General features: G+C 74.8%; 107 protein-coding genes, 2 tRNA genes and 2 riboswitches (1 of these 111 cut by a window edge). Of the genes, 47 read left to right on the top strand and 62 right to left on the bottom strand.

Going from position 1 to position 115343, the window contains the following annotated elements; genetic code table 11:
• The first annotated feature begins 42 nt into the window (after positions 1-42).
• Both O2W14_RS15120 and O2W14_RS15115 read left to right on the top strand, forming a co-directional pair.
• On the top strand, positions 43-402 hold the full coding sequence (locus O2W14_RS15120; RefSeq protein ID WP_269176929.1) for a VOC family protein: 360 nt from the start codon (positions 43-45) through the stop codon (positions 400-402).
• Positions 399-1262, top strand: coding sequence for a phosphotransferase (locus tag O2W14_RS15115; RefSeq protein WP_269176928.1), 864 nt, complete (start codon positions 399-401; stop codon positions 1260-1262). The genes O2W14_RS15120 and O2W14_RS15115 overlap by 4 nt, the downstream gene beginning before the upstream one ends.
• A gap of 144 nt (positions 1263-1406) precedes the next feature.
• Here the strand turns inward: O2W14_RS15115 and O2W14_RS15110 are convergent, their stop codons facing one another.
• The 12 genes from O2W14_RS15110 to O2W14_RS15055 form a co-directional block, all read right to left on the bottom strand.
• Positions 1407-2321, bottom strand: coding sequence for an MSMEG_6728 family protein (locus O2W14_RS15110; RefSeq protein WP_269176927.1), 915 nt, complete (start codon positions 2319-2321; stop codon positions 1407-1409).
• A 76-nt stretch (positions 2322-2397) separates the two neighbouring features.
• Positions 2398-2706: a biopolymer transporter Tol gene (locus tag O2W14_RS15105; protein ID WP_269176926.1), complete on the bottom strand. Its 309-nt coding sequence runs from the start codon at positions 2704-2706 to the stop codon at positions 2398-2400.
• Complete coding sequence (locus tag O2W14_RS15100; protein ID WP_269176925.1) at positions 2703-3545, bottom strand: NAD-dependent protein deacetylase; 843 nt, start codon at positions 3543-3545, stop codon at positions 2703-2705. Before O2W14_RS15100 ends, O2W14_RS15105 begins: the two co-directional genes overlap by 4 nt.
• 34 nt (positions 3546-3579) lie before the next feature.
• A complete protein-coding gene (locus O2W14_RS15095) occupies positions 3580-4026 on the bottom strand; it encodes an SRPBCC family protein (RefSeq protein WP_269176924.1) in 447 nt (148 codons plus the stop codon).
• Positions 4027-4151: 125 nt separating this feature from the next.
• Positions 4152-5204 carry a glycoside hydrolase family 6 protein gene (locus O2W14_RS15090; protein ID WP_269176923.1) on the bottom strand — a complete coding sequence of 351 codons (1053 nt, stop codon included), beginning with the start codon at positions 5202-5204 and terminating at the stop codon, positions 4152-4154.
• Entirely contained in the window at positions 5201-7123 is a 1923-nt protein-coding gene (locus O2W14_RS15085; RefSeq protein WP_269176922.1) for a galactose oxidase-like domain-containing protein, read from the bottom strand. Before O2W14_RS15085 ends, O2W14_RS15090 begins: the two co-directional genes overlap by 4 nt.
• The gene (locus tag O2W14_RS15080; protein WP_269176921.1) at positions 7120-8922 is read right to left on the bottom strand and encodes a glycosyltransferase family 2 protein; all 1803 of its coding nucleotides are present in this window, start codon (positions 8920-8922) and stop codon (positions 7120-7122) included. The genes O2W14_RS15085 and O2W14_RS15080 overlap by 4 nt, the downstream gene beginning before the upstream one ends.
• 665 nt (positions 8923-9587) lie before the next feature.
• Complete coding sequence (locus O2W14_RS15075) at positions 9588-10400, bottom strand: sulfotransferase family protein (RefSeq protein WP_269176920.1); 813 nt, start codon at positions 10398-10400, stop codon at positions 9588-9590.
• An 86-nt stretch (positions 10401-10486) separates the two neighbouring features.
• A complete protein-coding gene (locus O2W14_RS15070) occupies positions 10487-11230 on the bottom strand; it encodes a LuxR C-terminal-related transcriptional regulator (protein WP_269176919.1) in 744 nt (247 codons plus the stop codon).
• 99 nt (positions 11231-11329) lie between these two features.
• Positions 11330-11626, bottom strand: a complete 297-nt coding sequence (locus tag O2W14_RS15065; RefSeq protein WP_269176918.1) for a hypothetical protein — start codon at positions 11624-11626, stop codon at positions 11330-11332.
• A 38-nt stretch (positions 11627-11664) separates the two neighbouring features.
• Entirely contained in the window at positions 11665-12084 is a 420-nt protein-coding gene (locus O2W14_RS15060) for a hypothetical protein (protein WP_269176917.1), read from the bottom strand.
• 55 nt (positions 12085-12139) lie between these two features.
• Entirely contained in the window at positions 12140-13021 is an 882-nt protein-coding gene (locus tag O2W14_RS15055; protein ID WP_269176916.1) for an SDR family oxidoreductase, read from the bottom strand.
• An 84-nt stretch (positions 13022-13105) separates the two neighbouring features.
• On the opposite strand from O2W14_RS15055, the gene O2W14_RS15050 reads away from it, so the two are divergent.
• Positions 13106-13684: a TetR/AcrR family transcriptional regulator gene (locus O2W14_RS15050; protein WP_269176915.1), complete on the top strand. Its 579-nt coding sequence runs from the start codon at positions 13106-13108 to the stop codon at positions 13682-13684.
• 25 nt (positions 13685-13709) lie between these two features.
• Here O2W14_RS15050 and O2W14_RS15045 read toward each other — a convergent pair whose 3' ends face one another.
• Complete coding sequence (locus O2W14_RS15045) at positions 13710-14294, bottom strand: GtrA family protein (protein ID WP_269176914.1); 585 nt, start codon at positions 14292-14294, stop codon at positions 13710-13712.
• A gap of 107 nt (positions 14295-14401) precedes the next feature.
• A tRNA-Arg gene (locus O2W14_RS15040) sits at positions 14402-14474 on the bottom strand.
• A gap of 195 nt (positions 14475-14669) precedes the next feature.
• Between O2W14_RS15040 and O2W14_RS15035 the strand changes: the two genes are divergently transcribed.
• From O2W14_RS15035 to O2W14_RS15025, 3 genes are all read left to right on the top strand, one after another.
• A complete protein-coding gene (locus O2W14_RS15035) occupies positions 14670-14990 on the top strand; it encodes a GNAT family N-acetyltransferase (protein WP_269176913.1) in 321 nt (106 codons plus the stop codon).
• Between the two features lie 36 nt (positions 14991-15026).
• Positions 15027-16397, top strand: a complete 1371-nt coding sequence (locus O2W14_RS15030) for a cryptochrome/photolyase family protein (protein ID WP_269176912.1) — start codon at positions 15027-15029, stop codon at positions 16395-16397.
• A 113-nt stretch (positions 16398-16510) separates the two neighbouring features.
• Positions 16511-17320: an Fpg/Nei family DNA glycosylase gene (locus O2W14_RS15025; protein ID WP_269176911.1), complete on the top strand. Its 810-nt coding sequence runs from the start codon at positions 16511-16513 to the stop codon at positions 17318-17320.
• Between the two features lie 99 nt (positions 17321-17419).
• Here the strand turns inward: O2W14_RS15025 and O2W14_RS15020 are convergent, their stop codons facing one another.
• Positions 17420-17728, bottom strand: coding sequence for a putative quinol monooxygenase (locus O2W14_RS15020; protein ID WP_269176910.1), 309 nt, complete (start codon positions 17726-17728; stop codon positions 17420-17422).
• A 78-nt stretch (positions 17729-17806) separates the two neighbouring features.
• Here O2W14_RS15020 and O2W14_RS15015 point away from each other — a divergent pair, with 78 nt between their 5' ends.
• The 3 genes from O2W14_RS15015 to O2W14_RS15005 are packed head-to-tail and all read left to right on the top strand — an operon-like array spanning position 17807 to position 20834.
• Positions 17807-19180, top strand: coding sequence for an FAD-dependent oxidoreductase (locus O2W14_RS15015; protein ID WP_269176909.1), 1374 nt, complete (start codon positions 17807-17809; stop codon positions 19178-19180).
• Entirely contained in the window at positions 19181-19669 is a 489-nt protein-coding gene (locus O2W14_RS15010) for a DUF1648 domain-containing protein (protein ID WP_269176908.1), read from the top strand. It abuts the gene before it with no gap.
• Between the two features lie 34 nt (positions 19670-19703).
• On the top strand, positions 19704-20834 hold the full coding sequence (locus tag O2W14_RS15005) for an aminotransferase-like domain-containing protein (RefSeq protein ID WP_269176907.1): 1131 nt from the start codon (positions 19704-19706) through the stop codon (positions 20832-20834).
• 58 nt (positions 20835-20892) lie between these two features.
• Here the strand turns inward: O2W14_RS15005 and ppc are convergent, their stop codons facing one another.
• Positions 20893-23694, bottom strand: coding sequence for a phosphoenolpyruvate carboxylase (ppc, locus tag O2W14_RS15000; protein ID WP_269176906.1), 2802 nt, complete (start codon positions 23692-23694; stop codon positions 20893-20895).
• 55 nt (positions 23695-23749) lie between these two features.
• On the opposite strand from ppc, the gene O2W14_RS14995 reads away from it, so the two are divergent.
• Positions 23750-24667 (top strand): SMP-30/gluconolactonase/LRE family protein, encoded by a 918-nt coding sequence (locus O2W14_RS14995; RefSeq protein ID WP_269176905.1) that lies wholly within the window; start codon positions 23750-23752, stop codon positions 24665-24667.
• A gap of 57 nt (positions 24668-24724) precedes the next feature.
• Here the strand turns inward: O2W14_RS14995 and O2W14_RS14990 are convergent, their stop codons facing one another.
• Positions 24725-25930 carry an ABC transporter permease gene (locus O2W14_RS14990; RefSeq protein ID WP_269176904.1) on the bottom strand — a complete coding sequence of 402 codons (1206 nt, stop codon included), beginning with the start codon at positions 25928-25930 and terminating at the stop codon, positions 24725-24727.
• Positions 25927-26835, bottom strand: a complete 909-nt coding sequence (locus tag O2W14_RS14985) for an ABC transporter ATP-binding protein (protein WP_269176903.1) — start codon at positions 26833-26835, stop codon at positions 25927-25929. Before O2W14_RS14985 ends, O2W14_RS14990 begins: the two co-directional genes overlap by 4 nt.
• 143 nt (positions 26836-26978) lie before the next feature.
• On the opposite strand from O2W14_RS14985, the gene O2W14_RS14980 reads away from it, so the two are divergent.
• Positions 26979-27671 carry a UdgX family uracil-DNA binding protein gene (locus O2W14_RS14980; RefSeq protein WP_269176902.1) on the top strand — a complete coding sequence of 231 codons (693 nt, stop codon included), beginning with the start codon at positions 26979-26981 and terminating at the stop codon, positions 27669-27671.
• 224 nt (positions 27672-27895) lie between these two features.
• Here O2W14_RS14980 and O2W14_RS14975 read toward each other — a convergent pair whose 3' ends face one another.
• The 4 genes from O2W14_RS14975 to pdxH all read right to left on the bottom strand — a co-directional run bounded on the left by O2W14_RS14975 (position 27896) and on the right by pdxH (position 32009).
• Positions 27896-29074, bottom strand: coding sequence for a glucose-1-phosphate adenylyltransferase family protein (locus tag O2W14_RS14975; protein ID WP_269176901.1), 1179 nt, complete (start codon positions 29072-29074; stop codon positions 27896-27898).
• Between the two features lie 50 nt (positions 29075-29124).
• A complete protein-coding gene (locus O2W14_RS14970; protein ID WP_269176900.1) occupies positions 29125-29904 on the bottom strand; it encodes a glycoside hydrolase family 16 protein in 780 nt (259 codons plus the stop codon).
• A gap of 39 nt (positions 29905-29943) precedes the next feature.
• Entirely contained in the window at positions 29944-31284 is a 1341-nt protein-coding gene (locus tag O2W14_RS14965; protein WP_269176899.1) for an MFS transporter, read from the bottom strand.
• A 77-nt stretch (positions 31285-31361) separates the two neighbouring features.
• On the bottom strand, positions 31362-32009 hold the full coding sequence (gene pdxH / locus O2W14_RS14960; RefSeq protein ID WP_269176898.1) for a pyridoxamine 5'-phosphate oxidase: 648 nt from the start codon (positions 32007-32009) through the stop codon (positions 31362-31364).
• A 119-nt stretch (positions 32010-32128) separates the two neighbouring features.
• Here pdxH and serC point away from each other — a divergent pair, with 119 nt between their 5' ends.
• Positions 32129-33244, top strand: a complete 1116-nt coding sequence (gene serC / locus O2W14_RS14955) for a phosphoserine transaminase (RefSeq protein ID WP_269176897.1) — start codon at positions 32129-32131, stop codon at positions 33242-33244.
• 13 nt (positions 33245-33257) lie between these two features.
• A complete protein-coding gene (locus tag O2W14_RS14950; RefSeq protein WP_269176896.1) occupies positions 33258-34202 on the top strand; it encodes an NAD-dependent epimerase/dehydratase family protein in 945 nt (314 codons plus the stop codon).
• A gap of 16 nt (positions 34203-34218) precedes the next feature.
• On the opposite strand, the gene O2W14_RS14945 is transcribed toward O2W14_RS14950, so the two are convergent.
• Genes O2W14_RS14945 through O2W14_RS14935 form a run of 3 tightly spaced genes read right to left on the bottom strand, consistent with a single transcriptional unit; the run spans position 34219 to position 39402 of the window.
• Positions 34219-35700, bottom strand: a complete 1482-nt coding sequence (locus tag O2W14_RS14945; RefSeq protein WP_269176895.1) for a circularly permuted type 2 ATP-grasp protein — start codon at positions 35698-35700, stop codon at positions 34219-34221.
• 4 nt (positions 35701-35704) lie between these two features.
• Entirely contained in the window at positions 35705-37576 is a 1872-nt protein-coding gene (locus O2W14_RS14940; protein WP_269176894.1) for a prolyl oligopeptidase family serine peptidase, read from the bottom strand.
• Between the two features lie 41 nt (positions 37577-37617).
• Entirely contained in the window at positions 37618-39402 is a 1785-nt protein-coding gene (locus O2W14_RS14935) for an N-acetylglutaminylglutamine amidotransferase (protein WP_269176893.1), read from the bottom strand.
• 272 nt (positions 39403-39674) lie between these two features.
• On the opposite strand from O2W14_RS14935, the gene sepH reads away from it, so the two are divergent.
• The 4 genes from sepH (at position 39675) to O2W14_RS14915 (ending at position 45131) form a co-directional block, all read left to right on the top strand.
• Positions 39675-40628, top strand: coding sequence for a septation protein SepH (sepH, locus tag O2W14_RS14930; protein WP_269176892.1), 954 nt, complete (start codon positions 39675-39677; stop codon positions 40626-40628).
• A gap of 114 nt (positions 40629-40742) precedes the next feature.
• Positions 40743-42536: an ABC transporter ATP-binding protein gene (locus tag O2W14_RS14925; protein ID WP_269176891.1), complete on the top strand. Its 1794-nt coding sequence runs from the start codon at positions 40743-40745 to the stop codon at positions 42534-42536.
• Positions 42533-44404 (top strand): ABC transporter ATP-binding protein, encoded by a 1872-nt coding sequence (locus O2W14_RS14920; RefSeq protein ID WP_269176890.1) that lies wholly within the window; start codon positions 42533-42535, stop codon positions 44402-44404. The genes O2W14_RS14925 and O2W14_RS14920 overlap by 4 nt, the downstream gene beginning before the upstream one ends.
• A 253-nt stretch (positions 44405-44657) precedes the next feature.
• Positions 44658-45131: a general stress protein gene (locus O2W14_RS14915; protein ID WP_269176889.1), complete on the top strand. Its 474-nt coding sequence runs from the start codon at positions 44658-44660 to the stop codon at positions 45129-45131.
• Positions 45132-45214: 83 nt separating this feature from the next.
• Here the strand turns inward: O2W14_RS14915 and O2W14_RS14910 are convergent, their stop codons facing one another.
• Positions 45215-46024 (bottom strand): TrmH family RNA methyltransferase, encoded by an 810-nt coding sequence (locus O2W14_RS14910; protein WP_269176888.1) that lies wholly within the window; start codon positions 46022-46024, stop codon positions 45215-45217.
• Positions 46025-46108: 84 nt separating this feature from the next.
• On the opposite strand from O2W14_RS14910, the gene O2W14_RS14905 reads away from it, so the two are divergent.
• The 6 genes from O2W14_RS14905 to O2W14_RS14880 all read left to right on the top strand — a co-directional run bounded on the left by O2W14_RS14905 (position 46109) and on the right by O2W14_RS14880 (position 53690).
• Positions 46109-47062, top strand: coding sequence for an NAD(P)/FAD-dependent oxidoreductase (locus O2W14_RS14905; protein WP_269176887.1), 954 nt, complete (start codon positions 46109-46111; stop codon positions 47060-47062).
• A gap of 18 nt (positions 47063-47080) precedes the next feature.
• Positions 47081-48112 carry a hypothetical protein gene (locus O2W14_RS14900; protein WP_269176886.1) on the top strand — a complete coding sequence of 344 codons (1032 nt, stop codon included), beginning with the start codon at positions 47081-47083 and terminating at the stop codon, positions 48110-48112.
• A gap of 124 nt (positions 48113-48236) precedes the next feature.
• Positions 48237-49526 carry a diguanylate cyclase domain-containing protein gene (locus tag O2W14_RS14895; protein WP_269176885.1) on the top strand — a complete coding sequence of 430 codons (1290 nt, stop codon included), beginning with the start codon at positions 48237-48239 and terminating at the stop codon, positions 49524-49526.
• A 53-nt stretch (positions 49527-49579) separates the two neighbouring features.
• Positions 49580-50320, top strand: coding sequence for an ABC transporter ATP-binding protein (locus O2W14_RS14890; protein WP_269176884.1), 741 nt, complete (start codon positions 49580-49582; stop codon positions 50318-50320).
• On the top strand, positions 50317-50988 hold the full coding sequence (locus O2W14_RS14885) for an ABC transporter ATP-binding protein (protein WP_269176883.1): 672 nt from the start codon (positions 50317-50319) through the stop codon (positions 50986-50988). Before O2W14_RS14890 ends, O2W14_RS14885 begins: the two co-directional genes overlap by 4 nt.
• Positions 50985-53690, top strand: coding sequence for an FtsX-like permease family protein (locus tag O2W14_RS14880; RefSeq protein WP_269176882.1), 2706 nt, complete (start codon positions 50985-50987; stop codon positions 53688-53690). The genes O2W14_RS14885 and O2W14_RS14880 overlap by 4 nt, the downstream gene beginning before the upstream one ends.
• On the opposite strand, the gene thpR is transcribed toward O2W14_RS14880, so the two are convergent.
• The 5 genes from thpR to O2W14_RS14855 form a co-directional block, all read right to left on the bottom strand.
• The gene (gene thpR, locus O2W14_RS14875; RefSeq protein WP_269176984.1) at positions 53687-54298 is read right to left on the bottom strand and encodes an RNA 2',3'-cyclic phosphodiesterase; all 612 of its coding nucleotides are present in this window, start codon (positions 54296-54298) and stop codon (positions 53687-53689) included. The genes O2W14_RS14880 and thpR overlap by 4 nt on opposite strands.
• On the bottom strand, positions 54295-54840 hold the full coding sequence (locus O2W14_RS14870) for a hypothetical protein (RefSeq protein WP_269176881.1): 546 nt from the start codon (positions 54838-54840) through the stop codon (positions 54295-54297). Before O2W14_RS14870 ends, thpR begins: the two co-directional genes overlap by 4 nt.
• A gap of 44 nt (positions 54841-54884) precedes the next feature.
• Entirely contained in the window at positions 54885-56291 is a 1407-nt protein-coding gene (locus O2W14_RS14865; RefSeq protein ID WP_269176880.1) for an MFS transporter, read from the bottom strand.
• Positions 56288-56722 carry a MarR family winged helix-turn-helix transcriptional regulator gene (locus tag O2W14_RS14860; protein ID WP_269176879.1) on the bottom strand — a complete coding sequence of 145 codons (435 nt, stop codon included), beginning with the start codon at positions 56720-56722 and terminating at the stop codon, positions 56288-56290. The genes O2W14_RS14865 and O2W14_RS14860 overlap by 4 nt, the downstream gene beginning before the upstream one ends.
• Before the next feature lie 107 nt (positions 56723-56829).
• Positions 56830-58248: an NCS2 family permease gene (locus tag O2W14_RS14855; RefSeq protein ID WP_269176878.1), complete on the bottom strand. Its 1419-nt coding sequence runs from the start codon at positions 58246-58248 to the stop codon at positions 56830-56832.
• A gap of 276 nt (positions 58249-58524) precedes the next feature.
• Between O2W14_RS14855 and O2W14_RS14850 the strand changes: the two genes are divergently transcribed.
• Complete coding sequence (locus O2W14_RS14850) at positions 58525-58734, top strand: DUF2530 domain-containing protein (protein WP_163611327.1); 210 nt, start codon at positions 58525-58527, stop codon at positions 58732-58734.
• A gap of 15 nt (positions 58735-58749) precedes the next feature.
• On the opposite strand, the gene O2W14_RS14845 is transcribed toward O2W14_RS14850, so the two are convergent.
• Positions 58750-59562: a DUF3027 domain-containing protein gene (locus tag O2W14_RS14845; protein WP_269176877.1), complete on the bottom strand. Its 813-nt coding sequence runs from the start codon at positions 59560-59562 to the stop codon at positions 58750-58752.
• A gap of 115 nt (positions 59563-59677) precedes the next feature.
• Between O2W14_RS14845 and O2W14_RS14840 the strand changes: the two genes are divergently transcribed.
• From O2W14_RS14840 to O2W14_RS14825, 4 genes are all read left to right on the top strand, one after another.
• Positions 59678-61309 (top strand): MFS transporter, encoded by a 1632-nt coding sequence (locus O2W14_RS14840; protein ID WP_269176876.1) that lies wholly within the window; start codon positions 59678-59680, stop codon positions 61307-61309.
• Entirely contained in the window at positions 61306-61818 is a 513-nt protein-coding gene (locus O2W14_RS14835) for a DUF2771 family protein (protein WP_269176875.1), read from the top strand. Before O2W14_RS14840 ends, O2W14_RS14835 begins: the two co-directional genes overlap by 4 nt.
• A gap of 68 nt (positions 61819-61886) precedes the next feature.
• On the top strand, positions 61887-62255 hold the full coding sequence (locus O2W14_RS14830; RefSeq protein WP_269176874.1) for a YidH family protein: 369 nt from the start codon (positions 61887-61889) through the stop codon (positions 62253-62255).
• Positions 62252-62575, top strand: a complete 324-nt coding sequence (locus O2W14_RS14825) for a DUF202 domain-containing protein (protein WP_269176873.1) — start codon at positions 62252-62254, stop codon at positions 62573-62575. Before O2W14_RS14830 ends, O2W14_RS14825 begins: the two co-directional genes overlap by 4 nt.
• 56 nt (positions 62576-62631) lie before the next feature.
• Here O2W14_RS14825 and O2W14_RS14820 read toward each other — a convergent pair whose 3' ends face one another.
• Both O2W14_RS14820 and O2W14_RS14815 read right to left on the bottom strand, forming a co-directional pair.
• Positions 62632-62847, bottom strand: coding sequence for a hypothetical protein (locus tag O2W14_RS14820; RefSeq protein ID WP_269176872.1), 216 nt, complete (start codon positions 62845-62847; stop codon positions 62632-62634).
• A gap of 115 nt (positions 62848-62962) precedes the next feature.
• Positions 62963-63469 (bottom strand): hypothetical protein, encoded by a 507-nt coding sequence (locus O2W14_RS14815; RefSeq protein WP_269176871.1) that lies wholly within the window; start codon positions 63467-63469, stop codon positions 62963-62965.
• A gap of 148 nt (positions 63470-63617) precedes the next feature.
• On the opposite strand from O2W14_RS14815, the gene O2W14_RS14810 reads away from it, so the two are divergent.
• From O2W14_RS14810 to O2W14_RS14800, 3 genes are all read left to right on the top strand, one after another.
• The gene (locus O2W14_RS14810; protein ID WP_269176870.1) at positions 63618-65876 is read left to right on the top strand and encodes a helicase C-terminal domain-containing protein; all 2259 of its coding nucleotides are present in this window, start codon (positions 63618-63620) and stop codon (positions 65874-65876) included.
• 139 nt (positions 65877-66015) lie between these two features.
• On the top strand, positions 66016-67302 hold the full coding sequence (locus O2W14_RS14805) for an SAM-dependent methyltransferase (RefSeq protein WP_269176869.1): 1287 nt from the start codon (positions 66016-66018) through the stop codon (positions 67300-67302).
• Positions 67303-67589: 287 nt separating this feature from the next.
• Positions 67590-69272 (top strand): DNA repair helicase XPB, encoded by a 1683-nt coding sequence (locus O2W14_RS14800; protein WP_269176868.1) that lies wholly within the window; start codon positions 67590-67592, stop codon positions 69270-69272.
• 48 nt (positions 69273-69320) lie between these two features.
• On the opposite strand, the gene O2W14_RS14795 is transcribed toward O2W14_RS14800, so the two are convergent.
• On the bottom strand, positions 69321-69848 hold the full coding sequence (locus O2W14_RS14795; RefSeq protein ID WP_269176867.1) for a GNAT family N-acetyltransferase: 528 nt from the start codon (positions 69846-69848) through the stop codon (positions 69321-69323).
• Positions 69849-70075: 227 nt separating this feature from the next.
• On the opposite strand from O2W14_RS14795, the gene O2W14_RS14790 reads away from it, so the two are divergent.
• From O2W14_RS14790 to O2W14_RS14780, 3 genes are all read left to right on the top strand, one after another.
• Complete coding sequence (locus O2W14_RS14790) at positions 70076-71851, top strand: DEAD/DEAH box helicase (RefSeq protein ID WP_269176866.1); 1776 nt, start codon at positions 70076-70078, stop codon at positions 71849-71851.
• A 264-nt stretch (positions 71852-72115) separates the two neighbouring features.
• The gene (locus O2W14_RS14785) at positions 72116-73528 is read left to right on the top strand and encodes a glucose-6-phosphate dehydrogenase (RefSeq protein ID WP_269176865.1); all 1413 of its coding nucleotides are present in this window, start codon (positions 72116-72118) and stop codon (positions 73526-73528) included.
• 247 nt (positions 73529-73775) lie between these two features.
• Positions 73776-74396 (top strand): HD domain-containing protein, encoded by a 621-nt coding sequence (locus tag O2W14_RS14780; RefSeq protein WP_269176864.1) that lies wholly within the window; start codon positions 73776-73778, stop codon positions 74394-74396.
• A 15-nt stretch (positions 74397-74411) separates the two neighbouring features.
• Here the strand turns inward: O2W14_RS14780 and O2W14_RS14775 are convergent, their stop codons facing one another.
• The gene (locus O2W14_RS14775) at positions 74412-74678 is read right to left on the bottom strand and encodes a DUF4031 domain-containing protein (protein ID WP_269176863.1); all 267 of its coding nucleotides are present in this window, start codon (positions 74676-74678) and stop codon (positions 74412-74414) included.
• 33 nt (positions 74679-74711) lie between these two features.
• Here O2W14_RS14775 and O2W14_RS14770 point away from each other — a divergent pair, with 33 nt between their 5' ends.
• Positions 74712-75704: a Gfo/Idh/MocA family protein gene (locus O2W14_RS14770; RefSeq protein WP_269176862.1), complete on the top strand. Its 993-nt coding sequence runs from the start codon at positions 74712-74714 to the stop codon at positions 75702-75704.
• On the opposite strand, the gene O2W14_RS14765 is transcribed toward O2W14_RS14770, so the two are convergent.
• The 4 genes from O2W14_RS14765 to thrC form a co-directional block, all read right to left on the bottom strand.
• Positions 75662-76486 (bottom strand): DUF72 domain-containing protein, encoded by an 825-nt coding sequence (locus O2W14_RS14765; RefSeq protein WP_269176861.1) that lies wholly within the window; start codon positions 76484-76486, stop codon positions 75662-75664. The genes O2W14_RS14770 and O2W14_RS14765 overlap by 43 nt on opposite strands.
• 185 nt (positions 76487-76671) lie before the next feature.
• Positions 76672-78303, bottom strand: a complete 1632-nt coding sequence (groL, locus tag O2W14_RS14760; RefSeq protein WP_269176860.1) for a chaperonin GroEL — start codon at positions 78301-78303, stop codon at positions 76672-76674.
• 252 nt (positions 78304-78555) lie between these two features.
• Positions 78556-78756, bottom strand: a complete 201-nt coding sequence (locus O2W14_RS14755; protein ID WP_163611306.1) for a cold-shock protein — start codon at positions 78754-78756, stop codon at positions 78556-78558.
• 195 nt (positions 78757-78951) lie between these two features.
• Complete coding sequence (thrC, locus tag O2W14_RS14750) at positions 78952-80253, bottom strand: threonine synthase (protein WP_269176859.1); 1302 nt, start codon at positions 80251-80253, stop codon at positions 78952-78954.
• Between the two features lie 12 nt (positions 80254-80265).
• Positions 80266-80391: riboswitch (SAM riboswitch) on the bottom strand.
• Between the two features lie 59 nt (positions 80392-80450).
• Here thrC and O2W14_RS14745 point away from each other — a divergent pair.
• Complete coding sequence (locus tag O2W14_RS14745) at positions 80451-81272, top strand: HAD family hydrolase (RefSeq protein ID WP_269176858.1); 822 nt, start codon at positions 80451-80453, stop codon at positions 81270-81272.
• Positions 81273-81375: 103 nt separating this feature from the next.
• Here O2W14_RS14745 and O2W14_RS14740 read toward each other — a convergent pair whose 3' ends face one another.
• The 6 genes from O2W14_RS14740 to O2W14_RS14715 all read right to left on the bottom strand — a co-directional run bounded on the left by O2W14_RS14740 (position 81376) and on the right by O2W14_RS14715 (position 89375).
• On the bottom strand, positions 81376-82248 hold the full coding sequence (locus tag O2W14_RS14740) for an ABC transporter permease (protein ID WP_269176857.1): 873 nt from the start codon (positions 82246-82248) through the stop codon (positions 81376-81378).
• Positions 82249-82301: 53 nt separating this feature from the next.
• Entirely contained in the window at positions 82302-85157 is a 2856-nt protein-coding gene (locus O2W14_RS14735; RefSeq protein ID WP_269176856.1) for an alpha/beta fold hydrolase, read from the bottom strand.
• A 53-nt stretch (positions 85158-85210) separates the two neighbouring features.
• Entirely contained in the window at positions 85211-86773 is a 1563-nt protein-coding gene (locus tag O2W14_RS14730; RefSeq protein ID WP_269176855.1) for a LytR C-terminal domain-containing protein, read from the bottom strand.
• A gap of 161 nt (positions 86774-86934) precedes the next feature.
• Positions 86935-87306 carry a DUF3263 domain-containing protein gene (locus O2W14_RS14725; RefSeq protein ID WP_331253597.1) on the bottom strand — a complete coding sequence of 124 codons (372 nt, stop codon included), beginning with the start codon at positions 87304-87306 and terminating at the stop codon, positions 86935-86937.
• A gap of 115 nt (positions 87307-87421) precedes the next feature.
• Positions 87422-88336 carry an EamA family transporter RarD gene (gene rarD, locus O2W14_RS14720; RefSeq protein ID WP_269176854.1) on the bottom strand — a complete coding sequence of 305 codons (915 nt, stop codon included), beginning with the start codon at positions 88334-88336 and terminating at the stop codon, positions 87422-87424.
• Between the two features lie 37 nt (positions 88337-88373).
• Positions 88374-89375: an SDR family oxidoreductase gene (locus O2W14_RS14715; protein ID WP_269176853.1), complete on the bottom strand. Its 1002-nt coding sequence runs from the start codon at positions 89373-89375 to the stop codon at positions 88374-88376.
• 140 nt (positions 89376-89515) lie between these two features.
• Between O2W14_RS14715 and O2W14_RS14710 the strand changes: the two genes are divergently transcribed.
• The 3 genes from O2W14_RS14710 (at position 89516) to O2W14_RS14700 (ending at position 92119) form a co-directional block, all read left to right on the top strand.
• Positions 89516-91171: a Na+/H+ antiporter gene (locus O2W14_RS14710; RefSeq protein WP_269176852.1), complete on the top strand. Its 1656-nt coding sequence runs from the start codon at positions 89516-89518 to the stop codon at positions 91169-91171.
• A 44-nt stretch (positions 91172-91215) separates the two neighbouring features.
• Positions 91216-91614, top strand: a complete 399-nt coding sequence (locus tag O2W14_RS14705; protein WP_269176851.1) for a DUF5313 family protein — start codon at positions 91216-91218, stop codon at positions 91612-91614.
• A 94-nt stretch (positions 91615-91708) separates the two neighbouring features.
• Positions 91709-92119, top strand: coding sequence for a Rieske (2Fe-2S) protein (locus tag O2W14_RS14700; protein ID WP_269176850.1), 411 nt, complete (start codon positions 91709-91711; stop codon positions 92117-92119).
• A 75-nt stretch (positions 92120-92194) separates the two neighbouring features.
• Here O2W14_RS14700 and O2W14_RS14695 read toward each other — a convergent pair whose 3' ends face one another.
• From O2W14_RS14695 to O2W14_RS14680, 4 genes are all read right to left on the bottom strand, one after another.
• Positions 92195-92410 (bottom strand): dodecin, encoded by a 216-nt coding sequence (locus tag O2W14_RS14695; RefSeq protein ID WP_269176849.1) that lies wholly within the window; start codon positions 92408-92410, stop codon positions 92195-92197.
• Between the two features lie 85 nt (positions 92411-92495).
• Positions 92496-93302: an LLM class flavin-dependent oxidoreductase gene (locus O2W14_RS14690; protein ID WP_269176848.1), complete on the bottom strand. Its 807-nt coding sequence runs from the start codon at positions 93300-93302 to the stop codon at positions 92496-92498.
• On the bottom strand, positions 93299-94267 hold the full coding sequence (locus O2W14_RS14685; protein WP_269176847.1) for a Gfo/Idh/MocA family protein: 969 nt from the start codon (positions 94265-94267) through the stop codon (positions 93299-93301). Before O2W14_RS14685 ends, O2W14_RS14690 begins: the two co-directional genes overlap by 4 nt.
• A 54-nt stretch (positions 94268-94321) precedes the next feature.
• Positions 94322-94396 (bottom strand) — tRNA-Thr (locus tag O2W14_RS14680).
• A 79-nt stretch (positions 94397-94475) separates the two neighbouring features.
• On the opposite strand from O2W14_RS14680, the gene O2W14_RS14675 reads away from it, so the two are divergent.
• Complete coding sequence (locus O2W14_RS14675; protein WP_269176846.1) at positions 94476-95342, top strand: NAD(P)-dependent oxidoreductase; 867 nt, start codon at positions 94476-94478, stop codon at positions 95340-95342.
• A 42-nt stretch (positions 95343-95384) separates the two neighbouring features.
• Here the strand turns inward: O2W14_RS14675 and O2W14_RS14670 are convergent, their stop codons facing one another.
• On the bottom strand, positions 95385-96032 hold the full coding sequence (locus tag O2W14_RS14670) for a hypothetical protein (RefSeq protein WP_269176845.1): 648 nt from the start codon (positions 96030-96032) through the stop codon (positions 95385-95387).
• A 232-nt stretch (positions 96033-96264) separates the two neighbouring features.
• Between O2W14_RS14670 and O2W14_RS14665 the strand changes: the two genes are divergently transcribed.
• The gene (locus O2W14_RS14665; RefSeq protein ID WP_269176844.1) at positions 96265-97752 is read left to right on the top strand and encodes a S1C family serine protease; all 1488 of its coding nucleotides are present in this window, start codon (positions 96265-96267) and stop codon (positions 97750-97752) included.
• Positions 97753-97915: 163 nt separating this feature from the next.
• A complete protein-coding gene (locus tag O2W14_RS14660) occupies positions 97916-99193 on the top strand; it encodes a DUF445 domain-containing protein (protein WP_269176843.1) in 1278 nt (425 codons plus the stop codon).
• Between the two features lie 4 nt (positions 99194-99197).
• On the opposite strand, the gene O2W14_RS14655 is transcribed toward O2W14_RS14660, so the two are convergent.
• From O2W14_RS14655 to O2W14_RS14630, 6 genes are all read right to left on the bottom strand, one after another.
• A complete protein-coding gene (locus tag O2W14_RS14655; protein WP_269176842.1) occupies positions 99198-99524 on the bottom strand; it encodes a DMT family transporter in 327 nt (108 codons plus the stop codon).
• Positions 99523-99591, bottom strand: a riboswitch (guanidine-III (ykkC-III) riboswitch). (Overlaps the previous gene by 2 nt.)
• A gap of 221 nt (positions 99592-99812) precedes the next feature.
• Entirely contained in the window at positions 99813-100796 is a 984-nt protein-coding gene (rlmB, locus tag O2W14_RS14650; protein ID WP_269176841.1) for a 23S rRNA (guanosine(2251)-2'-O)-methyltransferase RlmB, read from the bottom strand.
• Entirely contained in the window at positions 100781-102181 is a 1401-nt protein-coding gene (cysS, locus tag O2W14_RS14645) for a cysteine--tRNA ligase (RefSeq protein ID WP_269176840.1), read from the bottom strand. The genes rlmB and cysS overlap by 16 nt, the downstream gene beginning before the upstream one ends.
• The gene (gene ispF / locus O2W14_RS14640; protein ID WP_269176839.1) at positions 102178-102687 is read right to left on the bottom strand and encodes a 2-C-methyl-D-erythritol 2,4-cyclodiphosphate synthase; all 510 of its coding nucleotides are present in this window, start codon (positions 102685-102687) and stop codon (positions 102178-102180) included. Before ispF ends, cysS begins: the two co-directional genes overlap by 4 nt.
• Positions 102684-103358, bottom strand: coding sequence for a 2-C-methyl-D-erythritol 4-phosphate cytidylyltransferase (gene ispD / locus O2W14_RS14635; protein WP_269176838.1), 675 nt, complete (start codon positions 103356-103358; stop codon positions 102684-102686). The genes ispF and ispD overlap by 4 nt, the downstream gene beginning before the upstream one ends.
• A 53-nt stretch (positions 103359-103411) precedes the next feature.
• Positions 103412-103894, bottom strand: coding sequence for a CarD family transcriptional regulator (locus O2W14_RS14630; protein ID WP_166753741.1), 483 nt, complete (start codon positions 103892-103894; stop codon positions 103412-103414).
• A 164-nt stretch (positions 103895-104058) separates the two neighbouring features.
• On the opposite strand from O2W14_RS14630, the gene O2W14_RS14625 reads away from it, so the two are divergent.
• Positions 104059-104886: a UbiA family prenyltransferase gene (locus O2W14_RS14625; RefSeq protein WP_269176837.1), complete on the top strand. Its 828-nt coding sequence runs from the start codon at positions 104059-104061 to the stop codon at positions 104884-104886.
• On the opposite strand, the gene O2W14_RS14620 is transcribed toward O2W14_RS14625, so the two are convergent.
• Positions 104883-106448 carry a cryptochrome/photolyase family protein gene (locus O2W14_RS14620; RefSeq protein ID WP_269176836.1) on the bottom strand — a complete coding sequence of 522 codons (1566 nt, stop codon included), beginning with the start codon at positions 106446-106448 and terminating at the stop codon, positions 104883-104885. The genes O2W14_RS14625 and O2W14_RS14620 overlap by 4 nt on opposite strands.
• 102 nt (positions 106449-106550) lie before the next feature.
• On the opposite strand from O2W14_RS14620, the gene O2W14_RS14615 reads away from it, so the two are divergent.
• The 3 genes from O2W14_RS14615 (at position 106551) to disA (ending at position 109785) form a co-directional block, all read left to right on the top strand.
• A complete protein-coding gene (locus O2W14_RS14615; protein WP_269176835.1) occupies positions 106551-107144 on the top strand; it encodes a copper chaperone PCu(A)C in 594 nt (197 codons plus the stop codon).
• A 76-nt stretch (positions 107145-107220) separates the two neighbouring features.
• A complete protein-coding gene (radA, locus tag O2W14_RS14610) occupies positions 107221-108588 on the top strand; it encodes a DNA repair protein RadA (RefSeq protein WP_269176834.1) in 1368 nt (455 codons plus the stop codon).
• Positions 108589-108702: 114 nt separating this feature from the next.
• Positions 108703-109785: a DNA integrity scanning diadenylate cyclase DisA gene (gene disA, locus O2W14_RS14605; RefSeq protein WP_269176833.1), complete on the top strand. Its 1083-nt coding sequence runs from the start codon at positions 108703-108705 to the stop codon at positions 109783-109785.
• A gap of 109 nt (positions 109786-109894) precedes the next feature.
• Here the strand turns inward: disA and O2W14_RS14600 are convergent, their stop codons facing one another.
• Positions 109895-110593, bottom strand: a complete 699-nt coding sequence (locus O2W14_RS14600; RefSeq protein WP_269176832.1) for a MucR family transcriptional regulator — start codon at positions 110591-110593, stop codon at positions 109895-109897.
• A gap of 182 nt (positions 110594-110775) precedes the next feature.
• Between O2W14_RS14600 and O2W14_RS14595 the strand changes: the two genes are divergently transcribed.
• Complete coding sequence (locus O2W14_RS14595) at positions 110776-111681, top strand: A/G-specific adenine glycosylase (protein ID WP_269176831.1); 906 nt, start codon at positions 110776-110778, stop codon at positions 111679-111681.
• Between the two features lie 147 nt (positions 111682-111828).
• Here the strand turns inward: O2W14_RS14595 and O2W14_RS14590 are convergent, their stop codons facing one another.
• From O2W14_RS14590 to lysS, 3 genes are all read right to left on the bottom strand, one after another.
• Positions 111829-114372, bottom strand: a complete 2544-nt coding sequence (locus O2W14_RS14590) for an ATP-dependent Clp protease ATP-binding subunit (RefSeq protein ID WP_269176830.1) — start codon at positions 114370-114372, stop codon at positions 111829-111831.
• A gap of 334 nt (positions 114373-114706) precedes the next feature.
• A complete protein-coding gene (locus O2W14_RS14585) occupies positions 114707-115078 on the bottom strand; it encodes a histone-like nucleoid-structuring protein Lsr2 (protein ID WP_269176829.1) in 372 nt (123 codons plus the stop codon).
• Positions 115079-115219: 141 nt separating this feature from the next.
• Positions 115220-115343 carry the end of a lysine--tRNA ligase gene (gene lysS / locus O2W14_RS14580; protein ID WP_269176828.1) on the bottom strand. 1457 nt of this gene lie beyond the right edge of the window, so 124 of the gene's 1581 nt are visible here — the last part of the coding sequence; its start codon lies off the right edge, out of view — the gene reads right to left on this strand; its stop codon occupies positions 115220-115222.

Here is a 115343-nt window from a genome sequence, read left to right as displayed (position 1 = left end):
CTCCGCTGTCGCGGCCACCCGGTCGCCGGAGAAGATGGCCCCATGATCGGTCAGCTGCACTCCATCGTCATCGACGCCCCCGACGCCCACGCCCTGGCGTGCTTCTACGCCGAGGTGCTCGGGATGGAGGTGAAGGGCTCCCCCGGCGACGACTGGGTGGTCGTCACCGGCGCCGGCTACCGGATCGCCTTCCAGCAGGCACCGGACCTGCAGGTGCCCGAGTGGCCCGACCCCGACCACCCGCAGCAGTTCCACCTCGACATCCGGGTGGCCGACGTCGAGGAGGCGGAGCCGAAGGCGCTCGCCCTGGGCGCGCGCCGCCTGCCCGGCGGTGGCGGCGACTTCCGGGTCTACGCCGACCCCGTCGGGCACCCCTTCTGCTTTGTCTGGGACGCCGTGTGACCGAGCGGGCGGTCGCTGCGGCCGTCGCGGTCGCCCGGGCCCACGGGCTCACCGTCACCGACCCGGTGGTGCTCGCCGACGGCATCAACCTGGTGGTCCACCTGCGGCCGGCTCCCGTGGTGGCCCGGGTCGCCACGTACCTGCCACTGGTGCGCCCCGACCCGGCCCGCGCCCAGCGCCGCGACCTGCTGCTGGCCGCGGCGCTGTCCTCGGCCGGTGCCCCGGTGCTGCGGCCCACCGACCTGCTGCCGCCGGGCCCGCACACCGAGGGCGGGTCCAGCATCGCGTTCTGGCAGTGGGTCGAGGTGCTCCCCGAGCGCCCCACCGCCGAGGTCGCCGGGCGCACCCTGGCCGACCTGCTGACGGTGCTCGCCTCGGTCGACCCCGGCTGGTCCGGCGAGCCGCTGGACACCCCGCTCGAGGACCTGGCCGGCTTCGCGCGACACGGCGTCGGGCTGGGCGCCCCGGCCGACCTGGTGGCGCGGACCGCGGAGCTGACGGAGCGGCTGCGCCCGCTGCTGGGCGGCGATGTCCAGCCCCTGCACGGCGACGCCCACCCGGGCAACCTCCTCGCGACCCCGGCGGGCTGGGTCTGGGCCGACCTGGAGGACACCGCGCTGGGCCCGCGCGGCTGGGACGTCGCCTGCCTGCGCCACACGCAGCGGCTGGACGGCCAGGCCGCGGTCGACGCCATGCCCGACCCGATGACCGACGAGGAGCTCCGCCCCTTCCTCCTGCTGAGGCGACTGCACGCCACCGCCTGGTGGTTCCCGCACGCGGCGCGGGTGCCGGCGGACCTGCCCCTGGCCCGCGCCCGGCTCGCCGAGGCGGTCCGGGAGGTCGGCGCCGCGCTGGGTTGATGCGCACCACCGGACGTGAGTCCGTGCCGCGGCGCGGCCCCACGTCCGGTGACCGGGCTCGACCCGGATGGACGGACACCGGACGGCGGCCCGCCCTGGCGCCGGCCGGGGACGGCGCCAGGCCGGGGCGGCGCCGAGGAGGCGTCAGCGCAGACCGGGCGGGACGGCGTCCGGGTCGAGGGTCACCCGGAACAGCGCGCGCGGGTCCTGCAGCGTCGCCGGTGGCCGCGCCGCGGAGCGGGGCACGACCGCCTCGAACCGGGCCGGACGGCGGTGCGGCAGCAGCTCGCGGCCGTGGAAGGAGTAGTCGCCGACCACCCGGCCGAGCAGCAGCCCGGCGCCCACCTCGATCGGCAGGCCGACCAGGTCACCGGGCGCGACCTCGTCGAGGAAGGCGGTGAGCTGGCGCAGGTCCTTGGCCGGGCGCTTGCCGGACAGCTCCTTCGACAACGCCCGCAGCTCGGCCGGCGACTGCCCGGTGGCGTCGACGTCGATGCCGGACTGGGTGCCCAGCCCGACGATCCCGCCGAAGACCGCCGCGCCCAGCTCGTTGTGCGCCCGCGGCCGAACCACCCACACCGGAGTCCCCTCCGGTGCGGGGGCGGGCGGGACGTCGTCCGCACCGGGCCACTTGTAGGGCAGGTCGTCGGGGTCCTCGGGGAACCTCGACCGGTAGAACTCCGGGTCCTTGGCGACGAGGTTGGACCGGTGTGACAGGTGCAGCTCGGCGTCGCCCACCCAGCTGGGCAGCAGCCCCGCCTCCGCCGCCTCGGCCTGGGTCATGGCCGCGGCCTCGGGGGCGAACTCGGAGATCAGCGCCTCGGTCGAGTCGGCGAAACCGCGCTCCTTCCAGACCCGCACCATGGCCAGGGAGTAGACGACCAGGCCGGCGGTGTACCCGCGCCACATGATCACGACCGGGTGGTTGGCCCAGCCGTAGTCGGGGAGCTCCAGGGCACGCAGCACCTGGAGGCACTCCACGCGCTGCTTGCCGAGGCGGGGGTTGTCGAGGAGCCGGGCGGACTCGGTGAAGTCGGCGACCGGCAGGAAGGTCTGCATCGCCGGACCTCCTGCCCGGAGCGCGCCGCGATCAACCGCCCAGGCTCCCTCAGGGCCGTGTTCGCCGACACGGCCCTCAGGCGTCCAGCGCGTCCAGCTGCTCCAGCGCCGCTCCCCAGCGGGCCTGCCGCTCGGCGTCGTCCTGCTCCCACCAGGCGGTGCCGCGCTCGCCCAGCCCGGTCTTGGCCAGCTGCACCCGCGCCCGGGCCGCGGTCACGGCGGCATCGTCGCCCTTGGCGGCGCGCACGCCGGAGCGGCCCACGCCCAGGTGGTGCAGCAGGCGCGCCCGCACGTCCTCGGGCAGCGACGGGTCCGCCGTCCGCCAGCGCCGTCCGTCGACGACGATCCAGCGGCCGTCGGCGGTGTGCTCGACCTCCCGGGTCACGCGAGCCGGCCGGCCAGCTCGGGCAGCACGAGCCCCAGCGGGGCGTCGACCCGGACCGTGGCCTTCGCGTCCCCGCGGGTGGGTCCGGAGTTGACGATGGCGACCGGGATGCCGCGCTTGGCCGCGGCGATGACGAACCGGTAGCCGCTCATCACGGTCAACGACGACCCCAGCACCACCAGCGAGTCCGCCTCCGCCACCAGGTCGAAGCAGCGGTCGACCCGGTCCCGCGGCACCGTCTCGCCGAAGAAGACGACGTCGGGCTTGAGCGGGCCGCCACCGCAGGCCAGGCAGTCGACCATCACGAAGCCGTCGAGGGCCTCCTCGGGCAGCTCGACGTCGCCGTCGGGGTTGACCTCGTCGCCCACGTCGGGCCGGAAGCCGGGGTTCACCGCCCGCAGCCGGACGTCGAGGTCGGCGCGGGAGGCGACGTCGCCGCAGCCCAGGCAGACGGTGCGGTCCAGCCCGCCGTGCAGCTCCAGCACGTCACGGGCACCGCCGGCCTGGTGCAGCCCGTCGACGTTCTGGGTGATCACCTCGCCCACGCACCCGGCCTGCTGGAGCGCGGCCACGGCGCGGTGCCCGTCGTTGGGGCGGGCGTCGCCGATCTGCCGCCAGCCGACGAAGCTGCGCGCCCAGTAGCGGTGCCGGCCGCGCGGGTCGCGGGTGAAGGTCTGGTAGGTCATCGGGGTGTGCCGGCGCAGCGACCCGGTGGCGCCCCGGTAGTCGGGGATGCCGGAGTCGGTCGAGAGCCCCGCGCCGGAGAGCACCAGGGCCCCGCCGTCGGCGAGGAGGTCGGTGAGCTCGGCGACGCCGGCGAGCGTGGCGGGTGCGGTCACCCCTCCATGGTCCCTGCCCGGAGGCCGTCGTGCCTCAGCCTGCGGAGACCGCGTGCTCCAGCTTCTCCAGCAGTGCCTGGTGGATGCGGGACAGGCCCTTGGGCGCGAACGTGCGCTCGAAGAAGCCGCCGATGCCGGTCGCCCCGGTCCAGGTGGTGCGCGCCCGCACGGTGCTCACGCCGGCGTCGGCGGGGTGCACGGTCCAGGTGGTCACCATCGAGGAGTTGCTGTCGCTCTCCACGAGCGCGCCGTCGGGGCCGGCGGTGACGACGACGTCCTGCACGCGCACGCGCTTGGACGTCGCCTGCAGCTTCCAGTGCACGCGGGTGCCGGCGCCGGTGCCGCCCTCGGTCACCCGGTAATCGCTGTACTGCTCGGGCAGCACCGCGGGGCGGGTGGTGGTGTAGTCGGCGAGCGCGGCGCGGACGACGTCCGCCGGTGCCCGCACGACCCGTTCGGCTGTGGCGACGACCTGACCCATGCCCCCATCCTGCCCCCGCGGGCTCAGCCGGGCAGCAGGACCCCGGCCAGCAGCAGCGCCGTCGCCTCGTCGGCCGGGAGAACAGGTGGCCCTGTGACTCGCCCGTTCCGGTGCTCCCCGGACCGTCAGCTGCCGGCCAGCTCCAGCGCGGCCGGCAGCCAGAACTGCCCGGCCGGCGGGCCGCCGGCGCAGGTGCCGTCGGAGTCACCGGGCTGCTTGACCCACAGCAGGGCGTCCACCCGCTCCCGGTCGACGTCGGTCGTCGGCGCCTCGCCGAGCCGGCGGCCGGCGGGGTTGCACCAGGCGGTGTCGGCGCCGCCGTCCGACGGCGGCGGACCGGCGCCGTTGCGGCTGGTGTCCACGACGAAGTGAGCCGGGGGCGTGCCCGCCGGGGCGTCCTGCTCCAGCTGCCGGGACAGCTGCGTGCCGAACCGGACGCTGTCCTCGGTGGTCTGGAAGTTCGACACGTTGAGCGCGAAGCCGGCGGCGGCGTCGACCCCGCTGCTGCGCAGGGCCGCGGCCAGCACGGGCAGGTCGGTCACCCACCCGGGGTTGCCGGCGTCGAGGTAGGTGCGCACCTCCGGCTGGCGGCCGAGGATCTCCACCGCGCGGGCCAGCAGCTCGTAGCGCTGCTCGGGCTGCACGCCCTCACAGCCGACGACGGCGTGGGCGACGGCGTCGGGCTCGAGGACGACGACGGCCGGCCGGTCGCCGAGCGCGGCGGCGAGGCTGCCCACCCAGGTCAGGTAGGCGTCGGCGTCCGGGGCGCCGCCGGCGGAGTAGGAGCGGCAGTCGCGCACCGGCACGAAGTAGGCGACCACGACCGGGACCTGCCCGGCTGCGGCAGCCGCCTCCGAGAGCGCGGCCACCTCCGCGTACGGGTTGCCGGGATTGGCGAACCAGGTGGCGGTGGGCTGGTCGGCCAGGGGGGCGAGGGCGTCGGCCTCCGCGGGCCGACCCTGCTCACGGGCCTGCCGGGCGGCCACCGCGGCGTGCCCGTCCGGGTTGAGCCAGAGCTCGCCGGAGAGCCGGTCCTCGGTGCTGGTGGCAGCCGCCGCCGACGTCCCCGCTGCCGGGTCCGGTGCGCCGTCGGCGCCGCAGGCGGCCAGGGCGGCGACGGCCGCCGCGGCCAGGACGGCGGCCAGCGCGGGCCGCCGTCCGGTCCGGTGCGACGTCACTGGACGTGCACCCAGCGCGCCGGCGACGGGACCCCCTCGCCGTCCAGCACGACGAGCATGTACCAGCCGGAGGGGGTGAGCCCCTCCTCCACCGGCACGCTGAGGTCGTAGCCGGTGCCCCCGGCCTGCGCGGTGACGTCGAGGGCGACCGAGCGCTGCTCGGTGTCGGTCTGGTGGGTGACGGCGCTGGGCCGGAGCAGCCGGGCCTCGGCGACCTCGCCGGTGGCGGACACCGGGAAGGTGGTGCCCCGGGTGACCTCCTCCGGCGCGGCCGTGACCTCCGGCCGTGCCCCGGCGTACAGGTACGGCGGGGACCAGACCTCAATCCGGGTCTCGAACTGCCCCGGGATCGTGTCGTCGGCGTCGGCGAACAGCGGGTCCGACCCCATGGTCATGACCCGGCCGTCGGGGAGCAGCAGCGCCGTGGAGTGGTAGTTGCGGCCGACCTCGTTGGGCGCCATCTCGGTCAGCGCACCGGTCTCCGGGTCGAACGTGTTCGTCAGGTGCAGGTCGGTCTGGTGGTTGCCGCGGTAGCCCACGGAACCGCCGGTGAGCATCGTGGTGTCGTCGGGCAGGGTGACCGCGCTGATGTAGCGGGCCGCGCTCGGGTAGTCGGCGACCGGCCCGTACACCGGCTTCTCGGCGCTGAGGTCGACGACGTCGAACCGGGCGGTGGACTCCTCGCTGTCCCCGACCGCGCCGCCACCGACGATGCCGACCTTCTGCTCCTGCGCCGGGGCGAGCAGGAACGAGGTGCTGGTCTCGTTCATCTCCGGGTCGCGCAGGCCGGCGACGTCGGTCCAGCTGTTGTCGGCGAGGTCCCAGATGCCGGGCTGGCGGCCCTCGACGTCGGAGCCGTAGCCGGTGTTGGAGCCGCTGTAGAAGATCGAGTGTCCGTCGGCCAGCCGGAACAGCGCCGGGTAGGTCGGGAAGTACCGGTCCAGGCTGGGCTGGTCGTTCCACGACCGGCTGCCGGGCTCGTAGACCTCGTTGTCCCCGTCGATGATCTTGCCGTGCTCGTCCAGGCCGGAGACGGCCAGGACCCGGCCGCCCTCCAGGCCGATGAGCGTGGGGTACCAGCGCGAGGTGGTCAGCGGGTCGGTCGCCACGTACGTCTCGCTGGCGACGTCGAACTCGTAGGAGGCGTCCAGGCCGCCGTAGTTCTGCTTGTCCAGCGTGATGCTGTCGCCCTGGCCGTAGAGGTCGCGACTCCGCGCGGCGTCCAGCCCCTCGACCTGGAACTGCTGGCCACCGGTGACGACCGGTCCCGCACCGGCCTCCTCGGCCTGGATCCAGACGTCCTGCTGCCCGGCCATGTGCGTGCCGGCCATGTGGTGTGCCGCCGGCACGGCGACGTCCTCCGTGGAGACGTAGACGTTCCCGTTGGCCGTGAACCGGCTGCCCTTCGGCAGGGTGACGCCGCTGGTCACGCTCTCGTTCTTCACCGTGAGCACACCGGCGGCGTTGGTGACGTCACCGGCCAACACCTCGTACTTGCGGGTGCCGCCGGCGATGAGCAGGTTGCCGTTGGGCAGGAAGGCGTGCCCGGAGCAGAAGAGGTCCTCCGGGGTCGGGATCTCCTTGGTGTCGCCGGTGACCGGGTCCCACAGCACGGTCGAGAAGCTCCCGGCCTCGAAGTCGGCCGCGTCGTTGCCGGAACCGGCGACCAGCAGCACCTTGCCGGTGCGGAGCAGGGCGGCGTGCACCGCCTGCGCCCGGTACTGCTCGGGCAGCTCGATGGTCTCCCAGTGGCCGTGCGCGGCCTTGTACTCGGGCTGGCTGCGCTCGTAGGCGGTGTAGGCGCGGCCGGCCGCGCTGCTGACCACGGGGCCGTTGACCGCGACCAGGGCGACGACCGCACCACCGATCAGCGCGCCGTTGCGGACGCGGCGGAGGGTGCGGGGCTTGCGGCGGTTCATCGGGGGTCCTCTCGGGACACGGTGCCGGTGGAGACGAGCTCGGAGGAGCCGACGTCGGGCGGCAGCACCGCGACGACGTTGGGCTCGTGCACCTCGGGACGGCGGCGGAGCCGGTCGAGCAGCAGCCCGACGGCCCACATGACGGGCGGGATGAGGCAGACCGCGGCGCTGGCGAGCGCCCAGCTGCGGATGGCCACGTGCGAGTTCTGCAGCGGCACCGACAGCGCGAGGGCGACCAGCAGCACTGCCGCCCAACGCAGGTGCTTGGCGAAGGTGCTCAGCCGATCCGGGCTGGCCGCGCCCTTGGGGGTGACGGCGAAGGTGATGTCGCGGTTGCGCACGGCGGCCCACAGCGCGCTGACGTACATGGGCGTCGACATGACCGACAGGAACATCCCGCTGACGCCGGAGGAGCCCTCCTCCTCGTGCGGGCTGACGTTGTGCCTGCGGTTCCAGATGTAGATGCCGACCTGCATCACGGCGGCGTTGACGTAGAGCATCAGCCACAGCTGCGCGGCGACCAGGACACCGGCGACGCCGGTGAGCAGGTAGGCGGCCAGGTTGGTCACCCCCAGCACCCAGCTGATCGCCGCCGACGGGTAGTAGGACATCAGCAGGCCGTAGTGCAGCCGCCGCCGGAAGGACAGCTTGCCGGCGACCTTCCAGAACACGCGCAGCACGACCTCGTCGGTGCCGCGGGCCCAGCGACCCTGCTGGACCAGGAAGTCCCGCCAGGTGCTCGGGCCCTCGCCGACGGCCAGGACGTCGGGGGTGTAGACCGACTTCCAGATCGCGCCGGTCTCCGGGTTGCGGCTGGAGTGCCAGACGATGGACGTGGCGGCGTCCTCGGTGATGGAGTCCTGCAGCCCGCCGATGGCCTGGAGCGCGGAGATGCGCACGGCGTTGTTGGTGCCGACGAACATCGCGCTGGTCGACCGGTTCCCGGCCCGCTGCAGCACGCTGTGGAACAGGTACTGCTGGGACTCCGCGGCCCGGGTGATGAACTCCTCCGAGTTGCCGTAGACCTGCGGGCCGACCACGAACGCGACGTCGGGGTCGTGGAAGTAGCCCATCAGCCGCTCGGCGAAGTTGGGCAGTGGCACGTGGTCGCAGTCGACGGAGACCCAGAAGTCGTAGCCGTCGCCGTGGGCGTCCAACCAGGCGTTGTAGTTCCCGTGCTTGGTCTTGGCCTTGTTGCGGCCGGTGCTCTGGTTCCACTGCTCGATGCCGCGCCGGGTGAAGTGCCGGACCCCGAGCTCGGTGCACATGGCCCGCACGTCCGGGTCGTCACCCTCGTCGAGCAACCAGACGTCCAGCGTCCCCTCGTACCGCACCTGCAGCGCGGCCTCCATCGTCCGCCGGACCATCTCCAGCGGCTCCTTGCCCGGCACGATGGTGGTCAGGAAGGCGATCCGCTGGCCGGTGACCGGGGTCATCGGGATCGGGTCGCGGGCGTTGAGGGTGGCCGTGGCGAGGGTGAAGACGTTGAGCAGTCGCAGCGCCTCGATGATGCCCACGCTGGCGATGAGCCCCACCGCCAGCCAGGAGCGCCAGTCGCCGGCGAACTCCGGGTAGTGCGAGGGCTTGAGCAGCCAGACCAGGAAGAGCAGCTCGAAGACGAGGGCGGCGGCCACCAGGAGCCAGGCCCGGACGCGGGCCGCGCCGCGGGTGACGAGCTGGAACCTGACGCGGGAGTCGGACGGCGGCGCCTGCATCGGCCCGGCCAGCTCGCTGAACTCCTCGTAGGGGTAGTCGGGCCGCGGCTGGAGCGCGCGGTCGGTGAACAGGGAGGCGCCCATTCAGCAACCCCTCGGCTGCTGGCGCTCCGCCGACAGGCGGCGGAGGGACGTGGTCGGAGTCATGCGGAGAACCCATCGATCGACACCGGGACGCGCGCGCGTCAACCAGTGGGGTGGTGAGCAGGCCGCCGTCGAGGGGACGAGCGGACGGGCTCAGCAAGGGGGAGGGGGCGACACCCGACGCCTCGCTGCGTCCGACGTGCCGGGGACCAGCAGGGCTGGTCTCAGCAGTTCTGCACGTCTCTCCTGTTCCGGCCCTGGACGGGCTGGCCGGACGGCGGTCTCGCCACTCGCTCCCCGAACGGTCTGGCGACCGGGTTCTCCGTGCACCGCGAGGTGTCGGTGAGGACCATTCGGATCTCTGCGTCGTCGTGTCCACCCCGCGTTCACGAGGCGTTGCATCGAGGGTTACCGGCGACGATTACGTCGTAAACCGGCTGATGAGAGGGCTACGCCACAACTCCGGCGACCCGTGACGGCTAGTCGTGGCTCTGCGTGATGGACCGCATCACCCGCGTCATGAGGCCGACGTCCGCGTGCGGGATCGACCGCTCCGGACATCGACCGTCGCGGCCACACCGGGCCCCCTCCTGGGGGCGACCAGCGGCCCGCACAGGCGTGCGCGGAGCAGGATGGCGGCGGGCGGGCGACCCTGCCGCGCCGGCTCAGCGGTGAGCGGTTCCCGGCAGTGCCACCGCAGCCACCCGCTGCTCGATGTGGGCGCGGGTCGGGGCGTCGAAGGCCTCGGCGAACCGGGCGCGCGGGGCGTACTCCAGCGGCCCGAGGTTCGGGCCCTTCCAGACCTCGAAGTCCTTGATCAACCCGCGGGCGGCCTCGGCGCGGCCGGCCACCATCGCCGGGTCGTAGTCCAGCCCGACCGCCGCGCAGACCGACCGTAGGGTCGGCTCGGGGTGCTGGGCGAGGTCGGCGTAGCCGAGGAGGTGGTGGCCGGGGCGGCCACGGTGGGACTCGCTGATGGCCACGCACTCGCTCCACAGGTCCAGCGCCTGGTCGACGGTGTACGTGCTCCCCCAGCCGGCGGCGTTGGCGCACAGGCTGGTGACCACGTCGGCGCCGTCCCGCACGATGTGCACGAAGCGGGCACCGGGGACGAGGGCCTCGACGAGGTCGATGGCGTAGAGGTTGGCCGGGGTCTTCTCGACCCAGGCGGTGGCACCCGCGGCTGCGGTCACCGCGTCGGCGGTGGCCAGGAAGGTGTCGACGGCGGCGCCGACGGTGGGCTGCGGCGGCCAGTCGGTGTCGGGCCGGCCGAGGAAGCCGGCGACCTGCGGGAGGTCGGCGAGCAGGTCCGGGCCCACCGGGGCGGTCGCGGCGGCGGGCAGCCGGTAGAAGAAGTGCGTCTCCGGGAAGGAGTGGACGCACCCGTGCGCGGCGAGGAAGGACTGCAGGAGCGTCGTGCCCGAGCGCGGGCACCCGACCACGAAGACCCGCTGCGGGGCACCGGTGTCATTCGGCACCGGGGCAACCTAACCCCGGTCGGGGTCCGCGGCCCGTCGGTCCCCGACGGTCGCCCCGTGCGCGGGGCACAGGGCGACCGTCGGGGTCAGACGTCGGCCGGCGTGGCGGCGGGCGCGGGGACCGGAGCGGGGGTGCCGGTGAGGGCGTGGACGCCGCAGGTGCAGGCGGCGGGGTTGCGGGCCGACAGCACGAGGGAGACCGCGTGCGCCCGGTCGCGGGCACCGAGCTTGCGCAGGATGGCCTTGACGTGGGACTTCACGGTGTCCTCGGAGATGAACAGGTTCTTGCCGATCACCCGGTTGGACTGGCCCTGGATGAGCTCGTCGAGGACGTCGGACTCGCGGCGGGTCAGCGGCACCTCGAGGGTGAGCTCGCGGGAGACCGGCTCGGTGTGGCCCTCGCCGCGGCGGATCTGCGGGTCGACGACGGTGCGCCCGGCGCGGGCGGCCAGCACGGCCCAGCCCAGGAGCGTGGGCGAGGTGTTCATGAGCAGGTAGCCGCGGACGCCGGCGGCCAGCGCCTCGTTGACCACACCGGGGTCCTCGGAGGTGGCCAGCGCCACGATGGCGACCTGCGGGAAGCGGCGGCGCAGGTCGCGGCAGGCGTTGAGGGTGGCGGCCCGGCCGGTGCCCAGCTCGACGATCACGGCGTCGGGGTGGGCGGTCTCGGCCAGCGTCAGCCCCCGGCGGGGCTCCCCGGGGGTGCCGACCGCCTGCAGACCGGCGGTCTCGTTGACCATGCCGATCAGGCCGCGGCGCAGGACCGGAGCGTCGGCGAGGATGAGCACGCGGGTGACGCTGCGGCTGGCGCTGACCAGGGGGGTGGACACTGTGGGACTCCGCTCACGTTCGGTGACTGCTGACAACCAGTAGATCGACCGGGTGAACGGGGTCCTTGAGGACTTTTCTCAGGAACGGTCCAGGTCAGCTCAGGGTCGCGGGTCCGTACGGGTCCAGCGCCGCTGGTCACGGCGTGCTCCCAGGCCGGCCGCGCACCGGCGGCAGACGGCCTGCACGCCCTCCGCGTGCCGCCCGGACTCGGGCTGCACGTCGGCCCAGCTCACGTGCGGGAACCGGGTCAGCCCGGACCTGGACAGGGACAGCCCGCAGACCGTCTCGTTGTGCCCTTGCACCCAGCCGTGCACCTCACCGGCCGGGTAGCGGACGCCGTCGTCGGGGTCGACCCACTGGTCGGCGGACGCGACCGCCGAGCTGCGCAGTGCCATGGGGCGGCCGGTACCCGGGACCGGGCCGGTCACCCACCTCAGCGGCGGTAGCGCGCCGGGCGGCGGACGGTGTCCGGGCGGGCCCAGGCCGTGTCGCCCCAGGTGACGTCGGCGGGGTCCGGCACCGGCAGCGGGTCGCCGTGGGAGGTGACGTCGAGGCGGGCCAGCCGGCCGTCCTCGACGAAGAGCAGGACGCCGCCGGTGGGCCGGCCGTCGGGACCGTGCACCGTGCCCTCGACGGGCGCGGGGCCGGCGACCCCGGCGTTGGGGGCGGTGCCGGGGACGTGCAGGTCGATCGTGCCGCAGCCGCAGGTGCAGCCCGGGGTCGCCGTCGCGGTGTCCAGCTGGGCGCGGAGCACGCCGGCGCCGGTGAAGTCGTGGGCGAGCAGCGCGTCGAGCAGTGCGCGCTCGGTGCCGGTCAGGGGTCGGGGTGCCCGGTCGGCGGAGGGAGCTGCCATGCCCCCAGTGTCGTCGACGGCCCGGCCCCAGCGGGACCGGGCCGCCGACGGGTGGTCAGGGCCGGAGCTGCTCGAGGTCGGCGAGCAGGCCCGGGTGGGTGGGCTGCCAGCCGAGCACCTCGCGGGTGTGCGCGCTCGAGGCCGGCTGGTCCATCGCGAAGACCGGCCCGAACGGGCCGAACTCCTCGACCGGCCGGGACTCCACCGGCAGCCCCAGCCGGCGTCCGATGACGGTCGCGATGTCGCGCACCGCGTCGCCCTCGTCGGCGACGGCGTGCCACGCCGTCCCGGCCGGCGCGGACTCCAGGACCAGCCGGAACAGGACGGCGGCGTCCCGCGCGTGCACGGCCGGCCAGCGCTGGGTGCCGTCACCGGGGTACCCGGACACCCCGGCGGCGCGGGCCATGTCGGTCAGCAGGCCGGCGAACCCGCCGGTGCCGCGGTCGTGGACCGTGCGCGGCATCCGCACCGCGGCGCTGCGCACCCCACGGGAGGCCAGGGCCAGCAGCGCCGCGACCGACACCGCCCGCCCGGCGACCGGGCCCTCGGTGGGCAGCGGGTCGGCCTCGGTGGACGCGCGGCCCGGGATCCACGGCGTGCCGGAGACGGCGACGAGCGGGCGGCCGCTGCCGACGAGCTCCTCCCCCAGCACGGCCATGGCGGCGCTCTCCTCGACGATGCTCGCGGCCACGGCCTCCGGCGTCCCGTAGTCGCGGCCGAAGGCCAGGGAGACCACGCCGTCGGACTGCGCCGCGCCGGCCCGCAGGACGTCGAGGTCGGCCAGCCCGCCGCGCAGCGTCCGGGCGCCGGCGGCCTCGAGGGTCTGCGCGGAGCGCTCGGATCGGGCCAGCCCGAGCACGGTGTGGCCGTGGGCCAGCAGCTCGGTGACGACGGCGGAGCCGATGGTGCCGGTGCCGCCGGTGACGAGGACGCGCATGGGGTGCTCCAGACGAGTGATGGGACAGGTGTCCCGTCACCGTACACAGTGATGGGACACCTGTCCCATCGCTAGGCTGGGGGCATGGGGCGATGGGAACCGGGCGCGACGCAGCGGCTCGTCGTCGCGGCCGTCGACCTCTTCACCGAGCAGGGCTACGACGCGACCACGGTCGCGCAGATCGCCGAACGCGCCGGGGTCACCCGCAGCACCTTCTTCCGGCACTTCTCCGACAAGCGCGAGCTGCTGGTCGCCGGCCAGGAGACGCTGAGCCGGCTGCTCGCCGACGGGATCACCGAGGCGCCCGCCGACGCCACCCCGGTGCAGGCCGTGGCGGCCGGACTCGAGCGGGCCTCGAGCGAGATGGGGCCGGCCAACCGCGAGCTCGGTCCCCGCATCCACGCCGCCGTCGCCGCCAGCACCGAGCTCCAGGAGCGGGATGCGCTCAAGAGCGTCGGGATGGCCGCCGCGATGACCGCCGCGCTGGTCGCCCGGGGCGTGGCCGACCCGACCGCGCACCTCGCCGCCGAGCTGGGGGTGCTGGCGTTCAAGCGCGGCTACGCCCGGTGGGCGGCCACCGACCGCGACGACGGCACCGGGCTGGCCCAGCACGCGCTGGCCGCCCTGGAGGAGCTGCGCACCGCGACCGCCTCGCTGGGCTGACTCGGCAGGAGCCCGGGACGGACGGTCAGGCGGCGCAGGGCGTGCGCTCGGCGAAGGCCCAGCGCAGCCCGACGAAGCGGCCCAGGCCGACCAGTCCGGTGACGGCGGTGACCAGCAGCAGCTGGGTCGCCGCCCCCGTGTCGCCGGCGACGGCGTCCGCCCAGGCGAGGACGAGCGCGGTGAGGGCGGCACCGGCCGCGGCCATGCCGCCGCCCTGGAGCTGGGCGGCGAGCCGGCTGACGCGCCCACCGGCGGAGAAGGTGAGCCGCCGGTGCAGCTCGTTGGCCAGCACGGTCGAGGCCACCGACCCGGCCAGGTTGGCCGGCTGCGTGCCGAGGTCCTGCAACAGCAGGAGGACGACCCCGTAGAGCAGCATCGAGGTGCCGCCGACGGCCACGAAGCGCAGGAACTGCCCGATCCCGTCCTCGCGGCGGAGCAGCCGCGCCACTCCCCCGCCGGGCCGGCCCGGTGCGGGGGCGGTCTGGCGCGGCCCCTCCACGGGCGGCCGGACGAGGGTGATCACGGTGGTCGCGGCTCCAGGCTCGGGGACCGGCGTGCACCGCTGGTCGTCGAGGTCGAGTCTGGCCGCGGCGGACAGCGGGCGCGTCATGCTGCGGGACGGTTCCCGCGTACTCCCCGGGTCGTACACACCAGGCGGGCCGGGGGCGTACACCCCTGCACCCGGACGCCGCCGTCCCGGGACTGGACGCCCGGCGGTGCCCCCGGCAGGATTCGAACCTGCGGCACACGGTTTAGGAAACCGATGCTCTATCCCCTGAGCTACGGGGGCTCGTCGGGTGCGCGAGCAGCGCTCCCGACCGGGGTGTGCGGGGACGAGGCTAGCGGGCCGCCACGCAGGAGCAGGGAACCTCCCCGCGGGTGAACGCGTCGGAGGAGATGCGGGCGGCATCGTGTCGCAACGGTTACCTTGTCCAACACGCACGAGCCCGGCAACGCCGCCGCGGCTGCGGGAGGTGGAGAGCGCATGGAGATCACGGTGGTCGACGTCCCCGAGCGGGGCCGGTTCGAGATCCGCGACGACGACCGCGTCGTCGGCTTCGCCACGTACCACGTGGACGGCGAGCTGATGACCCTCCCGCACACCGAGGTCGACCCGGCGATGGGCGGGCGCGGTCTGGGCACGCGGCTGGTCGCCGGGGTGCTGACCTCGGCCCGGGAGAGGCACCTGCACGTGCTCCCCTACTGCTCGTTCATCCGCAAGTACCTGCTCGAGCACCCCGCGGACCTCGACCTGGTCGCCGAGGCCGACCGGCCCACGTTCGGGCTGGTCACCGCCGCCAGCTGATCTGCGGTGTGCAACCGGGTTGCCTAGGCTCGCCCTGTGCCCACCGCTGTCCTCTGGTTCCGCCGCGATCTCCGGCTGACCGACCACCCGGCACTGCTGGCCGCGATCGAGGCGGCCGGTCCCGACGGCGCCGTCCTGCCGGTGTTCGTCTTCGACGACCGCATCTACGGCCCCTCGGGAGACCCGCGGCGGGCGTTCCTGCTCGACTGCCTGGCCGACCTGCGCGAGCAGACCGGCGGGGCGCTGGTCTTCCGCGACGGCGACCCGGCGCAGGTCCTCCCGCAGCTGGTCGAGGAGCTGGGTGCGGGGTCGGTGCACGTCACCGCCGACGCCGGCCCCTACGGCCGGCAGCGTGATGCCGCGGTCGAGCAGGCGCTGGGCGACGTCCCGTTCGTGCGCACCGGCTCGCCGTACCTGGTCGCCCCCGGCCGGGTGGTCAAGAACGACGGCACCCCCTTCAAGGTGTTCACGCCGTTCTCCCGGGCCTGGCGCGAGCACGGCTGGCACGCTCCTGCCCCGCGTCCGGACGGCGTCCCGTGGGCGACCGGGGTGCGCTCGGAGGACCCGCGGCCGCGGCCGGAGCTGGACGGCGTCCGGCTGCCCCCGGCCGGTGAGGCCGCCGGGCTGGAGGCGTGGGCGCACTTCCGTGACGAGCGGCTGCTCGGGTACGCCGAGGGCCGCAACACCCCGGGCACGAACGGCACGAGCCGGCTGTCGGCCTACCTGAAGTACGGCTGCGTGCACCCGCGGACGCTGGTCGCCGACCTGGCCGCGCACGACGACGGCGGGGAGTCCGTGCGCCGCTACACCGACGAGCTCGCCTGGCGGGACTTCTACGCCGACGTCCTGTGGCACCGCCCCGACTCCGCGCGGGCCTACCTCAAGCCCGAGCTGCAGTCGATGGCCTACGACTCCGGCCCGCACGCCGACGAGCTGCTCGAGGCCTGGCGCACCGGCCGCACCGGCTTCCCGATCATCGACGCCGGGATGCGGCAGATGCTCGGCGAGGCGTACGTGCACAACCGGGTGCGGATGATCGTCGCCTCCTTCCTGGTCAAGGACCTGCACCAGGAGTGGACGGTGGGCGCCAAGGTGTTCATGGAGCACCTGGTCGACGGCGACCTGGCCAGCAACCAGCACGGCTGGCAGTGGGTGGCCGGCACCGGCACCGACTCCTCGCCGTACTACCGGGTGTTCAACCCGGTCACCCAGGGCAAGAAGTTCGACCCCGACGGCACCTACGTCAAGCAGTGGGTGCCCGAGCTGCGCGACCTGGACCCGAAGTACGTGCACGAGCCGTGGACCGCACCCGGCGGCATCCCGGCCGGCTACCCGGAGCCGATCGTCGACCACGCCCACGAGCGGCTGGTCTCCCTGGACCGGTACAACGCCGTCCGTGACCGCTGACCGCAGGGCGAGAGTGGCCGTCTTCGCCCTGCTCGCCGCCGTGTCGCGTCGATCACGCCGCCCGTCGTGGCACGGCCGTGCGAGCGCAGGAAAGCTGGACGGTGTGATCGAGAGTGCCTGAGGGCCACACCCTGTTCCGGCTGGCCCGTGAGCAGCAGGCCGCCTTCGCCGGCCGCGAGGTGCACGTGACCAGCCCGCAGGGCCGCTTCACCAGCCAGGCCGAGCTGCTCGACGGCCGCGTGCTCGACGACGTCACGTCCTGGGGCAAGCACCTGTTCGCGTACTTCGGCCCGGACGTCGTCCACGTCCACCTCGGTCTGTACGGCAAGTTCACCTCCGGCACCGGCCTGCCGCCCGAGCCCCGCGGCGCGCTGCGGATGCGCTGGGAGGGACCGGGTGAGGACGGCGAGGGCGTGTGGACCGACCTGCGCGGCGCCACCGCCTGCGACCTGATCACCGACGGCGAGGTGCAGCTGATCCTCGACCGGCTGGGCCCGGACCCGCTGCGGAAGAAGTCCGACCCGGCCAAGGCGTTCGCCCGGATCAGCCGCAGCAGGGTCTCGATCGGCGCGCTGCTGATGGACCAGGCCGTGCTCGCCGGGGTCGGCAACGTCTACCGGGCCGAGATCCTCTTCCGGCAGCGGATCAGCCCCTTCCGCCCCGGCAAGGACGTCGATGCCGACGCCTGGGAGCGCATGTGGGCCGACCTCGTCGTCCTGCTGCGGGCCGGGGTCAAGGCCGGCCGGATCGTCACCACCGAGCGCGAGGACCGCGAACGCCGCCGCGGCCCGGCACTGCGCGAGGACGCGCACTACGTCTACCGCCGCCAGGGCCTGCCCTGCCGCATCTGCGGCACGGAGGTGCGCACCGAGGTCATGGTCGGCCGCAACCTCTTCTGGTGCCCCACCTGCCAGGCGGTGTGAGCGGAGTGGCCCCGTCGAGCTGACGCCGACGGATCCACTCCACCCGCTGTGTCGATGGAGTCCCAGCGCTCGACTCCGACGCGCTGGGACTCCACGAGCTCAGAGCTGGCCCTTGGCCGGGTCGCCGGCGGGCAGCAGGGAGAGGACGCGGACCGCGGGCGGGCCGGACAGGTCGTCGCCCGCCGCGGCCATCATGGTGAGGAAGGGCTCGCCCGCCTCGTGTGCCAGCCGCGCCTCCTCGCTCTCCCAGCGCTCCAGGAAGACGAAGCCCTCCTCGTCCTCCTGCACCGCGTAGCGCTCGCAGCCTGCCTCGGCGTGCACCTCCGGCACGGCCGCCAGGAACACCTCCCGCAGGGCGTCCCGGCGTCCGGGCTTGGGCGTGAAGCTGGCGACGATGACGTGGGACACGAGGGCTCCTGGAGATCGGGGCCGCCGGACGGCAGCCACCTCTGGCGCCTACCCCCGGTGAGGACGACGATGCCGGACGTGGCCGAGACCGCACGACCGTTGCGGGTGGCGGTGGTGGGCGCGGGCCCGGCCGGCATCTACGCCGCCGACGCACTGACCTCCCAGGACGCCGTCCCGGTGGCCGTCGACCTGGTCGACCGGCTGCCCACGCCGTTCGGGCTGGTGCGGTACGGCATCGCCCCGGACCACCTGAAGATGCGGGCGCTGCGCGAGACGCTGCACCACGTCCTGGACCACGAGCGGGTGCGCTTCGTCGGCAACGTGGAGATCGGCGCGGACCTCGGCGTGGACGAGCTGCGCGCCCACGTGGACGCCGTCGTCTACACCTATGGCGCCGCCGGTGACCGTGCGCTGGGCGTCCCCGGCGAGGACCTGCCCGGCAGCCTGGCCGCCACCGACGTCGTCGCCTGGTACACCGGCCACCCCGACGCCGACCGGGCGCGGGTCGAGCAGCAGGTGTCCCGCGCGCGCGACGTCGTGGTCGTCGGGGTGGGCAACGTGGCCCTCGACGTCGCCCGGGTGCTGGCCCGCTCCCCCGCCGAGCTGCACCCCACCGACATGCCGCAGCACGTGCTCGACGCCCTGGCCGCCGCACCGGTCGAGCGGATCACGGTGCTGGGCCGCCGCGGGCCGGCGCAGGCCACCTTCACCACCCAGGAGCTCCGCGAGCTCGGGCACCTGGCTGCAGCGACCGTGCTGGTGGACCCCGCCGACCTGACCGACGTCGGGGACGTCGCCTTGGCGGCCGAGGACCGGCACGTCGCCCGCAACCTGGCTGCGCTGGCCGACTACGCCGGGCACGAGCCGGTGCCGGGCACGGTGGGCGTGCGGCTGCGCTTCCACGCCCGCCCGGTGCGACTGCTGGGCACCGACCGGGTCACCGGCGTCGAGGTCGAGCGGACGACGGTCGACGCCGACGGCCGCGCGGTGGGCACCGGCGAGCTCGACGTCGTCCCGGCCGACCTGGTGGTGCGCTCGGTCGGCTACCGCGGGCACCCGCTGCCGGGGCTGCCGCTGGACGGTGGGACGGTGCCACACGAGGCGGGCCGGGTGCTGCGCGACGGGGCGCCCAGCCGCGGTGAGTACGTGGCGGGCTGGATCAAGCGCGGGCCGACCGGGGTGGTGGGCACCAACAAGCACGACGCCCGCGAGACGGTGGCCTCGCTGCTGGCCGACGTCGCCGCCGGCACGCTGGCCCCCCGTGGGGACGACGACTGGGTCGACACCCTGCGCGCCCGCGGCGGGCACCCGGTGCTGCTGTCGGACTGGCGGGCCATCGACGCCGCCGAGATCGCCCTCGGCGCCAGCCGCGGCCGGGCCCGCACGACCATCCACGACCGGGGCGAGCTGCTCGCCGCCGTCCGCACCGCCGCAGGGCGACTGGAGGGCTGAGTGGCGGCGTTCGCGTTCCGGGCCTCCTGCGCGGTCCACGCCGTGGTGGTCGCCGTCCTCGCCGGCACGGTGCCGGACCGGGTGCCGCTGCACTTCGGCGCCGACCTGCAGGTCGACCGCACCGGCAGCCGCACCGAGCTGCTGCTGGCCGTGGGGCTCGCCGGCCTCCTGCTCGCGGCGGTGTTCGGCGGCCTGGCCAGGGCGATGGGCGGGGTGCGGCTGGACCTGGTGAACGTGCCGCACGAGCGGTACTGGAAGACGCCGGAGCACGAGGGCGAGCTCCGCCGCCGGGTGCGCACCGACGTGCTCGTCGTCGGTGCGGCCGCGCTGTTCCTGCTGGCCGGGGAGTCCGCGCTGGTCGGGGTGGCGGCCGTGTCGGGCCGCGGGCTGTCGGTGTGGTCCGTCGTCCTGCTGGTCGGTTTCCTCGCCGGACTGGCGGGCTGGGCGACCTGGCTGGCCACCCGCCGGTACCGGCCACCGCGGGACTGAACCCCGAGTGGCGCGATGCGGCAGACTCGACGCCGTGACCGGCTCAGCGCAGACCTCCCCGGCGACCACGATGATCTCCTTCGCGCGCGGCGCCCCCTCCACCGACATCGTCGACGTCGAGGGCCTCAAGCAGGCCGCCGTCGCCGCCTTCGACCACGACCCCGCCGGCGTCACCGGCTACGGCACGGCGGTCGGCTACGTGCCGCTGCGCAAGTGGATCGCCGAGAAGCACGGCGTCCCGGTCGACCACGTGCTGGTCACCAACGGCTCGATGCAGGCCGACGCCTTCCTCTTCGACGAGCTGGCCACCTCCGGCGCGGCCGTGATCACCGAGCGGCCCACCTACGACCGCACCCTGCTGGGGCTGCGCGGACGCGGCGCCGACGTGCACCTGGTGACGCTGGAGGAGGACGGGATCGCCGTCGACGAGGTCGCGGCCCTGCTCGAGGGCGGGCTGAAGCCGACGATGGCGCACGTCATCCCGAACTTCCAGAACCCGGCGGGCTACACGCTGTCGCTGGCCAAGCGGCACCGGCTGCTGGAGCTGGCCCGCGAGCACGGGTTCGTGCTGTTCGAGGACGACCCCTACGTCGACATCCGGTTCTCCGGGGAGCCGCTGCCGCGGATGCTGGAGCTCGACGGCGGCGCGGCGAGCGAGCACGTCGTCTACGCGTCCTCGTTCTCCAAGACCGTCTGCCCCGGCGTGCGCGTGGGCTACCTGGTCGGGCCGCCGGCGATCATCGAGCGGATCCGGGTGCGGGCCACCAACACCTACATCGCGCCGAACATGGTCGCCCAGGCGATGGTCTACGAGTTCATGACCGGCGACCGGTTCCCCGCGGCACTGGAGACGGTGAAGACCGCACTCGCCGAGCGGGTCGGGCTGCTGGACACCGCGCTGCGCACCCACCTGCCGCAGGCGACGTTCCGCCGTCCCGAGGGCGGCTACTTCCTGTGGGTGTCGCTGCCCGAGGACGAGGGTCACGACGTCGCCCGGATCACCGCCGAGGCCGCCGCCCGCGGGGTGGGGATCGTGCCGGGCACGGACTTCCTGCTAGAGGGTGGGCAGAACTCCTTCCGGCTGGCCTACTCCGCCGTCCAGCCCTCCGACGTCGACGAGGGCGTGCAGCGCCTCGCCGCCGCCATCGAGGCCGCGCGCGCGTAGCACCGCTCATGGAGTCCCAGGGGTGCGGAAACCGCGCCCTGGGACTCCATGCGGTGCGTCAGCCGGAGTTGCGCAGGGCGGTGGCGACGCCGTTGATGGTCAGCTGGATGCAGCGGCGCACCAGCTCGTCGTCGTCCCCGGCGCGGCGGCGGCGCAGCATCTCCACCTGCAGGTGGTGCAGCGGCTCCAGGTAGGGGAACCGGTTGCGGATCGACCGGCGCAGCGAGGGGTTGTCGGCCAGCAGCTGGTCGTCGCCGGTGACCGCCAGCAGCATCCGCACGCTGCGCTCGTGCTCGGCGGTGATCTGGCCGAACACCAGGTCGCGCAGCTCGGGGTCGGGCACCAGCGAGGCGTAGCGGGCGGCCAGCTCCAGGTCGGTCTTGGCCAGCACCATGCCCATGTTGGACAGCACGGTGCGGAAGAACGGCCAGCGCTTGTGCAGGTCCTGCAGTCGGGCCAGGCGCTCGGGGTCGCCGTCGACCCAGGACTCCAGCGCCGAGCCGGTGCCGAACCAGCCGGGCAGCATGATCCGGGCCTGCGACCAGCTGAACACCCACGGGATGGCGCGCAGGTCGGAGATGTTGTCCCCGGCCTTGCGCGACGGCGGGCGGCTGCCGATGTTCAGTTCCGCCAGCTCCCGGATCGGGGTCGCCGCGCGGAACCACTCCACGAAGCCCGGCGTCTCGTGCACCAGCGCGCGGTAGGCGCCCTGCGCGCGGGCGGCCAGGTCGTCGAAGAGGGCGTAGACGTCCTCGGCGTCGGAGCCCAGGCCCTCGATGTCCAGCAGCGTCGACTCCAGGGTCGCCGCGACCAGGGCCTCCAGGTTGCGGCGGGCGCGGTCCGGGGAGGCGTACTTGGCCGCGATCACCTCGCCCTGCTCGGTGATCCGCAGGGAGCCCGCCACCGAGCCCGGCGGCTGCGCCCGGATCGCCTCATAGCTGGGGCCGCCGCCGCGGCCGACGGTGCCGCCGCGGCCGTGGAACAGCCGCAACCGGATGCCGTTGGCCCGGGCGACCTCGACCAGCGCCAGCTCGGCCCGGTACAGCGCCCACTGCGCGGCCAGGTAGCCGCCGTCCTTGTTGGAGTCCGAGTAGCCGAGCATGACCTCCTGGGCGTCGCCCCGGTTGGCCACCAGCGCCCGGTACAGGGGCTGCTCCAGCATCGCGGTCAGGATCGCGCCGGAGGCCTGCAGGTCACCGATCGTCTCGAACAGCGGCGAGATGCCGACGCTGGAGTGCGGCCGCCCCTCGGCGTCCAACTCGAGCAGGCCGACCTCCTTGAGCAGGACGGCGACCTCCAGGACGTCGCTGACCGACTCGCACATGCTGATGACGTAGTTCGGGATGGTGCGCGGGCCGATCAGCCGCACCTGCTCGGCGGCGGCGATCACCAGGTCCAGCTCGCCGCGGGCCAGCTCGGACAGCTCGGCGTCGGCGCGCACCAGCGGCCGGCGCAGCTGCAGCTCGGCGGTGAGCAGCGCGACCCGGGCGTCCTCGTCCAGGGCGGCGTAGTCCTCGCACACCCCGGCCCAGGCCAGCAGCTCGCCGAGCACCTCCTCGTGCACCGAGGAGTTCTGCCGCATGTCCAGCCCGCACAGGTGGAAGCCGAAGACCTCCACCGCGTCGCGGAGCCGGGCCAGCCGGTCGTCGGCCAGCGCCCCGGCGCCGTGGCTGCGCAGCGAGGCGTCCACGGTCGCGAGGTCGGCGAGCAGGTCCTCGGGCAGGGCGTAGGGCGGCAGGACGACGTCCGGCTCGGCGTCGGGCACCGAGCCGAGCACCCGCAGCGCGGTGGCGGCGAGCCGGTCGTGGATGCCGCGGATCGCCCGGCGGTAGGGCTCGTCGGCGCGGAACGGGGAGTCGTCCTGGGCGACCTCGGCCAGCGCGTACAGCGCGTCGGTCGGGACGACCAGCCGGTCGCTCATCGACAGCTCACCGCCGAGGGCGTCCAGCTCGGACAGGTGGTGGCGCAGCGCCGTCTCCGCCTGGCTGGTGGTGGCCCGGCGGACGGCGTCGGCGGTGACGAACGGGTTGCCGTCGCGGTCGCCGCCGATCCACGAGCCCGGCTGCAGCATCGGGGTGGGCAGCAGGTCGGCGTCCGGCCAGCGCTGGCGCAGGGCCTGGCGCAGCTCGGTGTTCAGCGCCGGCATGACCTCGAACAGCGACAGCTCGTAGTAGCGCAGCGCCTCCTCGATCTCGTCGGCCAGCCGCAGCCGGCTCAGCCGCAGCAGCGCCGTCTGCCACAGGGTGAGGACCTCGCGCCACAGGTGCGCGGCCCAGGCCCGCTCGTCGATCCCGTCGGGGCCGGCGTTGTCGCGCTGCCGGATCAGCTCGCTGACGTGGGTCTGCACCGCGGTGACGGTGCGCCGGCGGGTCTCGGTGGGGTGCGCGGTGACGACCGGGACGACCAGCGCGCCGGCCAGCTCGGCGGCCACGGTCTCGCCGTCCAGGCCGGCGGCGTCCAGCAGCTCGAAGGAGGCGGCCAGGCTGCCCTTCTGCGGCGGCGAGCCCTCCCGGCGGTGGTGGCGGCGGCGCCGCTCGTGGTGCACGTCCTCGGCGATGTTGGCCAGCAGCGAGAAGTGGCTGAAGGCGCGGATGACGTGGTTGGCCGACCTCGGGTCCAGCGTGGCGAGCCGATCGGCCAACTCGGACCGGTCGACCTCGGAGCGGCGGATGCGGAAGGCCTCGACCCGGGTCTGCTCGACCAGGTCCAGGACGTCGGCACCGGCCTGCTCGCCGATCACCTCGCCGAGCACCCGGCCCAGCAGGCGGATGTCGGCGCGCAACGGGTCGTCGGTGCGCTCATCGGGCTCGGCTCCGCCCGGGGTACGGAGGTCGGCGACGTCGACGGTGGCTTCTGACACATGCGCAGTATCGGGGGTGCGTGTGACACCCCGGTTGCCTGGGGACCATGGGCGGGTGATCCGACTGACTGCGACCCCGGCCAGCGCCTCCCCCGCCGAGCACGGGGAGGGCCCGATCTGGGACGCCGCCCGGTCCGAGCTGGTGTGGGTGGACATCACGCAGGGGCAGGTCCGCCGCGGCCGCGTCTCCGGCGACGACGTCCTCGACCTGGCGTCCCACCGGGGCGGTGACACCGTCGGGTTCGTCGTCCCCGCAGCCGCCGGCGGGTGGCTGCTCGGCGCCGGCGCGGGGGTCAGCCGGCTCTCCGAGGACGGCGAGGCGCACGTGCTCATCGAGCTGACCGACGAGGGCGGCTCGGAGGAGACCGGCGGCACCCGGATGAACGACGGCGCCTGCGACCGGGCCGGCCGGTTCTTCGGCGGCACGATGGCCTTCGACGAGCGGCCCGGTGGCGGCACCCTCTACCGGCTCGACCTCGACGGCACCGTGCGCACCGTGCTCGACGGGCTGACCGTCTCCAACGGCATCGGCTGGTCGCCCGACGACCGCACGATGTACCTGTCGGACTCCGGTCAGACCAGCGTCTGGGCCTTCGACTACGACCTGGACTCCGGCGCGATGACGGATCGCCGCGTGCTGTTGGACTTCAGCGAGGACCCGGACGGCGTCGCCGACGGCCTCACCGTGGACGACGAGGGCTGCCTCTGGACGGCGCTGTGGGGCGGGGCGCAGGTGCGGCGCTACTCCCCCACCGGCGAGCTGCTGACCGTGGTCGACGTCGACGCGCAGAACACCACCAGCTGCGCGTTCAGCGGCGACCTACTGGTGATCAGCACCTCGGTGCACGGCATGAGCGACGAGGCGAGGGCGGCCCAGCCCGACGCCGGGAAGCTGTTCACCGTGCGCACCGGGGTGACCGGCCCCGGCGCCCGCCCCTACCGCGGCCCGCTCGGGGCGCTGTCCCAGCTCTGACGCGGTGCGTCCGAGGGCAGAAGTGGCCACTTCTGCCCTCGGACGCGCGGGGTCCCGTCAGCTCTCCGCGCGGAGGGCGTCGCGGAGCTTGACCTTGCCGCCGGTGCGCAGCAGCGCGCCGGCGTAGATGCGGCCACCGACCCGCACGATCACCGCGATCGAGACCAGCATGATCAGCACGGCCACCGCGACCTCCCACAGCGCGGCCTCACCGGCGGCCTGGCGCACGGCCATCACCATCGGGGAGAGGCCGGGGACGAAGGACGTCACGCGGGCCAGGGTGCTGGTCGGGTCCTGGGCGGCCTGCAGCGCGATGACCAGCCCGACGACCGGCAGCAGCGTGGCCGGGGTGAGCACGCTGCCGAGGTCCTCCTGCCGGCTCACCAGCGATGCCGCGGCGGCGAAGATCGCGGCGTAGAAGGCGTAGCCGAGGACGAACCAGGCCACCACGGTGAGCACGGTGCCGATGAGCCGGCCAGGCAGCTCGACGACGTCGAAGGCCAGCGCGCCGGCCACCCCGATCACCGCGATGACCAGCATCTGCGCCAGGCCGAGCAGCCCCAGCCCGATGATCTTCCCGGACAGCAGCTGCCAGGGCTTCATCGTCGCCAGCAGCAGCTCGACGACCCGGCTGGACTTCTCCTCGACCACGCCCTGGGCGACGAACTGACCGAACAGCAGCAGCAGGCTGTAGAGCACCACCACACCGACGAGCGCCACGATCGCCGCCTCCAGGTCGGCGTCCGCGTCGGGGTCCAGCGCCACGACCTCGACCTCCGGTGGCGCCTCGAGCTGCACCCCCGCGTCGGACAGCTGCCGGTCCAGCGCCAGCCCCTGCACCGCGCCCTGCACCAGCGTCTCGACCTGGCCGCCGCCGCTCTCCACGAGCAGTTCGGGCTGGACGCCGGACGGGCTGAGCAGGGCGCCCTCGACCTCGCCGTCCTGGACCGCGGTGCGGGCGGCGCCCTCGTCGTCATAGTCGACGACCTCGACCTCGGTGCCCAGGGCGTCGCCCTGGGCCCGCAGCGCCTCGCTGACCGCGGCGTCCCCGCCGACGACGGCGACCCGGGTGGTGTCGGTGCCGCTGTTGATGGCCACCTGGAAGACCAGCATGCCCAGGATGAGCAGGACGAGGACGGCGGAGCCGACCAGGAACCCCTTGTCCCGGATGCGCGTGGAAATCTCCCGGCCGGCGACCAGCCGGACCATCCGGGCCGGGCTGTTCGGCGTCACGTCGGAGTGCGCGGGGGCCGGGGCGCTCACGCCGCCACCGCCGGGGTGGCCGTGACGGCGTCGCGGAACAGCTCGACGAGCGTGGGCTCGCGCCAGGCGAAGTGGGCCACCCGGCCCGTGGCCAGCGCGGCGGCGAGGACCTGCTGGTCGTCGGCGCCCGGGGCGAGCTCGAGCACCGTGTCACCGCGCTGCGCGGAGACGACCCGGACCCCGGGCAGGGCGGCGGCCCAGTCGTCGGGTGCGTCGGGGGCGACGACCCGCAGCTGCCGGCCGACGGCACCCGAGCGCAGCTCGTCGACGGTGCCGCTGGCCACGATCGAGCCGCGGGCCAGGATGCCGACGGCGTCGCAGAGCCGCTCGACGAGGTCGAGCTGGTGGCTGGAGAACACGACCGGCACGCCACGGCGGCACTGGTCGAGCAGCGCCTCGGCGAGGGAGTCGACGCCGACCGGGTCCAGCCCGGAGAACGGCTCGTCGAGGATCAGCACGTCGGGCTCGCTGACCAGCGCGGCGGCCAACTGCACACGCTGCTGGTTGCCCAGCGACAGCTTCTCCACCTTGTCGTTGCGGCGCTCGCCCAGGCCCAGGCGCTCGGCCCAGTGCTCGGCGGCGCGGGCGGCGGGGGCGGCGTCCATGCCGTGCAGGCGGGCGAAGTAGGTGAGCTGCTCACCGACCTTCATCTTCGGGTAGAGCCCGCGCTCCTCCGGCATGTAGCCGATCCGCCGGCGGACGGCGTCGTCGACCGGACGGCCGGTCCAGCGCACCTCGCCGGCGTCGGCCCGGGCCAGGCCCATCGCGATGCGCATCGTGGTCGTCTTCCCGGCGCCGTTGGAGCCGCAGAAGCCGAACATCTGCCCGGGCGCGACGGAGAAGGACACCCCCTTGAGCACCTGGTTGCTGCCGTAGGCCTTGACCAGGCCGTCGATCTCGAGCACTGCTCCCCCGCTTCGTCGACGTGCGGACCCTGCTCCGACGAGCTGAGACTGTCGCACCACTTTCCAACTCGTCAAGTGACAACGACTCCCTGCGGGTCGCGCTCCACACTGCGGACCGGCACGACGTCCTGTGTCATCGACCCATGAGCACCGAGAACCACCCGGCCCAGCCGCCCACCGGTGTCGGTCTGGCCGGCCTCCGCGAGGCCGCCGCCGGCTGCCGCGCCTGCGAACTGTGGGAGCCGGCCACCCAGACCGTGTTCGGCGAGGGCCCGGAAACCGCCCGGATCGTCTTCGTCGGCGAGCAGCCCGGCGACCAGGAGGACCGCGCGGGCGAGCCCTTCGTCGGCCCGGCCGGCAAGCTGCTGGACCGCGCGCTGGGCGACGCTGCGATCGACCGCCGGGACGCCTACATCACCAACTCGGTCAAGCACTTCCGCTTCACGCCCACGCCGAAGCGCCGCATCCACCAGTCCCCGGGTGCCGAGCACATCCGGGCCTGCAAGCCGTGGTTGGAAGCGGAGTTCGCCGTCCTGCAGCCGGAGATCGTCGTCTGCCTCGGCGCGGTCGCCGCCAAGGCGCTCATCTCGCCGTCGTTCAAGATCACCAAGGAGCGCGGCCAGCTCCTGCCGTGGACGCCGCCGGGCCGCCAGCTCACCCTGCTGACCGAGCCCGACGCCGACGGCGACGAGCCCGAGGAGGAGGTGCCGGCGCAGACCTGGATGCTCGCCACAGCACACCCCTCGGCCATCCTCCGGACACCGGAAGACGCCCGCGCCGCCGCCTACGACGCCCTCGTGGCCGACCTCAAGATCGTCGCCGGCGCCCTCGCCTGACCGCCCTCCTCAGGGGGCGAAAGTGGCCACTTTCGCCCCCTGAGGAGGGGCTCCACCGTTGTGCGTTCGGTGCTGCTTCCGGGCCGATGAGACGACATCGAGTGCACAACGGCGGCGGCTCGCCAGCGACCTGCCGGACCACAGCGCCGAGTCGCGCTCCGGCTGGGTCGGACAACGCGCCCACCGAGGAAGCGGGGGTGGTCAACCCCGCCCCCCGTGGTGGGTCAGCGCTCGGGCTCGGGGAGGCGCGTGCCGGGGGCCAGGGTGGCGCCGGCCTCGACCTCGGCCTCGCGACCGACCAGGGTGATGTCCCCGTCGCCGCCGACGGTCGCGCCCTCGCCGACCACCACGTTGTCGTCGAGCACCGCGCGGGTCACGGTCGCGCCGGCTCGCACCCGGACGCCGGGCAGCAGCACCGAGTCGGTGACGGTGGCCCCGGCCTCCACGACCACGCCGGGTGAGAGCACCGAGCCGCGGACGTTCCCGGAGATGCGGGTCCCGCCGGAGAGCAGGCTGTTCTCGATCTGCCCGTCGTCCAGCACCCGGGCGGCGCTGTGCCGGCCACCGCGGGTGTGCACCGGCCAGCCCGCCTCGTCCAGGTCCAGCGGCGGCTCCGCGGACAGGAAGTCCCGGTTCGCCTGCCAGTAGGACTCGATCGTGCCCAGGTCCCGCCAGTAGCCGTCGAACCGGTGGGCGCGGGCCTTGCCGTCCTTGGTCTGCGCGGGCAGCAGGTGGCTGCCGAGGTCCTCCAGGCCGTCCTCGCCCACCTCGGTGGCCAGCTGCTCCAGCCGGTCGAGCGTGGGGCCGGGGGTGAACACGAACACCTCGTTGGTGGCCGTCGTCGTCGCCGGCTCGTCGGGCTTGTAGACGTAGTCGGTGACCCGCTCGCCGTCGAGCTGGACGATCCCGTAGCGGCTGGCGTCGTCCGGGGCGACCTCGGTGGTGACCATGGTGACCTCGGCGTCGGAGGCCAGGTGGCCCTCGACGACCTCGCGGTAGTCGAGCTTGTAGACGGCGTCGGAGCTGACGACCACCAGCGCGTCGGGGGCGAACTCGCGGATCAGCTCCGCCTGGCGCCACAGCCCGTCGGCGGTGCCGGAGGTGAAGCCCCCGCGGTCGCTGCCGGACTGGAACGGCGGCAGCATCATCAGCCCGCCGGTGGTGCGGTCGAGGTCCCACGGGCGGCCGTTGGCCAGGTGCTCGTTGACCGACTGCGGCTGGTACTGCACCGACACCCAGACGTCGGCGATGCCGGAGTGCTCGCAGTTGGACAGCGGGAAGTCGATGAGCCGGTACACACCGGCGAAGGGCACCGCGGGCTTGGCCCGGGTCTCGGTGAGCAGCTGCATGCGGCTGCCCTTGCCACCGGCGAGCACGAGCACGAGGATCTTCGGGAGCGCCATGGGCTCCCGCTACCCGCACGCTCCGTGTGCATGCGCCGACCCCGCTCCGGTCACGAGGTGGCGGCCCCGGCGATCCAATCGACGACGAGCTCGGGCACGGCCTCGGCGTCGTCCCCGGTCGACCGCTCCGGGAAGTCGAAGACGGCCAGCATCATCTGCACCGGGTACCAGGGTGGCCGCGCGGCGCTTCTCACCCGGTGGCCGTCCACCAGGAAGTCGGTGCGGTCGGGCGTCCAGCTCACCCCGTAGGTGTGGAACTCCGCCACGTCCAGGGGCAGCCGGACGGCCGCGAAGTCCTCGGCGACGTCCGGGTCGCGGAACGGGTGCAGCCCCATCCCCACGGCAGCCGACTCGCCCGGCACCACGGCGTCCCCGAACACCTCGGCGACGCAGATCTCGGCCGAGCGCTCGGGCCGGTCCTCGAGGCCGACCATCCACCACGCGGCCATCGACCGCGGGGACAGCACGAACCGTGCCCGCATCTCCAGACGCCCGCCGCGCGGCGTCCAGCCCCACTGCGGTGGCTGCTCCTCCCGGACGACGAGGCCCTCGCGGTACGGCTGCTGCCCCACCGTGCTGCCGACCGGCCCGGACGCGTTGCCCGACTGGACGCCGGAGACGCGCATCGCCGGCCGGTGGTCCCCGCCGCACCACAGGCCCTGCCCCGGTGGGACGGACAGGTGCAGGCAGGAGTCCCGGAGCTCGTAGGTGGCTGCGGTCTCCGCCCGCGAGCTCCAGGCGGGCAGGTAGTGCGGCACCCAGACGGCCAGGTCGAGGTCCGCACCGTCGAAGTCGTCGGCGACGTCCCACCGAGCAGCGTCCACGGGCACCCCGGCAGGGTAGGGCCCGGCCGGCCGGAACGGGGGCGGTCAGCCGGCGGACATCCGCTTGCGGGCGGCGTCGGCGAGGTCGTCGGCCTGGGAGGCGCGGAACAGCCAGAACGACGGGACGGCGACCGCGACGACCGCCATCGCCACGACGATCACGATGCCGCCGGACCACATCGCCGCGCTGACGCCGACGCTGCTGGCCATCACCCCGGCGCGCAGGTCGCCCAGCCGCGGGCCACCGGCGACGACCACGATGAACACGCCCTGCATCCGCCCGCGCATCTCGTCCGGGGCTGCGGTCTGCAGCATCGAGGAGCGCAACACCGCGCTGACCATGTCACCGGCACCGGCGACGGCCAGGCACAGCACCGCCACCCACAGCGTCGAGGCCAGCCCGAACCCGATGATCGCCACGCCCCACACCGCGATCGCGGCCAGCACCACCGCACCCTGCCGGTCGACCCGGCTGACCCAGCCCGACGTCAGGCCCATCAGCAGCGAGCCGATCGAGACCCCGGCGAACAGCCAGCCGAGGCTGTTGGCGTTGCCCGCGTACGTCGTCTGCGACAGCTCCGGGAACACCGCCTGCGGCCAGGCGAACAGCATCGCGATGACGTCGACGACGAAGGTCATCAGCAGCACCGGCTGGGTGCGCAGGAAGGAGAACCCCTCCCCCACCCCGCGGACGGCGGCGCCCGGCCGCAACGGCCCGGAGACCCCGGCCGGCGGCAGCGGCGGGAGGCCGCGCAGCAGCAGGACGGCGAGCAGGAAGCCGATCGCGTCGACGGTGTAGAGGATCGACAGGTCACCGAGGCCGATGAGCAGCCCCGCCAGCAACGGCCCGACGATCACCCCGGCCGAGCGCACGGTCATCGCCAGCGCGTTGGCCGCCGCGACGTCGTCCGGCCCGACGATCGCCGGGATCACCGCGCTGCGGGCGGGCTGGTTGACCGCGGCGAACGCCGACACGGCGGCAGCCAGCAGCCACAGCACGCTGAGGTGGCCGTCGCCGGGCAGCAGCGCCTGCACCGCGAGCAGTGCGCTGGTCACCGCCGCGCCCACCGACGTGATGATCATGAGCCGGCGGCGGTCCATCGCGTCGGCGATCGCCCCGCCGAGCAGGCCGAACACCACCAGCGGCACCAGCGCGACCACCGACGTCAGCCCGACCATCAGCGACGAGCCGGTCAGCTCGTAGACCTGGTACGGGACGGCGACCAGCGTCATCTGCTGGCCGAGCATGGTGACCGCGACCCCGCCGAACACCCGGCGGAAGGCGCGGTTGCGCAGCGGCGTGGTGTCCAGCGCCCAGCCGCGGCGGCGCGGCGGCTGTGGCTCCTCGACCGGCCCACCCGGCTCCACCGGGTCCACCGGCGTCACCAGCTCGTCCTCGCGGCCCCGCTGCAGGGGCCCGCCGCGAGCCTGCGAGTGGTGGGGGGCAGCGGGGTCCTTCCGCTTCACGGGGCCAGGCGCTGCACGAACCAGCCGCCGCCCTCTTCGTCGTCCCGGACGAACACCAGCCGGTCGTGCAGGCGGTCGTGCCCGCCCTGCCAGAACTCGACCTTGTCCGGTGCCAGCCGGTAGCCGCCCCAGTTCGCCGGCCGCGGCAGCTGCCCGGGCGGGGTCTGGGCGTCGAGCTCGTGGAACCGCTGCACCAGCTCGTCGCGGGACTCCACGACGGTCGACTGCAGCGAGGCCGCGGCGGCCAGCTGCGCGCCCCGGGGCCGGGGGTCCCACAGCGCGTCGGAGGCGGCGTCGCCCACCCGCTCGACGGTGCCGGTCACCCGCACCGACCGCTGCAGGTCGTGCCAGGGGAACACCAGCGCCGCACGCGGGTTCACCGCCAGCTGGGCGCCCTTGGCCGAGGCGTAGTTGCCCACGAACAGGAACCCGGTCTCGTCGTAGCCCTTCATCAGCACGATGCGCGCGTCGGGCACCCCGTCGGCGTCCGCGGTGGCCAGGACCATGGCGTTGGGCTCGGTCAGCTCCGCGGCCACGGAGTCGGCGAACCAGCGGTCGAACTGCTCGACCCAGGTGGGCGCCAGGCCCGCCTCGGTGAAGCTGCCGTCGTCGTAGTCCCTGCGCATGCGGATCAGGTCGGGCACCACTCCATGCTGTCACCGTTGCCTCGTGCACCGCCGGGTGACCGGCTGCCCGACTGCTCACAGCGGCCGCCGGACCCCTAGGTTGGGTCGGACGCCCGCCTGCGCACGTGGAGGACCCGATGAGCATCACCATCCCGACCGACCTGCTCCCGAAGGACGGCCGTTTCGGGTGCGGGCCGTCGAAGGTCCGTCCCGAGGCGCTGCAGGCACTGGCCACCGTCGGCGCCGGCGTCATGGGCACCTCGCACCGCCAGGCGCCGGTGAAGGCGCTGGTCGGCCGCATCCGCGAGGGCCTGACCCAGCTGTTCGACCTCCCCGACGGCTACGAGGTCGTGCTGGGCAACGGCGGGTCGACCGCCTTCTGGGACGTCGCCACCCTCGGGTTGATCCGGCAGCGCAGCGCGCACGGCAGCTTCGGTGAGTTCTCCGCCAAGTTCGGCTCCGCGGTGGCCGAGGCGCCCTTCCTCGACGACCCGGTGATCACCAAGGCCCCGGCCGGCTCGCTCGCCCTGCCCACTGCCGAGGCCGGCGTGGACGCCTACGCCTGGGCGCACAACGAGACCTCCACCGGCGTGATGGCCCCCGTCCTCCGCCCCGCCGGCATCGACGCCGACGCCCTGGTGCTCATCGACGCCACCTCCGGCGCCGGCGGCCTCCCGGTCGACGTCAGCCAGACCGACGTCTACTACTTCGCCCCGCAGAAGTCCTTCGCCTCCGACGGCGGGCTGTGGGTCGCGCTGATGTCGGCGACGGCGCTGGAGCGGAATGCCGAGATCAAGGCCTCGGGCCGCTGGACGCCGGGCTTCCTGGACCTCTCGATCGCCATCGACAACAGCTCCAAGGACCAGACGTACAACACCCCCGCGGTCGCCACGCTGTTCCTGCTGGCCGACCAGATCGACTGGATGCTGGGCCTCGGCGGGCTGTCGGGCGCGGTCGCCCGCAGCCAGGACTCCTCCAGCCGGCTCTACGAGTGGGCCGAGCGCACCAGCTACACGACCCCCTTCGTCGCCGAGCCCGACCAGCGCTCGCTCGTCGTGGGCACCATCGACTTCGACGACTCCGTCGACGCCGCGCTGATCGCCAAGACGCTGCGCGCGCACGGCGTGGTCGACGTGGAGCCCTACCGGAAGCTGGGCCGCAACCAGCTGCGGGTGGGCATGTTCCCGGCCGTCGACCCCGACGACGTCACCGCGCTCACCGCCTGCATCGACCACGTCGTCGGGCAGCTCTGAGCACCGCCGCAGCATGAGCTGGCTGGTCACCGGCGGGGCCGGCTACGTCGGGGCGCACGTCGTGCACGCCCTGGCCGCCACCGGTGCACAGGTCGTCGTCCTGGACGACCTGTCCACCGGCGACGCCGGACGGCTGGACGGGCTGCCCGCGGTGCCGGTGGTCGCCGGGTCCGTGCGCGACCGGGGCCTGGTGCGCCGGGTGCTGCGCGAGCACGCGGTGCAGGGCGTCGTGCACCTGGCCGGGCGGGCGGACGACGCGGAGTCGGGAGCCGACCCGCTGCCCACGTGGACCGAGAACGTGGAGGGCCTGGTCGCCCTGCTGGAGAGCTGCCGGGCCAAGGGCGTGGGCCGGTTCGTGCTGTCGGGCAGCACGGCCGTCTACGGCGACCCGGGCCCCGGCCCGCTGACCGAGGACGCCCCGCTCCGGCCGCTGTCGCCGTACGGCCGGACGGCGCTGGCCGGTGAGTGGCTGCTGCGCGACTGCGCCGCCGCGTACGGCCTGGCCGCGGTCACGTTGCGCTGCGCGGACGTCGGCGGCGCGGCCGACCCGCGGCTCGGGGACACCCGCCCGTCGGGCCTGCTGCCGCGGGTCTTCGCCGCCCTCGACGCCGGTACCGCCCCGGTCGTGGCCGAGGCGGTGCGCGACCTCGTGCACGCCGCCGACGTCGCCGACGCGCACGTGGCCGCCGTCCGGGCGCTGGAGGCGGGCGCGCCGGGCGGTGTCCTCAACGTGGGCACGGGCCGGGGCAGCAGCGTCTCCGACGTCCTGCGGGTGGTCGCGGAGGTCACCGGCGGGGACACCACGCCCGAGCCGGTCGACCGCCGTCCGGAGGAGCCGGCGCACGTCGTCCCCGACGTCGGGCGGGCCGGGCGCGAGCTCGGCTGGCGCGCCCGGCGCGACCTGCACGACGTGGTCACCAGCGCCTGGACCGCCTGGCGCCACTCCCAGCCTCTCTAGTGGACGAAGGACCACGTCAGGCCGGGGGCAGGACCCAGGTGTCCTTGCTGCCGCCGCCCTGGCTGGAGTTGACCAGCAGCGAGCCCTCCTCCAGCGCCACCCGGGTCAGCGGCGCGGGCAGGGCGCGGGTGGTCGTGCCGGCCACGGCGAAGACCCGCAGGTCGGCCCGCCGTGGCACGACCAGGCCGTCGACGACGGTGGGCACGGTGGAGAAGTCGACCGGCTCCTGGGCGACGAAGCGGTGCGGGGCGGCGAGCACCTCCGCCTGCAGCTCGGCCAGCTCGGTGGGCGAGCACTGCGGGCCGAACACGACGCCCTGCCCGCCGTAGCCGTCGACCGGCTTGACCACCAGCTCGTGGAGCCGGTCGCGGACCGCGGCCAGGTCGGCCTCCTCCGCCAGCAGCCAGGTGGGCACGGTGGCCAGCACCGGCTGCTCGCCCAGGTAGAACTCAATCATCTCCGGCACGAAGCGGTAGGTGGCCTTGTCGTCGGCCACCCCGTTGCCCGGCACGTTGGCCACGGCCAGCTGCCCGGCGCGCACCGCCTCACCGAGCAGGACGTCGACCGGTATGCCGGTGGGCGTCAGGTGCCCGGCCAGGTCGGCCTCGTCGAAGCGCCGGTAGAGGACGTCGACCGGCACCCGCTCGGCCCCCACCTGCACGGCGACCCCGCCGGAGGGCGTCGGCCACAGCAGGTCCGGCGTGGCGATCGGGGCGCCCATCGCCTCGGCCAGCAGCCGGTGCTCGAACCAGGCGGTGTTGTCGGGGCCGTCGGTGAGCAGCCCCAGCTGCGGGACGCCGTCGCAGGCCGGGGGCGCCGCGTCGGCCAGCGCGGCCCGCAGCAGGGCGACGGCCTCGGTCGGGTCGACCAGCCCGGCGGCCTCGGCCGCGGCGTAGAGGTCGGGCAGCGCCGCCCGGCCGCTGGCGCGGTTGCTGAGCGCGTAGCCGATCCCCGAGGGCACCCGCAGGTTGTCCTCCAGCACGACCCACCCGTCGGGGCCGCGGAGCAGGTCCAGGCCGGAGACGGTGATCCGCTGCTGACCGGGGGCCGCCCAGCCCACCGCGGACGGCCGGTGACCCGGGCTGGCGGTCACGACCCACTCCGGCACGACCCCGGCGCGCACCACCTCGGGCGCGCGGTCGTCGTCGGTGCGGCGGCGTCCGCCGGGCCGGTAGACGTCGGCGAGGAAGGCGTTGAGCGCGCGGTGCCGCTGCTCGACCCCGCGCGCCAGGTGCGCCCAGTCCGCGGCCGGGACCACCCGCGGCACCGGGCAGAGCGGGAAGGGCTGCTCCTCCAGCCGGCCGTCGACGTAGGTGCCGAAGACGACGCCGTGCACCCGCCGCTCCTGGGCCATGGCGCCCACGACGGCGGTGAGCCCGACCCCGCCCAGCTGGTCGAGCGCGGCGGCGACCTGCCCGAACTGCGGGCACACCGAGCCGTCGGCGGCCACGGCCTCGTCGCGGACCGAGCCGGGGTAGCGGGCGAAGACGCTGGTCATCGGGTCACAACCACCTGTCGAACCACTCGGCGACCCGCTCGGCCAGGTGCAGCTGGTTGCCCCGGCCGACGACGGTGTGCCCCTCGCCGCGCAGCAGCAGCAGCTCCGCCGGGGCGCCGAGCGCGGTGAGTTCCTGGTGGGCCTGCACCGACTCGAGCACCGGCACGTTGGTGTCGCGGTCGCCGTGGGCCAGCAGCACCGGGGCGGTGAGCCGGTCCAGCGCCGTCATCGGCGACAAGGTGGCCAGCAGCTCGCGATCGGCCACCGGGTCGCCGTACTCGGTGACCGAGGCCGCGGCCATCCACGGCTCGGTGCCGGCGAAGAAGGTGCGCAGGTCGCTCATCCCGGCCAGCGTCGCGCCGGCGCTGAACAGGTCCGGCCAGCGGGTCAGCGCCACCAGGGTCAGGTAGCCGCCGTAGGACCAGCCGTGCGCCCCCAGTCGTCCGGGCAGCGCGATGCCGGCGGCGACCAGGTGGTCGACGGTGGCCGGCACGTCGGCGAAGGACTCCTCCCGAGCACCGAGGTCGTCGGCGGCCGTGAACGCCCGGCCGTGCCCGCCCGAGCCGCGCACGTTGGGCGCGAAGACGGTCAGCCCCGCGGCGACCAGCGACTGGGCGACCGGCGAGTAGTCCGGTCGTTCCTGCCCCTCGGGGCCGCCGTGGAAGCTGACCACGGTGCGGTTGGGGCCGGTCACGCCCGGCGGGGTGTACAGCCATCCGTCCAGCCCGGTGCCGTCGGTCGCCGGGTAGCGCAGCCGGACCGGGGTCACGAGCAGGTGCGGGTCCGGCGCGCGCGGGGTCGAGGGCAACGGGGCCTGCGGCGCGGGCCCGTCGACCGGCACCGACCACAGCGACCGCGGGCGGCCCGGGCCGGTCAGCTCGGCCAGCAGCGTGCCCCCGTCGGCCGACAGCGACCAGCCCGGCATCACCGGCTGCGGCAGCGGGACGGCGTGCCGCAGCCCGCCGTCGAGGTCGCGGACCTCGAGCTCGGTGACGCCGTCGGCGTTCCACACGCAGAGCACGCTGCCGTCACCGCGCACGGCGTAGGCGTCGAGGTCGGCGTCCGGGCGGCTGATCAGCACCTCACCGGGGCCGGGGACCCGCTCCTCGCCCAGCGGCACCCGGACCAGGCCGGTGCGGTCGCTGCGCGGCACGTCGGGGAGCCCGGGCAGGGCCGCGCGCAGGTACACCGCGGCGCCGTCCGGGGCGAACCGGCCGTCCTCGGACGCCTGCCAGCCCGGCGCGCCGAGCGGGAGCAGTCGCCGCTGCACGCCGGTGGCGACGTCGACCAGCACGACGTGCCGGTGGCCGCGGGGGCCGCGGCGGGCCAGCACGGTGCGCTCGTCGGCGGCGACCGCGGTCACCGACAGGAACCCGCCGCTGGCCAGCGTGCGGCGCGCGCCGCTGACCACGTCGACCAGGACGACGTCGGCGTCCGGGCCGTCACCAGAGGCGATCGAGCAGACGTAGTGGCCGGGGGCGGCGGTCCAGCCGCCGGCGAACACGGTGGCCCGCGGGTCCTCCCCGGCGACCAGGTGCCGGTCGGTGCCGTCGGGGCGCACGGCCCACAGCTGGGCGCAGATCGAGCCGCCGGGGCTGACCAGGTAGGCCAGCCACGCGCCGTCCGGGGACCAGGCGACGGAGACGACCTCCTCTCCCGAGCCGGACAGCACCGCCGGCGGCGTCTGCTGGTCCAGGGTGGCCACCTCGAGCCGGGGCAGCCCGGAGCGGTCGCTGACGTAGGCCACCCGGTCGCCGGTGGGCGCCAGGCTCGGGCACCAGGCGCCCGGGGCGCCGGCGATCTCGGCGATGGCGAGCCGGACCTCGGTGGGGAGCCCGGTCCTCGGGGGGACGGCCGGGTGCAGGACGTCGGTCACGGCGACTCCTCGGGGCAGCAGTGGCGGTCGGGCGCAGCGGGTCAGGAGATCCCGTGCCGCTGCAGCCACAGTTCCAGCAGGCCGATCTGCCACAGCTGGTTGGACCCCAGTGTCGTGCGGTGGGCGTTGGGCCCGGCGAGCAGGCGGTCGACGAACTCCGGCCGGAACAGCCCGCGCTCCCGGGCCGCCGGGGCGGTGAGCGCGGCGCGCACCGTCTCCAGGTAGTCGCCCTGCAGCTCGATGATCGCCGGCACCGGGAAGTAGCCCTTGGGCCGGTCGATCACCGCAGCAGGGACCACCTTGCGGGCGGCGTCCTTGAGCAGGCCCTTGCCGCCGTGCATGAGCTTGAGCTCCGGCGGGACGGCGGCGACCAGCTCGGCGAACTCGTGGTCCAGGAAGGGCACGCGTGCCTCCAGGCCCCAGGCCATCGTCATGTTGTCCACCCGCTTCACCGGGTCGTCGACGAGCATGATCGTGGAGTCCAGCCGCAGCGCCCGGTCCAACGTGGTGTCCGCGCCGGGGCGGGCGAAGTGCTCGGCGACGAAGGCGCGGCTGACGTCCTCGGTGACCGCCCACTGCTCCCCCAGCAGCCGGACCAGCTCGGCGTGCGGGCGGTCGACGAATACCCGCGCGTAGGCGTCGACGGCCCGGTCGGCCGGGACGCCGTCCAGCGGCGGGTACCAGTCGTAGCCGGCCAGCACCTCGTCGGCGCCCTGACCGCTCTGCACGACCTTCACGTGCTGGCTCACCTGCTGGCTGAGCAGGTAGAAGGCGACGGCGTCGTGGCTGGTCTGCGGCTCGCTCATCGCCGCGATCGCGCCGTCGAGCCCGGCGTGGACGTCGGCGGTGGGCACCATCAGCCGGTGGTGGTCGGTCGAGAAGGTCTCGGCGACGACGTCGGAGTAGACGAACTCGTCACCGGAGCGCCCCCCGACCGCCTCGAAGCCGATGGAGAAGGTGGCCAGGCCGCGCTGCCCCTCCTCGGCGAGCAGGCCGACGATGAGGCTGGAGTCGATGCCCCCGGACAGCAGCACCCCGACCGGGACGTCGGAGACCATCCGGCGGCGGACGGCGACCCGCAGGGAGTCCAGCACCCGCTCCTGCCACTCGACCGGGTCCAGGCCGGCGAGGTCGCTGCGCCGGGAGTGCACCGGCCGCCAGTACTCCCAGTCGGACTCCCGGCCGTCGGGCTCAATGGTGCGCACCGTGGCCGGCGGCAGCTTCCGGACCCCGGCCAGGATCGTGCGGGGTGCGGGGACGACGGCGTGGAAGGACATGTAGTGGTGCAGCGCGACCGGGTCGATCGTGGTGTCCACTCCCCCGGCCCGCAGCAGCGCGGGCAGCGAGGAGGCGAACCGGAGCCGCCCCGGTCCGCGGGACAGGTACAGCGGCTTGATGCCGAACCGGTCGCGGCCCATCACCACCCGGCCGGAGTCCCGCTCGACCACGACGAAGGCGAACATCCCGAGGAAGTGCTCGACGCAGGCCGCGCCCCACCGGTGGTAGGCCTTCAGCACCACCTCGGAGTCCGAGGTGGAGAAGAACCGGTAGCCGGCGGCCATCAGCTCGGCGCGCAGCTCCGGGTAGTTGTAGACCATCCCGTTGAAGACCAGCGTGAGCCCGAGCTCGGCGTCGACCATCGGCTGGGCGCCGGCGTCGGTCAGGTCGACGATCTTCAGCCGGCGGTGCCCCAGCGCCACCGGGCCGGACTGCCAGCCGCCGGAGCCGTCGGGCCCGCGCCGCTGCAACTGGTCGCACATCGCCGCCACCGCGGCCATGTCGGCCACGCCGCCGTCGAACCGGACCTCACCCGAGATGCCGCACACGTGCGCCTCCGCTCTGTCCCGGTACGGCGCGCCGTTGCGCCCGCCTGACGTGCCACCGTGCTCACCGGGTGTTGCGTCCCGATGACGGTGGTGCTCCATTCTCGGGGCCGGGTGACCCGACTGCGACCGCGCCCTCACCACGAGCCGCCCCCTGCTGTCGAGCCGACGCGCCGCACCGGGCGTGTCGGCAGGTACCGCCTCCCGCTGCGCGGATAGCGTGACGCTGGTCCGTACCCCGGGCCCGCACCGAACCCCTGCTGGAGGTCGCCCCCATGCGCTCCTTGCGCCTCGTGGCGCTCTCCGACGACGGCGAGCACCTGGTGCTCGTCGCGGACGAGCCCGACCCGACCGGGGACGGCGAGCGCTTCGAGCTGGCGCTGGACGACCGCCTCCGCGAGCTGCTGCGTGCCGAGGCCGCCAAGCCCGCGCCCGCCCCGGCCGACGACCTGCCGCCGCGGGTGATCCAGGCCCGCATCCGCGCCGGGGAGACCCCCGAGCAGGTCGCGGAGTCCTCCGGCACCCGGGTCGAGCGGATCATGCGCTTCGCCCACCCCGTCCTGCAGGAACGCGAGCGGGTGGCCGAGCAGGCCCGCGGCGCCCGCGTCCGGCTGAGCGAGGGCACGCCCAGCGTGCCGCTGGAGCAGTTCATGGCCGAGCGGCTGCGGCTGCTGGGCGCCGACCTGGACGCCGTCAGCTGGGACGCCCACCGCAGCGAGGACGGCACCTGGCAGGTGCGCGCCGCCTGGCGGGCCGGCCACAAGTCCGGCACGACGCACTGGCGCTACGACATCCCGGCCCGCACGGTCACCCCGCTGGACGCGGCCACCATGGACTTCGCCGAGGGCACCCGGCTGGTGCGCGTCGTCCCCGACGTCCCGCACGGCCTCCCGCCCGCGCCGCTCCCCCGCCGGTCCATGGCGATGGTCCCCGCGGCCGAGCTGACCGACGCCGAGGAGCTCGACACCGAGGACCGGTTCGACGCCGACGACCACGTGCGCGACGTCGTCCCCGCCGACGGCACCCCGGCCGACGTCCCGCCCGGTGCCGACGACCTCGACGGCACCGAGCTGCCCGAGGACACCCGCAGCCCCTACGACGACGAGGTCGACCCGGACACCCAGGAGACCGTCGTGCTGGGCACCCTCATGGACGGCGAGACCGAGGACCCGCGGGCCCGGATCCCGGCTTGGGAGGACATCGTCTTCGGCGTCCGCCGCCGCCGCTGAACGACCTCCCCGCACGCCCGGCGCGGGTCCTCCACGGGCCATGAGCCGATCCGAGACGGTCTCGGCGTAAAACCGGTCGAAGCTGTCGGTGCGGCGACATAGCCTCTGCTCGCCATGACCCAGCCTGCCGAGAACCCCGCCGACGAGCAGGGGCGGCTCTCGGCCCTGCGGCGACTGCTGCCCTTCGCCCGGCCGTACCGCGGCCTGATCGCCCTCACCTTCACCGGGGCGCTGCTGGCCACGCTCGCCCAGCTGGCCGTCCCGCTGCTCACCCGGCGCATCGTCGACGGCCCGATCGCCGACGGTGACCGGGGCGCCCTGGTGCCGCTGCTGGGTCTGGCCCTGCTCTTCGGCACGGCCGAGGCGGCGCTGATGTTCCTGCGGCGCTGGGCCATGGGCAACAGCAGCCTGGCCATCGAGCGCGACCTGCGCGACACCCTCTACCAGCGGCTGCAGCGGCTGCCGGTGGGCTTCCACGAGGGCTGGTCGTCGGGGCAGCTGCTGTCCCGGGCCACCTCCGACGTGTCCACCATCCGCCGGTTCGTCGGCTTCGGCGCCGTCTTCCTCGTGGTCAACCTGGTCACCTGCGTGGTGGTCGGCGCCCTGCTGGTGGTCACCTACTGGCCGCTGGGGGTGGCCGTGCTGGTCACCAGCGTGCCGCTGATCGCCTTCGGGCTGGGCTTCGAGAAGCGGTACAACGCCCAGTCCCGCGCCGTGCAGGACGAGCAGGGCGAGCTGGCCACCGACGTCGAGGAGGCGGTGCAGGGCATCCGGGTGGTCCGGTCGCTGGGCCGCAGCGGGCTGGTGTTCGGCCGCTACGACCGCAAGGCGCTGCGGCTGCGCGAGCTGCAGTTGACCAAGGTCCGCACGCTCGCGGTGATCTGGTGCATGTTCGAGTTCCACCCGCAGATCACCCTGGCGATCGTCCTGGTCGGCGGCGCCCTCGCGGTCAACACCGGCGCGCTCACCGTCGGCGGGCTGGTCGGCTTCGTCGCGCTGTTCACCGTGCTGCTCTGGCCGATCCTGTCGCTGGGCTTCCTGCTGGCCCAGGCCCAGGAGACCGCCAGCGCCTGCGACCGGGTCGGCGAGCTGCTCGACGCTCCGCTGACCGTCACCGACGCCCCCGGCGTGCAGCCGGCCGAGGTCGCCCGGCCGGCCCGGCTGCGCTTCGAGGACGTCGGCTTCCGCTTCCCCGGCGCCGGTGACCCGGTGCTGGCCGGCATCGACCTCGACGTCGCCCCCGGCGAGACGGTCGCCCTGGTCGGCGCCACCGGGTCGGGCAAGACCACGCTCACCGCCCTGGTCCCCCGGCTGCTGGACGTGACCCGCGGCCGGGTCACCCTCGACGGCCACGACGTGCGCGACCTGCCGCTGTCCCAGGTGCGCAGCGTCGTCGCCACCGCCTTCGAGGAGGCGACGCTGTTCTCGATGAGCGTCCGGGAGAACGTCACCCTGGGACGTCCGGGGGCCAGCGAGGCCGACGTCGAGGAGGCGCTGCGGGTCGCCCAGGCCGACTTCGTGCACGACCTCCCCTGGGGCCTGGACACCCGGATCGGCGAGCAGGGGCTGTCGCTGTCCGGGGGGCAGCGGCAGCGCCTGGCGCTGGCCCGCGCGGTGCTGGGCCGGCCCTCGGTGCTGGTGCTCGACGACCCGCTGTCGGCGCTGGACGTGCACACCGAGGCGCTCGTCGAGCACGCGCTGCGCGAGGTGCTGGCCCAGACGACCGCCCTGGTGGTCGCGCACCGGGCCTCCACCGTGCTGCTGGCCGACCGGGTCGCCCTGCTCCAGCACGGGCGGATCACCGCGGTCGGCCGGCACAGCGACCTGCTCGCCGAGGTGCCCGCCTACCGCGAGCTGCTGTCCAGCTCCGCCGAGCTCGCCGGCGCCGGCGAGGGAGGTGCCCGGTGACCAGCCCCGGCTCCGGTGCCGCGGCCACCACCTCCGCCGGCGGCGCCCCCGCGGACGCGCACGCCGACTGGCGGGGCGTGTCCACCGAGGAGGACGACGCGCTGACCGCCTCGGCCAGCACCTTCCTGCGCGGCCGCTCGCGGCGGCTGCTCGGGGAGCTGGTGCGCCCGCACCGGCGGTCGCTGTGGTGGCTGCTGGCGGTCGTCGTCGTGCAGAACCTCGCCTGGCTGGCCGGGCCTTTCCTCATCGGCGTCGGGATCGACTCCGCCGTCCCGGCCCTGCTCGACGGCGACTCCGGGCCGCTGGTCTGGACGACGGTGGCGCTGGTCGCCGCCGCACTGCTCGACACCGGCTCCCGCTACCTGTTCCTCACCGGCTCGGGCCGGGTCGGGCAGGAGGTCCTGCTGGCCCTGCGCCGGCGGGTGTTCACCCACGTGCAGCAGCTGCCGCTGTCCTTCCACGAGCGCTACACCTCGGGCAAGACGATCAGCCGGCTGACCAGCGACGTCGAGGCGCTGGCCGAGCTGCTCGACGAGGGCCTCGACGGGCTGCTCACCGCCCTGTTCAGCATCACCACCATCGGGGTGGTGCTGCTGTTCCTGGACCTGCCGCTGGGGCTGGTCGCGCTGCTGGGCTTCCCGCTGCTGTACCTGGTGGGCCGCTGGTTCCAGCGGCAGACCACGGTCGCCTACCGGCGCACCCGGCAGACGATCGCGGCGCTGATCGTGCAGTTCACCGAGACCTTCGGCGGCATCCGCGCGGTCCAGGCCTTCCGCCGGGAGCCGCGCAACGACGAGCTGCACGCCCGGCTCAACGAGGAGAACCGGCAGGCCAACCACCGGGCGTTCTGGCTGATCGCGGTCTTCGTCCCGGCGGTCACGATGATCGGCAACGTCATCACCGTGGCGGTGCTCGGCTACGGCGCCGTGCGGGTGATGGACGGTGACATCCAGGTCGGTGTGCTCACCGCGTTCCTGCTCTACCTGCGCCGGTTCTTCGACCCGCTGCAGGACATCGCGATGTTCTACAACAGCTACCAGTCGGCGACCGCGGCGCTGGAGAAGCTGTCCGGGGTGCTCGAGGAGCGCTCCACGGTGCCCGAGCCGGCCGACCCGCACCCGCTGCCGGCGCCCATCGCCGGGGAGGTCGTCTTCGACGGCGTCCGGTTCGGGTACGGCGCCGCGACCGTGCTGCCGGGCCTGGACCTGACCATCCCGGCCGGGCAGACGGTCGCGCTGGTCGGGGCGACCGGGGCCGGCAAGTCGACGCTGGCGCGGCTGGCGGCCCGCTTCTACGACCCCGGCGACGGCGTGGTGCGGCTCGACGGGGTGTCCCTCACCCGCCTGGCCGACGCCGACCTGCGGCGCGCGGTGGTCATGGTGACCCAGGAGAGCTTCCTGTTCTCCGGGTCGATCGCGGACAACATCGGGTTCGGCCGGCCCGACGCCGACCGCACCGAGATCGAGGCGGCGGCCCGGGCGATCGGCGCCGACGGCTTCATCCGCGCGCTCCCCGAGGGCTACGACACCGACGTCCGCAAGCGCGGCGGCCGGCTGTCGGCTGGGCAGCGGCAGCTGGTCAGCTTCGCCCGCGCGTTCCTCGCCGACCCGGCGGTGCTGGTGCTCGACGAGGCCACCAGCTCCCTGGACGTGCCCAGCGAGCGACTGGTGCAGGAGGCGCTGCGCACCCTGCTGGCCGACCGGACGGCGCTGATCATCGCCCACCGGCTGTCCACCGTGGAGTTCGCCGACCGGGTGCTGGTGATGGAGGCCGGGCGGATCGTCGAGGACGGCTCCCCCGCCGAGCTGGTGGGCGGCACCGGCCGGTTCGCCGACCTGCACCGCGCCTGGGCCGACAGCCTGGTCTGACGAAGTTGAAGGACCCTCCTGCCCCCCACCCTTCGCCAGCTCAGGGCGGGCCCCTGCAGGAGGGCCAGGGGCCCACATGGACAAGCCGCTGACGGTCACAGCTGTGGAGTCGCTGGGAGTCGGGGTGGCGCGGAACAGGGTGTCCGAGATGATCGTTTCGGGTAGCAGTGGGTCGGCCGTCGTCCCTGGTGGACCGCGCGGCAGCCGGATCGTCCGGCCGCCGCCAGCAGACCGGCCCGGAACGGAGATCGACATGTCAGCGTCTGTGTCCATGCCCCTCGGCGGCGTGCAGGTCGGGTCCTACGACGACTACACCCAGGCCCAGCGGGCGGTGGACCACCTCTCCGACGAGAAGTTCCCCGTCGAGAACGTGACGATCATCGGCAGCGACCTGCGGATGGTCGAGCGGGTCACCGGCCGGCTCAGCTGGGGCCGCGCGCTCGCCGCCGGTGCCGCGAGCGGCGCCTGGTTCGGCTTCTTCGTCGGCCTGCTGCTCAGCATCTTCGCCGAGGACGGCAGCGCCTGGTTCGGCTCGATCCTCACCGGTCTGCTGATCGGCCTGGTCTTCGGTGCCGTGTTCGGCGCGGTCGGGTACGCGGCCTCCCAGGGCAAGCGCGACTTCACCAGCACCAGCAAGGTGGTCGCCAGCCGCTACGACGTGATGTGCAACCCGCAGTTCGCCGAGCAGGCGCGGGCGCACCTCGCCCGTCTCTCGCTCCGCGGCTGAACCGTCCGGGACGGCGCCCGCCGCGGCGCCGTCCCGCTCAGCCGGGACCACGGCCTCGCCAGGACCGGCCGCGGGTGGCGCGGTCAGCGCAGGGTGGCGAAGGTGATCGCCGCTGCGGCGGCGACCCCCAGGGAGTCCACGCCCGACCGCATCGGGATCCGGGCCCGCACGTCCACCGCGGCCTGCGCCTGCGGGGTGAGCCCCGGGCCCTCGGCGCCCAGCAGCACCGCCGTCCGTGGGTGGGCCCGCGCGTCGATCCCGGTCAGGTCGACCGCGTCGGCGGCCGGGGTCAGCGCCACCGTCTCGTAGCCGGCGGCGCGCACCTTCGCCAGGTCACCCGGCCAGTCGGTGAGCACCGCGATCGGCAGCGACAGGACGTGGCCCATCGACACCCGCACGCACCGCCGGTACAGCGGGTCGGCGCAGGTCGGGTCCAGCAGCAGGCCGTCGATGCCCAGCGCCACCGCCGAACGGGCGATCGACCCGATGTTCTCGTGGTCGTTGAGCCCCTCGAGCACGGCCAGCCGCCGGGGCGCCGCGGGGTCCGGCCCCGCGAGCAGCTCGTCGAGGTCGGCCGGGGGCAGCCGGTCGGCCGAGGCCAGCACACCGCGGGTCAGCCGGAAGCCGATCACCTCCGACAGCACCCACCGGTCGGCCTCGTAGGCCGGGATGCCGTCGGGCAGCTGCAGGTCGGCGACCCGGCCGGGGATGCCGAAGACGCTGCGCACCGGGTAGGGCGAGGCGAGGAGCCGTTGCACGGCCGGCACGCCCTCCACGATCACCGGGCCGGTGCCGCGTTCGGTGCCCGGCTTCCGGTCACCGGCGACCAGGTCGCGGAAGTCGGCGATCCGCTCGTCGGCCGGGTCGGTGATCAGCACGGGCGCGGAGGACACGACGACGATCATCCCCGTCGCCGTCCGGCGGTCCCCGGCAGGTTCGACGGGCGCTATCCCGTCGCACACCGCACGATCGACGGCGTGAGCAGCCTGGGCACGACGGTCATCGGCGGTGGCATCTCCGGGATCGCCTGCGCCCGCGCGCTGGCCGAGCAGGGCAGGGCGGTGCAGGTGCTCGACCGCGGCCGGCGCCTCGGTGGCCGGATGGGCGGCCGGACGCTGCACGGCCGGGTCGTCGACCTGGGCGCCTCCTACCTGACCGTCGGCGCGGACTCCCCCTTCGCCCCGGTCGTCGCCGGCTGGGTCGACCGCGGCCTGGCCCGGCCCTGGACCGACACCTTCGCCGTCGCCGGGCCCGACGGCGTCGAGCAGACCAAGACCGGCCCGATGCGCTACGGCACGGCCGGGGGCCTGCGCACCCTGGTCGAGGACCTCGCCACCGGCCTGGACGTCGAGCTGGAGCGCACCGTGCACGCGGTCACCGGCGGCGACCGGCCCTCGGTCGACGGCCGGCCCACCGACGCCGTCGTCCTGGCCATGCCCGACCCGCAGGCGACCCGGCTGGTGACCCCGGACGCCGACGTCCCGGACGCCGACTGGCAGCCCACCCTCTCGGTCGCCCTCGGCTGGCCGACCCGGCGCTGGGCCGCCGACCTGCACGGGGCGTTCGTGCACGACTCCCCCGTCCTGGACTGGCTGGCCGACGACGGCGACCGGCGCGGCGACGGTGCCGCGGTCCTGGTCGCCCACAGCACCGCCGCGTTCGCCGCCGACCACCTCGAGGACCCCGACGCGGCGGCCCCGGCGGTCGCGGCGGCGGTGCGCGCCGCGCTCGGCATCTCCGAGGAGCCCGAGTGGAGCCACGTGCACCGCTGGAGCTTCGCCAAGCCCGCGCACGCCCGCGAGGCGCCCTTCGACCTCACCGGCGGGCTGGGCCTGTGCGGTGACGGCTGGTCGGCGCCGTCCAAGGTCGAGAGCGCCTGGCGCTCCGGCGACGCCCTGGGGCACGCGCTGGCCGCCGCCCTCCCCGCCTGACCCCGGGACGGGACGCGCGTGCCGGGCGGCTTCGCCCCACCTCCCGGCCCGGCCGTGGCCGGCGCCGAGATCGAACGCTCGCAGGGCTCGGTGCCCAAGGCCGTGCTCCGTGCGATCGGCGTCCCCGCCCTGGTGGCCACCGTCATCGGGGTGGCCTTCGTCGTGGTCTTCCTCGGCGCCTTCCACGCGGCCCAGCCGCACGACCTGCCGGTCGGCGTGGTCGCTGACCCCGCTCAGGTCGACCAGGTGCGGGCGGCGCTGGACCGGGCGGCACCGGGGGACTTCGCCGTCCAGGGCGTGGCCGACGAGGCCGCCGCCCGCGCCGCGGTGCTGCGGCACGACCTCTACGGCGTCTACCTGCCCGGGACGCCGTCCCGGCTGCTGACCGCCGGGGCCAACGGGCAGGGCGTCACGACGACGCTCACCCAGGCCTTCGCCCCGGTCGCGCAGGCGGCCGGCGGGCCGCTCCAGCCCGAGGACCTCATGCCCCTGGCGCCGGGCGACTCCCGCGGGCTGGGCATCTTCTACGCCGCCTTCGGGGTGGTGCTCGGCGGCTTCCTGTTCGGCATCCAGACCTACTCGGCGGCCCCGAAGCTGCCGCTGCGCTGGCGGGTCGTGAGCATCCTGCTGTTCGCGGTGGTCTCCGGGCTGCTGGTCTCCTGGGCCGCCGCCGTCCTCTTCGCCGCCGTCCCCGCCGGCTTCGGCACGGTCGCGGTGCTGGTCGGGCTGCTCGCGCTCGCCGTGGCGGCCCCGGCCGCGCTGGTGCTGCGGACGATCGGCTCAGCCGGCACGTTCGTCACCTCACTGGGGCTGGTGATCCTCGGCAACGCCAGCAGCACCGGCAACCTCCCCGCCGCCTACCTCCCGCCCTGGCTGGAGCCGCTGTCGAGCGTCCTGCCGCCGGGGGTCGCGGTGCGGGCGCTGCGCGGGGCCGCCTACTTCGCCGACGACGGCGTCGCCCGGGCGTACTGGGTGCTGGGGCTGTGGGCGGTCGTCCCGTTGCTGCTCATCGCCGGACTCGACGCGTTCCGCCGACGCAGCGCCCCCTGATCCCGCTACCGTGACCGCCGCGCATCCCTCGTCCGGGGTGCCCTGGTCCTGGGGGGTCCAGCTGGTCATCGCAGCGGCCGAAGAGGTGGGCATGCAGCCGACCCACCGGGACCACGCAGGACCGGTGCCCCGTGCTGCCTTCCCACGCCTGGCCGTGGGGATGGCCGTCCTGGGCCTCGCGGTCGGCGCCGTCTTCCCCTTCTTCGCCGAGCTGCTGGGCGTGCCGGCCGTCTACGCCCAGACCCCGGACTTCCGGGGGGCGTGCCTGGCCGCCGGCCTCGTGCTGGGTGCGGCCAACTGGCTGCTGGCCCGGCACGTCATCGGCACCCGGCTGCGCGTCCTGGCCGACCGGCTCGGGGACGTGGCAGCCGTCGCCGCCGACCCCGTGGCGCTCGCCTCCGGCTCCGCGCCGCCGGTGACCGACCTGGCGATCCCGGTCCACTCGACCGACTCCCTCGGCGCCGCGGCGACCGCCTTCAACGCCCTGCTGACCGCGCTGGAGCGCGAGCGCCGTTTCCGGTCGGTCGTGCACGCCACGAACGACGTGATGGTGCTGCTCACCGACGACGGCCGCGTCGCCTTCGTCTCCGACTCCGTCACCGAGGTGCTCGGCTGGACCCGCGCGGAGCTGCAGGACCGGCACGCCAGCGACCTGCTCTTCCCCGAGGACGACCACCTGTTCACCGACGCCGGGGCGCCGATCACCAACGAGGGCGAGCCCTCACAGGTGTTCCTGGTGCGGGTCCGGCACGCCGCCGGCGGCTACCGGCACCTGGAGGTCAGCTCCTCCGACCGGCGCGACGACCCGGACATCGCAGCGCTGCTGCTCACCGCCCGCGACGTCACCGAGCGGCTGGAGCTGCAGCGCCGACTGGCCCACCAGGCCACCCACGACGACCTGACCGGCCTGCCCAACCGCGCCGCCCTGCTGGCCCGCGGCGCCGAGCTGCTGGCCGGCCCGGTCCGGCTGGCGGTGCTGCTGATGGACCTGGACCGGTTCAAGGAGGTCAACGACACCCTGGGCCACAGCTACGGCGACCGGCTGCTCGCCCAGATCGGCCCCCGGCTCACCCCGCTGCTGCGCGAGGTCGACCTGGTCGCCCGGCTGGGCGGGGACGAGTTCGCCGTCCTGCTGCCGGACGTGACGCCGGAGGAGGCGGCCGCGGCGGCGGCCCGGTTGCGGACCGCGCTGGCCGCCCCCTTCCCCGTCGACGGGTTCGTCCTGGACGTCGACGTCAGCATCGGGGTGGCCGTCGGGTCCGGGCCCGGGGAGATCGGCGGGCTGCTGCGCCAGGCCGACGTCGCGATGTACACCGCCAAGGAACGGAAGAGCGGCGTGGAGCTCTACGACCCGCGGACCGACGGCCACGACCGCGGCCGGTTGCGCCGGCTGGGGCACCTGCAGCAGGGCTGACCGGGCCGCACCTCCCGCTGCTGGTTGCGCCCAGCACCTAGGCTCTCGCCTCGATGACCGACGCCGAGGGCTTCCGCTTCGCCGCCGACCCGCTGGACGCCCCCGTCTTCACCGAGGCACCCGCCGCGGCCGCCACCTGTCGCGGGGTGGGCAAGACCTACCGGACGGCGACCGAGTCGGTGACCGCACTGGACGACGTCACGCTGTCGATCCCGCGGGCGCGGGTCACGGTGGTGGTCGGGCCGTCGGGGTCGGGCAAGTCCTCGCTGCTGCGGCTGCTGGCCTGCATCGACTCCCCCGACACCGGCGAGGTGCACGTCGCCGGCCAGCGGGTCGACCGGCTCGGCGCCCGGGGCCGCCGCCGGCTGCGCCAGCGGCAGGTCGCCTACCTCTTCCAGCGGCCGGGCGAGAACCTCCTGCCCTACCTCGACGCCGTCGCCCAGGTCCGGCTGGCCGCGTCGCTGCGCGGTGCCCCGGTCACCGAGGCCGACGCGGTGGCTCTGCTGGACCGGCTCGGGCTGGCCGGCCGCGCCGACCACCACCCGGCGCAGCTGTCCGGTGGTGAGCAGCAGCGCCTCGCGGTGGCCTGCGGCGTGGTCGGTGACCCCGCCCTGGTCGTGGCCGACGAGCCGACCGCCGAGCTGGACACCGCGGCCGCCGAGCGGGTGCTGACCGCGATGGAGGACCTCGCCGCGGCCGGGGTCGCCTTCGTCCTCTCCTCCCACGACCCGCGGGTGATGGCCATCGCCGACGGCTTCGTCCGGCTCGACCACGGCCGGCTGGTGGACGCGTGAGCGCCGGCGGGTTCACCGGGACCGGGCTGGTGAAGCGGTTCTCCCGCGGCGCGGAGATGGTCACCGCGCTCGCCGGGGTCGACCTGCGCGTGGACGCCGGGGAGCTGGTGGCGCTCGTGGGCCCCTCGGGCTCGGGCAAGAGCACCCTGCTGGCGCTGCTGTGCGGCTGGGAGACCGCCGACGAGGGCCGGCTGGCCTACCTGGGCCCGCTGGCCGGCCGGCCCCCGGTCTCGCTGGGCTGGCCGGAACTGGCGCTCGTGCCGCAGGCGCTCGGCCTGGTCGCCGACCTCAGCCTCGCCGACAACGTGCTGCTGCCGGCCCGGCTGCGCGGCACGGCCGCCGCCGAGCAGGCCCGGGCCACCTCGCTGCTGACCGACTTCCGCGTCGACCACCTGGCCGACCGGTACCCGCACCAGGCCTCGCTGGGCGAGCAGCAACGGGTCGCCGTGGCGCGCGCCCTGCTGCTGCGCCCGGCGGTGCTGCTGGCCGACGAGCCCACCGCCCACCAGGACCGCGGCAACGCCGACCGGCTGCTCGACGCCGTCGCCGGCGCCGCCCGCGCGGGCGCGGCCGTGCTGATCGCCACCCACGACGAGCTGGCCTGGGCCCGCGCCGACCGGGTGCTGTCGATGCGCGACGGCACGCTCACCGACGGGCCCCCGGCGTGAGCCGGCCCCCGCTGTGGCGGCTGGCGCCGTGGACCCGGGCGCCGCTGCTCGGACTGCGCCAGCCCGCCGCGGTGATCGCGGTGCTGGTGACCTCGGCGATCCTGGCCTGCGCGGTCGCCTCGGCCCCGCTCTTCCTGTCCTCGGCACGGTCCGGTGCGCTGCAGCAGCAGCTGTCCCAGCGCTGCGAGGAGGTGGGCCGCCCGCAGACCGGGGTGGACAGCCTGCTCGTCGACGAGCAGGGCCGACCCGTGGACGGCGGTGACGGCAGCACCCGGCCGGAGGTCGACGCCCGGCTCCTGCAGGCGTGGGCGGACGCCGGGCTGGACGCCGAACCGGTGCTGGCCACCGCCGCCATCGGGTCCTCGGACGCCTCCTCGGCCGGCATCGGGGTCCTGGGCCCCGACGGCGAGGCGCTGTCCCAGCCGTCCACCCTCTTCCAGCGCCCGGCGGCCCTGGACCACGTCCAGGTGGTCGACCGCGGGGACGGGGCCGGGGTCTGGGTGCCGGAGACCGTCGCCGAGCAGGACGGCCTGTCCGTGGGCGACGTGCTGTCCTTCGGCGACCAGCAGGCGCCGGTGGTCGGGGTCTACCGCGACCTCGCCGTGGCCAACGCCGACGACCGGTACTGGTGCGACTACCGGTTGCTGTTCGCCAACGAGGCATCGGCCGACCGCGCCCCGCCGGCCATGCTGCTCACCACGGACGAGCCGACCTTCTACCGGCTCGCCACGGCCGCGGCCGGCGGCGCCGTCCGGCTGCAGCAGGTCCCGGTCGACGCCTCGACCCTGTCGGTCAGCGGTGCCCGCCGCCTGCTCGACACCCAGCAGCGGATCGTCGACGACTCGGGGCTGCCGCCGGAGTACGACGGCGCCTCCCCGGCCGTGGCCGTGCCCAACGACCGGCTGGCCGCCGTCATCGACCGGGCCGAGCTCATCCAGTCCGGACTCCGCGGGCCGGTGGTCCCGGTCGCCGTCGCCGGCGCGCTGCTGGCCCTCGTCCTGGTCGCCGCCGCCGGCAGCTTCTGGGCCGACCGCCGGGCCACCGAGGTACGGCTGCTGGCCGCCCGCGGGGTGGGCCCGGTGCCGCTGGCCGGCAAGGCCGCCCTGGAGCTGGCCCTGCCCGCGCTGGCCGGCGCCGCGCTGGGCTGGACGGCCTCCCGGTTGCTGATCGCCGGGCTGGGCCCGGCCGACGACCTCGACCCCGCGGCCACCACCGCCGCGGCCTGGGCCGGAGTGGCCGCGTTCGTGGTCGGTCTCGGCGCGGCCTCGGTCGTCGCCGGGCTGCGGGCGCGCAGCACCGCGGAACGGCCACTGGGGGCCGCCGCCCGCTGGCCGTCCCGGGTGCCGTGGGAACTGCTGCTCCTCGCCGCAGCCGCGGTCTGCTGGGTGCTGCTGCAGAGCCGCGAGGCGATCGTCAGCGTCGGCTACGTCGCGCAGGTCAACGGGTTGCTGGTCGCCTTCCCGCTGCTGGCGATCGCCGGTACCGCGGTGCTGCTCGGCCGCGGGGTCACCGCGCTGCTCCCCCGGCTGCGCCGCTGGGCCGGCCGCCGGTCACCGGCGGTGTTCCTCGCGGTCAACCGGCTCACCGCGGCCCGGCTGGCCACCGGCACGCTGCTGGTCGCGGTCACCCTGCCGGTCGCCGTCCTCGGGTACACCGCGACGCTGACCGCCAGCTCCCAGACGACGCTGGACGCGAAGGTCGGCGTGCAGATCGGTGCGGCGGCGGCCGCCACGACGGTCACCCGGATCGAGCCGACGCCGGAGGTCGTGGCCGCCGGCACCTACCTCCTCCGCTACGACGGCAGCGCCGCCGAGGGCGCTGCAGCGGACAGCACCGCCCGCGGCCGCCCCGACGTCCAGGTGCTCGCCGTCGACCCCACCGACTTCGCCGGCACCGCGTTCTGGGACGACTCCTTCGCCGACGCCTCGCTGCCCGAGCTGATGGCCGCCCTCCAGGGGCCCGAGGTCGACGGCCGGCTGCCGGTGGTGGCTGCAGGGCTCTCCCCCGGCGACCCCGGCCTGCGGCTGGGCAGCGCCGAGGTGCCGGCGCAGGTGGTCGCGGAGGCGCGGGTGCTGCCCGGACGGCGCACCGCCGACCCGGTCGTGCTCGTGGCGGCGGACCGGCTCCCGCAGATCGAACGGTCCGCCGGCGCCGCGCGCTCCGCCGAGCTCTGGGTGCGCGAGGACCTGTCGGGCGCGGTGGACGCCCTCGCCCGGTCCGGCGCGATGAACATCCGCACGCTCGACCCGGCCGGCGTCCAGGAGCGGGCCAACTTCCTCGGCATCACCTGGACCTTCGGCTACCTCTCCGCGCTCGCCGTCTTCGTCGGGGTGATCGCCGTCGGCGGCCTGCTGCTGTACCTGGAGGCCCGCTCGCGCACCCGGGTGTCGGGCTACGTGATGGCCCGCCGGCTCGGCCTGACCCGGGGCGCGCACCTGCGCTCGCTGGGGGTCGAGCTGGCCGGGGTGGCCGTCGTCGGCTCGGTGCTGGGCGGCGTGCTGGCTGCCGGGGCCGTCGCGCTGGTGTACCGGCGGCTGGACGTCGACCTGCTCCGGCCGCCCACCCCGCTGCTCGACGTCCCGTGGTCGGCGCTGGCCGGCAGCGTGGTCGTCGTCCTGGTCGTGGCCGGGCTGGCCGCGCTCTACGCCCAGCGGGCCGCCGACCGGGCCGACCCGGCGTCGGTGCTGCGCGAGGACGCCTAGGAGGACCCTGCTGCGGGGCCGGGGGGCAGGTCAGGACCGAGGGGCCAGGAGGTGACCCGCTCGTAGCGGGGGGTGGGGCCCAGGTGGCTGCGCCACAGCACGACCTCGGGCGCGGTCCACACCGGGCCGCGGTACCCGGCCAGGCGCTCGGGCAGGTCGGCGTCGGCGTCCTGCCCGGCGCGCCAGCGGCCCACGGTCAGGTGCGCCCGGAACGGCCGGTCCTCCACGGGCAGCCCGACGCCGCGGGCCGCGTCGGCCAGCCGCCCGGCCAGCGCGGTCAGCGGGACGACGTCCCCGGCCAGCCCCGCCCAGCAGACCGCCGGACGGCGCCGCGAGCCGAACCGGCCGGCCTCGGCCAGCTGCAGCGACAGCGCCGGCGCCCCCGCGACCGCGGGTCCCACCGCGGCGGTCAGTGGGGCGAGCAGCGGGGCGGGGACCTCGCCGAGGAAGACGAGGGTGAGGTGCCAGCGGCCGGGCGGGGTCCAGTGCGGGGCACCGGGTGCCGCCCGCAGCGGGTCGAGTGCGCGGTCGAGGTCGGCGACCGCGGCCGGGGGCGGGTCGACGGCGAGGAAGAGCCGGCCGGCCGAGCCGGGAGCCGGCTCGGTCAGCCGGACACCACCAGGCCTGCGGCCTCGAGCTGGCTGAGCAGCCGGAGCCGCTCCAGCTCCCGGGTCGCCGGCGGCTCGGTGCGCAGCCGGTGCGGCACCTGGAGCAGGTCGGCGGCCTCCATCAGCACGTCGTCGTAGGCGGCCAGCAGGTCGCGGCGGCGTTCGGCGGAGAGCCCGCCGGGCACCATCGACAGCTCGCCGGTGAGCCGGCGCAGGTCGGCGGCGACCACCTGCAGCGGGCGGCGCGGGCCGGTGACGGCGCGCTGGGCGCCCGTGCCGGGGCTGCGGCGGCCGGCCGGGTGGTGGCCTGCGGCGGCCGGCCGCGGGGTCGCCGGCCCGGCGACCCGGGGCGGTGACGGGGCGGGGCGCGGCGGGGGCGGAGGTGGCTCCTCCGCGACGGCGGAGGAGGACCGGATCATCCGGATCAGCAGCCGGATCACCAGGGCGAGGAGGATCGCGGCCACGACGAAGAGCGCGGCGGCGCCGCCGAGGGGCAGCAGCGACGCCCCGGCTTGTTCGGAGACCGACCCTGGTGGGGGCACCCAGCGACGGTATCGCCGTCAGCGTCGAGTCACAACGCCGACGCTCAGTGCGACTGTGGACGAGCTGGATCCGGTGCCACCTGGTCGCCGGTGACCGCCTCCGCGGGCACGCCACCGTCGGCCTCCTCGGCCAGCACGGCGACCTGCTGCGGCGGGGCGGTCGCGGCCACGTGCAGCTGCAGCCGCGGCGGCAGGACGTGCATCTCCAGCCGCACCCGGCGACCGCGGGCCAGCACCGCGCCGGCGGCCACGGCGACGACCACGCACACCAGCCCACCGGTGATCAGGCCCCACGGTGCACCCAGTCGCTCGGAGATCCAGCCGATCAGCGGCGCGCCCACCGGGGTCCCGCCCAGGAACGCCATGAAGTACAGCGCCAGCACCCGCCCGCGCCACTGCGGCTCGACACCCAGCTGCACGAAGCTGTTGCACGCCACGCTGAACACCAGCGCAGCAGCACCGGTGGGGATGAGCAGGGCCGCGAAGGCGTAGTAGTTGCCCATCAGCCCGCTCACCACCAGCAGCACCCCGAAGGCGACGGCGGAGACGATCAGGAACCGCTGCAGCGGGCGGGTGCTGCGCCGGGTGGACAGCAGCGCACCGGACAGCGAGCCGACGGCGTAGGCGGTCGACAGCAGGCCGAACGCCCCGGCACCGAGCCCGAACACCTCGCGGGCCATCAGCGCGATGGTGATCTGGGAGTTGAACCCGAACGTCCCCAGCGTGAAGGCCAGGCCCATCGCCAGCATGAGGTCGGGGTGCTGGCGGGTGTAGGCCAGCGTCTGCCGCAGCTGCCCCCGCGAGCGCGGGGCCGGTGGGCTCGGGTCGAGCTCGTCGGCGCGCATCAGCAGCAGCGCGGCGATCGTGGTGGCGAAGCTGGCGGCGTTGACCAGGAACGCCGGCGCGGTGCTGCCGCCGGACACCGCGATCAGCCCGCCGGCCACCGCCGGGCCCACGAGCCGGGCGGCGTTGAAGACGGTCGAGTTGAGGCTGACCGCGTTGGCCAGCAGGTCGGGTCCGACCATCTCGGAGACGAACGACTGCCGCACCGGGACGTCGAGGGAGGAGACCACCCCGACCAGCAGCGCCAGCAGGTAGACGTGCCACAGGGCGACGGAGTCGGTGGCCACCAGCAGCCCGAGGCCGAGGGCGAGCACGCCCATGACGGCCTGGGTGACCATCAGCACCCGCCGCTTGTCGTACCGGTCGGCCAGCACGCCGCCGTAGAAGCTGAAGAACAGGCTCGGCCCGAACTGCAGGGCGGTGGTGATGCCCAGCGCGACGCCGCTGTCCCCGGACAGCTGCAGCACGAGCCAGTCCTGGCCGATGCGCTGCATCCAGGTGCCGGTCTGGCTGACCAGGTTGGCCGAGACGTACAGCCGGAAGTTGTGGGCACGCAGCGCCCGGAACGAGCCGGTGCGGGGTGCGGGGTCAGCAGCCGTCGAGGTCACCCACTGGCGAGCTCGTCCATGATCACCGCGGCCTGGCGCAGCACCTCGCGCTGCTCGGCGGTCAGCTGCTGCAGCTGGCCGGACAGCCACGCCTCCCGGGCGCGGACCTCCTCGGTGAGCAGCTCCTCCGCGGCCGGGGTCAGGCCGATGACGACCTGCCGCCCGTCGGTGGGGTGCGGCGTCCGGGTGACCAGGCCCTGGGACTCCAGGGCGACGACGACCCGGGTCATCGACGGCGGCTGCACCCGCTCGTGCGCGGCCAGCTCCCCCGGGCTCATCGGCCCGTGGCGCTTGAGCGTCGACAGCGCGGCCAGGTGGGTGAGCGTGACCGTGGTGTCGACCCGCTGGTTGCGCAGCCGGCGGGACAGGCGCATGACGGCCAGCCGCAGGTCGTGGGCGAGCGCCGCGGTGTCCAGCGTCGTCCGTGTCACGTCGCCACCTTAGTAGGAGTCCGAAGCCTGCCTAACGATCGATCGCCCCTGGCCCCCCTTCAGGGGCCCGCACCGAGCGTGCGAGGGGTGGGGGGAAGGGGGTCCTCCTAGAGCAGCTGCTGGATCGGGTCGAGCGCGAAGTAGACGACGAAGACCCCGGCCACCAGCCACATCAGCGGGTGCACGTCGCGGCCGCGGCCGGTGGCGACCCGCAGCAGCACGTAGCTGACCACCCCGGCGCCGATGCCGTTGGTGATCGAGTAGGTGAAGGGCATCAGCGCGATGGTCAGGAACGCCGGGATGACCAGGGACATGTCGCCCCACTCGAGGTCCCGGATCTGGCTGATCATCATGGCGCCGACGATCACCAGCACCGGGGCGGCGGCCTCGGACGGGACGACCTGCACCAGCGGGGTGAAGAAGGTGGCGACCAGGAAGAGCAGGCCGGTCACCACGCTGGCCAGCCCGGTGCGGGCGCCGTCGCCGACGCCGGCCGCGCTCTCGATGTAGGTCGTGTTGGACGAGACGCTGGCTGCGCCACCGGCCGCGGCGGCCAGCGAGTCGACCAGCAGCACCGGCTGGGAGCGGGGCAGGTTGCGGTTCTCGTCGAGCAGGTCGCCCTCGGCACCGACGGCGGTGACCGTGCCGACGGTGTCGAAGAAGTCGGCGATCATGATCGAGAAGACGATGAGGACGGCGGCGAGCAGCCCGATCCGGTCGAAGCCGCCGAACAGGGAGAACTGCCCGATCAGGGACAGGTCCGGGAGGTCGAGGACCTGCCCCGGCCAGCTCGGCACCTGCAGCGCCCAGCCGTGCGTGTTCGCGACGGCGCCGTCGGCACCGGTGCGCGGGCCGATGTCCGCGATCGCCTCGACGACGATCGCGAACACGGTGGTGGCGACGATGCCGATCAGCAGCGCCCCGCGGACCTTGCGCACCACGAGCACGCTGGTCAGCAGCAGGCCGACGACGAAGGTGAGCATCGGCCAGCCGGCCAGCGCACCGTTGACGCCGAAGCTGATCAGCGGGTTGCCGGGGCGGATGATGCCGGCGTCGGCCAGCCCGATGATGGTGAGGAAGAACCCGATGCCGACCGCGATGGCGATCTTGAGCTGGGCCGGGATGGCCTCGAAGACGGCCCGCCGGAAGCCGGTGAGCACCAGCACGGCGATCAGCAGGCCCTCCAGCACGATCAGGCCCATGACCTCCGGCCAGGTCAGCTGGGTGGCGGCGTAGACCGCGACGATCGCGTTGATGCCCAGGCCGGTGGCCAGCGCGAGCGGGTAGCGGCCGACGACGCCCATGGCGAGGGTGAGCACGCCGGCGACCAGCGCGGTCACGGCCGCGACGGAGGTGAACCCGAGGGTGTTCCCGTTGATGTCCGCGCCGGACAGGATGATCGGGTTGAGCACCACGATGTAGGCCATCGTGAAGAAGGTCGTCAGCCCACCGCGGACCTCGCGCCCCACCGTCGAGCGGCGGGCGGTGATCTGGAAGTACCGGTCCAGGCCGTTCTTGGGTCGCATGACGGGGCCTGCGCTGCGCCGGGCCCCCGCGGGTGCGTCCGGGCCCGCGGGGGCGCCCACCGCGGTGCTGCCGGTGCGTGCGGGCACGCGGACGGGACGGGACCTGCTGGGCATCGGGGACCCCTTGGTACGACGCCGGGGACCGGTCGCGCGAGGTGGCTCCCCGGCGGACCGCCCGGCGTGGGTGGCTGCGAGCGGCGACAGCGTGCCACACGCACCGACCCCGTCGGGTCACGCCGACGTTGCGACCGGGTGTCCAGCGCCTAGGGTCGGGCCGTGCCCGCACCGACCCGACCGTCCCCGCCGCCCCTGCAGGTCGACACGGTGCGGGTCGTCCTGGCCGGCACGGCCCTGTGGGCGGTCGCGCTGGTCGTGCTGCTGCTGGTCGGCGACGACGTCGACCGCGTGTGGACCTGGACCTGCGTCGCCGGCGTCGTCCTGCCCGGGCTGGGCCTGGCCCTCATGCGCTGGCAGGGCCAGCGCTAGTCGGGCGCCCCGGCGTCAGAGGACGTCGAAGTCCGCCGTGTCGTAGCGCGCGGTCGGGACGAACTCGGCCGGCTCGCCGGTCGTGCGCTCCAGGCTGGCCTGGCTGTGCGCGCCGCAGCCGTAGTCGGCGGTGACGACGCGCTGGTCGGCCGGGGAGAACCCGTTGCTGCAGGCGCCCAGCGACAGCCGCAGGGAGCCGGCGAGCGGGAGGTAGAAGCCGCAGGTCGAGCACGGGCCGGGCGCGTGCCGGGCCATGGCGGAGGCGGGCCCGAACTCGCTCTCCCGCCAGCGCTCGGCGGCCTCGCGGCGGCCCTCGACCGACAGCACACGCTCGCGGCCGATGCCGAGCTCCTCGGCGACCACGCGGCCCGCCGGGTCCTCGGCGGAGTCGTCGTCGGCGAGGTAGGAGGGCACCAGGCGTGCGTCGTCCTCGGTGGAGGGCAGCACGTCGCCGACCGACAGGTCGCCCGGGCGCAGCCGCTCGTGCCAGGGCACCCAGGCCGGGGCGAGCAGCGCGGAGTCGCCGGGCAGCAGCACGACCTCGTCGAGGGTGGGGTGCTCGTCGCCGGGGACGACGGCCAGCGTCACCGCCCAGTGCCAGCCCAGGTAGCCGGACAGGCCGGCGGCGAAGGAGTGGGTCAGCACCACGCCCAGGGCCGGGTCGGCGTCGTCCGCGAGCGGCTCGACGTGGGTGCCGAGGTGCTCGCCGACGACCGCCGGGTCACCGGCGACGTCGACGGCGGCGGCGCGGGCCAGCTCGACCGCGGCGGCCAGCACCTCCTCCGGAGCGGGTCCAGGGGCGGCGGCGGAGGCAGCGGAGTCGGACACACCGCCATTGTCGCCGATGGCACCAAGCGTGCGGCGGGCGCGCACCCCGGCCTCCCGGTCGGGTCCGGGGAGCGGGCCCGGGGTGGGACACAGCAGGCTGCGGCACGATGGGCCGGTGCCCGACTCCCCGCTCCCCCGCGCGCGGCTGCGGCGGCGGACGTCGCGGCGGCAGCCCGAGCCGGGCGTGGAGACCTCGCCGCTGGGCATCCGCCGCCAGCAGACCCGCCCGCTGCCGGTCGTCGGCGCCCCGGGGGACGCCGTCACGACCCGCCCGGCCGCCGTCCCACCGGCGGGTACGGCCGGCCTGGACACGACCCCGCACGTCCTCGCACCCCAGGTCACCACGCCCCAGCTCACGACGCCCCAGGTCACGACGCCCCAGGTCACCGCACCCCAGGGGACGCCGTCCACGCTCGGGGCCCGGCCGCCGCGGCTGACCGTCACCCGGGTGGCCGCCGCCCGGTCGCGCGAGCTCGGCGGCGCGGCGGTGCGGCGGGTGCGGGACGCCAGCCGGGCCGACGGCGCGGGCGACAGCGGGCTGTCCGGGCTGCTCGGCGTCAACGCCCTGCACGTCGCCGGGGACGCGATGATCGCCGTCTCGCTGGCCGGCACGTTGTTCTTCGCCGCCGCGGCCGACGCCCAGCGCGGCAACGTCGCGCTGTACCTGCTGGTGACGATGGCCCCGTTCGCGGTCGTCGCGCCGGTCATCGGCCCGGCCCTGGACCGGCTGCAGCGGGGCCGCCGCTGGGCGCTGGCCGGGAGCCTGGCCGCCCGGGCGGTGCTGGCGGTGGTCATGGGCGTGCACCACGACGACCTGGCGTTGTACCCGGCCGCCCTCGGGGTGCTGGTGCTGAGCAAGGGCTTCAACGTGCTGCGGGGCGCGGTCGTGCCGCGGGTGCTGCCGCCCGCGCTGTCGCTGACCTCGGCCAACGCCCGGATGTCGGTCTTCGGGCTGGCCGCCGGCGGCGTGGCCGGCGGGCTCGGGGCCGGGCTGGCCTGGCTGCTCGGCTTCGGCTGGGAGCTGGGCGTGACCGCGGCGGTGTTCACCGTCGCCGCCGTCCTGGCGGTGCGGCTGCCCGCGCACGTCGACGTCCCGGCCGGCGAGGACCCCGCCGACGTCCTGCGCACGACCCCGATCGAGCTGCCCGGCCGGCGCCGGGCGACCACACCGCACGTGGTCACGGCGCTGCGGGCCACCGCGGCGCTGCGCGGGCTCAGCGGCTTCCTGACGATCTTCGCCGCGTTCCTGGTGCAGGCCACCGTGGACGACGGCTGGCCGGCGACGATCGCGCTGGGCTCACTGGCGGCCGCGGCGGGGGTCGGCAGCTTCCTGGGCACGGCAGCCGGTTCCCGGCTGCGCACCGCCAGCCCCGACCGGGTGGTGCTCGTCGCCGCCGGGGTGGCCGCCGCGATCACCGTGGTGGCCGCCGTCTTCTACAGCCTGCCGATGGCCGCCCTGGTCGCCTTCGTGGCCGCGGTGACCAACGCGCTGGGCAAGGCCGCCCTCGACGCGATCGTCCAGCGGGAGGTGCCCGACCGGCTGCGCGCGTCGGCGTTCGCCCGCTCGGAGACCTGGCTGCAGCTGGCCTGGGTCGTCGGTGGGGCGCTGGCGATCGGGCTGCCCAGCACCGGCTGGATCGGCTTCACCGTCGCCGCGGCCCTGCTGGTGCTCGCCGTCGGCCTGACCCTGTGGAGCCTGCACAGCCGCCGGGTCCTCCCCACCACCGAGCAGGAGGCACGGACGTGAGCAGCACAGCACGGGCAGCGACGGGGGTGGTGCTGCTCGGCGGGATGCTGGTGCTCACCGGGTGCGGCGAGGGCGGCGGCGGCCGGACCTCGCCCGTCCCGACGGTCACGGTGCAGGCCGGCGGTGACCCGGTGACGGTCTCCCCGACCCAGTACTGCCGCGATGGGGAGGGCCAGCGTTACCAGGTCTCCGCACCGGTCCTGGAGGTCTCGCCGGACACCACCGTCGTGCTGAGCGTGGCCGACGAGGTGGCCGCGTCCGGCTGGGGCGTGCAGGTGTTCGACGAGCAGCTGCAGGAACGGATCGGCGAGGTGGAGGTCGCGGACGGCACCGTCGTCCTCGACGAGATCAACACCTCCGACGTCGTCCCGGCGACCTACTACCTCGTGGTCGTCCAGGACGCCGACCCGGAGGCCTGCAACGGCCTGTCCGGCGCCTGGCCGATCGGCTTCATCCGGGCCGGCGCCGGCACGCCCGCGACCAGCCCCTCCTCGAGCCCGACCGGCTGATCCGCGCGGGCGGCCGGGTCCCGTCGCCGGTCCCCGGAGCCGCCCGGCCCGCCCTTACGCTGACCGCCGTGTCGACCCCCGACGGCGCGCCGGCGCCCGCGCCGCACCCGGACTACCGGTTCAGCCTGGCCAACGAGCGCACCCTGCTGGCCTGGCTGCGCACCGCGCTGGCCCTGGTGGCCGGCGGGGTGGCGATGACCCAGTTCGTGCCCGAGCTCGGCGTCCCGGCGGGCGGCCCGGCGGTCTCGGTCGCGCTGGTGCTGGCCGGCGGGGTGACGGCGGTGGCCGGGCACCGGCGGTACCGGCGCAACGAGCGGGCGATCGCGGCGGACGAGCCGCTGCCGGTGAGCACGGCGGCCGCCTGGGTCACCGGGCTGGTCGCACTGCTGGCGGTCGCGCTGCTGGTGCTGGTCGCGGTCGAGATCGGCCGCGGGTGAGCGCGGGCGAGACCCAGCCGGCGCGCACGGTGCTGGCCTGGCAGCGGACCGGGCTGGGGGTGCTCGCGGTGGCCGGGCTGCTGCTGCGCTCGGCGGCGGTGCACGGCCGGCCTGCGGTGCTCGTGCTGGCGGCGGTCGTGGCCGCGGCGGGGCTGGCCGTGCTGGGCGTGCTCACCCGGCGCCGGGCCGGGTCCGCGCAGCAGGCGGCCGGACGCGCGGGGGACGCGAGGACGCCCCGGCTCGCCGCCGTGGCCACCGGGCTGGTGGTGCTGTGCGCGGCGTGCGCGCTCGCAGCGGACCTCGTGGTCCGCACCGGCTGACCGCCGGCCCACGCCGCCGCCGGCCCGGGGCCGGGCCGGCGGCGGCGTGGTGCAGGTCAGTCGCGAGCGCGACCGGAGGGGTTCGGCCGGTCGGTGGGGTGCGCGTAGCGCAGCCGCTCCGGCGGGAGCGGGAAGGCGTGGTCCTCACCGAAGGGCGACAGGCCACCGGCCATCTCGCTCATGAGCTCGGTGACGGGCGGGCCGTCGCCCGTCGACTTCCCCCAGGTCGGCTCGACCAGGTGGGCGTGCTTGTCCTTGCGCTTGGACGACATCGGGCCTCCATCTGCGGTGCGGTGCCCGGATCAGCTCCCCGGGTGCCTCGGTGCCATCATCCCGGATCGCCGTGCCCGCGTGCACCCGCACTCCCGGCCGTGTCGCCGGGAGGGGTCAGCGGCGGCGGGCCGGGCGCGCGCCGTAGACCGTGCCGGCGCCGTCGGCGGACAGCACCCACTCCTGCGGGGCGACCTCCGCCCAGCGCACCACGGCGCCGGAGAGCCGCTGCACCTCCCGGGTCCGCCACACCGCCGTGGACATCAGCCGCAGCCGCAGCGGCTCGTCGACGTCGTCGGACTCCACGTGCAGCATCGCCGGCCCCGCGATGCGCAGGACGCCGGAGCGCCAGGGCTCGCGGGCCAGGCCGGCGGTCCACCGGCGCACCCGCAGCAGCGAGCCGAGCCCGGCCAGGGCGGCCGCCGTCCCGGCCAGCACCAGCCCGACGACGAGGAGCCCGGCGCCGGGGACCCGGGAGCCGCCGTCCTCGGCGATCCGGATCACGGCCGAGCCGAGCACGAACCCGAGGACGACGGCCAGCGCTCCGCCGCCCAGCCAGCGCAGCGCACCCGCCCGGAGCGCGGCCAGGTCGGTGCGGGTCTGCGGGTCGTCGAGGGCGGGCACGGCGGCGATGCTCCCAGACCGGCACGTCCCGGGGACCTGGTCCGCGGCCCTCGGTGCACGGTGGGCCGGCCGCGGCGGGCCCACCGGTGGGGTGAGCGGCACCGGCCGCCGCAGCGGCACCACCCCCGTCCGACGTAGCGTGGAACGGATGCCCGCCGACCAGCCCGCCACGCTCGCCGCCTGGTTGCGCACCCGCACCGACGAGCAGCTGGGCGCCCTGCTGGTCGCCCGGCCCGACGTCGCCCGCCCCGCTCCCTCCGACGTCGTGGGGCTGGCGACCCGCCTCGCCGTCCCGGTCTCGGTCGACCGGGCGCTGGACGAGCTGGACGCCACCACGCTGCAGGTGCTCGACGCCGTCCTGCTCTCCCCCACCGACGGCGTCCCCCGGGCCGAGCTGCCCGGCCTGCTGCCCGACGTCCCCGCGGAGGTCGTCGCGGCCGGGGTGGAGACGCTGACCACCCGCGCGCTGCTGTGGGGCGACGACGAGCTGCACGCCCCCGAGCCGGTGCGCCGCGCGGTCCGCTACCCCGCGGGCCTGGGCCGGCGGGCCACCGACCTGCGGGTGCCGCTCCCCCGCGACCTGCCCGCCACGCTGGCCGAGCTCGCCCCCGACGAGCGCACCGTGCTCGACCGGCTGGCCGGTGACCGCCCGGTCGGCCACCTGCCCGACTCCGCCGCCGGCTCGCTCACCCCGGCCCGGCGGCTGCTGCAGGCCGGGCTGCTGGCCCGGATCGACGCGATCAACGTCGAGCTGCCCCGGGAGATCGGGCTCGTCCTGCGCGGCGACCAGCCCCTGGGGCCGCCGCGGCTGCGCCCCGAGCCGGAGGTCACCCGGCGCGACCCGTCCGTCGTCGACCAGCAGGCCGCCGGCTCCGCGCTCGAGGTGCTGAGCCGGGTCACCGACGTCCTCACCGCCCTGGAGGAGGAGCCGGCCGGGCTCCTGCGCAGCGGTGGGCTCGGGGTGCGCGACGCGAAGCGGCTGGCCAAGGAGCTCAAGGTCGGCGAGCGCGACATCGCCTTCCTGGTCGAGGTCGCGTACGCCGCCGGGCTGCTGGACGTCGGCGGCGCGCAGCGCGACGAGTGGCTGCCGACCCGCGGCTACGACGCCTGGCGCGAGCAGGACCTCACCGACCGCTGGGCGGTGCTCGCCGCGGGCTGGCTGACCAGCCCGCGGCTGATCTCCCTGGTCGGCGAGCGCGACGTCGCGGGCAAGGCGGTCAACGTGCTCTCCCCCGACGTGGTCCGGCAGACCGCGCCGGCGCTGCGACGGTCGGCGCTGGCGGTGCTGGCGGAGTTCGGCCCCGGCGAGGGCCTGGCCGCCGGCGAGCTGGTGCAGCTGCTGCGCTGGCGCACCCCGCGGCGGGCCGACCGGCTGTCCCCGGTGCCGGACCTGCTGGCCGAGGCCGAGCGGCTGGGCATCGCGGCCGGCGGGGTGCTCGGCTCCGGCGGCCGTGGGCTGCTCGCCGACGGTGAGGACGGCGCCGCGGACGGGATGCGCGGCCTGCTGCCGGCCCCGGTCGACCACGTGCTCGCCCAGCCTGACCTCTCCCTCATCGCGCCGGGCCCGCTGCTCGCCGACCTGGCCGGCACGCTGGCCGTGGTCGCCGACGTCGAGTCCTCCGGCGGCGCGACGGTCTACCGGGTCTCGGAGGCCAGCATCCGGCGGGCGCTGGACTCCGGCTGGTCGGCGAGCGACCTGCACGACTTCTTCACGCGCGCCTCCCGCACCCCGGTGCCACAGGCGCTGGACTACCTGGTCGACGACGTCGCCCGGCAGCACGGCCGGCTTCGGGTCGGCGCCATCGAGTGCTACGTCCGCTCCGACGACCACGGGCTGGTCTCCCAGGTGCTCAGCGACCGCCGCACCGCCAACGCCGAGCTGCGCCGGCTCGCCCCCGGCGTCCTGGTCAGCGGGCTGGGGGCCGACGAGGTGCTCACCGTGCTGCGGGCCGCCGGGTACGCCCCGGCCGGGGAGTCCTCCGGTGGCGCGGTCCTGACCCGGCCGAAGGCGCCGGCGCGGGCCGCCGGACGCCGTCCCGGGAGCCCGGCCGCCGCCGGCCCCCGGCCGCTGCGACCGGAGGACGTCGCGGCCACCGTCCGGGAGGTCCGCGCCGGGGACGCCGCGCTGGCCGCCCGCCGGGCCGAGCCGGTGCGCCAGATCCCCGGGGTCACCACCGCCAGCACGCTGGAGCTGCTCTCCCGTGCGGTCAGCGAGGGCCTGCCGGTGTGGCTGGGCTACGTCGACGCCCAGGGCAGCGGCAGCCAGCGCGTCGTCCAGCCGGTGTCGCTGTCCGGCGGCTTCCTGCAGGGCTTCGACGAGGGCCGCGGCGAGACGCGCACCTTCGCCGTCCACCGGATCACCTCGGTCGCGCTGGTAGGACCGCAGGACGCCCCCGCCCCGTCCTGAGACCTGTTCCCCTGACCGGGTGACTCCGGGATGATCACGACCCCGCCCGGCGTTCCGCGGAGGTAGTTGGTGCACACAACCAGCGGCCGGGCAGACCGTCCCGGACCTCCGCTGGCTGTCACGGGCAGGAGTGGTGGACATGACGAGCAGGACGACGGTCGCCGACCGACTGGCCACGGCACTGGGTGCGGTGCTGGGGACGAGCGAGCTGCCGGTGCGACTGCGCGGCTGGGACGGGTCGGTCACCGGCCCGGCCGGCGCCCCGGTGGTCGCGGTGAACTCGCGGCGGGCGCTGCGCCGGATGGTCTGGGCACCCGGCCAACTGGGCCTGGGCCGGGCCTACGTCGCGGGTGAGATCGACATCGAGGACGACGTCTTCGCCACCTTCGCCGCACTCCGGACGGCGGGCCGGCTGAACCAGGAGGGCCCGGCGTCGCAGACCACGTGGCGCGAGCGGCTGTCGCTGCTCGGGACGGCGCTGCGGCTGGGCGCGATCGGCCCGGAGCCGGCCCCGCCGGCCGAGGAGTCCGCCGTCGAGGAGCGGGGGCACCGGCACTCCCGCCACCGGGACGCCGCCGCCATCAGCCACCACTACGACGTGGGCAACGACTTCTACTCCCTCGTGCTCGGCCCATCGATGGTCTACTCCTGCGCCGTCTGGGAGACCCCGGAGACCGGGCTGGACGCCGCGCAGGAGGCCAAGCTCGACCTGGTCTGCCGCAAGCTCGGGCTGACCGAGGGCGACCGGCTGCTGGACGTCGGCTGCGGCTGGGGCTCGATGGCGATCCACGCCGCGCGGCACCACGGCGCCACCGTCGTCGGCGTCACGCTGTCGGAGGAGCAGGCCCGGATGGCCCGCAAGCGGGTGGCCGAGGCGGGGCTGACCGACAAGGTCGACATCCGGGTGCAGGACTACCGCGAGGTCGACGACGAGCCCTTCGACGCGATCAGCTCGATCGGCATGGCCGAGCACGTGGGCCGCGCGCAGATGCCCGCCTACGCCGCCCAGCTGACCCGGCTGCTGCGCCCCGGCGGCCGGCTGCTCAACCACGCGATCGCCTGGAACGCCGGCCGCTCCACCGTGAAGCCGGACAGCTTCATCGGCCGCTACGTCTTCCCCGACGGCGAGCTGCTGAACCTGGGCGAGACCGTGAGCTTCCTGGGGAGCGCCGACATGGAGGTCCTGGACGTCGAGGCGCTGCGCCAGCACTACGCGCTCACCCTGCGCGCCTGGGTGGACCGGCTGGAGCAGCACTGGGACGCCGCCGTCGCCGCGACCAGCGAGGGCCGCGCCCGGGTCTGGCGGCTGTACATGGCCGCCAGCGCGCTGACCTTCGAGTCCGGCGAGATGGGCGTGGACCAGGTGCTGCTGCAGAAGCGCGGCGGCGGCCAGCACCCCCCGCTCCGCCGCACCGCCTGGCTCTGACCCCGCACCCACCCGGGGGGGCGAAAGTGGCCACTTTCGCCCCCCCCGGGAGGGCGGCGCCGCTCCTCGAGGGCGGCGCCCGACGCCGGACTGGGGTGAGACCTGCGATCTCGTGGCGTCCCGGCTCCTGAGCCTGCGAGATCGCGGATCTCGCGCACCCGCGGCGGGGCACCGGTGGTGAGGTCGGCCGCACACCGCCGTCCGGAAGGCGGTGTCACCGGACGGCGTTACCGTGGACAGTCCGCGTACAGGTCTGCGCGGAACCTGCGAACAGAGGATGCGCACGCGTGCCCGACGGCCCCCTGATCGTCCAGTCCGACAAGACGCTGTTGCTCGAGGTCGACCACCCGCAGTCCAAGGAGTGCCGGGCGGCGATCGCCCCCTTCGCGGAGCTGGAGCGCTCGCCCGAGCACGTGCACACCTACCGGGTCACCCCGCTGGCGCTGTGGAACGCCCGCGCCGCCGGCCACGACGCCGAGCAGGTCGTCGACGCCCTCGTGCGCTTCAGCCGCTACCCGGTGCCGCACGCCCTGCTGGTCGACATCGCCGACACGATGGACCGCTACGGCCGGCTCACCCTGGCCAACAACCCCGTCCACGGGCTGACCCTGACCAGCACCGACAAGGCCGTGCTGGAGGAGGTCGTCCGCAGCAAGCGGGTGGCCCCGATGCTCGGCGCCCGCATCGACGCCGACACCGTGATCGTGCACGCCGCCGAGCGCGGCCGGCTCAAGCAGGCGCTGCTGAAGATCGGCTGGCCGGCCGAGGACCTCGCCGGCTACGTCGACGGCCAGGCCCACCCGATCTCCCTCGCCCAGGACGGCTGGCACCTGCGCGACTACCAGCAGGAGGCCGTCGACGGCTTCTGGGCCGGTGGCTCCGGCGTCGTCGTCCTGCCCTGTGGTGCGGGCAAGACGCTGGTGGGTGCCGCGGCGATGGCCGAGGCCAAGGCGACCACGCTGATCCTGGTCACCAACACCGTCTCCGGCCGGCAGTGGAAGCGCGAGCTCATCGCCCGCACCTCGCTGACCGAGGAGGAGATCGGCGAGTACTCCGGGGAGCGCAAGGAGATCCGCCCGGTCACCATCGCGACCTACCAGGTGATCACCACCCGCCGGAAGGGCGAGTACCGGCACCTGGACCTCTTCGACGCCCAGGACTGGGGCCTCATCGTCTACGACGAGGTGCACCTGCTCCCCGCACCGATCTTCCGGCTCACCGCCGACCTGCAGTCCCGCCGCCGGCTGGGGCTGACCGCGACGCTGGTGCGCGAGGACGGCCGCGAGGACGACGTCTTCTCCCTGATCGGCCCGAAGCGCTACGACGCCCCGTGGCGGGACATCGAGGCCCAGGGCTACATCGCGCCGGCCGAGTGCATCGAGGTGCGGGTCAGCCTGGACGACGAGGAGCGGATGACCTACGCGGTCGCCGAGCCCGAGGAGCGGTACAAGATCGCCGCCACCGCGCAGTCGAAGCTGCCGGTGATCCGGCGCGTGCTGGAGCGGCACCCCGACGACCAGAAGCTGGTCATCGGCGCCTACCTCGACCAGCTCGACGAGCTCGGCGTGGCCCTCGACGCACCCGTGATCCAGGGGTCGACGACCAACAAGGAGCGGGAGCGGTTGTTCCAGGCCTTCCGCACCGGCGAGATCAAGACCCTGGTCGTCTCCAAGGTCGCGAACTTCTCCATCGACCTGCCCGAGGCCGCGGTCGCGGTGCAGGTGTCAGGGACGTTCGGCTCGCGGCAGGAGGAGGCCCAGCGCCTCGGCCGGGTGCTCCGCCCCAAGGCCGACGGCCGGCAGGCGCACTTCTACACGGTGGTCAGCCGCGACACCCTGGACAGCGAGTACGCCGCGCACCGGCAGCGCTTCCTGGCCGAGCAGGGCTACGCCTACACGATCGTCGACGCCGCCGACCTGGCCGGCCCCGGCGAGGTCAACGGCCCCGACTGGGTCGACGAGGGCGCCTGACGTCGTGATGGAGTCCCGGTGCTCGCTTCGTGCAGCGCTGGGACTCCATCAGCGCAGGGGCAGCGCCATCAGGACCTCGTCGCGGCGGTCGTCCGGGGTGACCGCGATGGCGCCGGGCCAGCGGCCGACGACCTGCCAGCCGAACCGCTCGTAGAACGGCTCCAGCCCGGCGCCGCCGCGGACCTCGATCCGCAACCAGTCGAGCCCCAGGTCCTCCCGGGCGGACCGGGCCACCTCGGCCATCAGCGCCCGGGCGACGCCGGTGCCCCGGTGGGTCACGGCGGTCTGCACCCGCTGGACCCAGGCCCAGTGCGCGAACACCGGCTCGGTGTTCGTGGCGAGCACCAGCCAGCCGGCGACCTCGTCACCGGCCCGGGCCACGAGCAGCCGGTTGCCCGGCGCCTCGACCGTCGCGTCCAGCACCGGCCGGACGACGGCGTCGGTCACCGGGAGCTGCTGGGCGAACCCGACCGCTCCCCCGGCGTTGGCCACGTCCCGCCAGCACGCGGTGAGCTCGGCGCGCAGGTCGGCGCCGACGTCGTCCGGGGTCGAGAGCCAGGTGAGGGACGCGGTCACCGGCGCAGTCTGTCAACGGCCCCGGGACACCTGGGGACGGCGGGACCGGCGGTGGTGACGAGACGGTCCCGCCCACGCCATGAGAAGTGCCACACCCCGTCGTCCCGGGCAGGGAAACCGCAGGTCAGCGGTGGGTGGACGCATCCCCATACGCGCTGGTGGGCGGGGCGCGCCGGAGGCACCCGGTTGGGCGTGTTGCCCCCGGCCCGACCAGAATGACCCTCGACATGGCGACTGCGACACAGGCGGCGGCGCGAGCCCCGCAGACGAACAGCCGACCGCTCCGGGCCTGGCAGACCGCGGCCCTCGGCAAGTACGAGGAGTCCTCCCCCAAGGACTTCCTGGTCACCGCGACCCCGGGCGCCGGGAAGACCACCTTCGCCCTGACCCTGGCCGCCCGGCTGCTCGCCAAGCGCGAGGTCGCCCGGGTGATCGTCGTCTGCCCGACCGACCACCTGCGCATGCAGTGGGCCGACGCCGCCCACGCGATGGGCATCGTGCTCGACCCGAACCTCACCAACGCGATCGGCCCGGTGCGCGCCGGCACCCAGGGCTACGTCACCACCTACGCCCAGGTCGCCGGCAAGCCGATGCTCCACGCCGCCCGCGCGACCAGCGTCAAGACGCTGGTGATCCTCGACGAGGTCCACCACGCCGGTGACGGCCTGTCCTGGGGCGAGGCGGTGGAGGAGGCCTACGGCCGCGCCGCCCGCCGGCTCTGCCTGACCGGGACGCCGTTCCGCACCAAGGCCGACGAGCGCATCCCGTTCGTCCGCTACGTCGAGGACGGTTTCGAGGGCCAGGGCGGCCTGATGTCGATGGCCGACTTCACCTACGGCTACAAGGAGGCGCTGGCCGACAACGTGGTCCGGCCGGTCGTCTTCGCCGCCTACACCGGCACCTCGCGCTGGCGGAACTCCGCCGGCGAGGTCGTCGCCGCGTCGCTGTCCGAGGCCGGCACCAAGTCGGTCGAGATGCAGGCCTGGCGCACGGCGCTGGACCCCAAGGGCCAGTGGGTGCCGCACGTCATCGCCGCGATGGACGACCGGATCACCCACCTGCGCGAGTCCGGCATGCCCGACGCCGCCGGGCTGGTGCTGGCCAGCGACCAGGACGACGCCCGCGAGTACGCCAAGATCGTCCGCCGGGTCACCGGCAAGGCGCCCGAGCTGATCCTCTCCGACGACCCGAAGGCGTCGAAGAAGATCGAGAAGTTCAACCTCGGCGGTGCCCGGATCGCCGTCTGCGTGCGGATGGTCTCCGAGGGCGTCGACGTGCCGCGCGCCGCCGTCCTGGCCTGGATGACCTCCTACCGGACGCCGCTGTTCTTCGCCCAGGCCGTCGGCCGCGTGGTGCGCGCCCGCGGGCCGCACGAGTCGGCGACGGTGTTCCTCCCCGCGGTGCGGCCGCTGCTCAGCCTCGCCGCGTCGATGGAGGAGCAGCGCAACCACGTCATGCCCCCGCCGAAGTCCCAGCCCGACGAGGAGCTCGAGGCCCTCGACCTGCCGCCGCGCGAGCCCCGCGAGGGCGAGATGCAGAAGTGGGAGGCACTCGAGGCCGACGCCCGGTTCGCCCACGTCCTGCACAGCGGGACGGCGCACACCGGCGAGGGCAGTCCGGCCACCGTCGTGCTGGGTGAGGAGGAAGAGGAGTACCTGGGCATCCCGGGGCTGCTCACCCCGGCCCAGACCGCCGAGCTGCTCTCCAAGCGGGACGACGAGCTGCGCATCCGCATCGCCGCCTCGCACGCCCGCGGTGACGACGACGGCTTCATGGTCGTCGAGGACCACCCCGAGGAGGACGCGGTCAGCAACGGCTGGCGCGACGTCGCCGAGCTGCGCCGGGAGATCAACCGGCTGGTGAACCGGATCGCGGCCAAGACGTCGCAGCCGCAGGCCGTGGTGCACACCCAGCTGCGCCAGTCGGTGCCCGGCCCCCCGTCGGCGTCCGCCTCGGTCGAGGTCCTCCGCGCCCGCCGCGAGCGCCTCCGCACGATGCTCTGACGGCTCCGGCCGCCGAGTGGGCAGGTGCGGTCGCTCGCCACGGCGCGCCCCGCCGTGTCGGTGGCCACGACTGCCCACCCGGCCGGGGCCGACCGGAAGAAAAGCGGCCCGGGCGGTGTCTTCCCTGGGGAGGCGCTCCCCTGAGGGGTGAGCCCTTCCCCGTGTGGGCAGACTGATGCCCACGAAGGCCGTGCAGCGCCGCACGGGCCGATGACCCCCGGTCTCCCGTCCCTACGGAGGCCGGCCGTGCCCGAGAGGACCAGCGTGCCTGAGAACGACCTGTCCCCCACCGTCTTCGTGCTCTACGGGGCCACCGGTGACCTGGCCCGCCGCATGGTGCTGCCGGCCTTCTACCAGCTGGCCCAGCACGGCCTGCTGCCCGCGGACTGGCGCCTGATCGGCAGCGGCCGCGGCGAGCGCAGCGACGAGGAGTTCGTCGAGCACGTCCAGGGTGCCCTCGACGAGTTCGCCTCCGGCACCGGCGACGGCCCGTGGGAGGAGTTCAGCCAGCGGCTGCGCTTCGCCGGCGGCGGGTTCACCGAGGAGGACCCGGGCCAGCTGCTCGACGCCGTCGACACCGCCCGCAAGGAGCTGGGTGACGAGGCGCAGCTGGTGCACTACCTGTCGCTGCCGCCGAAGGCGTTCACCGGCTACACGAAGGCGATCGGCGAGCACAGCCTCGCCAACGGTGCCCGGATCGTCTACGAGAAGCCGTTCGGCGCCTCCCCCGAGGGCTTCCGCGAACTCGACGAGCTGGTCCACTCGGTGTTCGACGAGGAGCAGGTCTTCCGGATCGACCACTTCCTGGGCAAGGAGGGCACGCAGGACCTGCACGCCCTCCGGTTCGCCAACGGGCTCTTCGAGCACATCTGGAGCCGCGAGCACATCGCGCAGGTGCAGATCGACGTCCCCGAGGACCTCGACGTCGCCGACCGCGCCGAGTTCTACGACGCCACCGGCGCCACCCTGGACATGCTGGTGACCCACCTGTTCCAGGTCGCGGCCGAGGTCGCCATGGAGCCCCCGGTCAGCTTCAAGGCCGACGACATCCTCGCCGCCCGCGAGTCGGTGCTGGCCAAGTTCCGCCCGCTCCAGCCCGAGGACGTCGTCCTGGGCCAGTTCGAGGGCTACCGCGAGCTCGACGGCGTGCCGGACGACAGCGACACCGACACCTTCGTCGCCGCCCGGCTGTGCATCGACTCCGGCCGCTGGCGGGGGGTGCCCTTCCTGCTGCGCACCGGCAAGAAGATGGCCGCCAAGCAGCAGCGCGTCAGCCTGATCCTGCACCGCCCCAAGGGCCCGGTGGACGACGTCCCGGCCAACGGCAACGTCGTCTCCCTGTCCCTGGCCGGCGCCGGATCGGTCGACATCGACGTGATGGCGAAGAAGCCCGGCCCGGACCTGGCGATGGCCCCGGCGCGCGTGTCGCTGGACCTGTCGAAGATCCCCGGCGGTGACCCGCTGCCGCCCTACGTCTCGCTGATCCACGACGTCCTGGTCGGCGACCGGTCGCTGTTCACCACCAGCGAGGGCTTGGCCCAGACCTGGCGCGCACTGCAGCCGGTGCTCGACGCCAAGCCCGAGGTGCACCCCTACGCCCCCGGCTCGTGGGGCCCGGCCGCAGCCAACGAGCTCGCCGGCGAGCACGGCTGGCTGCTGGGCCAGACCGAGACCTGAGGCAACGACGCGAACGGCCCCTCTCCGAGTCGGAGAGGGGCCGTTCTGCTGCGTGGGTCCGGACCGGACGCTGGTCGCCTCGCGGCGGTTTGCACATCCGCAGCTCCAGCCCCCGACCGAGGTCGGGGCGGTGTTCCGCGGCGGCAGTTATCTAGTGGAGCCCGGGGACACAGGTCGCCCGGCCCGGACGTGGGCAAGTCTACCCGCGCAACGACTCATGGAACCCCCGCCGTGCCAGACTCCGGTCGTGACCGGTGTCGCCTTCGACGACTGGGCCGCCCTCGCCGGCGACTCCCCCACCTCCCGCACCGAGTGGGCCGCCGTCGTCGGTGCGTGGTCCGAGCCGCACCGCCGCTACCACGACCTGGCGCACCTGGCCGCGGTCCTGGGCTTCGTCGACTCCCTCGCCGACCACGCCGCCGACCCGGTCGCCGTCCGGCTGGCCGCCTGGTACCACGACGTCGCCTACGACCCGCAGCGCAACGACAACGAGCAGGTCAGCGCCGAACGCGCGCGCATCGGCCTGCTCGGCCTGGTCGGGCCGGACACGGTCGCAGAGGTCGAGCGGCTCGTGCTGCTGACCGCCGGGCACGACCCCGCGCCGGACGACGCGAACGGCGCCGTCCTCTGCGACGCCGACCTGGCCGTGCTGGCCAGCCCGCCGCAGGCCTACGTCGCCTACGCGACCGCGGTCCGGGCGGAGTACGCGCACGTCCCCGACGCCGCCTTCGCCGCCGGACGGTCCGCCGTGCTCGAGCAGCTGCTGGCCCTGCCCGCCCTCTTCCGGACCCCGGCCGCCCAGGCGTGGACCGCCCCGGCCCGGGCCAACCTGGCCGCCGAGCTCAGCCTGCTGCGCGCCCGGTCCTGACCCGGGCGCCGCTCCTCAAGGCCGCGGCTTCTTGCGGCGGAGGCCGGCGCCCATCAGCCGCTGCAGCAGCTCCCGGCTGCCCACCGGCTCAGCACCGGCTCCCACCGCGACCGCGTACAGCTCCTCCGGGACGTCGTAGTGGTCGCCCTGGAACGCCCGGCGCGGCATGCCCAGGTGGACGGCGACGAAGGCGTGCAGCTCGTCGTGGTCGACGTCGCTCACCAGGTGCGACCACTTGCGCCCCCGCCACGGCCAGACGGGGCTGTCGATCAGCAGTGCCACCCGCCCAGTCTGCCTCCCGTAGCGTCTCCGGACATGAGCGAGATCCGCTGGGGTGTTGTCGGTCCGGGCCGCATCGCGGAGAAGGTGGTGGCCGACTTCGCCGTCGTCGAGGGCGCCCGCGCGGTCGCCGTGGCCTCCCGCTCGGGCGACCGGGCCCGTGACTTCGCCGACCGGCACGGCATCGAGCGGGCGCACGGCTCCTACGCCGAGATCCTGGCCGACCCGGACGTCGACGTGCTGTACGTGGCGACGCCGCACCCGCAGCACCACGCGATCGTCCTGGGCGCGATCGCCGCGGGCAAGGCGCTGCTGGTGGAGAAGGCGTTCACCGCGACCGTCGCCGGCGCCCGGGAGGTCGTCGACGCCGCCCGCGCCGCGGACGTGTTCGTCATGGAGGCGATGTGGACCCGCTTCCAGCCCGCCGTGGTGCGGCTGCGCGAGCTGGTCGCCGACGGCGCGATCGGTGAGGTGCGCTCGGTGCAGGCCGACCTCGGCGTCCAGCGCGAGTTCGACCCCACCGACCGGCTGTTCGCCAAGGAACTCGGTGGCGGCGCCCTGCTCGACCTGGGCGTCTACGTCGTCTCCTTCGCCCAGATGCTGCTCGGCGACCCGGACACCGTCAGCGCCACCGGGTCGCTGTTCGACAACGGCGTGGAGGCCGAGGCCTCGCTGCTGCTCGGGTACGCCGACGGCCGCTCCGCGTCCCTGATGACCTCGCTGCACAACGCGCTGCCCGGCCAGGCCCGGGTGTTCGGCACCGCGGGCTGGATCGACGTCCTCCCCCGCTTCCACCACCCGGCCACGATCGTGCTGCACCGGGTCGGCGCGGAGCCGGAGGAGATCACCCTGCCGGCGCTGGCCTCGGGCTACTCGCACGAGCTGATCGAGGTCACCGAGTCCCTGCGGGCCGGGCGCACCGAGAGCGCGGTCATGCCCCTGGCCGACACCCTCGCCGTGCAGGAGGTCCTCGAGCAGGCCGCCGGTCAGCTCGGCGTGACCTTCGCCGAGGACCCCGCCGTCCTCTGACGGGCGGGGGGCCACGCGCTCCCCTCCGCCTCGGCGATCGTGGGCACCCGGGTGTGCTCCCGGTCCACGGCGCGGACCGCACCGGCGAAGGTGACCGCGTCGACCGTCGCCGCGCCGCCGGGGTCGTTGTTGAAGTACACGAGGACGTCGTCGTCGCCGTAGGTGTCGCTCAACCGCTGCGCCCACAGCTGGAGGGTCTCCGGCCGGTACCCCCAGCCCTCGGCGCCGGTGTGCAGTCGCAGATAGCCCCACTCCGCCGTCCGCCACAGCGGGGCAACCGGCTGCTCGCCCCGGTCGGCCCAGCACAGCGCCGCGGAGTACCGCTCCAGCAGGGTCCGGACGTCGTCGGTCCACCAGCTCTCGTGCCGCGGCTCGACGGCCACCCGGGTGCCCGCCGGGAACTGGCCGAGGCACTCGCTGAGCAGGTCGACGTCGCACCGCAGCGTGGGCGGCAGCTGCAGCAGGACGACGTCCAGCCGGTCACCCAGGCCGGCCACCCGGTCCATCAGCCGGGCCACCGGCTCGGCCGGCTCCCGAAGTCGCTTCATGTGGGTGAGGAAGCGGCTCGCCTTCACCGCCCAGCGGTAGTCGTCCGGGGTGCGCTCGCGCCACGCCTCGAACGTCGTCCGCTCCGGCAGCCGGTAGAAGGCGTTGTTGCTCTCCACGGTGGCGAAGTGGGCGGCGTGGTGCTCCAGCCACAGCCGCTGCGGCAGGGCCGGTGGGTAGAAGCGGCCGCGCCAGTCGCGGTACTGCCACCCCGACGTCCCGATGACCACCGTCATCCGGCACGCCTACCCCGCCCGGCTCCCCGGGGAACGGCGGCTGTCCCAGGTGATCATCTCGGGCGGGACACCGAGGCGCGGGCGGGAACGCCGACAGGGGCGGCCCCGCGAGTGCGGGACCGCCCCTGCCGGGCGGTGCTGGTGGTGCTGGTGGTGCTGTGCTCAGCGGGCGCCGAGCGGTGGACTCAGAAGTCCATGCCGCCCATGCCGCCGCCCTCGCCGCCGCCCATGGGCGGACCGTTCTTCTCCGGCTTGTCGGCGATGACGGCCTCGGTGGTCAGGAAGAGCGCCGCGATGGAGGCGGCGTTCTGCAGGGCCGAGCGGGTGACCTTGGCCGGGTCGATGATGCCGGCCGCGATCAGGTCCACGTACTCCCCGGTGGCGGCGTTGAGGCCCCAGCCGATCTCGGAGTTGCGGACCTTCTCCGCCACGACGCCACCCTCGAGGCCGGCGTTGACGGCGATCTGCTTCAGCGGGGCCTCGAGCGCGACGCGCACGATGTTGGCACCGGTCGCCTCGTCACCCTCGAGGTCGAGCTTGTCGAACGCGACGGTGACGGCCTGCGCCAGGGCGACGCCACCACCGGCGACGATGCCCTCCTCGACGGCGGCCTTGGCGTTGCGCACCGCGTCCTCGATGCGGTGCTTGCGCTCCCGCAGCTCGACCTCGGTGGCGGCACCGGCCTTGATCACCGCGACGCCGCCGGCCAGCTTGGCCAGCCGCTCCTGCAGCTTCTCGCGGTCGTAGTCGGAGTCCGACTTCTCGATCTCCGCGCGGATCTGGTTGACGCGACCCTGGATCTGGTCGGCGTCACCAGCGCCCTCGATGATCGTGGTCTCGTCCTTGGTGGTGACGAACTTGCGCGCGCGGCCCAGCAGGGACAGGTCGGCGGTGTCCAGCTTGAGGCCGACCTCCTCGCTGATGACCTGGCCACCGGTGAGGATGGCGATGTCGGCGAGCATGGCCTTGCGACGGTCACCGAAGCCGGGGGCCTTGACGGCGACCGACTTGAAGGTGCCGCGGATCTTGTTGACGACCAGGGTCGCGAGGGCCTCGCCCTCGACGTCCTCGGCGATGATCGCCAGCGGCTTGCCGGACTGCATGACCTTCTCCAGCAGCGGGAGCAGGTCCTTGACCGTGGAGATCTTCGAGTTGACGACCAGGATGTACGGGTCGTCGAGCACGGTCTCCATGCGGTCGGTGTCGGTCACGAAGTAGGCCGACAGGTGACCCTTGTCGAAGCGCATGCCCTCGGTGAGCTCGAGCTCGAGGCCGAAGGTGTTGCTCTCCTCGACGGTGATGACGCCTTCCTTGCCGACCTTGTCCATCGCCTCGGCGATGAGCTCGCCGATGGCCGGGTCCGCGGCGGAGATCGAGGCGGTGGCCGCGATCTGCTCCTTGGTCTCGACGTCCTTGGCGGTCGACAGCAGGTACTCGGAGACCGAGGCGACGGCCTTCTCGATGCCCTTCTTCAGGGCCATCGGGTTAGCGCCGGCGGCGACGTTGCGCAGCCCCTCGCGGACGAGGGCCTGGGCGAGCACGGTGGCGGTGGTGGTGCCGTCACCCGCGACGTCGTCGGTCTTCTTGGCGACCTCCTTGACGAGCTCGGCCCCGATCTTCTCCCACGGGTCCTCGAGCTCGATCTCCTTGGCGATGCTCACACCGTCGTTGGTGATGGTGGGGGCGCCCCACTTCTTCTCCAGCACGACGTTGCGGCCACGGGGGCCGAGCGTCACCTTGACGGCGTCGGCGAGCTGGTTCATGCCCCGCTCGAGGCCGCGGCGGGCCTCTTCGTTGAACGCGATCATCTTGGCCATGTGGTGATGTCCTCCGAGCGTGGATCGCTGCACGGCCGGCTCCGGTGCCCGCGACGGACGGCACCGGCGCCGTGGACGCTCCTGCGGCCCACGTTCCGGTACCTCACCGTTCCGACCTGGTTGGCACTCGGGTGCTCCGAGTGCCAGAAAGGAGTCTGGCACTCGACCCAGGCGAGTGCAAGAACGGGGTGCCCGCGGACGCAGCGAGGCCCGGTCCCCCGAGCGGGGACCGGGCCTCGTGGCCGAGCAGGATCAGGCGTTCTGGACGGCGTCCGCCTGGGGGCCCTTGGCGCCCTGGATGACCTCGAAGCTGACCCGCTGGCCCTCCTCGAGGCTCTTGTACCCGTCCATCTGGATCGACGAGTAGTGGACGAAGACGTCCTGACCGCCGTCGACGGCGATGAAGCCGAAGCCCTTCTCGGCGTTGAACCACTTGACGGTGCCCTGTGCCACGTGTGCTCCCACGTTCGTGCGGACGGCCCCTTGGTGAGTCGCGGGGCCGGGTGTCGCTCTTCCGCCCGTGATCACGAACGAGGAACGCTGACCGCGCGGAACGGTACAGCAGCAGGTGTCCCAGGTCACCGTGCCGGAGCGCGGTTCCCCCGTCCGGAGGAACCGCGCCCCCGGCCCCCTCGCGGGGGCCCGCGATCAAGCGATGAGGCCGGCCTCGCGCAGCGACTTCAGCGACGGCTGCACGTGGTGGGTCGGGCCGACCACCGGCAACAGCGGGTCGAGGGTCTTGAGGCCCTCGCCGGTGTTGAGGACGACGACCTCCTGGGCCGGGTCGAGCAGGCCCTTGTCCACCAGCTGGCGCAGCACCGCGACGGTGACCCCGCCGGCGGTCTCGGCGAAGACGCCGGTGGTGCGGGCCAGGTCGCGGATGCCCTGCACGATCTCCTCGTCACCGACCCGGCCGACCGAGCCGCCGGTGCGCCGGATGGCGTCCAGGGCGTAGGGGCCGTCGGCGGGGTTGCCGATGTTCAGCGACTTGGCGATGCCGGTGGGCTTGACCGGCTTGACGACGTCCCAGCCGTTGTCGAAGGCGGTCGCGATCGGGTCGCAGCCGGCCGACTGGGCACCGAAGATCGTCCAGCCGGTGTCCTCGACGATGCCGGCGGCCACCAGCTCGCGCCAGGCCTTGTCGACCTTGGTCAGCAGCGAGCCCGACGCCATCGGGATGACCACCTGGGCCGGGATGCGCCAGCCCAGCTGCTCGGCGATCTCGTAGCCCATCGTCTTGGAGCCCTCGGCGTAGTACGGCCGGACGTTCTGGTTGACGAAGGCGGTGTCCTCGAACTCGTCGGTCTCGGCGAGCTCGCTGGTGAGCCGGTTGACGTCGTCGTAGTTGCCGTCGACGGCGACCAGCGCCTGCCCGTAGACCGCGGACTGGGTGATCTTGCCCGGCTCCAGGTCGCTGGGCACGAAGACGAACGAGGGCAGCCCCATCCGGGCGGCGTGCGCGGCCACGGAGTTGGCCAGGTTCCCGGTGGAGGCGCAGGCGATCTTGGCGTAGCCGAAGTTCTTCGCCGCGGTCGCGGCCAGGCTGACCACCCGGTCCTTGAAGGAGTGGGTGGGGTTGGCCGAGTCGTCCTTGACCCACAGCCCGCCGGTGAGGCCGAGCTCGGCGGCGAGCCGGTCGGCCTTGACCAGCGGCGTCATGCCCGGGTCGAGGGTGACCCGGTCGGCTGGGTCGTGACCGACGGGCAGCAGCGCGACGTAGCGCCAGATGTTGTGCGGACCGGCCTCGATCTGCTGGCGGGTCACCGCCCGCATGAGGTCCTTGTCGTAGTCGACCTCGAGCGGGCCGAAGCACTCGGCGCAGGCGTGCTCGGCGATCAGTCCGAAGGTGGCACCGCAGTTGCGACAGACGAGCCCACGGGCGGGGTTCGGCGGGACCGGCCCACCCTCGGTGACGTCTGCCTGGGCGGAGCCGGGAGCGGTCATGGTCATGCGACGACTACCTCCTCATCTTCCCCGCGCCGGGCCGTCGAGCCGCGCGAGACGGAATTGGCACCTTCCGTCGCGGGAGTGCGACGGCGGTTGCCGGGGCTTCATCGGGCCGTGTCCCTCTGCCCCTCTGGATGAGTGGAACGGGGGTGACTCTACCCGGGCCGGGTGCCGGGAGCCGCGACCGACAGGATGGGCCGGTGGCCACGCGCATCGTCTACACCGACCTCGACGGCACGATGGTGGGCCCGCACGGGTCCTTCTGGACGACGGCCGGGGGCGAGCCGACGTCCGTCCCGGCCGACGCGCTGCTCGAGCTGCACCGGGCCGGCGTCGCGCTCGTGCTGGTCAGCGGCCGCACCGCCACCCAGCTGATGGAGACCGCCCGGGTCTTCGCCGCCGACGGCGCGATCGCCGAGCTGGGCTCGCTGGTCACCTGGGACGGCGGCCTGGCCAGTGAGCTGCTGACCGGTGAGCTGCCCGAGCGCTACGCCGGCCGCGAGCCGGTGCACGTGCTGGAGGAGCTCGGCGTGGTCGAGCAGCTGATGGCCGCCCACCCGGGCCGGCTGGAGTGGCACGCCCCCTGGCACGCCACCCACTCCGCCGACGCCATGCTGCGCGGCAACGTCGACACCGTCGCCGTCGACGCCTGGCTGGCCGAGCGCGGCTGGGGCTGGCTGACCATGAACGACAACGGCGCGGTGCCGGTCACCCCGGACATGACGCTGGCCGCCGAGGGCCTGCCGCCGCACGTCTACCACCTGATGCCGCGCGGGATCAGCAAGGGCGAGGCGATCCACTGGGACCTCGCCCGCCGTGGGCTGACCCCGGCCGACGCCGTCGCGGTGGGCGACAGCGTCAGCGACCTGGAGATGGCCGCCGCCGTGGGCCGGCTCTTCATCACCGCCAACGGGGCCGCGGTGCCCGGGATGGCCGAGCGCATCGCCGTCCTGGGCAACGTCTCGGTGACCGAGTCCCCCATGGGTGAGGGCTGGGCCCAGGCCGTCCGCGCCAGCCTCTGACCCCCCGAGTTGGATCAGGTCACCTGATCAGAGTCTGGCCCACCTCACCAACGCTGCTGAGGTGGGCCAGACGGTGATCAGGTGACCTGATCACCGTCTGGGCTCAGCTGGTGACGTCCTTGCGGGCGAAGTGGCGGAAGGCCAGCGCGGTGAACACCGCGGACCACACCAGCCCCTGGACGACGCCGCGGAACAGGTCGCCGGAGTCGACGGGGGTCTGCAGCAGGTCGGTCCAGGCGAACCCGAACGCGGTGGGGAACCAGTCGCGGATGCCGCCGAGCTGCTCCACCGCCTCGAGCACCGCGAACACCACCGTGGTGAACACCGCGCCACCGACCGCGGCCAGCGGGGCGTCGGTGAGCGTGGAGATCCAGAACGCCAGCGTGCCGACGATGAGCAGGTGGACGACGAGGTAGCCGACCATGCCGGCCAGCCGCACCAGCCCGGTGCCCTGGTCCAGCGCAACGCCGACCGGGGTCTGGACGGCGTCGAAGCCGTAGGCGATCCCCCCGGCGACCAGCGCCACCAGGACCAGCGTGAGCATCGCGCCGACGGACATGACCAGCGCGGCCAGCCACTTCTGCCGGAGCAGCCGGGCGCGGGGCACCGGGGTGGCCAGCGCGTAGCGCAGCGACCCCCAGGACGCCTCGCTGGCCACGGTGTCGCCGAAGAACAGCGCGAACACCACGACCAGGAAGAACCCGCTGGTGGCGAAGAGGGTGAACAGCGTGAGGTTCAGGCCGCTGGCGGTGGCGACGTCGACCAGGTTGACCCGGGCGTTCTCCTCGGCCTCCTCGGCCCCGCCCAGGGCCAGCGCGCCGATCAGGATCAGCGGCAGCGCCGCCATCAGCGCGAACACCCCGAGCGTGCGGCGCCGCTTGAACTGACGCCGCAGCTCCACGCCCAGCCGCAGGGTGCGCTCGGGCCGGAACCCGGCCGCCGCCCCGGAGGCCTGCGGCAGGGCGGAAGTGGCCACATTCGCCCTCCCGGGGGCGGACGTGGTCACGTCTGCCCGAGACGAACCGTTGCTCATGACTCCCCCACCAGTGACAGGAACGCGTCCTCGAGCCGGCGGCGCGGGGTGAGCTGGTCGACGGCGATGCCCGCCTCGACCAGCGCGGTCAGGGCGGCGGCGCGGCCGGTCGGGCCGAGGTCGACGACCAGGCCCTCCGACGTCCGCTCCACGGCGCCGGCGCCGGGCAGCCCGCCCAGCAGCGCGACCGCCCGGTCGGTGTCCGCCGGGTCGGCCAGCCCGACGAGCACCGAGCCGCCGGCGCCGATGATCTCCTCGACGGTGCCCTGCACGATCTTCTGCCCCTTGGCCATGACGACGACGTGGCTGCAGGTCTGCTCGATCTCGCTGAGCAGGTGGCTGGAGACGATGACCGTGCGCCCGGTGCGGGCGTAGTCCTGCAGCACCTCGCGCATGGCGTGGATCTGCGGCGGGTCCAGCCCGTTGGTCGGCTCGTCGAGCACCAGCAGGTCGGGCAGGCCGAGCATCGCCTGGGCGATGGCCACCCGCTGCCGCATGCCCTGGCTGTAGCTGCGCACGCGCTTGTCCAGCGCGGTGCCCAGCCCGGCGATCTCGATCGCCTCCTCCATGTGCGCGTCGGCCAGCGGACGGCCGGTGGCGGCCCAGTAGAGCGTGAGGTTGTCCCGCCCGGACAGGTGCGGCTGCAGGCCGGTGCCCTCGACGAAGGAGCCCAGCCGGGACAGCACCGGCGCCCCCGGGCCGGCGGCGTGGCCGAAGATCGAGATCCGTCCCTCGGTGGGCCGGATGAGGCCCATCAGCATCCGCAGCGAGGTCGTCTTGCCCGCGCCGTTGGGGCCGAGCAGGCCGAGCACCTGACCGCGGCGCACCTCGAAGGACAGGTCGCGCACGGCGACGAACCCGTCCTTGTAGGCCTTGGTCACGTTCTCGAAGCGCAACGGCACGTCCTCGCCGTCCGGCTCGACGACCGACACCCGCCGGGCCCGGCGACGTCCGATCCCGATGGCGGCCAGCCAGCCCAGCAGGCCCAGGAGGACCAGGACGCCGAGCAGCACCCACCAGCGGGTGGCGCCGGCGGTGGCCTGGACCTGACCGGGGACCTCCGGCACCGACAGCGTCGTCCCGTCGGCCAGCGCGACGGAGGCGACCGCGGGCTGTACGGGGAGGGAGAACGCCTGGTCGGTGCTGGAGACCAGGACCCGCATCGAGTGGCCCACCTCGAACCGGTGCACGACCGCCGGCAGGGTGACGGCCACCTCGGTGGGCGCGGTCGGGTCCGCCGAGAGGCCGGTGAGCGCGAGCGGTGCGACCAGCCCGCCGGGCAGCGTGGTCGAGCCGTCGGGGCCGACGTCGTAGAGCTTGGCGAACATCGTCGCGGTACCCCCGGGCGCGGAGACGGCCAGGCGCACGGTGGACGCGCCGACCACGTCGACGGCGGTGGTCAGCGGCGCGCTGTCGAAGGCGGCGTACTGGCCGGGGATCTCCAGCGTGGTGCCGCCCAGGACGGAGCTGACCGAGCCCAGGCCCGGCACGATCGTCAGCGCGGCGGGACTGCCGCCGGCGGGGGTGACCACGGGCTGGGTGGACCCGGTGACCGCCACGTCCCGGCGCTGCACCGGGTCGCCGCCGTCCAGGCCGGGGTAGGCCGGGGCGGAGACGGTCTGCGAGCCGCCCTGCACCTGCCCGATGCCCGAGCCCAGGCCGGTGGGAGCCGGGTAGCTGAACCCGCCGCCGGTGCCGGTGCCGGAGTCGCGCAGGTACCGGTCGAACCAGCCGGCGACCTCGTCGCGCAGGTCGGCGGCGACCCCGCCCGAGGCCGGGCTGTCGTGGCCGCCGGCGTACCAGACCACCCGCACGTCGGTGCCGTTGGCGGCGATCCCGCGGGCGTTGGCGTCGGCCTGGCCGAGGCCGAACAGCGAGTCCTGGGTGCCCTGGACCAGCAGGGTCGGCGCGGTGATCCGGTCGAGCACACCGGCCGGGCTGCTGCGGTCGAGGACGGCGGCGATCTCCGGGGTGAGCGTGCCGGTGGCCGCGGCCGACTGGTACGCGGCGCACACGTCGGGCCGGAACCGGCCGCAGGTGAGCAGCTGCGGGTCGACACCGGACAGGTCGGGGACGGCGGCTGCACCGCCCCCACCGAGCCCGCCGAGCAGGCCGTCGCCGGTGGGCACCGAGCCGACCCCGAAGAACAGCCCGGCCCACAGCCGCTTGAACACCCCGGCGGCGTCGGTGCCCGGGGTGGCCGCCGGGGTGCCGGCGCCGGCGACCTCGGCGGCCTGGTCGGGGAAGAACGCGCTGGTCAGGGAGTTCCAGGTGATCTGCGGGGCGATCGCGTCGACGCGGTCGTCGTAGGCGGCGGCCAGCAGCGACAGCGCCCCGCCGTAGGACCCGCCGGCGACCCCGGCCCGCGGGTCGCCGGGGCCGTCGAGGACGACGTCGTCACGTGCGGCGAGCAGGTCCAGCAGCGTGCTGACGTCGGCGACCTCGTAGCGCGGGTCGTCGAGCCCGATCTGCCCGGTGCTGGCCCCGAACCCGCGGGCCGACCAGGCCAGGACGACGTAGCCGCGGCCGGCGAGGTCACGGGCGTCGGCGTCGACGGAGGCCTTGCTGCCCCCGAAGCCGTGGGCCAGCAGCACCGCCGGGGCGGGCGAGCCGGCGCTCGCCGAGGCGGGCAGGTAGAGCGTGGTGTCCAGCTCCACGGCGTCGGCCCCTGAGCCCGAGGGGACCCGGGCGTCGGTGGTGGTCACGTCCTCCGCGGCACGCGCAGGGGGCGCGGTGCCGACGAGGACGGCGGTCAGGACCGGGAGCAGGAGCAGGAGGGCGAGCAGGGCGGACGGCACCGGCCGGGCGCCGGGGCGCGGACCGATCCGCGCCGGCCCGGGAGCGGTGCGCACGCTCCCGGCAACGCACGACACCCCGCCGACGTTCCGGCGGGCGGGCCGACGGTTCAGGGCCGCCAGTTCCCGGTGGCGACGACGACGATGCCCGGGTCGGCCACCTCCGGGACGTCGAAGAACCGCGCGACCGGCCCGGTGACGTCGGCCCCGAACTGCTCGACCAGCTGCAGCGCGGCCTGCTCCTGCTCGGCGTCGCCCTCGGTGTAGAAGACGGTCGTGGCGGCGACGTCGTCGCCGGGGTAGGCGCCGGTGCCGAGCACCTCCCAGCCGCCGGCGGTGAACGCGTCGCCGATCCGGCCGGCCAGGCCGGTGACGTTCGTGCTGTTGAGCACCGTGATCGGGGCCTTGACCGGCGCGGGCGGCGGCGGGACCTCGGAGGTCACCGGCGCCAGCGACGGCAGGGCCGGCGGCGGCAGCGGGGCGGCCGAGGCGGGTGCGGAGGGCACCGTCGTCTGGGCGGCGATCTCCGAGGTCTGCGGGGAGGTGAACGACCAGACGCCGAGCACGACCAGGGCGATGACGACCACGCCGAGCACGCCCTGCACGGCCCGGCGCGGGGCGCCCGGGGTGTCGACGTCGTCCTCGCGGCCGGGACCGCGGCTGCCGGCCGGGGTGGCGGGCGGGGCGGTGCGCCGGCCGGCGCTCTTGCGTGCGGCGGCCTCGGCGGCCTGCCGCTCCAGCCGGGCGGCCGCGCGGCCACCGACGGGGACGTCGACGGCGCGCCGGGAGGCGACCATGGTCTCGTCGACCGTCGCGACGAGCGCGGTCTCGTCCGTGGCGGGCCCGTCGTCGTCCCGACGGTCGCGGACCAGCCGGCCGGCCGAGGGGCGGTCGACACCGGGGCGGTCGGCGGTCGGGCGGCCGGGCAGCGGACGGGACGGCGGGACGGCGTCGGCCGGCGCCGGGCGGGCACCCGCGGCGCGCGGCGGGGTCTGCGGGGCACGGGGCGGTGCCGACTGCGGGGTCATCGCCGCTGCGGCGGCCATGGCGTCCCAGGCCGACCCGGCGGGGGCGGCGCCGGTGACGCGCTGGGTCACGTCCGGGATCGCGGGCGCCGGTGCCGCGGCCTCGGCGGGCCAGCCGCTCACCCCGGCGGGGCGCTGGGGCACCGCGGTCGACCCGGGACGGTCGGCCTCGGGCCGGCGGGCGGCCGGACCCGTGGCTGGGGACACCCGCGGCGGGGTGGGACGGGCAGAGGCCCGCGGCGGCACGGTGGAGGCGACGGAGGTCATCGGCCCGGAGACCGGCAGGGACGGGCGGGGCTCCGGCATGCGCCCGGCCTCGCGGCCGGTGGACGTCCCGTCCCAGCCGGCGGACGTGCCCGCGCGGCCGGTGGGCATGCCGTCGTGCCCGCCGGGCACCGGGTCGCGACCGGACACGGCGTCGCGGCCGACGGCCAGCGGGCCGCGACCCGCGGACCGCACGTCGTGGCCTGCGGACAGCGGCTCGGCGTCGGAGCGACGGCGGCCCCCACCGGGCGGGGGGCCCGTGGGCCGGTCGGCCGGACGGCGCAGCAGCGGGTCCTCGCTCTGCGGCAGCTGACCGTCGCGGCGGCGCTCGGCGCGGCTGGTGCGGGAGGCACCCAACAGGCCCTCGCCGGGGGTGCGGGGCATCCCGGCGCCACGGCCGTCCGCACCACGCAGGTGCGGGTTCAGCAGGGCGTCCGGGGCGGTCTGCGGGCGGTCGTCGGGGCGCCGACGGTCCGGCCCCCCGGGCTCGCCCGACACTCTGCCGTCACCGACCGGATCGAGATGCCTCCCCACGGTGAGAGAGGCTAGTCGCGTCCGCGGTCGCTGCCCAGGACCCGACCGGAACGCTGGCGCTGCCGGGCGGCCCGCATCCGGCGCAGCCGGCGGACCAGCAGCGGGTCGGCCACCAGGGCCTCCGGACGGTCGATCAGGGCGTTGAGCACCTGGTAGTAGCGGGTCGCGGACATCCCGAAGCTCTCCCGGATGGCCGTGTCCTTGGCCCCGGCGAACCGCCACCACTGCCGCTCGAAGGCCAGCACGGCCCGATCGCGGGCCGACAGACCACCTGGCGTGTCGTCCCCTGCCGCCCCATCCGTCACAGCAGCACCGGTCGTCGGTGTCGCCGCGGGGTCGGGCGCGGCCGACGACGGGCCACCCGGCGCGGGTTCGCTGCTCATGGGGTGCCTCCGGTCGGTGGGGGTGCCGGGGCGCGACGAGGCGACGCCGTGGGGAAGCCGGCACCGACGACGGTAGTCGCCGTGCCGCCGGTCCGGGCGCACCGGAGCGCGCGCGTCAGACCGCGGCCGGGACCGCCTGCGCTGCGGTACGCCGGGTGCTGCGGGCCTGACGCAGGGTGTCGGCGGTGAACACCGCCAGGGCCAGCCAGACGATCGCGAAACCGGCCAGCCGGGCCGGGGGCATCGGCTCGTCGAAGACGAACACCCCGACGGCCAGCTGGATGAGCGGGTTCACGTACTGCAGGAGCCCGACCGTCGACAGCGGGATGCGGCGGGCCGCGGCGGCGAACAGCAGCAGCGGCACGGCCGTGGCCACCCCGGCGAAGGCCATCAGCAGCGCGTTGCCCGTGCCCTCGTGGGCGAAGGCGGCCGAGCCCCGGGCCTGCAGCACGACGATCACCACCAGCGCCGGCAGGAAGGCCACCGCCGTCTCCACGAACAGGCCCGGTACGGCCTCGACCCGGACCAGCTTCTTCATCAGGCCGTAGAGACCGAAGGAGCCGGCCAGAGCCAGCGCGATCCACGGCGGGTGCCCGTGGTCGACGGTGAGGACCACCACGGCCACCGCGGCCAGGGCGACCGCCACCCACTGCAGCCGGCGCAGCCGCTCACCGAAGACCACGACCCCGAGCAGGACGCTGAACAGCGGCTGGATGAAGTAGCCCAGCGAGCTCTCCACCACGTGCCCGGCGTTCACCGCGTAGACGTAGACGGTCCAGTTGACGACGATCAGCAGCGACGCCGCGGCGAGCACCAGCCCGGTGCGCCGGTCGGCGACGGCGGCGCGCACCTGCGACCAGCCCTGCCGCACCGTCAGCAGCAGGCCGACGAACAGCAGCGACCACACGATCCGGTGGGCGACGATCTCCAGCCCGCCGGCCGGCTCCAGCAGCGGGAAGTAGAGCGGGAACAGGCCCCACAGCAGGTAGGCCGACAGGCCCGCCACGACCCCGGTGCGTCGTTCGTCCACCGGCGCACCGTACGCGCGCCCGGCGGGGCCGGTGCCGTCAGCGGCGGCGGCGCAGCACCGCCAGCCCGGCGAGGCCGGCCGCACCGGCCGCGGCCAGCACACCGTGGTGCCGGCTGGCCCAGATCTGCGGGTCGCGGGTCCACTGCTGGTCGCTGAACCTGCCCTCGGCGCCGAAGTCCTGCCCGTCGGGGCCGTCGGCCGGCTCCCACAGGTTGGACGGGTCGTCCGGGCTCGCGTCGGCGCCGGTGAGCTGGCCGTCCTTGCCGGTGCGGGCCAGGTACCAGTCCATGAACTGCGGCCAGACCTCGTTCCCCAGCACCGTGTAGACCGTCGGGATGCCGACCCACCAGGCCCGCCGGGTCGGGTGCTCGGCGGCGTGCACCAGCGCTGCGGCCATCAGCTCCGGCGCGTAGATCGGTGCCACCGGCTGCGGCTTCTTCGGCATCTTGTTCAGCACCCAGTCGAACTGCGGGGTGTTGACCCCCGGCAGGTCGACCCGGGTCACGTGCACGTTGCTGCCCTCGCTCTTCAGCTCGGTGTGCAGCGCCTCCGTGAACCCCTTCACCGCGTGCTTGGCCCCGCAGTAGGCGCTCTGCAGCGGCACGCCGCGGCGGCCCAGCGCCGAGCCGGTCTGCACGATCACCCCGCGGTCGCGCGGCCGCATCCGCGACAGCGCGGACATCGTCCCGTGCACGACGCCCAGGTAGGTGACCTCGGTGACCCGCGCGTACTCCGCGGCGGTGATGCCGGCGAAGGGCGCGAAGACGGCGGTGAAGGCGACGTTGACCCAGACGTCGATCGGCCCGAGCTCGGCCTCCACCCGGTCGGCCGCGGCGTCGACCGCAGCGGCGTCGGCGACGTCGACCGGCAGCACCAGCGCCGTGCCCCCGACCGCCCGGACCTCCTCCGCGGCAGCCGCCAGGCCCTTCTCCCCGCGCGCCAGCAGGGCGACCCTGTCACCCCGGCGGGCGAAGGCCACGGCCGTGGCCCGGCCGATCCCGCCACTGGCTCCGGTGACGACGACGACCTGACCGCTCACGGGACATCCACCTCTTCCGCCGACGGCCCACCGTGGGCCGGTCGCACCCTCGTTCTGCTCCATCGGCCGGGAGCAGCAAACATGGGGAGCACACAGCTGCACCGCGACCGCGGGGTGGACGGTCGGCCCGAGGGGTGCAGATGCACGGCGCGGAACTGCTGGGGCTGGCGCTCGCCGCGGTGGCGGTGACCGCGGTGGCCCGGAGGCTGGGCTGGCAGGCCCCGCTGCTGCTGGTGGTCGTGGGGCTGGCCGCCAGCGCCGTCCCGGGGATGCCGGACTTCGCCATCGACGGCGAGCTGCTGCTGGCCCTGGTCCTGCCCCCGCTGCTCTACTCGTCGGCGCTGGGCGTCAGCTACGCCGGCTTCCGGGCGCTGCTGCACCCGATCGTGCAGCTGGGCGTCGTCCTGGTTCTGGTGACCGCCGTCGTCGTCGCCCTGCTGGCCCGGCTCGTCGTCCCCGGCCTGCCGATGCCGGTCGCGCTGGTGCTCGGGGCGATCGTCGCGCCGCCGGACGCGGTCTCGGCCGCCGCGGTCGGCCGCCGGCTCGGGCTCCCCCGGCCGATGATGACCGTGCTGTCCGGCGAGAGCCTGATCAACGACGCGGCGGCGCTGACGTTCTACAAGGTCGCGCTGGCCGCGGTGTTCGGCGCCGGTGGCGGGCTGCTCGGCCTGGACTGGGGGTCGGCCGCGGGCACGTTCGGGCTGGCCGTCGGCGTGGGCGTCGGGCTCGGCCTGGCGCTGGGCGTGGTCGTGCACCTCGTGCGGATGCGCCTGGAGGACCCGGTGGTCGAGTCGGTGCTCGGGCTGATCGTGCCGTTCGCGGCCTACCTCCTGGCCGAGGAGCTGTCCGGCTCCGGGGTCCTGGCCGTGGTGGCCGCGGGGCTCTACCTCGGACACCGCGGCCCCGAGGCCGGGTACGCCACCCGACTGCAGGAGATGCCGCTGTGGTCCTCGCTGGACCTGCTGCTGCAGGCGGTCGTGTTCGCCCTGATCGGTCTGCAGCTGCGCGCGGTCGTCGACGAGGTGGCCGCCTCCGAGCGGTCGACCGGCCAGCTGCTGGTCGCCGCCGCGGTCGTGCTGGCCACCGTCATCGTCGTCCGGGCGGTGTTCGTCTTCGGGCTGGAGCTGGTCCGCCGGACGCCTCGGCCGGTCCCCGGCGGGCGCTGGGCCTCCCCCACCCGGCCACCGTGGAGCTACCAGACGGTGATCTCCTGGACCGGCATGCGCGGGGTGGTGACCCTCGCGGTCGCCGCGGCACTGCCCGAGCAGGTCAACGGCGCACCGTTCGCCGACCGGGAGGCCGTCCAGTTCCTCGCCTACGCGGTCACCATCGGCACCCTGCTGCTGCAGGGGCTGACCCTGCCCCGGCTGATCCGGCGGCTGGGCGTCCGCGACCCCGAGCAGGACCAGCAGGACGCCGAGAGCGAGCTGCGCCTGCAGGAGCGCACGACCGCCGCGGCCCTGCAGCGCGCCGAGGAGCTGATCGCCGAGGCCCGGCCCCGGGTCGGGGACGAGCGCGCCGACCAGTGGGTGGAGCGGATCCGCGGCCCGCTGCAGGCCCGCACCCGCACGATGCGGCAGACGATCCGGGCCGAGGAGGAGGAGGAACAGACGAAGGGGCGCAAACGGGCCGAGGGCTTCCGGTACCTGCGCCAGCAGGTGGTGCAGGCCCAGCGCCGCGCCCTGATGACCGAGCGTGACCGCGGCACCGTCGACGACGAGGTCGTGCGCGGCGTGCTCCAGGAGCTGGACTACGAGGAGGCGGCCAGCGCGCACAGCTGGACGACCCGGCTCTGACCGGTCCACGGCGGTCCGCCGCCAGGACGCCTACCGTTGTCTGTGTGCACGCTGGACGACCGAACCCGGCCCAGTGGCTCTGGTACGCCTACGGCGGCGGGCTGCCCCCCGCACTGTCGGACTGGGTGCTCGACGACACGACCCGGCGGAGCTGGGTCGTGCGGCACCTGCTGCGGGCGCTGGCCCAGCTCGCCCCGGTCGTGCTGCTGTGCCTGCTGGTGCCGCCGGTGCCCTTCGGCTTCCGGCTCACCGCGGCCGGTGGCGGCCTGGCCATCGGCCTGCTCTTCTCCCTGGCCTACATGACCGAGACCACCGAGCACCGCGCGGTCAAGGCCGGCTGGCCGCCGGGCACCACGGCGCGCCGCCGGGACGAGCGCGCCGAACGCGACCGCCTCGAGCGCGGCGCCCGCTACCGCTCCAACGGAGCCGGCAGCTTCGACTGACGAAGGACCCCCTCGCCCCCCACCGCTCGCACGCTCGCAGTGGGACCCTGCGAGCGGGCCGGTGACTGACGGCCTGAGCTGGGACCATCGGGGCATGGACCCCTGCCTCTCCCGCCGGACACTGCTCGCCGCCGGGAGTGCCGGGCTGGGGGCGCTGGCGCTGGGCGCCTGCGCGGGCATCCCGGTCCCGGAGGTGGACGGCGTGGCGTCCGGTGGCCGGATCGCCGCTCTGGCCGACGTCCCGGTCGGTGGGGCGTACCAGCTGGCGGTCGACGGACGGCGGGTGCTGATCGCCCAGCCCACCGCCGGCACCGTCGTCGCCTACGACGCCACCTGCCCGCACCAGGGCTGCACGGTGCGGGCCGGTGAGGACGGCGCGCTGGTCTGCCCCTGCCACGGGTCGGCGTTCGACCTGGCCACCGGCGGGGTGCTGCAGGGACCGGCCGTCGAGCCGCTGGCGCCCTTCGCGGTCACCGTCTCCGGCGCCGACGTCCTGCTGGCCTGAGGGCCCCCGCCCCCGGCCCCCGTCCAGAGGCTCGTGCCGAGCTCGCGAGGCATGAGGGGGACGGGGGTCCTTCGACTACTCGGCGTCCTCGACGCGGAAGCCGATCTTCATGGTGACCTGGAAGTGGGCGACGTCGCCGTCGACGACCTGGCCGCGGATCTCGCTGGTCTGGAACCACTCGATGTGCCGGACGGTCTCCGACGCCTTCTTCACGGCGGTGCGGATGGCGTCGTCGACGCTGGTGGTGGAGCTGCCGACGATCTCGCTCAGCCGGTACACGTGGTCGCTCATCGGTCCTCCTCCTGGGTGGCCGCCCGGCGGGCGGCGCCTGCCCCCGACCCTGGCACACCAACCGGCGGGCCGCCCGCGCTCGCCCTCAGCGAGGGCCGCGGCGCACCACCTCGCGGACCTCGGCGAGGTCGAGCCGGTAGGGCCCCAGCCGGGTCAGCACCCACGTCGCGCCGGCGGCCTCCCAGGGGGCGGGGTCGGCGTCCGCGGGCAGCTCCACCACGACGTCGAAGCCGGTGAGGTCGCCGCCGCGGGCCTCGCCCACCGTCCGTCGGATCTCGGCCAGGTCGCCGGGGCCGGACAGCGAGATGACGAACGCGCCGTCGTGCCGGGCCGCCCGGCGCAGCGGGGCCGCGTTGGGCCAGCGCCCGCCGATCCAGAACGGGATGCCGCCGGGCCGGGTCGCGGGCGGGGAGAAGCGGACGTCGCGGGCGGTGAAGTGCTCCCCGTCGTGGTCGACCTGCTCCCCGGCCAGCAGCCGGCGCAGCAGGCCCAGCCCCTCGTCCAGCCGCGTGGCCCGGACCCGGGCGTCGAGCTCCTCGCCGAACCGGGACAGCTCCCCCACCCCGCCGTCGTCGCCGAGGCCGAAGCCGAGCACCAGCCGCCCACCGGACAGCCGGTCCAGCGTGGCCGCCTGCCGGGCGAGCACCTGCGGACGCCGCCGGGTCAGCGGCGTCACCATCGGGCCGAACTGCAGCCGCGACGTGCGGACGGCGATCGCGGCGCAGCAGGTCCACGGGTCGGCGATCTCGGTGACCGGCTCGGCGTAGAGCAGGTGGTCCCACAGGAACACGCCGTCCCAGCCGGCCTCCTCGGCCTCCACCGCGAGGTCGGCGAGCAGCACCGGGTCGGCCAGCACGTCGAAGGGCGCCAGGAACAGCCCGCGCCGGCTCACCGGGCCGCCGTCCGCACGAGGTCCATGGCCTCCGCGACCGCCAGGGACGACGTCCGTGCGGTGTGCCGCGGCTCCTCCTCGCCGGCCAGGACGGCGCCGACGTGGCGGAGGGCGGCGGTGAAGGAGTGCTGGTCCCGGGTCGGCCGCTCGACCAGGGTCTCCGCCCCGGGACGACGCAGCTCGAGGGTGCTGTCCGGACGTGGGTGGTAGGGGTCCTCCAGGCGGATGGTGCCCTCCGTGCCGCTGAGCACCGTCGTGGTGTCCGCGCTGCGCCGGAAGCCGCAGGACAGCAGCAGCCGCCGGTCCCCGGCGTAGTCGACCAGGGCGGCGAGCTCGGTCTCCACCTCGGCGCCGCGCACCTGGGACGCGGCGGCGGCCAGCGCCGGGCCCCCGAACAGCTCGGCGGCCAGCCGCAGCGGGTAACAGCCGACGTCGGCCAGCGCACCGCCGGCCACGGCCGCGGACAGCCGGATGTCCTCGGTGCGGCGGAGCAGGAAGTGGAAGGCGCCGGAGACCTCCCGCAGCTCGCCGACCGCCCCCTCGGCCAGCAGCTCGGTCAGTCGCCGGTGCTGGTCGGTGAACGGGAAGACGAACGCCTCCCACAGCGGCAGCGCCGCGCGCTCGGCCACCGCCAGCACCCGCCGGGCCTGGTCGGCGTCGACGCACAGCGGCTTCTCGCACAGCACCGCCTTGCCGGCCTCCAGCGCCGCCACCGCCCACTCGGCGTGCAGCGTGTTGGGCAGCGGCACGTAGACCGCCTGCACGGCCGGGTCGGCGAGCACCGCCTCGTAGCCGGCGACCCCGCGGGCTACGCCGTGCGCCGCGGCGAAGTCGGCCGCGCGGACGCCGTCCCGGCCGCCGACGACCACCGCCTCGCCACCGGCCTCGGCCAGCGCGGGGAGGAAGCGGGAGCGGGCGATGCCGGCGGTGCCGAGCACGCCCCAGCGGGTCGGGGACGTGGACATCAGCGGGCTGCCGGGATCTGCACGGGAGCATCGTGCCCTGCGCGGTCCCGCGGGTGGAGCCCCATGTCCGGATTGAACGGACGACCTTCCGCTTACAAGGCGGGTGCTCTACCACTGAGCTAATGGGGCGGGCCGGACTGGGCAGCAGGTTACCGGCCGCCCGGCACCCGGGCTGCCGGGTGCACGGTGCCCGGGTGAGGATCAGGGCATGAGCAACTCGACGGTGGCGGTCCTCGGCACGGGGACGATGGGCGCCGGGATGGTCCGTTCGCTGCGGCGCGCGGGCATCCCGGTGCGGATGTGGAACCGCGACGGCAGCAAGGCCGCGGCGCTGACCGACACCGGCGCGGAGGCGTTCGGCACGGCGGCCGAGGCGGTGGCCGGCGCCGACGTCGTCCTCACCATGCTCTTCGACGCCGACTCGGCGATCGAGGTGGTCCGGCAGGCCGACGTCCCGGCCGGCACGGTGTGGCTGCAGGCCTCCACCGTCGGGGTGGAGGGCATCGAGCAGGTGGCCGAGGTCGCCCGCGAGCTGGACCTGGTGCTCGTGGACTGTCCCGTGCTGGGCACCAAGGCCCCCGCCGAGCAGGGGCAGCTGGTGATGCTGGCCTCCGGTCCCGAGGAGCAGCGCGCGGCGCTGGCCCCGCTGCTGGACGCGATGGGGCGCAAGACGATCTGGGCCGGGGAGGCCGGGGCGGGGAGCCGGCTGAAGATGGCCTGCAACGCCTGGCTCATCTCGATCAGCGTGGGCACGGCCCAGTCGATCGCGCTGGCCCGCGGGCTCGGGGTCGACCCGCAGTTGTTCCTCGACGCCGTGGACGGCGGCCCGATGGACACCCCCTACGCGCGGATGAAGGGCGCCAACATGATCGCCGGCGAGCACCCGGTGAGCTTCGGGCTGACCGGGGCCACCAAGGACGCCGTGCTGATCCAGGCCGCTCTCCGGGCCGCCGGCGTCTCCGACCGGTTCGACGCCGCCGCGGTGGAGACGATGCAGCTGGCGGTCGACCGGCTGCCCGACCCGGGCGCCGTCGACCTCAGCGCGCTGATCGTCGGCCTCGAGCTGCGGGACTGACCGCTCGGCTGCCCGGTCGCGGTGACCGGGCAGCCGCGCGGCTCAGGCGGCCTCGGACCCCGCGGCCGGGTCGCCGGAGACGTACTCGGCCGGGTCGCTGTCGACCGTGGCACCGCTCTCGAGCCAGCGGGCGAACCCGGCCGGGTCCCGCCGCTCCAGCTCGTCGAGGGCCTCCTGCCGGCGGCGGACCAGCGCCTGCCGGGTGAGCAGGTCGCGCGCCCCGGCCAGCGCGGCCGAGCTGTGCACCCACTCCCGGCCCAGCTCCTGCACCGACAGCCCGTGCGCCCAGCGCCCGTCGCCGGCGGCCGCCGGCGTCCCGGTCACCGCAGCGGCGGCCCACGCCTCCGCCCGGGCCGCCCGCCACGCCCACCGGGTCAGCAGCAGCCCGAGCGCCGACACCACCAGCAGCCCGGTCACGGCGGCCCCGGCCAGGACGACGCCCCCGCTGAGCAGCAGCAGCGCGCCGACGGTCCAGACGGCGCAGCGCCAGGCGGTGTCCAGGGGCGAGCGGTGCGGGTCGCCGTCCTCCCGGGCGATGCCGGCCCCCACGCAGCCGGCGACGACGGCGGCCAGCGCCACGCCGATCAGCCCGGCGCCGCCGAGGGAGACGCCGCCGACGGCGGCCAGCACCGCACCGAGGAGCACCAGCAGGGCGAGCCCGCAGCGGGCGAGGAGCGGGCGCACGGGCAACCGGGGCCTCCGGGGACGGATCGGTGGACGCGGCGGGGAGGGCGCTCCCCGCGGTCGGTCCTCCCTGCCCCGATCCCGGCAAGATCACCCTCCGCGCCGGGCCCGACACGCCAGGGCATGAGTCGGCGCGTCCAGGGAACTCACAGCGCACCACCAGTCCCGGACCAGTACGGGACCGCACAGTGGGATCAGCACGGCAGGGAGGTCCTGCGGTGAGTGGGAGGGACGACCCGTGAGTGAGCACAACCGCCCGGCCGACGAGAACGGCCACGGCACGGACCCGCACACCGGGGGCAGCTCCGCGTGGGGGCCGCGGCCCGACGGTGCGACGTCCCCGCAGCAGCCGACGGGCGCCCCGTCGCCCTGGGGTGCGCCGGCCGCCTACGGGTCGCAGCCCTCCTATGCCGCCGGGCAGCACGCCGCCGACGCCCAGCCGACCCAGCAGTTCCCGCCGGCCGGCGGTGCACCGCAGCAGCCGACCCAGCAGTTCGCCTCCCCGGGGCAGCCCTGGCCGCCGGCCGGGTACGGCACACCCGGCTACCACCAGGCCACCGCGCAGCCCGGCGGCTTCCCGCCCGCGTTCCAGCCCCCGGCACCGGCCACGCGCACCCGCGGCGGCCGCTGGAAGCTCGGGGCGATCGGCCTGGTCGCCGCCGGTGCCCTGATCGGCGGTGGCGTGGGCGCCGGGGTCGTGGCCGTCGCCGACGACGAGTCGGTGGCCTCCGCCAACGCGCCCAGCGCGCAGCCCGTCGTCATCAACGACCCGCAGAACGCCACCACCGCGACCGCGGCGGCCGGCAAGGCCTCCCCCAGCGTGGTGACCATCTACGTCAGCTCGGGCTCCGGGTCGGGCTCGGGGTCCGGCGTGATCATGACCGCCGACGGCTACGTGGTGACCAACAACCACGTCGTCAGCCTCGACAGCTCCACCGACCAGGCGGCCGTGCAGGTGCGCACCGCCGACGGCACGCTCTACGCCGCCACCGTGGTGGGCACCGACCCGACTTCCGACCTCGCCGTGGTGAAGCTGACCGACGCCTCGGGGCTGACCCCGGCCACGTTCGCCGACTCCGACGCCGTCCAGGTGGGTGACGCCGCCGTCGCCATCGGCGCGCCGCTGGGGCTGTCGAACACCGTCACCGACGGGATCATCAGCGCCACCAACCGCGCGGTGCAGACCGGCTCGACCCAGGACGACAGCACGGTGATCGACGCGCTGCAGACCGACGCGGCGATCAACCCGGGCAACTCCGGTGGCGCGCTGGTCAACGGCGCCGGCGAGGTGGTCGGGATCAACACCGCCATCGCCACGGTCGCCTCCTCCGGCGCCGGCGGCCAGGAGTCCGGCCAGAGCGGCAACATCGGTGTCGGCTTCGCCATCCCGGCCAACAGCGCCCAGCGGATCGCCCAGGAGATCATCGACACCGGCAAGGCCAGCCACGCCCTGCTCGGGGTCAGCGCCAGCACGGCGTCCTCCGCCGGCTCGGCCGTCGGCAGCGGCGCCCAGCTGGCCACGGTGTCCGCCGGCTCCCCGGCCGCCGACGCGGGCCTGCAGCCCGGCGACGTGATCACCGCCGTCGGCGACCGGATCGTCACCACCTCCACCGAGCTGACCGCCGCCGTCCGCGGTTCCACCCCCGGCGACACGGTGACCCTGACCATCCGCCGTGGCACCGCCACCTCCACGGTCGACGTCACCCTCGACGCCGCCTCCGACTGAACAAGGCGGAAGGGCCCCGTCCTCCCCACCCCTCGCACGCTCGGGGCGGGCCCCTGCAAGGGGGCCGGGGCCTGCAAGTGGCCTGACCCACGGACCGACGACCCCGGAGCCGCCCTCACGGCCCCGAGGTGGTCGTGCGTCCGCACCACCTACGCTCGACCGGGTGCCGGCTCCTCTCCCGAACGTCCCGCTCACCGGCTCGCTGGACGACCCCGCCCGGGCCCGCGACCTGGCGCGGATGAAGCGCCTGGCGACCGGCCTGTTCGTGCTCGCCGCCGCGGTGTTCCTCGCCTGCGTGCTGTTCGGCGGCGACCGCCCCTGGGTCGGCTACGTCCGGGCGACCGCCGAGGCCTCGATGATCGGCGCGCTGGCCGACTGGTTCGCCGTCACCGCGCTGTTCCGGCACCCGCTGGGGCTGCCGATCCCGCACACCGCTGTCATCCCGCGCAAGAAGGACCAGATCGGCACCAGCCTGGGCACCTTCGTCCAGGAGAACTTCCTGACCCGCCACGTGGTCGAGGAGCGGCTGGACACCGTCGACGTCCCGGGACGGCTGGGTGCCTTCCTGGCCTCCCCCGGCCGGGCCGAGCGGCTGGCCGGGGACGCCGGCAAGGCGCTGGGCGCCCTCACCGACCTCATCGAGGACGACGAGGTGCAGCAGGCGGTGTCGGCGTTCGTCGACCGCAAGCTGCGCGACACCCCCGCCGCCCCCGGCCTGGCCCGGGTGCTGGAGCTGGCCGTCGACGGCGACCGCCACCAGGAGGTGCTGTCGGCCGGGCTGACCGGGCTCGCGGAGTTCCTGGCCGACAACCGGCTGGTGTTCCGCACCCGGCTGGGCGACGCCTCCCCCGCGTGGGTGCCCGACTGGGTCGACGACCGGGTGTTCGACCGGGTCTTCGACCTGCTGCGCGGCTTCCTCGCCGAGGTGGGCGCCGACCCCGGGCACCCGGTGCGCCAGGTCTACGACCGGCGGCTGCGCCGCTACGTGCACGCCCTGCGCACCGACCCCGACACCGCCGCCCGGGTCGAGCAGTTCAAGGCCGAGGTCCTCGAGCACCCGGCGGTGCGCACCTGGTCGGGGTCGCTGTGGACCACCGCCAAGGACGGCGTGGTCACCGCCGCCGCCGACCCGGACTCCGAGCTGCGGGCGCGGATGGTGCGACTGGTCCTGGCCGGGGCCCGGCTGCTGCAGACCGACCCGACGATCCGCGAGGTGGTGCAGCGGCAGGCCCGCCGGGGCGCGGGCTGGGCCGTCGAGCGCTTCGCCGGCGACGCCGCGGACCTGGTGGGCACCACCGTGGCCCGCTGGGACACCGAGGAGACCAGCCGGCGGATCGAGCTGCAGGTCGGTCGCGACCTGCAGTGGATCCGGGTCAACGGCACCGTCGTCGGCGGCCTGGCCGGCCTGGTGATCTACACGGTGGCGCAGCTGCTGTCCTGAGCGGTCAGGAGACGAGCTTCAACCCCGCGACGCAGCCGACGATGCCCAGCAGCAGCAGGACGCGCACCACCGAGGCCTGCTCCTGCCCCGACGCCATCGCGTACCCGGCGGTCAGCGCAGCGCCGATGCCCACCCAGACGGCGTAGGCGGTGCCGACCGGCAGGCCGCGGAGGGCGTAGGCCAGCCCGGCCATGCTCCCGGCCAGCGCGACGACGAAGACGACGACCGGGCCGGGCTTGGTGAAGCTCTCCGAGCGGTCCAGGGCGTTGGCCCAGACGGCCTCGAGGGCGCCGGACAGGACGAGGACGAACCAGTACACGAGGACTCCCACGGTCGCCGTCTTGTCGCTGTCCGGGTACGGCGCCGCTCGTCCGGGAGACCCGCTGACCGGGCTCTCCTCCAGGGTCGCACGCCCCCGACGAGCCGGCACCCGAGCACCCCCGCCGACCGCAGCACGCGGCCGCAGCCCGGGCCCTCGGGCGCCGTCGGGCCAGGCCGATCCGTGAGATCTGCGATCTCGTGGCCTCCTGGCTCCGCTCGCCACGAGATCGCAGATCTCACGCTGCACGCAGCGACGCCGGGCCGCCCAGCCGCCCCGCGACCGGGCGGCCCGGGTGGACTACAGCGAGCGGCGGGCGGAGGCCGCGGCGAACAGGGCGATGCCGGCCGCGACGCTGACGTTCAGCGACTCGGTGTCCTTGGTGATCGGGATGGACAGCACCACGTCGCAGCGCTCGCGCACCAGCCTGGACAGCCCGGCACCCTCGGCCCCGACGACCAGCGCGATCGGGTCGGCGAAGCCGTCGTACTCGTGGATGCCCATCTCGCCGTCGGCGGCCAGGCCCACGGTCTGCAGCCCGGCGTCCTGGTAGGACCCGAGCGCGCGGGCGAGGTTGACCGCCCGTGCCACCCGCAGCCGGGCCGCGGCACCGGCGCTGGTGCGCCAGGCCGAGCCGGTCATGCCCACCGCGCGCCGCTCGGGGACGACGAGACCGTGGGCGTCGAAGGCGGCGGCCGAGCGGATGATCGCGCCCAGGTTGCGCGGGTCGGTGACGCCGTCCAGGGCCACGATCAGCGGCGGGCGGCCGGAGTCGCGGGCGATGTCGAGCAGGTCCTCGGGGTGCGCGTAGTCGTACGGCGGCACCATCAGGCCGATGCCCTGGTGCAGCGCGTGGTCGCTCATCCGGTCGAACTCGGCCTTGCCCACCTCGAGCAGCGGCAGCCCGCGGTCGGCGGCCAGCTGCACCGACTCCGCGATCCGCTCGTCGGTGCCACCGCGGGTGGTGTCGCCGGTGACCACGTAGAGCGCGGTCGCCGGGATGTTCGCCCGCAGCGCCTCGAGCACCGGGTTGCGGCCCAGCAGCAGCTCGGGGGCCTCGGCGTTGCGCCGCTGCACCCGCTGCCGGTTGTCCTGGCGGGCGGCTGCGGCCTTCGCCGCCCGGTACGCCGGGTGGTGCGGCCGGTCGGTGGCCTTCGGGGTGGCTCCCCGTCCGGCCAGCGAGCGGCGGTTCTTGCCGCCGGTCCCGGCGGTGGCGGTCTTCTTGCCCGCACCTTCCGAGCGACCGCGTCGTTGACTGTTGCCGGCCATCAGGTCAGCTCCCATCGTGTGCCCTGGGGGGTGTCCTCGACCTGCACGCCCAGGGCGCCGAGCTGGTCACGGATGGCATCGGCGGCCGCGTAGTCCTTGCGGGCGCGCGCCGCAGCACGCTGGTCCAGCGCGAGCTGGACCAGGCCGTCGGTGGCCTGCGCCAGGCGGCTGTCGCCACCGGCGTCGGCCCACTGCGGGTGGAGCGGGTCGAGACCGAGGACGCCGAGCATGGCCCGGACGGCGCCCAGCGCCGCGGCCAGGCCCTCGGTGTCGTCGGCGGCGAGGGCGGTGTTGCCCCGCGTGACGACCTCGTGCACGACCGCGACGGCGGCCGGGGTGCTCAGGTCGTCGTCCAGTGCGGCGGTGAAGGCGGCCGGCAGCTCGGAGGAGCCGGCGTCGGGGCCGACCACCTCGGCGGCCCGGCGCACGAAGGACTCCAGCCGCTGGTAGGCGGTGGCGGCCTCGGCGAGCGCGGGCTCGCTGAACTCGATCATGGAGCGGTAGTGCGGCGCGACCAGGTAGTAGCGCAGCTCGACCGGGCGCACCCGCTGGACGACCTCGTCGACCAGCAGCGTGTTGCCCAGCGACTTGCTCATCTTCTCCCCGCCCATGGTGACCCAGGCGTTGTGCAGCCAGTACCGGGCGAACCCGTGCCCGGCGGCCTGGGACTGGGCGCGCTCGTTCTCGTGGTGCGGGAAGCGCAGGTCCAGCCCGCCACCGTGCAGGTCGAACTCCGGACCGAGGTACTTCTCGGCCATCGCCGAGCACTCCAGGTGCCAGCCCGGGCGCCCACGGCCCCAGGGGGTGGCCCAGGAGGCGGTGGTCGGCTCGCCGTCCTTGACGCCCTTCCACAGCGCGAAGTCGCGCGGGTCGTGCTTGCGCTCGTCGGTCTCGGTGTCGGCGGCCGCCTGCAGCTCACCGAGCTTCTGGCCGGACAGCTCGCCGTACGCGGGGAAGGACCGGACGTCGAAGTACACGTCGCCGTCGACGGCGTAGGCGTGCCCGCGCTCGATCAGGGCGGCCATCAGCTCGATCATCTCCGGCACGTGGCCGGTCGCCCGCGGCTCGTAGGTGGGCGGCAGGGTGCCCAGGACCTCGTAGGCGCGGGTGGCGGCCCGCTCGTTCTCGTAGGCCCACGCCCACCACGGCGCACCGGCGGCGGCGGACTTGCCCAGGATCTTGTCGTCGACGTCGGTGACGTTGCGGACGTAGGTGACCTCGTGGCCGGTGTGGGTCAACCAGCGGCGCAGCACGTCGAAGGCGAGCGCGAAGCGCACGTGCCCGATGTGCGGGGGGCCCTGCACGGTCAGGCCACAGACGTACATGGAGACCTGTCCTGCACGCAGGGGCGTGAAGTCACGCACGGCACGTGCTGCCGTGTCGTACAGGCGGAGGCTCACGGCCTCGATCCTACGGTCGTGATCGAGCCGCTCTCGACCACGAGCGCGGTCGCCAGCGCCGCCCGGCCCTCCCCGCGGCCGGTCAGCCCGAGGCCGTCGGTGGTGGTGGCGGTGACCGTCACCGGCGCCCCGAGGGCCGCGGACAGCGCTGCCTCGGCCTCGGCCCGCCGGGGGCTGAGCTTGGGGCTGTTGCCGACCAGCTGGACGACGGCGTTGCCGACCTGCCAGCCGGCGGCGGCCAGCACCTCGCGGACGTGCTCGAGGACGGCGACGCCGCGGGCACCGGCCCAGCGCGGGTCGTCGGTGCCCAGGAGGCCACCGATGTCGCCCAGCCCGGCGGCGGACAGCACCGCGTCGGTGAGCGCGTGCGCGACGACGTCGCCGTCGGAGTGCCCGGCGCAGCCGTCGACGCCGGGCCACTCCAGCCCGGCCAGCCAGCAGGCCCGGCCGGGCTCGATCGGGTGCACGTCGGTGCCCAGCCCGACCCGGGGCAGCGGCGCGGTCACGCGACCCCCTGCGCAACCTGCAGCTCGGCGAGCGCGAGGTCGTGGGCCACGGTGATCTTGGCGGCGCGCTCGTCGCCGGCGACGGTGTGCACCGGGATGCCGGCGGCCCGGACGACGGAGGCGTCGTCGGTGAACTCCGCGGCGGCACCGTGGGCCCGGCCGTAGGCCTCGACGAGGGTGGCCCGGTCGAAGCCCTGCGGGGTCTGCACCCGGCGCAGCGGGGACCGCGGGACGTCGGCGGTCACCACGCCCTCGGCGTCGACCACGACGGTGGTGTCGACGACCGGCAGCACCGGCACGACCGCACGGGCCCCGGCGGCCAGGGCGTCGAGCACCCGGGCGACCACGGCCGGCGGGGTGAGCGGCCGGGCCGCGTCGTGCACGAGGACGGCGTCGGCGTGCTCACGGGCGGCGGCCAGCGCCGCACGCACCGAGGCGGTACGGGTGTCGCCGCCGACCACGACGTGCACGTCGGCGGGCAGGACGGCGACGAACGCCGCCCGCTGCGGGGCGGGGACGGCGACGACGACCTCGGCCACCCCACCGGCGCGCAGCGACTCGACCGCCCAGACGACCAGCGGCCGCCCGTCCAGGGTCACGAGCGCCTTCGGCAGTTCCGCCCCCAGACGCAGACCACTCCCGGCCGCTGCGACGATGCCGACAGCGTGCACGGGAGTGGTCTGGGGAGCGCCGGTGGGACGACCGGCGCTCGGGTGTTCAGTGCTCAGGAAGCCAGGACTTCGTCGAGCAGGACCTCGGCCTTGTCCTCGTTGGTGCCCTCGGCGAGCGCGAGCTCGCTGACCAGGATCTGACGCGCCTTGGAGAGCATGCGCTTCTCCCCGGCGGACAGGCCGCGGTCCTTGTCGCGACGCCAGAGGTCACGGACGACCTCGGCGACCTTGTTCACGTCGCCCGAGGCCAGCTTCTCGAGGTTGGCCTTGTACCGACGCGACCAGTTGGTCGGCTCCTCGGTGTGGGGCGCACGCAGGACCTCGAAGACCTTGTTCAGACCGTCCTGGCCGACGACGTCGCGGACGCCCACGATCTCGGCGTTGTCGGCGGGCACCCGCACCGTGAGGTCGCCCTGGGCGACCTTCAGCACGAGGTAGGACTTCTCGACGCCCTTGATGGTGCGCTGCTCGATCGCCTCGATGAGCGCTGCGCCGTGGTGCGGGTAGACAACGGTCTCGCCAACGGTGAAGCCCATGTGTGTGTGACCCCTTTCGCTCACCCCAGGTTACCACGGCAGAATGCCGTCCGGCTCGTCAGAGTCCGACAAAAGCGCTGGTCAGCGGCGTGATCGTGGCCGGTGGGGGGGTTGACAGGAGCGTGGTGGGTGTGCAGTTGCGCGGCGGGACGGGGACTCCGGGGGTGCCCCGGACGGCCCTGGCGCTCGCCCGCGCGACGCACCTGGAGCCCACGCTGGCGGTCACCACGGTCGCGGTGCTGCTCGCCGTCGCCGCTGGCGTCCCGGCCTGGCGCACGGTGCTGGTCGGGGTGGCCGTCGGCGCTGGTCAGGCCGCCATCGGCTGGTGCAACGACTGGCTGGACGCCGACCGCGACCGCGCCGTCGGACGCACCGACAAGCCCGTGGTGCAGGGCACCGTCACCCCCGCCCAGCTGCGCACCGGCACGGTCCTGGCCGGCGTCGTCACGGTCGTCGCCTCGCTCGCGCTGGGCGTCGTCCCGGGGCTGCTGCTGCTGGTGCTGGTCGCCAGCGGGCTGGCCTACGACGCCGGCCTCAAGCGCACCGCGCTGTCCCCGCTGCCCTACCTGACCGGCTTCGGCGCCCTGCCGGCCGGCGTCGTCGCCGCCGCGCCCGGCACGCCGGCGGCGCCGTGGTGGCTGGTCGCGGCCGGCGCGGCCCTCGGCGGGGCCGCGCACGTGGCCAACGTGGCCCCCGACGTGGCCGACGACCTGGCGACCGGCGTCCGCGGGCTGCCGCACCGGGTCGGCCCGGTGCCCTCGGCGGTCGCCGGCGCCCTGCTGCTGGGCGCGTCCGCGCTGCTCCTGGTGTCCGGGCCGGCCGGCACCCCGGGGCTCCGCGGCTGGCTGGTCTGCGCGGTCGCCGTCCCGGCCGTGGTCGTCGCCGCGCTGGCCGGCAGCCCGCGCGGCCGCCGGCTGGCCTTCCCCGCCGTCCTGCTGCTGACGGTGCTCGACGTCGTGCTGCTGCTGTCGGGCGGGGCGGCGCTCACCTAGGGGGCGTCGGTGCCGCGCCGCCGCTCCTGGTCGACGACCACCTCGAGGTCCTTGAGCCGGGTCAGGCCGGTCAGCGGCTGGCGCATCCGGCTGTTGCCGGCCAGCCGCTCCCGGTTGCGCTCCAGGAAGGCCCAGTAGCCGGCGGTGAAGGGGCAGGCGTCCTCCCCCACCCGCTTCTTCGGGTCGTACCGGCAGCCCCCGCAGTAGTCGCTCATCCGGTCGATGTAGGCCCCGCCGGCGGCGTAGGGCTTGGTGGCCAGCACCCCGCCGTCGGCGTGCTGGCTCATCCCGACGACGTTGGCGACCATCACCCAGTCGTAGCCGTCGACGAACACCCGGTGGAACCAGTCGGTGATCGCCAGCGGCTCGATACCGCGCTGCAGGGCGTAGTTGCCCAGCACCATCAGCCGCGGGATGTGGTGCACCCACCCGCGCTCCCGGACGTCGGAGAGCACCGAGGACAGACAGTTCGCACCGACCGCCTCGGCCTCCAGCTCGCCCATCCAGCCCGGCACCTCCTCGTGCGCGTCGAGGGCGTTGCCGTGCCGGTACTCCCGGCCCAGCTGCCAGTACAGGTGCCAGATCCAGTCCCGCCAGCCCATCACCTGGCGGACGAACCCCTCGACGGAGTTCAGCGGCAGCGGGTCGCCGGCGGCCACCGACTCCCGCCACGCGGCGTCGGCGCGGTGCACGACGTCGGCGGGGTCGACCAGGCCCAGGTTGAGCGAGGCCGACAGCATCGAGTGCGCCAGCCACGGGTCCCCGGTCAGCATCGCGTCCTCGTACGGCCCGAAGGCGCGCAGCCGGTGGGTGAGGAAGTCCTCGAGGCGCTCGGTGGTCTCGGCGTGGGTGACCGGGAACAGCCGCGGGCCGTCGTCGCCCACGAAGGAGACGTCACCGGCGGCCTCCCAGGCGTCGAGTTCGGCGCGGACCTGCTGGTCGATCTCGTCCTCCACCGGCCACCAGGGCGCGGGCGCGTCGACCCGGCCGTCGGCCGGCGGGGGCTGCCGGTTGTCGTGGTCGAGGTTCCAGGTGCCCCCGGCGGGCTGGTCGCCGTCCATCAGGACGTCGTGCACCCGGCGGGCCACCCGGTAGTAGTCGTCCATCAGCAGCCGCTGGCGCCCCCGGCCGCCGGCCCAGCGGCGGAAGTCCGACTGCCGGGTGACGAAGCCGCGCGCCTCCAGCACCGTCACACCGGGACGGCGGAGGACGAAGTCGCGGGCCGGCCAGGTCGTGGGCGCGCACACCGACAGCGGCTCGTGCACCTGGTCGAGGGCCTCGGCGTAGCTGTCGGTCTGCAGGAACACCGCCTGGTCGCCCAGCTCGGCCGCCCGGTGCCGCAGCGCCGACAGCAGCAGGTGCGCCTTCTGCCGGTGGAAGCGCCGACGGCGGAACACGCCCCTGGACTCGACCAGCAGGACCGGCTGGTCCGGCGCGTCGAGGAAGTGCGGCCCCAACTGGTCGGCGAACAGCCAGCGCCGGGTCCCGGGCGCCTGAACTGGGAACTCGCCCAGCGCGGGGTCGCCGTCGCCGGGCATCGTGCTGTCGGTCCGTGCCGCCATGTCCCTCACCTCCCAGCGGACATCCTGGGTGGACCGTTACGATCTGCGCGACTCGTGCCGCTCCTGCCCGGACCGGCCGGTACGTCTCTGGAGGTCGACGCTGTGAACCGCGCACCGCGCGCTGCTGCCATCGGTGCCCTGCTGCTCGCCCCCGTGGCGCTGTCGGCCTGCAGCGCCGGGCAGGTGACCCAGACGAACACCCAGGAGCAGAACTTCGGCGCCCAGATCAACGCCGGCTCGCTCGCCCTGCGCGCCCTGGAGCTGCCCTACCCGACCGGTGGCACCTACCCCAGCGGCAGCGAGGCCCGGCTGCTGGGCGCGGTCGTCAGCACCGCCGACTCCGAGGACACCCTCGTCGGCATCAGCGGTGAGGCCTTCGAGGACGTCGAGGTCGTCGACCCGAACGCGGAGGAGCCGGCCGACGGCGCCGCGCCCGCGGGCATCTCGCTGCCCGTACCGGCCGACGGCACGCTGTTCCTGAGCAACGGGCAGGGCCCTGCCGTCACCCTCGTCGGGCTGTCGGAGGAGCTGAGCGTCGGCGAGTACATCGACGTCACGTTCTCCTTCACCGAGACCGGCGACGTCACCGTGCAGGTGCCGGTGGGCGTCTCCCAGCGCGACCTGCCCCGTGGCGAGGCCTTCGACTTCCACCCGGAGGAGGAAGAGGAGCAGCAGGGCGGCGGCAGCGCCCCGTGACCCCCGGGGCGACCTCGTCGCCTCACCCCGGGTCGGCCTGCCGGGAACTGTCGGACCCCGCTGCCACGATGGCGGCGTGCCCGCTCCCGGTGTGAAGTCCCGCCCCGCCCACCGCTGCACCGAGTGCGGCTACTCCTCGGCCAAGTGGGTCGGCCGCTGCCCCGAGTGCCAGGCCTGGGGCACCGTGCAGGAGATCGGCGGCGCCGGTTCGTCCCCGCTGCGCGCGGTGGCAGCCGGCCCGGTCAGCTCCCGGGCCCTGCCCATCGGGCAGGTCGAGCTGGCCGGTGCCCACGCGGTGCCCACCGGCATCCCCGAGTTCGACCGCGTGCTGGGCGGTGGCCTGGTGCCCGGGGCGGTCCTGCTCGTCGCCGGCGAGCCCGGGGTCGGCAAGTCCACGCTGCTGCTGGAGGTCGCCCACCGGGTGGCCGCGGCCAACGGCCCCACGCTGGTCGTCTCCGGCGAGGAGTCCGCGGCCCAGGTCCGGCTGCGCGCCGAGCGGATCGGCGCCCTGCACGACGAGCTCTACCTCGCCGCGGAGACCGAGCTGTCCGCCGTCCTGTCCCACGTGGAGGACGTGAACCCCACGCTGCTGGTGCTCGACAGCGTCCAGACCGTCCGCTCCCCCGCCGTCGACGGCACCGACGGCGGTGCCACCCAGGTGCGCGCCGTCGCCAGTGCGCTCAGCGGGGTCGCCAAGGCCCGCAACATGACCACCATCCTGGTCGGCCACGTCACCAAGGACGGCGCCATCGCCGGGCCGCGGGCGCTGGAGCACCTGGTCGACGTGGTCATCTCCTTCGACGGCGAGCGGCACTCCACGCTGCGGCTCGTGCGGGCCACCAAGAACCGCTTCGGCCCGGCCGACGAGATCGGCTGCTTCGAGATCGGCGACGGCGGCGTCGTGGGCGTGCCCGACCCGTCGCACCTGTTCGTCTCCCGCCGTTCGGCCCCGGTGCCCGGCAGCTGCGTCACGGTCACCATGGAGGGCAGCCGTCCGCTGCTGGCCGAGGTGCAGGCGCTGGTGGCCACCTCGGGCGGTGGCGGGTCGCCGCGCCGGGCGGTGAGCGGGCTGGACTCCCAGCGGGTCGCCATGGTCAACGCCGTCGTCGAGCGCCGCGGTGGGGTCAGGCTGGCCGACGCCGACGTCTTCGCCGCCTCCGTCGGCGGCGTGCGGGTCCTCGAGCCGGCCGCGGACCTGGCGCTGGCACTGGCGATCGCCTCCGCGGCGAAGGACCGTCCGCTCCCCGCCGGGGTGGTGGCCATCGGCGAGGTCGGCCTCTCCGGGGAGATCCGCCGGGTCGGTGGCACCGCGCGACGGCTGGCCGAGGCCGCCCGGCAGGGCTACACCGCCGCCCTCGTCCCCGAGGACTCCGGCCCCGCCCCGAAGGGCATGCGGCTGATCGAGGTGGCCGACCTGGCCGGTGCGATCCACCGGCTCTGGTGACCCTGCGCACCCGCCGCCGGACCCCTGGCGAGCGGGTGAGGACCTGCGGTGATCGCCGATCCGGCCCCACCACGTAGAATCGGCCTCTGTACCGCCCGACCGTCAGGAGCGCTCGTGCCCCCCGCTGTGGACCCCGAGGCCGCGCTGCGGGAACTGCTCGGTCGGATCGCCCCCGGTACCGCCCTCCGGGACGGTCTGGAGCGGATCCTCGCCGGCCGCACCGGTGCGCTGATCGTGCTGGGCTACGACCGGGTGGTCGAGTCGCTGTGCACCGGCGGTTTCGCCCTCGACGTGGCGCTGTCGGCGACCCGGCTGCGCGAGCTGGCCAAGATGGACGGCGCGGTGATCGTCTCCTACGACGGCAGCCGCATCGTGCGGGCCGGCGTGCACCTCATGCCCGACCCGACGATCCCCACCGAGGAGTCGGGCACCCGGCACCGCACAGCGGAGCGGGTGGCCCTGCAGACCGACTTCCCGGTGATCTCGGTCAGCCAGTCGATGCACATCATCTCCGTGTACGTGGCCGGGCGGCGCTACACCCTCGAGCACCCCACGACGATCCTGGCCCGGGCCAACCAGGCGCTCGCCGCACTGGAGCGGTACAAGCTCCGCCTCGACGAGGTCGCCAGCACCCTCTCCGCGCTGGAGATCGAGGACCTGGTGACGGTCCGGGACGCGATGAGCGTCAGCCAGCGACTGGAGATGGTCCGGCGGATCGCCGACGAGATCGAGGGCTTCGTCGTCGAGCTGGGCACCGACGGGCGCCTGCTGGCCCTGCAGCTGGACGAGATGCTCGCCGGCGTCGAGGAGGACCGCGGCCTGCTGGTGCGCGACTACCTGCCCAGCGGTGGCCGCAACCGCACCGGCGAGGAGGTCCTCACCGACCTCCGGGCGCTGACCGCCACCGAGCTGCTCGACCTCTCCGCGGTCGCCCGCTGCTACGGCCTGCCCACCTCCCCCGACGCGTTGGACTCCCCGGTCAGCCCGCGGGGCTACCGGCTGCTCGCCCGGGTCCCCCGGCTGCCGGCCAGCATCATCGACCGGCTGGTCACCCACTTCGGCGGGCTGCAGAAGCTCCTGGCCGCCACCATCGAGGACCTGCTGGCCGTCGAGGGCGTCGGCGAGGCCCGTGCCCGCGGGATCCGCGAGGGCCTGTCCCGCCTGGCCGAGACCTCGATCCTCGACCGCTACAGCTGAAGAAGGACCCCCGTGCCCCCCACCACTCGCGAGCTCGTGGCGGGACCCTGCACGGGGGCCAGACGGGTGCCGCCGCGAGCTCGCGAGTGGTGGGGCGAGGGGTCCTTCGTCAGGTGAGGGTGAAGGTGGCGTCCGGGCTGACGTCGGTGTCGAGCCGGCCCCGGAGCACGTAGGTCCCGGCCGGCGGGTTGGTGCGGTCGGCCGCACACCCGGGCTCGCTGGTCAGCCCACCCCAGGGCACCGGGAACACGACGCTCTCCCCCGGCTGCAGGGTCCGCTCCCCGACGGCGGTCTCCGGGAAGCAGTCGTTGCTGCCCCAGACCCGGTCGCCGTCGTCGTCGATCAGGATGATCTCCTGCAGCGGCGCGTCCACCGTGCGGACGCAGGCGACCGGCGAGACGTTGGTGACCACCAGCTCGAAGGTCGGCTTGCTGCCCACCGCAGCGCTGGGCGGGTCGGGCCGGACCTCCACCCCGATCATGTCGTCGCTGCACGGGCCGACGGCGGTGGGTCCTGCCGGCACGCCGGCCGCGGGGGCCTCGGACGTCGCCGGGGCGGCCGACGGGGTCGGGGACGCCGTGGGGACCTGCACCGCGGCCAGTGAGGGGACCACCTGCTCCAGGCCGGGAGGCGTGCGCGCGGCGTCGTCGGAGGGCGCAGCCACCGTGGCGTCGCCGTCCGGGCTCCCGGAGGCGAGGGAGGCGCCCAGCCAGCCGCCACCGCCCAGCACGCCCACGGCGCAGCCCAGCGCCAGGAGGCGCCGCCGCCAGTAGACGGCGGCGGGCAGGGGGCCGACCGGGTGCAGCACGCTGCGACGCTAACCGGCGCCCCCGGGCGCGTTGCAGGCGCCACGCCACGACCGCCCCAGCCGGGCTCCCGCAGCCCGCCCGGCCGACACGCTGGTGCAACAAGGCGTGACTGTGCGTGCCGACGCGCGCGATCCGGTGACGCCGCGCGGGCCGCCGTCCGGGCCGGGCACACTGGACGCTCGTGAGCACCCTCCCCGTCCCGCCCACCGGCGCCCCGGGTGAACCGGTCGGCGAGGTCATCGTCGACTGGTACGCCGGTGCGGCCCGTGACCTGCCGTGGCGCACGCCCGGGACCGACCCGTGGGCGGTCCTGGTCAGCGAGGTGATGCTGCAGCAGACCCCCGTGGCGCGGGTGGAGCCCGTCTGGCGCGAGTGGCTGGCCCGCTGGCCCACGCCCGCCACGATGGCGCAGGCCAGCCCGGCCGAGGTGATCCGGGCCTGGGGGAAGCTCGGCTACCCCCGGCGCGCCCTGCGGCTGCGTGAGGCGGCTGTGGCCATCACCGAGCGGCACGGTGGGCTCGTGCCGGCCGAGGTCGAGGAGCTGGAGGCGCTGCCGGGCGTGGGCACGTACACGGCGCGGGCGGTGTCCTGCTTCGGCCACCACCGCCGCCAGCCCGTCGTGGACACCAACGTGCGGCGGGTCGTGGCCCGCTTGGTGCACGGGCAGGCCGAGGCGGCCCCGGCGCGCGCTGCCGACCTGGTCGACATCGCCGCCCTGGCCCCGGAGGACCACGACCGCGCGGTGCGCTTCTCCGTCGCCGTCATGGAGCTCGGCGCCCTGGTCTGCGTCGCCGGCACCCCGCGCTGCCCCGCGTGCCCGGTCCGGGACCGCTGCGCCTGGCGGCTGGCCGGGTCCCCGGCATACGACGGGCCACCGCGCCGGGTGCAGGGCTTCGCCGGCACCGACCGGCAGGTGCGCGGCCGGCTGCTCGACGTGCTGCGGGCCGCGTCCGGACCGGTGCCGGCCGAGGCCCTGACGCCGGCCTGGGACGACGCCGTCCAGCGCTCCCGCTGCCTGGACTCACTGCTGGTCGACGGGCTGGTCGCCCAGACCGAGGACGGCCGGTTCACCCTCCCCGACTGCTGACCGACCTCACCCGCCGCAGCACTCGCCCGCTCGGGCCCTGGACGAGGCGGACGGTACGGCTGCCCGGACCCCGAGGAGGCCCGGGGACGACGGAGGCCGCCCCTGCTCCGGAGAGCGGGGGCGGCCTCGTCGTGACCTGCCTGGGTGTTACTCGGCGGCGAGGGCCTGCGGGCCGTCGTCGTCACCGTCGGCGGCCGCGAGGGCCACCGGCGGGGTGTCGGGGAGGTCGACCGGCTTGGTCTCCGACCGGAAGGTGAACTTCGACAGCACCGTGTCGGCGTTCTCCTCCACGTCCACCACGATGATCTCGCCGGAGGCGATCTCGCCGTAGAGGATCTTCTCGCTCAGCGCGTCCTCGATCTCGCGCTGGATGGTCCGGCGCAGCGGCCGGGCACCCAGCACCGGGTCGAACCCGCGGGCCGCCAGCAGCTTCTTCGCCGCCGGGGTGACCTCGAGCGACATGTCCTTGTTCGCCAGCTGCGTCTCGACCCGGTTGAGCATCAGGTCGACGATGTGGACGATCTCGTCCTCGGTCAGCTGGTGGAACACGACGATGTCGTCGATGCGGTTGAGGAACTCCGGCCGGAAGTGCTGCTTGAGCTCCTCGTTGACCTTGAGCTTCATCCGCTCGTAGTTGCTCGAGGTGTCGTTCCCGGACTGGAAGCCCAGGCCGACGGCCTTGGAGATGTCCCGGGTGCCGAGGTTCGTGGTCAGGATCAGGAGCGTGTTCTTGAAGTCCACGATCCGGCCCTGGCCGTCGGTGAGCCGGCCGTCCTCGAGCACCTGCAGCAGCGTGTTGAAGACGTCCGCGTGCGCCTTCTCGATCTCGTCGAAGAGGACCACCGAGAACGGCTTGCGCCGCACCTTCTCGGTCAGCTGGCCACCCTCGTCGTAACCGACGTAGCCGGGAGGGGCACCGACGAGCCGCGACACGGTGAACTTGTCGTGGAACTCGCCCATGTCGATCTGGATGAGGGCGTCGTCCTCGCCGAAGAGGAACTGCGCGAGCGCCTTGGCCAGCTCGGTCTTACCGACACCCGAGGGGCCGGCGAAGATGAACGAGCCACCGGGACGACGGGGGTCCTTGAGGCCCGCCCGCGTGCGCCGGATCGCCTGGGAGACGCTCTTGATGGCCTCTTCCTGGCCGATGATCCGCTTGTGGAGCTCGTCCTCCATGCGGAGCAGGCGCGAGGTCTCCTCCTCGGTCAGCTTGAAGACCGGGATGCCGGTCCAGTTCGCCAGGACCTCGGCGATCTGCTCGTCGTCGACCTCGGCCACGACGTCCATGTCGCCGGCCTTCCACTGCTTCTCGCGCTCGGACTTCTCGCCCAGCAGCTGCTTCTCCTTGTCGCGGAGGGAGGCGGCCTTCTCGAAGTCCTGGGCGTCGATCGCCGACTCCTTCTCGCGGCGGATGCCGGAGATGCGGTCGTCGAACTCGCGGAGGTCCGGCGGGGCGGTCATCCGCTTGATGCGCATCCGGGCGCCGGCCTCGTCGATCAGGTCGATCGCCTTGTCCGGGAGGAAGCGGTCGGAGATGTACCGGTCGGCCAGCGTCGCGGCAGCCACGAGCGCGCTGTCGGTGATGCTGATCCGGTGGTGCGCCTCGTAGCGGTCGCGCAGGCCCTTGAGGATCTCGATCGTGTGGGCGAGCGTGGGCTCCTCCACCTGGATCGGCTGGAAGCGGCGCTCGAGAGCGGCGTCCTTCTCCAGGTGCTTGCGGTACTCGTCGAGCGTGGTGGCACCGATGGTCTGCAGCTCACCACGGGCCAGCATCGGCTTGAGGATGCTCGCCGCGTCGATCGCGCCCTCGGCAGCACCGGCACCGACGAGGGTGTGGATCTCGTCGATGAACAGGATGATGTCGCCGCGGGTGCGGATCTCCTTGAGGACCTTCTTGAGCCGCTCCTCGAAGTCACCGCGGTAGCGGGAACCGGCGACGAGGGCACCGAGGTCGAGGGTGTAGAGCTGCTTGTCCTTCAGCGTCTCGGGCACCTCGCCCTTGACGATGGCCTGGGCCAGGCCCTCGACGGCGGCGGTCTTGCCGACGCCGGGCTCGCCGATGAGGACGGGGTTGTTCTTGGTGCGGCGGGACAGCACCTGCATGACCCGCTCGATCTCCTTGGCCCGGCCGATGACCGGGTCGAGCTTGCCGTCGCGGGCGGCCTGGGTCAGGTTGCGGCCGAACTGGTCGAGGACCAGCGAGGTCGACGGGGTGCCCTCGGCGGGGCCGCCGGCAGCGGCCGGCTCCTTGCCCTGGTAGCCGCTCAGCAGCTGGATGACCTGCTGGCGGACGCGGTTGAGGTCGGCACCCAGCTTCACGAGGACCTGGGCGGCGACGCCCTCGCCCTCGCGGATCAGGCCGAGCAGGATGTGCTCGGTGCCGATGTAGTTGTGGCCGAGCTGCAGCGCCTCGCGCAGCGACAGCTCCAGGACCTTCTTGGCACGCGGGGTGAAGGGGATGTGACCGGACGGCGCCTGCTGGCCCTGCCCGATGATCTCCTCGACCTGCTGACGCACGCCCTCCAGCGAGATGCCGAGGGACTCCAGCGCCTTGGCAGCGACGCCCTCACCCTCGTGGATCAGACCCAGGAGGATGTGCTCGGTGCCGATGTAGTTGTGGTTGAGCATCCGGGCCTCTTCTTGCGCCAGGACGACCACCCGGCGGGCTCGGTCGGTGAACCGTTCGAACATCTGCTGTTTCCCCTCTGACCGGCTGGACCTGCTGTGCTCGTGACCCCTGGCGGGGGCGGTGGACACCCGACGTGCGTCGGCGCGCTGGGCACCGGTCGTTCCACTGTAGTTCGCGCCACCCACCCGGCGTCAGGACGAGGCCGTCGTGCGTGGTGCAGGTGGCTCGATGGAGACAACTGTCGTCCCAGGAACGGTGTTCCGCCCCCTTTACGCCGACAGCGGACGGCGCGCCGCCGGACGCGCCGGGCCCGGACGCACGACGACCCGGCGCCTCGAGGAGGAGCCGGGTCGTCGTACCGCCGTGGACGGCGGGTGCTGCGCGTGTGCGCAGGTCCTAGTGCGCGGCCTCGTAGGCCTCGACGACGCTGCCGGGGATGCGGCCGCGGTCGCTGACCTCGTGGCCGTTCTTGCGGGCCCAGTCGCGGATCGCGCCGGCCTGCTCGCGGTCCATCCGACCACCGCCGCCGGCCGGGGCGGCGCCACCGGTCGCGCGGGAACGGCCGGCACCCGAGGCCCGGGTCCCGCGGCTGCTCACCTTGCGGGCGGCGTCGACGTACTTCGCGAAGACGTCACGCATCTCCGAGGCGTTCTTGTCCGACAGGTCGATCTCGTACGTCGTCCCGTCGAGGGAGAACGTGACCGTCTCGTCGGCGGCGATGCTGTCGTCGAGGTCGTCGCTCAGGATCACCTGGACCTTGCGTGCCATTTGTGTTCTCACTCTCGTTTGCCGTGCGTTGTTGCACCGGTGCGATTGGCCCCCGTGTTCGCGGGGCCATTGCACCACATCACGCACGCAATGAGCCAATTCTCTCCGCGCATTCCGAGGACATTGCCCCGAAAGGGCGGGTCATTGATGGAGCGGCCGCACCAATGGGAACAGGATCGTCTCCCGGATGCCGAGTCCGGTGAGCGTCATCATGAGCCGGTCGATGCCCAGTCCGACGCCGGCGGTGGGCGGCATGCCGTACTCG

Source organism: Modestobacter sp. VKM Ac-2986 (genome assembly GCF_026967795.1).
Classification (GTDB): Bacteria; Actinomycetota; Actinomycetes; order Mycobacteriales; family Geodermatophilaceae; genus Modestobacter.
Note: the sequence above shows the minus strand (reverse complement) of the source record. Positions and strands in the feature narration are given on the sequence as shown.

Bases quoted from the DNA above. Each gene is read 5' to 3' on its own strand.
- O2W14_RS15120 (WP_269176929.1), top strand. From the start codon at position 43: ATGATCGGTCAGCTGCACTCCATCGTCATCGACGCCCCCGACGCCCAC.
- O2W14_RS15110 (WP_269176927.1), bottom strand. From the start codon at position 2,321: ATGCAGACCTTCCTGCCGGTCGCCGACTTCACCGAGTCCGCCCGGCTC.
- O2W14_RS15095 (WP_269176924.1), bottom strand. From the start codon at position 4,026: ATGGGTCAGGTCGTCGCCACAGCCGAACGGGTCGTGCGGGCACCGGCG.
- O2W14_RS15085 (WP_269176922.1), bottom strand. From the start codon at position 7,123: ATGAACCGCCGCAAGCCCCGCACCCTCCGCCGCGTCCGCAACGGCGCG.
- O2W14_RS15080 (WP_269176921.1), bottom strand. From the start codon at position 8,922: ATGGGCGCCTCCCTGTTCACCGACCGCGCGCTCCAGCCGCGGCCCGAC.
- O2W14_RS15065 (WP_269176918.1), bottom strand. From the start codon at position 11,626: ATGGCACTGCGCAGCTCGGCGGTCGCGTCCGCCGACCAGTGGGTCGAC.
- O2W14_RS15060 (WP_269176917.1), bottom strand. From the start codon at position 12,084: ATGGCAGCTCCCTCCGCCGACCGGGCACCCCGACCCCTGACCGGCACC.
- O2W14_RS15055 (WP_269176916.1), bottom strand. From the start codon at position 13,021: ATGCGCGTCCTCGTCACCGGCGGCACCGGCACCATCGGCTCCGCCGTC.
- O2W14_RS15050 (WP_269176915.1), top strand. From the start codon at position 13,106: ATGGGGCGATGGGAACCGGGCGCGACGCAGCGGCTCGTCGTCGCGGCC.
- O2W14_RS15045 (WP_269176914.1), bottom strand. From the start codon at position 14,294: ATGACGCGCCCGCTGTCCGCCGCGGCCAGACTCGACCTCGACGACCAG.
- O2W14_RS15035 (WP_269176913.1), top strand. From the start codon at position 14,670: ATGGAGATCACGGTGGTCGACGTCCCCGAGCGGGGCCGGTTCGAGATC.
- O2W14_RS14980 (WP_269176902.1), top strand. From the start codon at position 26,979: ATGAGCACCGAGAACCACCCGGCCCAGCCGCCCACCGGTGTCGGTCTG.
- O2W14_RS14975 (WP_269176901.1), bottom strand. From the start codon at position 29,074: ATGGCGCTCCCGAAGATCCTCGTGCTCGTGCTCGCCGGTGGCAAGGGC.
- serC (WP_269176897.1), top strand. From the start codon at position 32,129: ATGAGCATCACCATCCCGACCGACCTGCTCCCGAAGGACGGCCGTTTC.
- O2W14_RS14950 (WP_269176896.1), top strand. From the start codon at position 33,258: ATGAGCTGGCTGGTCACCGGCGGGGCCGGCTACGTCGGGGCGCACGTC.
- O2W14_RS14945 (WP_269176895.1), bottom strand. From the start codon at position 35,700: ATGACCAGCGTCTTCGCCCGCTACCCCGGCTCGGTCCGCGACGAGGCC.
- sepH (WP_269176892.1), top strand. From the start codon at position 39,675: ATGCGCTCCTTGCGCCTCGTGGCGCTCTCCGACGACGGCGAGCACCTG.
- O2W14_RS14925 (WP_269176891.1), top strand. From the start codon at position 40,743: ATGACCCAGCCTGCCGAGAACCCCGCCGACGAGCAGGGGCGGCTCTCG.
- O2W14_RS14915 (WP_269176889.1), top strand. From the start codon at position 44,658: ATGTCAGCGTCTGTGTCCATGCCCCTCGGCGGCGTGCAGGTCGGGTCC.
- O2W14_RS14890 (WP_269176884.1), top strand. From the start codon at position 49,580: ATGACCGACGCCGAGGGCTTCCGCTTCGCCGCCGACCCGCTGGACGCC.
- O2W14_RS14855 (WP_269176878.1), bottom strand. From the start codon at position 58,248: ATGCGACCCAAGAACGGCCTGGACCGGTACTTCCAGATCACCGCCCGC.
- O2W14_RS14820 (WP_269176872.1), bottom strand. From the start codon at position 62,847: ATGTCGTCCAAGCGCAAGGACAAGCACGCCCACCTGGTCGAGCCGACC.
- O2W14_RS14810 (WP_269176870.1), top strand. From the start codon at position 63,618: ATGCCCGCCGACCAGCCCGCCACGCTCGCCGCCTGGTTGCGCACCCGC.
- O2W14_RS14805 (WP_269176869.1), top strand. From the start codon at position 66,016: ATGACGAGCAGGACGACGGTCGCCGACCGACTGGCCACGGCACTGGGT.
- O2W14_RS14790 (WP_269176866.1), top strand. From the start codon at position 70,076: ATGGCGACTGCGACACAGGCGGCGGCGCGAGCCCCGCAGACGAACAGC.
- O2W14_RS14770 (WP_269176862.1), top strand. From the start codon at position 74,712: ATGAGCGAGATCCGCTGGGGTGTTGTCGGTCCGGGCCGCATCGCGGAG.
- O2W14_RS14765 (WP_269176861.1), bottom strand. From the start codon at position 76,486: ATGACGGTGGTCATCGGGACGTCGGGGTGGCAGTACCGCGACTGGCGC.
- groL (WP_269176860.1), bottom strand. From the start codon at position 78,303: ATGGCCAAGATGATCGCGTTCAACGAAGAGGCCCGCCGCGGCCTCGAG.
- thrC (WP_269176859.1), bottom strand. From the start codon at position 80,253: ATGACCATGACCGCTCCCGGCTCCGCCCAGGCAGACGTCACCGAGGGT.
- O2W14_RS14730 (WP_269176855.1), bottom strand. From the start codon at position 86,773: ATGCCCCGCACCCCCGGCGAGGGCCTGTTGGGTGCCTCCCGCACCAGC.
- O2W14_RS14725 (WP_331253597.1), bottom strand. From the start codon at position 87,306: ATGAGCAGCGAACCCGCGCCGGGTGGCCCGTCGTCGGCCGCGCCCGAC.
- O2W14_RS14710 (WP_269176852.1), top strand. From the start codon at position 89,516: ATGCACGGCGCGGAACTGCTGGGGCTGGCGCTCGCCGCGGTGGCGGTG.
- O2W14_RS14700 (WP_269176850.1), top strand. From the start codon at position 91,709: ATGGACCCCTGCCTCTCCCGCCGGACACTGCTCGCCGCCGGGAGTGCC.
- O2W14_RS14695 (WP_269176849.1), bottom strand. From the start codon at position 92,410: ATGAGCGACCACGTGTACCGGCTGAGCGAGATCGTCGGCAGCTCCACC.
- O2W14_RS14685 (WP_269176847.1), bottom strand. From the start codon at position 94,267: ATGTCCACGTCCCCGACCCGCTGGGGCGTGCTCGGCACCGCCGGCATC.
- O2W14_RS14675 (WP_269176846.1), top strand. From the start codon at position 94,476: ATGAGCAACTCGACGGTGGCGGTCCTCGGCACGGGGACGATGGGCGCC.
- rlmB (WP_269176841.1), bottom strand. From the start codon at position 100,796: ATGGGAGCTGACCTGATGGCCGGCAACAGTCAACGACGCGGTCGCTCG.
- O2W14_RS14630 (WP_166753741.1), bottom strand. From the start codon at position 103,894: ATGGGCTTCACCGTTGGCGAGACCGTTGTCTACCCGCACCACGGCGCA.
- O2W14_RS14620 (WP_269176836.1), bottom strand. From the start codon at position 106,448: ATGGCGGCACGGACCGACAGCACGATGCCCGGCGACGGCGACCCCGCG.
- O2W14_RS14590 (WP_269176830.1), bottom strand. From the start codon at position 114,372: ATGTTCGAACGGTTCACCGACCGAGCCCGCCGGGTGGTCGTCCTGGCG.
- O2W14_RS14585 (WP_269176829.1), bottom strand. From the start codon at position 115,078: ATGGCACGCAAGGTCCAGGTGATCCTGAGCGACGACCTCGACGACAGC.